The following is a 113,098-nucleotide window of genomic DNA, read 5'->3' on the forward strand; positions in this document are numbered from 1 at the left end:
TCCGCGCCGAGCGAGAGCGCCACGCCGAGTCCCGGACGCTCGCGAGCGAGCGCGTCGAGCACGTCGGCGTGGCCGCCGAGCGTGGCGAACGGCCCCGTCGGCGTCCCGTACGGGCGCAGCGCCCGCTCGACGGCGGACACCGCGCGGTCGGGCGCGTCGGCGGTCGCGTCGAGCGCGACCGCGGAGGCGAGCCGTCGATGGTCGTCGTCGTGGAGCTCGGCGGACCCAGTGGCCTCGGTGTCGATACCGAGGTCCACGAGCAGCGCGCGCACGGCGTCCACGTCGCCGGAGTACGTCGTCCAGATCCGGGTCGAGTGTGCGATCCCGTCGGCGAGATCCGCCGTCGGGACCGCCACGCCAGGCCGTCGGTCGACGGCGCCGCGGCGCTCGGCCTCCTCCAGCAGGCTTCCGCTCCCGTCCTGGCCCGGGACGGCCCCGGCGGCGACGGCGCCGGCGAGCCCGACGATCGGGTCCGGATCGGCGCCGATCGCGTCGACGACGGCGGCCGCGACGACCGACACCGGCCGCGATCCGGACCCGATGCCGGTCGCGTTCGGCGCGGTCCAGCCCAGCGCCAGCGCGGTCCCGTCACCGTCGGGAACCGCGCTGTCGCGGGTGGCGCGAACCTGGAACGGCGTGCCCCGCGAGTCGAACGCACGGGCGAGCACCCCCGCCGCGGCGAGGGCGTCGCCGGTGGGTCGGGGGTAGAGCCGGACGAACTCCGCGGCCGACAGCGCCGAGGCTACCCGTTCGGGGTCGGCCTCGGTCGGCGTGTCGGCGGCGGTGGACATCGGTGTGGCTCGTGAGTGGGGGTGGGTGTCTTACCGGTCCTCCGCGAGGAGGTCGACGGCGACGTCGTAGCTGTACCGGAAGTCCTCGTCGAGCTTGTCGCCGCGGTAGTAGTCCGCGAGGCGACGGATCTTCGACTCGGTGTTCTGGAGCGCGCGCTTGTTCTGCGCGTCCTGCTGGTTCTCCTCCATGTGCTCGCGGAGGCGCACCGCGCGCTCCATGAGGTTCCGGATGTCCTCGGGGAGGTCGTTGCCGGCGTCGTGCTCCTCGAGGATCTCGGTGACCTTCTTGCCGGTCGCGAGCTTCACGTTCGGAACCGGCGTGCCCTTCACGCCCTCGTCTCGCAGTTTCATGCCGATGACGCTCGGGTCGTGGCCCTGTTCGGCGAGTTCGACGACGCGTTCCTCGACGTCCTCGGTATCGACGTCGCTCCACTCCGGGGGTTCGTCTGCCGCGGGGTTGTCCGATCCGGACGACCCTCGACGGCGGGTGTGCATTCGTGCCATTGTCTGAGTTGGAACGTCGGCCGCAGAAGCGAGCCACCGCCGGCTGTCGCTCCCGAGCGCGCCATCCGGCGCGAGCGGGCAGTCCGACGGGGGCACATCCGCAATCCCAAGCCCACAGCGGGCGAGTCAGAGTTGCGGCCGTGCTGTTCCCATCGTAGTGAACTCGGCCGCGGACCTAAGGGCTTTCCATCCGTCCCTCGACCGTGTTGGTCCGTGTCGTGGACGTACGCAGTCGAAGGCCTTAACTACCGAACTGCGGTACGAGATGATGTAGGCGGGCTCGTAGATCAGTGGTAGATCGTTCCCTTGGCAGGGGAAAGGCCGCGGGTTCAAATCCCGCCGAGTCCACTCGAAAGTAACCTTCTGGAGTTGGAGCACTCTCTCCCGATTCCAGCGAATCAGGTCCTCTATCCACAGGATCGCTTTGAAAACCACGATTCTCGTGAGCGAATAGCGTTCGGTTTCGAGCGCGGGTCGGCGCCGTCCCGCGATCACCACAAGGGAGGTGCATCGGTGTGAGCACAGCGCTCCGGACTACTGAGGCTCACATCCGTGAGTACCGAAAACGGTCGATCTCACGCCTTGAGGGCGTCAGCCGGCCCCCACCGCAAGCTATTTGTTAACACGCGGCATAGTGATTTTGGAATCCAGAGAGCTTGTCACCCATCACGAATACGTGAGTCATTCTATGCCACATGGCATCTGTATCTCGGACGTGGACGGGATAGTATCCCACCTTCAGCGTGTCGGGCGAACACTGTTGGCGCCCTCTATCGACCCGCGAACCGGACTCGAACGCCTGTTCGCACACGAGACCTCGGAGTTCGCTCTGAACTACGCCTTTCTGGCGTCCATCGATCTCGAAACCGAGACGGAACGCTTCGAGGTCGTCCATGGCTCCCACGAACTCCTCAGCCCGGGAACCACCGTTCCGCTCTCCGAAACCTACTGTCGGAAAACGATCGAGAACCCGGAGGGGACACTGGCCGTCAGTGATGCCGTCGCCGAGGGATGGCAAGGCGACCCGGCGTACGAGACGTTCGGGTTGGGGAGTTACCTCGGGACGACAGTCACGGTTGCCGACGAACCCTACGGAACGCTGTGTTTTGCGGACACCGGCGCCCGTGACGAGTCGTTTCAGGACGAAGAGAAGGTCCTGATCGAGCTGTACAGCGAGTGGATCGGGTTCGTTTTGACTCTCCGGGAGGAGCCGCTGGCTCGGGAGACACGTGTCGATACGATCGAGGGGCGTGCCGTCTCCTCGGACGCCATCGACTCGATGATGAACGCGCTCACGGATCGCTCACGCCGGGACGTTCTCATGACTCTGCTGGGCGACACCACCGAAACCGGTATCGACGTTCTCGAACGACAGCTTGCCGATGAGAACGCCCGGGTCGGGCTGTACCATCGCCATCTCCCCAAGTTAGCCGACTCCCAATACATCACGTGGGACGACGATGCGGGGACCATCTCCAGGGGGCCGAGGTTCTCCGAGGTGCAACCGCTCGTCCAGTTGCTGAACGAGTATGAGACGGACTCTCCCGAGTAGCCGTCGGGACGGTGCCGTTCGTGGGCGCTCGCGGACGGGCTATCGGTCGGGGGGACGGCTATTCCTCCGGTGGCAAAACTGCCGGACACACCGACGGTATCGATCTCCCGTTCCAACAGGGTGCCTCGTGGAACGGGAGCCCCGGCCGGAGGGCTACCCGCTACCGAAACTTGAACGACGAGGAACTAGATTCGGTTTTGTGGGCTGATATCAAATATAATATTTAGGTCGGTTGCTTCATATACTCGAACGCGAACTATCCTGTACAGTACCGCCGAGGGTCGACTCCCTTCGGGGAGGGCTGTGGAACGAACTCAAATGAACTTCAACGCACTCTTGGACGACGACCGCGCGGTCAGTCCGGTGATCGGTGTGATCCTGATGGTAGCGATCACAGTGATCCTCGCGGCTGTCATCGGTTCGTTCGTCCTGGGCCTGGGGAACAGCGTACAACAGACATCGCCGAACGCGAACTTCCAGTTCGACTTCGACTCCGGCGCGGGCACCGCGACCGCAACACACACCGGTGGTGACTCGATTCCGTCGAGTCAACTCAGCGTAGTTGGATCGAACACCACAACGTTCCCGGACACCACGGTGAGCGCTGGAAGTACGTCTAACACAACAGACGTCAGCACGTCGGACCAAATACGCGTGATCTGGACCTCCGAGAACGGGGACAGCTCACAGACGCTGGCCGAGGAGTCGACGCCGTAACTCGGCTCTCAGCCGCAACGACCCTTCACTACGTTTTCGCCCGGACTCACGTAGCGGAGCGTCTCGCACGCCTCGCCCGAGTTCGCGATTGATAGCTTGGAACGAACGCTTATCCCGGCCGTTTTCGAATGTGCGTTCATGAGGGCCTGGGGGACGGGCGATAGCCGAGCGCAGGGCGACGTGATCGCCCTCGTGCTCCTGCTCGCGATCACCGTCGTCGGCGCGTCGGCGATAGTCGCGTTCGGCGGCGACGCGATCACGGGTATCCAGCAGTCGGCGACCGACGGCGCCGCCGAGCAGTCGATGACGCAGTTCGACTCGAAGGCGAGCCTCGTCGCCCACGGCGACAGCGACGCCCAGAGCGTCCGGCTCACCGGGAGCGGCGGCGCCACCCGCGCAGTCGAGGCCGACGCGGGGTGGATGAACGTCACGATACGGAACACGACCGACGACGAGGTGACGGCGGTGTTAACGAACACGACGCTCGGCGCCGTCACCTATCGCGAGGGCGACACGGTCGTCGCCTACCAGGGCGGTGGCGTCTGGCGTCGGACCGACGGCGGGAGCACGATGGTGTCGCCGCCGGAGTTCCACTACAGGGGCACCACGCTGACGCTGCCGCTCGTGACCGTCTCCGGCGACGCCCGACTGGACGATGACGCACGCATCACCCGCTCCAACGACTCAACTGCCGTCTACCCGGACCCGAACCGCTCGAACCGGACGAACCCGCTCGACGAGGGGAAGGTCGTGATCGTCGTCCACAGCGAGTTCTACCGGGCCTGGGGCCAGTTCTTCGCCGAACGGACGCAGGGAAGCGTCTCGGTCGACGACGCCAACGAAACGGCGACGATCGTACTGCAGACGCCGACCGACCTGGATCCGGTCCGGGCCGCGCTCACCTCCCGCGCCGTCGGCGACGAGATCAGTCTCGACGGAACGGGCAACAGCAACGTCTGGATCGACAGCTACAACTCCTCGAACGGGTCGTACGCAGCCACCAAGAGCGCGAACGGGACCGTCACCACCGCGGGAAGCATCGACATACAGGGCAACGGGAAGATATTGGGGAGCGTCCGCTCCGGCGCCTCGGTGAACGTCGGCACGGCGAACGGCAACATCACGGGGACCGTCGAACACACGACGGGGTACAACGCGAACCCGAACGCGGAGCCACAGCCCGACTCCGACCGCGTCTCCCAGATCGACGGCGTCGCGGCCGGCGACGACCTCTCCCCGTTCGTCAGGTCCCGGATCGAGGCGATCGAGGCGGACAACGACAACGCGAACACGTCCGCGATCACCGAGAGCGGCGGCGAGTACTCGATCGACTTCGGCGGGGACGACACAGCCACGCTCTCCGGCGACGACGGGACCGAGTACTACCTCTCGGACATCGACATGAGCAGCGGTGAGGAGTTGGTGATCGACACGGCCGGCGCCAGCGAGGTCGAGATCGTCGTCGGGCAGGACGTCTCGCTCGTCGGGACGGAGATCCGGATCGAGGGGAGCGGGATCGTTCGATTCTACGTCGCGGACGACATCGCCCTCGACGGCGCGAACGTCTCGGTCCCGGACGAGCGGTCGCGTCAACACTGGATGTACGGAACCGGGAACACCGACGTGGACATCTCCGACGGAAGTCGGTTCGTCGGCGTGCTGTACGTTACCGGCGACGACGGGAACAACGACTTCACGATCAAGCAGTCAGACGTGTTCGGCGGCGTCGTCGCCGGCGAGATGGACATCCAGAACGGAGGGACCGTCCACTACGACCAGGCACTCAGGATCGAACAGGTGGTCCCGGTCGACGCCGATATCCCGCGGATCACGTATCTCCACGTGTCGATCACGGAGATCGAGGTCGACGACTGATCTGCCGACGGCGGTCGTTGCGGCTCCGATCTCTTCGACCAGTCCGCGGCGTGACCCTTCGGCCGAACCCGTCGGCCCGCCGTCACAGGGAGGTCGGTGAACGCGTGGTCCGGGCGGTGGGTTTCGAGCAGCGCTGCCTCGAACGAAGGAGGCTGAATCAGACCCGTGTGCGGGGAGGAGACGCTCTCGTCGATCAGGAAGACGATTCCGAGTTAAGCTGTCGAACGCTTCTGACGCTGGTGGAACACCTGGAGGACAGCCTCACAGCACGTCAAGTCGTTCGACGGGACTGTGTGATGAGTAGGACCGCGGCGGGGCCATGTCAAGGCACGCGTGCTTCTCTCCCCATCCGCCGCGGACGCCCTGACCCACACGAGGGTCCGTATTTGGTATACGCCGCATAACCGGGACCGAACGTCCGGATCTCGACGGGGATAGACTCCCCAACTCCGGTTCGGTTCGCGGTCGTCGACCCGTCGGGAAAACGGTGTGATCGAAGGGGGCGTCTCCGGTGTAGGCCATCGCTCGAACGGGACGAAGAAGTCGTGATCGGTACGACGCCTTGCCCGTCGGGTTTCTCGAGTCGAGCCGATGGTCTCCGAACGTTCCGGGGGAGGTATCGACTTCGACACCCCTTCCTCAGTCCGATCGCGACTTCGGCGCCGCACCGCGGACACGGGAACTCCTTGATGGCCGCTGTTCCAGCCCACACCGGCACACCGTGGTAACTGTTCGTCAGCGCGAGAGGTCGGATACCCATACAGTTTGGGTCGTTTTTCATTCTGATCGTGGCCGTACAGGTGAGTCGTTCATGTGCAGCGAGACGACGAGCGACAGGCGATGGTCGTTCGGCGAGACGACGGTGGACCCCACGTTGGCGGTGTTTCGGGCCTCGCTGGTCGTTCTCATCGCCGGCTTCGCCGCCGGTCGGCTGGCCGGTGGACGCGTCCCGCTACGAACGCAAACGGGGATCTACCTTCGCCGTCATGTTCTTCGTGGCACCGATCGGGGGGCTGGCGCTCGTGGTGTGGACAGCCGCGGCGGGGGGTGGCTTCGGAGACCTCAACGTCCTGGAAGCGTTGTACGGCACCGACCACAGTTGAACGCCTCCGAGGGCGGCGGCGTTCGAACCGGGAACCGACCGCACACCGACGATCGATTCGACCATACCGCGGACGACACGAACTCGCTATGATCGACGGCACACCCCTCGAAGACGAGACCGTCATCGTGATCGGCGGCGGCGTCGCCGGTCTCGTGTCGGCGTGTTACCTCGCGGACGCGGGCGCGGCTGTCACCGTCAGGGAGCGGAATGACACGCTCGGCGGCGTCGCCAACCGGCTCGAAGTGGACGGGTTCACCTTCGATACCGGTCCCTCGTGGTACATGATGCCCGAGACGTTCGACCGGTTCTTCGGGCACTTCGGCCGGTCGGCGGCGGACTACTACGAGATCGAACGGCTCGACCCGCAGTATCGAGTGTTCTTCAAGGACGGCGACAGGGCCGACATCACCCCCGACCTCGACCGAACCCGCAGGCTGTTCGAGTCGTACGAGGACGGTGCGGGGACCGCCCTCGACGAGTACCTCGAGACGGCGCGCAGGACCTACGAGATCGGGATGGAGCGGTTCGTCTACACCGACCGCTCGCGGTTCCGCGACCTGCTCGACCCGAGCATCGTCCGCGCCGCGCCGGCGCTCGAGCACTTGCGACCGATGCAGCAGTACGTCGAGGGATACTTCGACGAGCCGAAGCTCCAACAGCTCCTCCAGTACACGCTGGTGTTCCTCGGGAGTTCGCCCCATGAGACGCCGTCGCTGTACAACCTCATGGCACACGTCGACTTCGAGCGCGGCGTCTACTACCCCGAGGACGGGATGTACAGTCTGGTCGAGGCGCTCGTCGACCTCGGACGTGACCTCGGGGTCACCTACCGGACCGATCAGGAGGTGACGGAACTCGCACCGCTGGCCGACGGCGTGCAGGTCGCCGCCGGCGGGGAGGTGACCGTCGCGGACAGCGTGGTCGCCGACGCGAACCCCGCACACGTCGAACGCGATCTGTTGACGGGGACGGCGGTGGAGCGCGATCCGTCGTACTGGGACGAGGCGACGTACGGTCCGTCGGCGCTGCTGCTGTATCTCGGCGTCGAGGGCTCGGTCGACCCACTCGAACACCACTCGCTCGTGTTCCCGACCGACTGGGATCCCCACTTCGAACGGATCTTCGACGATCCGGGCTGGCCCGAGGACCCCGCGTACTACCTCTCGGTGGCGTCGAAGACCGACGACGACGTCGCTCCCGAGGGACACCACGCCGTCGTCGTGTTGGTACCGATCGCGCCGGGCCTCGACGACGACCCGGAGCGCGTCTCGTCGTTCCGCGATCTGGTGCTCGCCGACCTCGCCGCACAGACCGGTGTCGACCTCCGCGATCGGATCGTCGTCGAGCGCTCGGTGTGCGTCTCCGAGTTCGCCGAGCGGTATCGGACCCCCGATGGGACCGCCCTCGGCCTCGCACACACCCTCGACCAAACCGGTCCACTCCGTCCCGCACACCACGGGCCGGGCGTGGACGGCCTCTATTACACCGGAGCATTCACCTCTCCGGGAGTCGGTCTTCCGATGGCAGTGGTCAGCGGCGAACACGCCGCGGAGGCGGTCGCGCGTGACGCGGACCCGTCCCCTCTCAGCGACCTCGCACCGAACCTATGACACGATCCGACACCTGCCGGGCCGGTCGAGACGAGCGAACGGATGAAGCCCCCGCCGTCGTACTGTTCGCCGGTGACGACCTCTGCGGCGGCCCCACGGCCGCCGATCTCTCGGAGGAGGCCCGGTTCGACGTCACGCGTTCGGCTGACTTCATCGAGGCCGCCGACAGGGTGGACGGACACACCGTCGACTGTGTGGTCACGACTGTCAGCGAGGACGGATTCGACGGTATCGCGTTCCTCGAAGCCGTCCGGCAGGAGCATCCCGAACTCCCCGTGGTGGTCATCGCGGACGTGATCGACGGGGAGATCGCACGTCGCGCGGTCGACGCCGACGCGACGACGCTCGTCCCGGCGGGCGGATCGGACGCCCTCGAGACAGTCGTCGACTCCGTGGACTCGAACGTCACGACGTACGGCCGGGAGGCGGGGACGCGCATGCCGATCTCCGACCTCAGCGTCAAGGCGGAACGTCGCCTGAAGGAGCGGGCGCTCGACGAGGCGCCGATCGGCATCACGATATCGGACGCGACCGACCCGGAGGAGCCGATGATCTACATGAACGACTCCTTCGAGGAGATCACTGGGTATCCACCAGAGGAGGTGATCGGGACCAACCACCGCTTCCTACAGGGGCCCGAAACCGACCCCGATACGGTCGCAGACGTCGCCGAGGCCATCGATGAGAGGCGGGGGATCCAGACGGTCCTGCGGAACTACACCCGCGATGGGACCGAGTTCTGGAACCAGATCAGTATCAGTCCCATCCTCGACGAACACGGAGAGGTGTCGCACTTCGTCGGGTTCCAGATGGATGTCACGGAGCGAAAGCGGGCACAACAGGAGCTGTTGGCCGAGCGGGAGTCGCTCGATCGGGTGCTCGACCGGGTGAACGGGCTGGTGAGCGACATCACCTCCGCGTTGGTGCGTGCGGAGAGTCGCGACGAGGTCGAGCAGCTGACGACCGAGCGCCTCGGCACGGGCGGGGAGTACACGGCCGCGTGGCTCGGTCGATACGACGAGACCGTGGGTCGGGTGGACGTCACGGAGCAAGCGGGCGGGCGGTCCTTCGAGACGGAGGTGATCGACCTCGCGGACGACACGGACGGGGTTCGGACCCTTCGCGAGGCGGTCGATCGACAGACGGTCCGCCAGCTCGACGACACGACCGACCTGATCGACATCCCAGAGGGTGGAACGTGTGTACTCGTGCCGTTGACGTATCGGTCGACGACCTACGGCGTCGTGGGCGTGCTCGATGAGAGAGACGTCCTCGACGATCGCGAACGGGTGGTACTCGAGTCACTGGGTCGCAGCGTCGGCGTGTCGATAAACGACCTGCTGACGAAGCGGACCATCACCGCCGACACGATCCTCAAGATCGGGGTCGAACTCTCGGACGAGGAGCTCTTCCTCCCCGATCTCGCCGCCGAGATCGGTACGCAGTTCGACCACGAGGCGACCTTCGCCGAAGAACGGGGCTCAGAGGTCGTGAGCGTCGTCAGTACCGACTTCGACGACACGGAGGCACTCGTGGAACGGGCGATGGAGCACGAGGGCGTCGTTTCCGTCGAACCGCTCGTCGAGACGGACGACGAGACCGTCGTTCAGTTCCGGTTGGCGAGTTCGCCGCTCGTGGAGGTTCTCTCGGAGGTGGGGAGTCGCGTGACGAAACTGCACGCGGACTCGCGGACGCTCGAGGTCGAGTTCCGCGTCGGGACCGAGCAGGCGGCGCGTCGCGTGCTCGACGCGCTCAGAGCCGAGTACGCGCAGGTCGACCTCGTCGCCTACCACGAGGACGAACCGGAACAGACCGCCAACGGCTTCCGGGAGGAGCTCCGGGGACGGCTCACGGATCGGCAGTTGACAGCGCTACGGAAGGCGCACGTCAGCGGCTACTTCGAGTGGCCGCGGCGCGCCGAGGGCGAACAGCTCGCCGAGTCGATGGACATCGTCCCCTCGACGTACCACCAGCACCTCCAGGCGGCGAAGCGAAAACTCGTCGACGCGTTCTTCGAGACATGACGTGTCGTCCGTCGTTGTGTGGGCAGGAACGCCTCACTGAAGGCGCTCCGGTGGCCGGCCCGCAACGACGGCGGTATCACCTCAGTTCTCGAGGAACGTCTTCAGGTTCTCAAGGGTCGTCCGGGCCTCGCGCCGGTTGTACGCGGACGCGACGGGTGCGATCACGGTGTCGATCACCGTGTCGGGGATGTCGTACTCGGCCTCGTAGCGAAGCAGGGTCCCGGCGTCCGTTCCATCCAGATCGTACGTGATCGTCCCGTCGATGGCGCCCGACAGTTCCTGTGTCAGTCGATCCGGCGGGGAGCGTTCGACGTCCTCGACGCTCCCGACGAGCGTCACGCCCGCGAGTTTGTACCGGTACTCCGCGCGTTTGCCGCCGTCGGGAAGGGCCTCGACATCGCTCACGTCGATCAGTCCGGGCGTTATCTTCACGTGGTTCCGCGGGTCGTCGAGAAACGAGTACACCTCCCCGGGCTGTGAGTCGATCTCGATCCGTGTTTCGACGGTGAACATCGTGATCTGTCGGACGTACGCACGTACCGTTCCCGGGCCCCTATTCGTGTGACCCAACCAGTTCGGTTGGAGTTCATACTCGGTCGCGCCGTGACTCGATCCCCCACGACGTTTGTGTCGACGCTTTGGGCGGGCGTGCCGTGGGGACTGACGCGTTCCGATGCGAACCCGCGTTCCCGAGTCTCCTGCACGGAGAACTCTCCGCTACGACGACCGATCGGGGGCGACCGACGCCGGACTACCGCTCCAGTCGCACCCTGATGGTCGTTCGGGGGACGACCACCCGGTCGACGAGGACCTGATACGTCACCTCGTCGTCGCTCGCGACGATGACGGAACCGTCGTCGATCGACTCGAAGTACCGGCGCCACGCGTCCGCGCGCGTCGATTCGACGGTGACGTTCATCCGGATCGAACTGCTCGGGCCCGCGGTCATCTCCTCGTCGACACCGCGGGAGGTCGCGTCCATCGTGACGAGAACGGTCGAGCTCCCGCCGATCGCGGTCCGGCTTCCCGGCCGCGTCGTGACCGTCAACGGGAGCACCGCGCGCTCGTCGTCGACCAGCCAGCCGGGATCGCTACGCATCACCGCCGCGTCCCCGTCGCTCCGGATCACCGTGCCGAACGACGAGGCCACGGTCGTGTCTCCTTGGCTGTACGTTATCGGACGCGTGGCCGCGGTGACGGTGAAGTTGTCCGCCGCGTTCGACGTGTTCGTCGCCTCCACCGTCACCCGGGCCGTCTCCTCGACGGCGAGCGTCCCGCCGTTGAGTTTGATCTCCGTCGCCCGCCCGGGCGCGCCGTCGCGGACGATGTCGTCGACGTTGTCGTCCAGCACGTCGAAGGCCCGCTCCATGTTCTCCAACTGCTCGCCCGTCCTGAGGTCCGTCAACGCCGTGAACCCGGTCGCGTACACCGTCCCGATCGTCAGCGCGATGAGCGAGAACACGAGGACGAACCCGATCGCGTCGCTCTGGGCGCGATTCACGCCGAGCGCACCTCCAGTTCGCCCCCGGCGTACACGATCTCCACGTCGCCGCCGGAGAGGCTCGCGTCGGCGACGGGCGTGGTCGTCGCCGCCGTCACGGTGACGCTCACGCCGGTCACCGTCGCGTTCAACACGACCGTCGGGGGCGGTCCCGAGCGGACCGCGATCGAGTACGTCGACCCGGAGACGCTGTCGGGATAGGACCCACGGACGACCACGTCCGTTCCGTTCGCCCCGACGAGTCTATCGGCCGCCATCAGTCGGGCGGTGAGCTGCTGGCCCACGACCTCCAGCGCCTCCCGCGTCGTGTCCTCCCGCTGCTGCTCCACGGTGTTGCCCGCCGCGATGAGCAGGCCGCTGATCAACAGCGCGGTGATCCCGAGGGTGAGCACGTACGACAGCGCCGTCGCGGTCGCCCGGTCGCGATCGCCGCCGTCGGCGGTTCCGCGACCGCGCCGCGATCGTGAGCGCTCACGCATCGCGCTCACCCGGGGCGACCCGGACCGTCGTTCGGTACTCCAGATCGGCCGTCTCGTAGGCGATCGGGAGCCTGACGGCGTACACCGCGGGGACGGAGTACGGCGAGTCGACGGAAGCCCCTTCGGTGACGTTGCCGGACGAGACCGCGCCGGCGCCCTCGGTGTGAACCGTGAGGTCGTAGCCGCCGCCGGCGACGTCGCCGTTGCGGACGAGCAGGTCGTAGCGCCCGGCGACGTCGCCGCCGAGGGCGAACCCGCCGCAGTCCTCGCCGTCGAGCGTCCCCCCGGTGAAGTCGACGGTCGCGTTCGCGGCCGGCGTCGAGCACACCTCCGTCGTGTCCGAGACCGAGTCACCCGCCGCCTTGACCGCGATCGTGATCTCGCCGTCGGCGGTGTCGTTGTACACGTACGCGTGCCAACTGGTCGTTCCGTTCGTCACGACGACGTGGAACGCGTCGTCCGGGTCGCTCTCGGACGCCGACGCGAGCTCCGACCCGTTGACGACGGCGACGTAGCCGCGGGCTCCGCGGGTCTCGTTCAGGTCGGTCGCGACCGTCCAGTTCGCCGCGCCCGTCTCGTTCGTGAACGGGTGCGGATCGGCGGCGGTGCCGTTCTCCCGGACCAGCCTCCCGTCGACGTACGTCGCCGCCGACCGGTTCACGGTCGCGCTCGCCGACCGACGAGCCGCCGACTCCCGCAACAGGGAATCCAACTCGGAGACCCCCGCCGAGACGTTCGCGTTCAGCGCCGCCCGGTCGTCGTACTCGGCGGCGTTCTCCCGGGTGACGATCCCGCCGATGCCGTCGACGACCGCCGCCCGATAACCCAGCGCCTCGGCCTCGCCGACACCGTCGTCCCGAGTGGCGAGGTTCTCCGTGTAGATGGCCGTGTTAGTGACCAGCACCAGCGCGACCAACACCACCGCCAGTGCGAGGCCGGCCACCAGCACCAACTGTCCGCGGTCGCGGTCGTCGCTGCCGGCATCGCTCGCGTCGGGTCGGTCGTCGCCCGCGCGGATCGCGTCGGTCATATCCGCCATACGACGATGCGCACCTCCATGACGCCGAACAGCGGGCCGTCCGGGTCCGCGTCGTCCGCGTAGAACCGACCGAGCTCCGCGGCCGCGGAGACGTTGCCCGACCCGTCGGCCAGCGGGTCGTCGTCGTAGAGGACGACCGACCGCGTCGCGGCGACGGCGTTGTCGCTGGGCGACCCCATGTACACCATCCGGGTGCGCGCCCGACTCCCGTCGGCGCGGCGATAGCCGATCTCGACGTTGAACGCGATGCGGTCCTCGCCGAACGTCTCGTTCAGCGTCCCTCCGAACGGAATCGGCGGCCCCCCCGCCGCGTACACGCCGTCGTCGCCGCTGCCGAGGAACCGCTCTGTACTCGTGTTCCAGTACAACAGCGCGGGGCGGAGCGTCCCGTTCGCCTCCGCGGCCGCCAGCGTCCCCTCCGCGACGGCGCCCTGCTGGTTCTCGATGTGCTGGTTGGACGTACTCGCCGTCAGCGGCGTCACTGCCGTCGCCTGGAGCGCGAACAACACGCCGCTCAACAGGACGACCGCCGCCGCGAACCCCTCCAGGGTGTGTGCCTGCCCGCGCATGCTCACCACACCCTCACGAACAGCGTCCAGTCGCGGTCGTCGAGCAGTACCGCCCGCCGCGAGACCGACACGTCCGACCCGCTCGACGGGTCCGGGCCGACCGCAAGCTCCGTCCCGTCGAGCGTGCGGCTCCCGGATCCGTCGACGATCGTCACGTTCACCGACCGCGTCGGCGAGCCGATCCCGAGCGCGGCGTCGAGGTCGCTGGCGTTCGCGTCGTACCGACAGTCGTCGGCCGTCACCCCGTCGTCGAAGAAGCCGACGGTACAGTCCGCGTCGAGCACCGCCGGTCGCGTCGGGTCGGCGACGAGGAGGTCACGGGTCAGGCGGTCCGCCGCGCGGTCGGCGACGACTACCCCGTCCGTGGCGTCGTCGGTGAACGGGGCGATCAACGAGGGAACGAAGGCGAACACGAACGCGACGACCAGCAGGAACACGCTCACGCCGATGGCGTAGTCGATGGTCGTCTGTCCGCGGTCGCGGCCGGCGACGCGGCCGGGCGCGGCGCCCGTCGACGCCCCTCGGTCGTCGCTCACGCAACCACCACCCACACGCCCAACGCGACGGTGAGCAACACGACCACGTACTTCATCCCGGAGATGATGTCGGCGCTGCGGATGTACCCAGCGATGACCCCCGACAGCACCGCCTGTATCGTCACCGCGTGGAAGAACAGCACCGACAGGCGGTCGACGTCGACGTTGCCGCCGAACCCGCCCGAGCCGAGCCCGCCGCCCCCGCCGGTCGCGGCGCCGCCCCCGCTCGCCTGTGTCGTCAGCCCAGCGAGGATGTCGAGGAACCGGAGCTTCAGGATCGCCATCACCGCGAGCAGCGTGAGGTACGTCATCAGGATGATCGCCACCTGCATCCGGGTCCGGGAGATCCGCTCGCGCTCGATGTCGTCCTGGTTCTCCGAGGCCTGTGCGGCCGTCGTCAGCACCTCGGTGATCTGGCTCGACGCCTGCTGGGCCTCCGAGATGAGCTTCACCGTCCGGGCCAGCCGCGGGATGTGGTACTTGTTGTTGAACTCGACGAGCGCCTCCCGGAGGCTCATCCCGTAGTTCACCTTCGCGTACATCACCTCGAACTCCTCGGCGAGCTTCCCGCTCGACGTGTCGGCGGTCGTGCGGATCGACTCCAACAGCGTCTGGCCGGTGTCGTTGGCGGAGGAGAGCTTCCGGAGGTTGTCCGAGAGCTTGCCGGTGATTCCGCCGCGACGAAGCTGGTGCCACTCGTAGAAGACCACAAGCGGGATCAGCGTGACGTAGGCGGGGACGTACACCCACACGAACGTCGACCACACCGGGTTGTCGACGAACCCTTGGAACGTCAGCGGCGCGTCGCCGGAGGCGACCCCGAACCCGACCAACACGAGCGCGGCCGGGCCGGTCAACGCCAGCGTGAACAGGGGGTTGTCGCGGAAGAACAAGTGCGGCGCCCGCAACAGCTCCCCGGTCTTGTGCGTCCCCTCGCGCGAGCGGATCCGGTCGAACAGCGAGAACTCGCCCGTGAACGCCTCGACGAGCCCGAGGTGAAGCAGGCCCTCGCGCTGCTCCTCCGCGAAGTGCTCGTCGATGCCGCCGGGGTCGAGGTAGCCGTCGCCGACCTCGTCCTGCTTGACCGTCGACACGAGGACGAGGAAGCCGACCCCGATGAGCGGCGTGAGGAGGTAGACGGTCGCCGTCAGCAGGAAGTCCTGCCCCTGCCCGAGCATCGACATGATGACGAGGATGATGATGAGCAGGAGGGGGAACAGCGACAGCGTCATGTACATCTCGCCGAACAGCTCCAGCGTCTCCAGCGTCAGCTCCTGCTGCTGTTTCGACGTGCGGAGGTGCTTCTCCTTCTTGTCGTAGAGGAACCGCTCCATGTCGCCGCCGGAGTTGATGATCGACAGCATGTCGGTGAGGAACTGCGAGAACTCCTCGCTGGGCGTCTCGATGGACTGCTGGCGGACCGCGTTGCGGTAGTCGGTCCCGAAGTAGGTCGTCTCCTGGACGATGCTCTGGAACTCCTTCGCCACCTCGCCGTAGGTGTCGTCGGCCTCCGCCATCGACTCGAATATCTCCAGTTGGTTCAGCCCGCCCACCGAGAGGGCGTACATAAACGAGACCGCGTCCGCGAGGAGCATGTTGATCTCGCGCTTGCGGGCGTCGGCGCGCTGATACGGGATGGCGACCAGCGTCCCGAACCCGAGGCCGAACCCGATCCCGCCGAAGACGACGCCGCTCACGAGCACCGCCGCGGGCTCCGTGAGTGACTCCAGCAGCGCCGCCTGCTCGGGGGAACTCACCGGGATCCCGAGCCCGATCGACTCCGCCTGCACGATCCCGAACGCGAACAGGCTCCACCCCAGCAGCATCCCGACCACCCACAGCGCCAGCCCAACCAGCACGCCGACGCCGAGCGCCCGCGAGACGTACAGCTCGACGGGCTGGTTCATCCGCGCCTGCGTCAGCTTCGTGTCGACGGTGTCGACGAAGTCGCCGTCCTCGTCGAACAACCGCCGGAACAGCGGGTAGAACGCGTCCGCGAACCCCCGCGCGCTTCCGAAGCCCGTGTCGCTGTCGAGGCTCATCCCCCCTCCTCCCCGTCGTCCTCGTCGGGCGACTCGACCTCCCCGAATCCCCAGTCGTCGATCACCTCCTCGTCGGGGGCCGATTCATCGTCCGGGGATGCCCCCTCGTCGGGGACTGATCCCTCTTCGGGGACCGATCCCTCCTCCGGGACCGCCCCCTCGTCGATGTCGACCCCGTCCTCGGGCGCGGCGTCCGCGTCCGAAACGGCGCCGTCGATCGACGCGTCGTCCCCCCGACGGTCGGTGTCGGAGCCGTTCTCGGAGTCTCCGTCGTCGTCGAACTGATCGATCGCGTCGAACGCGTCGGCCGCCTCGCCGGTCAGTTCGGCGCCGCCGTCGTCCTCGTCGTTCGCAGCGGTACCGTCGGAGGCGACTGGTCCGTCGGTCGCGTCGGCCGATCGGTCGATATCGAGCGGTTCCGGGCCGATGCCGTCGAACGGCGCGCCGGGGGCGTCGTCGGCGAGGGCGTCACCCGCTCCCGGCTCGGCCGCGACGTCGCCGGCCGGTTCGACCGCGCCGAGGGCGGCGGCCACGTCGTCGGTGCGCTCGCCGCGGAACCCCTCGAGGATCGACTCCGCCTCCTCGAGGATCGACTTCGCCTCCGCCGCCTGCGCCTCCGAGGGCTCCGGGCGGGGCACCATCTCCTCCTTGTCCTCGTCGACGTCGATGAGCACCGACTCCATCTCGCGGAGATCGTCGAGACTCGCCTCCAGTCGCTCGTTCGCCATGAGCGAGAGGATCGTCTCGGGGTCGTTGATGAACGCCTGGAGCGTCGCCGCGACCTGCGTGTACGTGTTGAGGCCCCGGTCGATGAGGTACGCAAGCACCGCACGCCGCTTGAGCAGTTCCTCCTCGAGGGTCTCGACGCTCCAGCCGCGGTCGAACATGATCTCCTCGAGCGTGTTCGAGTCGCCCATGTGGAGGAACTCGTCCGTCTCGGCCTGCCACTGGTACACGTCCTGCACGTTGATCTCGTCGTTCTCGGCGTCGTAGTGGTTGATCTCCGTGAGCGACTTGTTCCGACGCACCTTCCGCCCCTGCACCCGCGTCGACGCCTGCACCGACACGAGGTCCAGCGCCGTGAACATCGTCTTCGAGACGTTGATCGGCTCGGTCGTGAAGCGCTTGAGCACCTCCCCGACGTTGTCCGCGTGGAACGTGGTGTAGGTGGTGTGCCCGGTCGACATGACCTGAAAGAGTGTCCGTCCCTCCTCGCCGCGGATCTCGCCCATGACGATGTAGTCGGGCCGCTGGCGGAGCGCGGCCTCCAGCAGGTCGAACTCGTCGACGTCGCCGCCGTCGTCGTCCGCGAAGGAGGGACGGGTGACGGAGGCGATCCAGTTGCGCTGGGGCAGTTCGACCTCGCGGGTGTCCTCGATGGAGACGATCTTCGAGTTCGAGGGGATGAACAGCGAGACGGCGTTCAGGCTGGTCGTCTTCCCGGAGGCGGTGCCGCCGGCGAAGATCAGGCTCTTGTGGTTCTCGATGCACAGCCACAGGAACGCCATCTCGTCGAGGCTGAACGTGTTCCAGTTGATGAGGTCGATCGGCGTGAACGGCACGTCCTTGAACTGCCGGATCGTGTAGTTCGTTCCGTGATCGGACACCTCCCGGCCGAGGGTCAACTGGGCGCGCGAGCCGTCCGGGAGGGTTGCGTCCACCTGCGGCCGGCGCTTGGAGATTCCCTTCCCGGAGCGCTGGGCGAGCTTGACGACGAAGTCGTCGAGCTCCTGTTCGCCGTGGTAGACGTTCGAGATGATCTGCTCGTAGTCGGAGTGGTAGACGAAGACCGGTGAGTTGTAGCCGTCACAGGAGATGTCCTCGACGTTGATGTCGTGTTTGATCCCGTCGATCCGCTCGTAGCCGACGAAGTCGCGTTCGAGGTAGTACAGCGCCTTCGTCACCGTGTACTCGGTGAGCGTGTCGGGGTCCTCCGCGAGGACCGCGGGCTCGGGCCGTGCGGCGATCCCCTCGATCTCGCCGAGGGACTCCGACGGTGTGACGCCCAGCGCGCGGATCAGTCGCCCCGCGGCGCCGTCGTCGTCGACGTCGACGCCGAACAGGTCCGCGAGCCTGTCGCCGAGCCCCGGCCCCTCATCGCGCTCGTAGAGGTCGTAGCGTTCGAGGAGGTCGTACGTCTCCTCGCGGATCGTCAGCTTCCGGTGGTCGTCGTCGGCCGCGACGGCCCCCTCGTCGGCGTACTTGATCGCCGAGCGCAGTTTCCCCTCGAGGAACTCCATGAGGTCCGTCTCGATGGCGTTGCGGTACGGCTCGACGACGTAGTACTTCTTCTCGTTCTCCTTCGTCGAGTGAAAGACGATCACGAACGAGTACGGCTCGTTCACCCAGTAGCGCTCCACCTCGCGGAAGTGGGTCTTCTTCGGCATCGGGACCGCCTTCTCCAGGTCGTAGCGGTTCGCGATCGTCGTCGCGCCCGCGGCGTCGCTGAAGAACTCGTCCTCGTCGACGTCGTCGGCGATGTCGACGGTGCGCTCGTCGACCACCTCCTCCAGCTCCGGCGCGCGCTTCGCGAGGTGACCGAGCGTCTCCTCGACACGGTTCGGGTCGAACCCGAGCGCCTCGGCCTTGTCGGCGTCCGTGAACTCCAGTGGCTCGTCCTCCTCGTCCGTCGGCGGGTTCCCCTCGTCGTCAAGGAAGTACTCCTCTCGGTAGTCGTCCCACGTGTAGATGTCCTTCCACACTGGGGTCTCGTCGTAGGCGAGAAGCGGGTGGCGCTCGGCGATGGACTCCCCGAGCGCGCCGGCCGCGCCGACGGTCGTCGGTACCTCCCCGGGATCCATCCCGAGCGCGTCCGCGGCGATGTCGGCGACGCCCACCGCCGCCAGGTCCTCGGGGGTCACCGCGCGGACCTCGGTGCGAACGACTTCCTCCCCGTCCTCGTTCTCTACGACCACTTCCGTTCGGATCCGGTCGGCGAGCTCGTCGGCCGCGTCCTCGCGCCCGTGCTCCCGCAGGAAGTCGGGCCACGTGTACTCCCCGACGACGGCCGCATCCCCCGACGCCGCTCCCGGTCCGGATCCGTCGTCGAATCCGGACCCGACGGCCGCGTCAGCCTCGTCGGTAGCCATTGGGTTCACTCAGCCCGTGCGCCACGTTAAATGCTTGCCCTCTCTATCAGTTGTGAGAAAATTCTGAATTCCTGTCCATTACGGATTCAATCCGTGGATCAGCGACGCTCCTGTCCGGTTTGTGATCGGTTATTGCCCGCCGGAACATATTCTGCGTCGGCTCGAGGCGGTCGCGGGCTCACCGGTCGCTTCGTTCCCGTTCAGATCGCCGTCGAGTGTCCGGAGGGAACGAGGACGGGCGTGACGGGATTCGAACCCGCGATCTAGCGGTTAGGAACCGCTCGCCGTATCCGCTTGGCCACACGCCCCGCGGTGGGGAGTGTTCGGCGCGCAGTGAAAAACGGTCCGGGACGGGACGTCAGTTCTTCTCGGCGTCGGTCTCGACCGTGCTGTCGGTGGTATCGGTGGTGTCGCCGGTAGTCTCCACGGTCGAGTCGGCGGCGAGCTCGGCCTCGCCGTCGCCGTCGCCCTCGCCCTCCTGCATCTGCTGCAGTTCGTCCTCGACCTGCTCACGGCCCTTCTTGAACTCGCCCATCGCCTGCCCGGTCGACCGGGCCAGCTTGGGGATCTTGTTCGCCCCGAACAGCAGCACCAGCACGAGCAGGATGATCAGCATCTCCGGACCGCCCGGGATGGCGCCGAACAGGGGTAGGGTGGTAGGCATCTCTACCCTCGGCTTACCCGGTGGCAATTATAGGCTTTTTGGACCGAACGGTATCGGGAATACAGCCGCTGAGACCATCGAACGGCGGCAGAAGGCGGGATATTCCCCGGTGGGAGTGTGGTTTCCTCGCGCCGCCCCGAAGAACCGGTAGCGGGAGCCGAACCGGAAGCGGCCACCGACCGATCGCCGTCTCGACTCCGCCCGACGAGCGAGGTGCAGGTATTCGGACGGACGTGGTCGCGAACAGGTCGGAACCGCCCCGCCGCGCGCTACGCGAGGATCAGCGCGCCGACGGCCATCCCCACGACGAGGCTTGCGCCCCCCCAAGCCATGAGCGCGATACCCTTTGTCTCGTCGTGATTCTGGTAGACCGTGTACCCGCAGTACAGGGAGATCGGTCCGAAGATGATCGGGAGGAAAACGAATCCGACGAGTCCGGAGATCACCCCTCCGACGAGATATTTCGTCTCGTTCGAGGAGGATCCGCCGGTCGCTATGCCGGAGGAGGACGACTCCGTCGTCGGTGAGACCCCGACGGCCGCTCCGTCCGTGGCGACTCCACACTCCGGGCAGATCTCGGCCCGCTTCTTCACGACCGCCCCACACGACGAACAGTACATCTCGTTGGGGCCTTTCTTCGGCTGTTGCGGCTCCATGGGCTCCTCGGAGGTCCCTGTCCCGGCAAGGGTTCCCTCGTCGTCCCTGGGTTCGGCCGTCATGACCGCCGGATCACCACATCCGTTTGTAAGTGTTGGGTCGAATATCGCGACCCGACTCCCCGGTCCGACTCGGTCCGGTCACTCGCTCTCGGGATCCGCCGTGTCGCGACGGCGGTCGGGTCACAGGGGCAGGTCGTGGGCGAGCCCTTTTGCGGTCGCCACCCGTCGACCGTGATATGAGCGACGACGCCGGCTCGGCCGGAACGCCTCGGGACGACCAACAGACCGACGATCCAAACGGAATGAGCGTCCAGCAGTACGACCCCGACGCCGAGCATCCGTTCCCCGACGAGCGCGTGAACGAGGTGTTGGAGGTGATCGAGTCCGACACCGAGATCCAGACGTACCTCCGCGCGCAGAACGTCAACGCCGTCACGCGAAAGCGGTACAACGACCACGGCGCCAAGCACATCGAGATCGTTCGCAACCGGGCGCTCCGCCTGTACGAACTACTGAAGCACGGCGGCATCGAGTTCAACGGGGCGAGCCAGCAGGGGCTCGACGAGGCCGACGAGCCGGTCATCATCGCGCTCGCGGCGACGATCCACGACATCGGACACGTCGTCCACCGGGACGATCACGCCTACTACTCGATCCCGCTGGCCGCCGATCTGCTGGATCGATTGCTGCCGCAGTTCGACTACTACGGTACCGAGGAGGCCGTCCGCGTGAAAGCGGAGGTCCTTCACGCGATCCTCTGTCACCACACCGAGGAGACACCCCTCACCCGCGAGGCCGGGGTCATCCGCGTCGCCGACGCGCTCGACATGGAGCGCGGTCGTTCGCGCATCCCCTACGAGGAGGGCGGTCGCGGGATCAACACCCTCTCGTCGCAGGCGATCAGCAACGTCGAGCTCAAGCCCGGCGGTGAGGCCGACGGCCACGACGGCGACGCGATGCCGGTGCTCGTCGAGATCGAGATGGTGAACGCCGCGGGCGTCTATCAGGTCGACAACCTGCTGAAGGCGAAACTGCACGACTCGCTCATCGAGGACCTCGTGCGCATCGTCGCGATCAACACCAAGAGCGACGACCAGCTCGTCGAGCGGATCGAGCTCTGACGCCGTCGAACCGGGTCCTCGTGACATGCCGGACGCGGACGTCCGGCATGCGAGAACTCCCCGTAGTCGACCGGGATGAGGGAATTTAAGCGGGCGGTGGGTATTTCGGAACGTAACAGTAGTGCAGTTCGGCAACTCTGTCGCCCTCCTGCGCGACAAGGAGTTCTCGGCGCTGGCGGGCACGGCGTTCGCCCGGAGCCAGGCGTACTCGACGCTGCTCATCGCGCTTGCGCTGTACGCCGAGGACTTCGGGACCACCGGGACGGTCGAGGGGCTGTTCGGGACCGCCTTCGCGGTCGTCCAGCTGCTCATCGTGCTCCCGCTCGGTCGGAAGGTCGACACGAGCAACGCGAAGCACTGGCTCCTGCTCGGGCTCGCGGTCAACGTGGTCGTCTTCTTCGGGTTCATGCTCGTGGAGAGCGCCACTCACGTCATCCTCGTTCGGGTGATCCAGGGGATCGGCGCGTCGATCCTGTGGATCACCGGCTCGACTGTCGTCGGCCACATCGCGCCGGACGACGAGAACGGCCGGTGGCTGGGCTCGTACAACCAGGTCGCGGCGTTCTCCAGCCTCGCGGGCGACGTGGTCGGGGGATACCTCCTGTTCGCCGAGGGGTACACCTTCACCTACGTGGTCCTCACGGGAGTCACGATCCTCGCCTTCGTCCTCGTGTTCTTCAACCTCCGTGACGACCCCGGCGGCGGCACCGAGAACGACGCGGGCGGCGGCGTCGCGACGCTGAAGGCGCTGCTCGACCTCCCGATGATCCGCGCGCTCGTCGTCTTCCGGCTCGCGTTCTCCGTCGGCAAGATGGCCGTCATCATCTTCCTGCCCATCCTCGCGCGCACCGAGTTCGGCACGACCGCGTTCGCCATCGGCTGGATCCTCGCGGGCGGGAAGCTCACGAAATCGATCACGCAGGGGTACGTCGGCGACCTCTCCGACCGCGTCGGCAACAAGGAGTACTTCGTCGTCGCCGGCGCGTTCACGTACGGCATCGGCACCGCGCTCATCCCGCTGAGCTACTACTTCGAGGGAGCGATCGATCCGGTCCGGTTCGTCGCCTTCGGGGGCGAACAGGTGCTCGGTGGCGCGTTCTTCAGCCTGTTCGGGGCGTACATGGTGCTGGGCGTCGCCGACTCGATCCGCCTGCCGGCGTCGATGTCGCTGTTCGTCGAGGAGGGCGAGCGCTACGACTCCGTCGCCTCCGCGATGAGCCTCCGGTCGATATCGTGGAAGGTCGGGCAGGTCGCCGGCCCGGTCGGGATCGGCGCCATCAAACAGTACGTCTCGACGAGCGCCGCGTTCTACACGGCCGCGGGGTTCATCGTCGTCGCCTCCGGGGTCTTCTGGATCGTGTTCCGCCGCGCGTCGGCGCGGGAGGCCGCGATCGTGGACGAGGCGGACGCCGACCTGGCGGACGACTGAGTTCGAGGCCGTCGCTGGCTCGTTACGAACGGTGAGACGATGCGCCGGCCGGGATTTGAACCCGGGTCGTTGGCTTGGAAGGCCAAAGTCATACCAGCTAGACCACCGGCGCGCTCGTCGCTGCACTCCTCGCGCGCCGTACCTCGCGAATCCGTCGGATCCGCTCACCACCGGCGCACCGAGGGTATCACTACGTATTAGACGGGGGAATAAGGGGTTTACCGTTTCCGTCGGCCGGATCGGCGCCGCGGTTCAGTCGTCGGCGGTCGCCTCGTCGGTCGCGGCGTCCGCGACGTCCTCCCGCGGCCCCGCCGCGTGGCCCTCGTGGGCGACGGCGGTCGCCATGAGTTCGGGAGAGATCGCGGGAACCTCGCTCTCGTCGACCGGGCCCAGATCGGCGATATCGTCGGTCGAGCGGGGGAACGCACGCATGTCCATGTGGAGCGCGATGCCGCACTTGGCGCCCTCGCCCATCGCGACCGGGATCTGGTTGTGGCCGGGAGTCAGGTCGCCGACGGCGTACACCCCGTCGACGGAGGTTCGGCCGTGGTCGTCGACGGCGACCTCACCGGAGTCCTCGCGATCCAGTCCGAGCGCGTCCGCCAACTCCGCGTGGTAGTCCGAGCCGTACATCGGGAACCCTCCCTTGTACTCGCGGACGGTGCCGTCCTCGAACTCGAAGCTCTCGAGCCAGCCGTCGTCGTCCTTGCTCATCCCCGCGATCTCCTCGTGGATCACGTCGACCGGGTGGTTCTCCAGCATCTCCGCGGTGTCGTCCGACCACTCGGGCTCCTCGCCGCGCAGGAGAACGTCCACCTCGTCGGTGAAGTTGAGCATGATCATCGCGACGTACGCGGCGGAGTCGCCCGTTCCCATCACGTACACCGACTCGTCGACGAACATGTAGGCGTCACAGTGGAGGCAGTAGTGGAGGCCCATGCCCGTGCGCGGCACCGGCGGGTCGGGATGCTCGTCCGAGAAGCCCGTCGCGAGCACGACGCGCCGCGTCGTCAGCTCCTCGTCGCCGGTGTCGACGCGGAATCCCGGGGGGGCTTCCTCGGCCTCATCCGCGTCGGGTTCGTCGGCGTCGTCGCCGTCGCCCCCGCCGATCGCCTCGACGTCCTCCACGAAGCCACGACGGTACTCCCCGCCGTAGCTTTGCACCTGCTCCTGTGCGGTCTGGAGGAACTCGTTGCCCGAGGTCTCCTCGGTGACGCCGATGACGTTGTGGGTGTCGCGCATCATCGCCGCGCGGCCGCCGCCGCGGTTCACAACGAGCGTGTCGAGACCGAGCCGGGTCGCGTACAGGGCGCTCGTCAGTCCCGCCGGGCCGCCGCCGACGACCGTCACGTCGTAGTCGAACTCGATGTCCGTGTTCATCTACTCCCGCTTTGGACGGGCTCCGTATAAATACGCGTCCGGTCGTGCGGCCGGCGTATCCACCCGTGAGGCGTTCACACACCACGATCCTCGCTTCGAGTTCCCGCCGGCGGCTCACTCGGGCGCAACGACAGCATAGCAGTTGCCGCTGGAGACGAACGAGTCGACGATCCGGAGGTCGCTCGCGGCCAGATCCGCGTCGAACTCCCGCGGCGCGTAGACGTGGTAGAACCGCGGGACGGTCTCGCCGCCGGGGAGCGTCCAGTCGACCGTCGTGTCGAACCCGACCTCCGCGTCCGCGTCGGCGTCGAACCGGTCGTGGGCGGTGCTCCACGCGCTCACCAGCGCCCGACCCTCGGGTGCGAGCGTCCGGGCGAGTTCCGACAGCGAGCCGACGCGCCGCTCTCGCGATCGGAGGTGATGGAGCGCGGCGACGTACACCGCCAGATCGATGTCGTCGGCGGCGACGGGGAGCGCGCCGGCGTCGCCGCGGACGAAGGAGAGGCCCGATCCGTACCCGCGCTCGCGTGCTCGCTCCCGTGCCTCGCGCAACAGTCCCCCGCTCACGTCCACGCCCACCGTCTCCTCGACGCGACCGGCGAGCGGGTCGCAGTGGCGACCGTTTCCGCACCCGACGTCGAGCCCGACCCGACCGGACCGACCCTCAAGGAACGACTCCACCTCGGGCCAGGCGTGCTCGCGCGTCTTCGAGAAGTGGGCGGCGATGCGGTCGTACGTCGCCGCGGCCGTCCCCGCCGACGGTGACGGCTCCCCCGCGTCGAACCGATCGCTCCCCTCGGAGCCGCCTTCGTCCTCCGCCGTCGGATCGCCCTCGTCCCGCGTCATCCGACGATCACGAACGTGAGGTACGCCAGCAGGAGCATGACTGTCGCGTGCTTCACACCGTCGCTGACGCTTCCCTCGCCCAACTGTCCGGCGATGAGCCCCGACGCGATCCCCTGGATCGCCGCGGCGTGATAGAACAACAGGACGTAGTCGTCCGTGTCGACGGTGCCGATCCCCTCGAACACGCCGGTCGAGACGCCCGCGACGCCGCCCGGCGACGACAACTGCGCCCCCTCGACGGCCGGGATGAACGCGACCGTCAGCGCCGCGATGATCCCGAGGAACACCGCGAAGGAGACGTAGATGACGAGCAGGTACGTCACCATCACCTGCCGACGCTCCCTGCGGAGGCGCCGCGTGGAGCGCGCCTCGTCGGCCGCGATCGCCAGCACCGGCGCCACGTCGCCGCTCGCCTCGACGGCGTTCGAGACGAGCGCGACCGCCCGCGACACAACCGGCGAGCGGACCCGCCCGCGGAACCGACCGAGCGCCGTCGTGACGGTCGCTCCCCACTCCACGTCCCGCCACGTCCGTTCCACCTCCGGGGTGAGTTCGCCGAGGTCGGAGTCGGTGAGCCGACGCAGGCTCTCGATGACGCTCGCGCCGGCCTCGTTGATGCTCGCCATCCGGTCGAGGAAGTCGGGGACCGCCCGTTCGATCGCCCCGATCCGGCGTTTCTCGATCTCGTACGCGACGCCGTAGGCCGCGAGCACCACCAGCGTCGCCTCGATGACCGGGGAGTCGACCGCCCGAGCGAACGGGAGCGGTTGGAGCGGGATCGCGGGCGTCCGTAGCCACACCCACCACAGGCCCGCCGGAACCGTGACGGCCGCGGTCAGCTCCGGCCGATCGAGGAGGAGCCTCAGAGGCCGGTTCGCGGCGTCGAGCAGGGCCTCGATCCGGTCGTAGACGGCCAGCCGTTCCCTGCTCGCGCCCCACCGATCCACGTCGGCGGCGCGAGCGGCCCCCACGTCGCCCGCGCCGCCGTCCGCCCGGGCGTCTGAGGCATCGCCGGCACCGCCACCGCTCCCCGCGACCGACCGAACCCGTGCGTCCTCGACCGTCCGTTTCGACGCGATCGCGTCGCCCGTCGACCGGGTTATCGAGTCGATGTAGACGACGAACCCGAAGCTCGCGAGCGGGACCCCGAGGTAGACGACCGCACGCAACAGCGGGAGCGTGTCCGAGATGACGATCCCGATGACGACGAGGATCGTGATGAAGAACAGCGGCCCGGCGACGAGCACCGTCACGTACGCCTCCGCGAACGTGGAGATGAGTTCGAGATACTGCTCCTGTTGGGACTCCGCCTCCTCCTGATACCGCTCGTACTGGTCGCGCAGGAACCCCGAGAGCTCCCGGCCGCTGCCGAGCACGGACGCGAGGTTCTCCCCGAACTCGCTCATGTTCTGTGACGGCGAGCGCTCGGCCATGCGTTCGAGCGCGGTGATCACGTCCGTCCCGAACGTGTTCATGTCGCGGACGGCGACGCCCAGCTCGCGGGCGGCCTCCCCGTACACGTCCTCGTTGCGCGACAGCGTCTCCAACACCGCAGGCAACGCCATGCCCGACCGGGACAGCGCGTACACGAACGCGACGGTCCGGGGAAGCGTCGCCTCGATCTGGCTCGCTCTGGCGTGGGCGCGCTGGTCGAGGATCTCCCACCGGAGGAGATACACGGAGACGGCCGACCCGACGCCCACGGTCGCCGACGAGACGAGCAACAGCGGGAACAGGTCGACGACGCCGAGTTCGCCGATCCGCGTGAGGTCCGCGAGGAACCCCAGTACGGGCGGCAACGCCGCCCGGATCGCCTCTCCGCCGACTCTGAGAAGCGCCAGCGTCGCCGCGACGACGTACACGCCGAGGACGCTCCCCGAGACGCCGGCGACGGTGGCGTACAACAGCGTCTTCGACGCGTACGTTCGGTGGGTGACGTCGACGTGTGCCGCCCGCAGCCGGTCGCGTTGGCGGTTCACCCGGGATCGATCGGCGGCCACGCGGTCCCCGAACGCGTGGACGGCGATCCGGGTCACGGCGAGGTTCGCCTCCCGACTCACGGTTCCGGCGAGGATCGGGGCCAACAGGAGCAACGCGGCGGCAAGAGGGAGGAACGACAGGACCACCCGTCAGCCCTCGTCGCCCGGCTCGGGGGCGTCTGACCCCGGACCGTCGGGGTCGGGAGCGTCGGGGTCCCGGGCGTTCCGGTCCACGACCTCGGCGGTCGCGTCCGCGGCGCCCGCGTCCTCGCCTCGCCCGTCCGATACTGTCCCCTCCGGCGTCGTCCCCCCGTTGGCCGCGTCCTCGGCGGCGTCGGGATCGTCGGCCTCGATCCGGTCCATCACGCGATCCGGGTCGGCGTAGTACTCGTTGACGAGCGCGGTGAAGCGACGATAGTCGGTGACCTCGTTGTCCTTGAGGTGTGCGAGGAACCGTCGGCGGTCACGAAGCTCCGACAACAGCTCCGACCGGCTCCACCCCCGTTCGGACTGGATCTCGTCGAGCAGGGCCGAGTCCCGGCTCGTGAAGCTGTCGGAGCCGGCGTCCCACTCGAACACCGACGAGTAGTCCAGTTCGCCGGTTCGCTGGTCGATCCCGCCGATCTCGCCGACGGTCTTCGCGCGGCGCACGCGCCCGCCGTCGAATCGGGCGAGCGTCTGCACCGACAGCAGGTCCAGCGACTGAACCATCGACCGTGGGACGTTGATCGGCTCGTTCTCCAGGCGGTTGATCACGGTCTCGATGGAGTCGGCGTGCATCGTCGAGAACGTGGTGTGGCCGGTGTTCATCGCCTGGAACAGGGTGAGCGCCTCCTCCCCGCGAACCTCGCCGACGATGATGTACTCCGGCCGGTGTCGGAGCGCGGAGCGCAGGAGGTCGTACATGTCGATGTCCTCGCCCTCGCCCATCTGCTCGCGGGTCACCGACGACAGCCAGTTGTCGTGGTACAGCGACAGCTCGCGGGTGTCCTCGATGGTGAGCACCTTCGAACGCGGCGGGATGAACATCGACACCGCGTTCATCGAGGTGGTCTTCCCGGAGGCGGTGCCGCCCGCGAAGATGAGGCTCTTGTTGTGCTCGATACACAGCCAGAAGTACGCCATCTGCTCGATCGAGAACGTTCCGTACTCGATCAGGTCGATCGGCGTGAGCGGTTCCTCCGCGTACTGGCGGATGGTAAACGCCGACCCGCGCGGGGTGACCTCCTCGCCGAGCGCGAGCTCGGCACGCGACCCGTCCGGCAGCGTCGTCCCGACCACCGGGTCGCCGACGGAGATGTGTTGGCCGGACCGCTGCGCCAGCCTGATCACGTAGTTGTCCAACTCGTCGGCCTCGAAGACGACGTTCGTCTCGATGTCGGTGTACTCGTCGTGGTAGACGAAGATCGGGAGGTCGTAGCCGTCACAGGAGATATCCTCGATGTGTCGGTCCGACAGGAGCGCGTCGATCTTCCCGTACCCCCTGAAGTCGCGCCGGAGGTAGTACAGCAGACTGTGGAACGTCCCCATCGAGGCGTCGACGCCGTACTGTTCGAGCAGCGTCGCCAGCTCGTCCCGAAGCCGGTCGTCGCCCGGCTCGCCGGCGTCGTCCCGGTACAACAGCGGGTCGCGGATGTCGTCGACGACGCGTTGAAGCAGGCCGAACTCGAAGTCGTCGAGCTCGGGTTCGACCACGTGGTAGACGTGGTTGTCCGACTCGGTGTCGTAGGTGACCACGACGTATGCGTACGGCGCGTTCACCCAGTAGCGCTCGATCTCGTCGTGGCCGGCCGGCGGATCGAACGACGCCAGCGGCCCGTCCTCGCCGGGGAGAAACGGCCGGACGTCGAGGTCGGCCCCCCGAAGCACCTCGAGGGTTCGGGCGAGGCGCCGCCTGAGAGACGACAGGGGGCGATCGTCGGCCGTGGGCTCCGCGGCGTCCCCAGACATCGGTTACTGCGTGTCGTAGGGAAGTCCGGTACTTAACTTCACCACCGAGGATCACAGGGATGATATCGCGGTCGGTCCCGATGGCGGACCCACCACCGGTGATCCGCACACCCACCGCCGCCGATTCGCGCATCCCTCTCCATGCTCGCGGTCGTCAGCTGACGCGTTCGGCCCGCAGGAGCACGCCGCCGAGCACGAGCTGAAGGACCGCACCGACCGGCAGCGACACGCCCGGGAGCCCGCCGCCGACGCCGAACCCGACCCCGAAGAACCGCTCGGGGAACAGCGCGGAGGCGACGAGGAACGATAGCGCCGAGACGACCAGCAGGGCGCCGAGTGCGTCGACGGGGTCGACGGGCCACGACTCGGCGCGCGCCTCCTCGCGGTAGTAGTACACGGAGACCGCGAGCGCGACGAGGTACACGGCCGCGCCGACGAGCCAGGCGGCGTACGCGATCTGGACGGACGTGCCCGACTGCAGCAGATACGCCGAGACGGGCGAGGAGACGCTCACCGCGCGGACGAACGGCAGCCCGAACGCGTACCGGACCTGGATCAACGGGAACCGGACGAACAGCACCGAGCCCCCGGAGACGGCGCCGTAGAACACGTTCCACGGCAGCAGCGCCGCGACCCACGTGGACAGGACGGCGAGCTCGCCCGCGTACTCGGACCGGACCCAGACCATGTTCCACGGGGCGCCGCGCGTCGGGATAAATCGATTGGACCGACGACCGGGACGAACCCCCGCTCCCGCGATCCGACGCTGTCGGGGGCGTTACGTACTTACACACAGATCCCGTAGGGAATATCACGGAATGAGGCGCGATCACTTCGAGCTGACTGTGGAGCACGTCGACTGGGTCGAGACCGACGCGGATCCGGCCAAGCCGCACGTGTATATCGACTTCCAGGGCCCGGCGGATCTCCTCCGCGAGCGCCTCACCGGCACCGACGGCGAGCTGCTCGACGCCGGAGAGATCGACGTGGCGTACAGGCTCCAGTCCGACCACGAGCGCGATCCCGATGCCGCCGGGGTCGTCGGCGTGACGAACCGCCACACGGGAGACTTCGTCCTCGAACTCAACGAGTCCGCCGAGGACGTGCTCCAGTTCATCCGCGCGGCCCGCGAGTACGGCCGCGTCGACGAGGGCGACGGCCGCTACCGCGTGGAGATCGACGTCGACGGTGATTCCCTCGTCGCCTACGAGAAGGAGACGTTCCTCGTGTACGACGCCGAGGGGAACCTGCTTCGCCACGAGAGCTTGATCCCCTCCGGCGTCGAGCTGTGAGCCGCGACCGGATCCCCCGGGTGCGGGTCAGCCCTCACGAGTCAGCGTGAACCTGGTCTCCGGATACGTCTCGCCGCCGATCCTCGTCTCCGCCTCCCCGGTCGGCTCGAAGCCGAACGACCGGTAGAACTCCGTTCCGAGGTCGTTGTCGGTCAGCACCGTCGCGTGGATCCGGTCGACGCCGCGGGCGAACAGGTCCCCGCGAGCACGTTCGAGCAGCCGCCCGCCGCGGCCCTCGCCGCGGGCGTCCGGGTGGACGTACAGCCGGAGCAGGTGGCCCGTCTCGGCGCGCTCGTCGACGACCGCGTGCGCGAACCCGACGACCGCCCGGGCCTCGGCGTCCTCTCCTCCTCCCTCTTCGACGTACAGCAGCTCGTCGTCCGCCTCGACGGCCGCCCGGACGCGGTCGGGGTCGTACCACTCCTCGAGCCCGGACTCGACGCTCTCCCTGCTGAGGATCGACGGGTAGTCCGTCTCCCACGAGTCGCCCGCGACTCGGCGGACCGCGTCGGCGTCGCCGCGCGTCGCGCGTCGTACTGTCATGTGCTATCACTTCACACAACCCTGTCTCGCTCGCCGACCGTATCCGTTTCGGCTGTCGGCCCCGACGGCCCCCCGGGAACGGCCGAACCGGAAGCGCCATGTGTCACAGACGGCCAACTGGTGCCGTGCAGAACGTCACCGACCGCGTGTCGAACCCCTTCGGACTGTCCCCCGAGTGCGATCGGTTCGTCCCCGGATACGGCGACGCGAACGCCGACTTCCACGTCATCGGGGACCACCCCGGCGTCCACGGCGGGCTCGATGCGCGCGTCCCGTTCACCGGTTCCGTCGCCGGCGAGCGGCTCCTCGACGCGTTGGTTCGGGCCGGACTGTTACAGACGGGCGGCGACGCGCCGTCGGTCGAGTCGACGTACCTCTCGTATCTCCACATGTGCGAGGCGACGGGCGACCGCCTCGGCCCCGACGGCGCGCCGACGCGCGCGTCGTACGGCGAGATGGAGCCGTTCTTCGACGCTGAGGTGCGCGCCATCGCGGCCCACGTGCTGCTCCCGGTGGGGGAACGCGCGACCCGTCACGTGCTGGAGCAGTACACCGCGCAGGCGCACAAGACCCCGATCCGGATGGACGACCTTCACGGCCGCGAGATCCGGGGATCCGGGTGGCTCGTCCTTCCGATCAAGGAGCCGGCGGAGTGGAACGACGGCGACAGCGGTGACGACGGCGACGACGGTGATGACGGCGACGACGGGGCCACGGAGGCGGACCGGCTGGTCGACGCGCTCGCGACGCTTCGCGCCACCGACTACCGTCGCGAGTCGGACCTCGGACGGTTCATCGCCGGGTCGGACCCGTACCTCGTTCGGTGACCGTCGCCGGGGACGGTCACCGTCCCATCGGCCGCCGTCGACCTCGAACCGTGCGACGGTCGGATCACTCCGGCGGGTCTGCCGCCGGGAACTCCACCGTGACCGCCGTCCCCGTCTCGTCCACGTCGAAGGAGACTCGCCCGCCGGACGCCTCCGTGATCCACACGACGAGCCACAGTCCCAGCCCCGACGAGTGGGTGACGGCCGTCTCCGATTCGCTCTGGAACGTCCGCAGTTCCTGACTGGGGATCCCGGGACCGTCGTCGGCGACCGTCACGGCGACGAACTCCTCGGACTCCTCGACGCTGACCTCGACGACCGGGCGCTCGCGATGGCTGTGTTCGATCGCGTTCTCGAGGAGGTTCTCGAACACCGTGTCGACCAGCCCGGTGGCGGTTATCCACGCGGAGTCCGGGGCGTCGACGGTGACCTGCGGATCGATCGAGCGGTACTCCATAGTCAGCCCATCGACCTGCGCCCGCACGAGCCCGACGACGTCGAGGCGTGTCAGTGTGGAGCCGTCGGCGTCCAGCGTCGCCTCGACGTGACGCACGGTCTCGGCGCGGTCGAGCATGGTCTCCGCCGCGCCGGTGATCCGGTCGATCGCAGTCTCCATCTCGTCGTCGACGGCGTCCTCCTTGCCGGCTCGTTCCCTGAGCCGGTCCTCGATCTGCTCGGCGTACCCCAGGACGACGTTCATCTCGTTGCGGAGGTCGTGCCGAAGCAACCGGTTCAGGACCCCGATCCGCCGACGCAGTCGGTGTCGGTCGGTGACGTCGCGGAGCACGACAACCCGCCCCCGGAGGCCCGACCGCTCGAACGGGTTCACGTGGACGTCGTAGTGACGCTTTCCCTCGTCGGTCATCCGAGCGAGCCGCGATGATCCACCCCGCATCTCGTCGCTCCCGGCCGTCGCGGTCACGTCGCGTACGGCGTCGGCGACGAGCCGGCCGCGTTCGGGCCCGTCCGCGGCACCGGGAGAGTCGCCCTCGGTCGGGATATCGCCGTCGACCGGATCGGCGACCGGCGAGTCGCCGTCGGTCGAACTGTCGGCGGTCGAGTCGTCGATCAGGGAGTCCAGTTCCGGATCGAGCGCCTCGATCGGTTCGCCGACGGCGGCCCCCCGCGTGTGGCCCAGTGCGTCGGCGGCGACCGAGTTGCAGGCGACGATCATGCCGTCCCCGTCGACGACGATCAGCCCCTCCGTCGCGGCGTCGACCGCGGCATCCCTCGCGACCGACGCCGCGGCGGCTCGCGAGCGTGTCGAACCGTCGTCGCCGTACCGGACGGCGGCGGCAGACGCCCATGCGGCGACCGAATCCAGCGCCGCGGCGACCGCGTTCCTCGCGCGGCCGCGGAGGGAGTCGGAGACGAGCACCGCCACCAGCACCACGACGACCCCGCCGGCCAGCACGACGAGCGCCAGCCGACCGGACTGCCACGTCATCGCTCGGCCCGACCGCGTTCGACCGCGGGGTCACGAGGCGATCCGGCCCGGCGTCGGTCGATGCGCTGTACGGGAACCACTCCCGAGTACGCACGGGTTTCTGGGTTATGAAAATTTATGTGAATTTCTGACGTAAACAACCGATTCCGGGGCGGGGCTGGAGCCGTCGCCGTCCGAGTCGGAAGGGTTCTTGCCGCCCGGGGAGCATCGGTCGGTATGCAGCGGATCCGTCTCACGAACACCGTCTTCGAGGGGCTCAACAACGTCTACGTGCTCGACGGCACGGCCGACGGCGGCGACCCCGACGAACTGGTCCTCGTCGACGCCGGCGTCGCCCTCCCGGATGTTCGCGAGCAGTTGGCGTCGGGGCTCGCGGACCTCGGCCACGACCTCGCGGACGTCGACCGCCTGCTCCTCACCCACTGGCACGCCGACCACGCCGGACTCTCGGGTGCCATCCAGTCGGAGTCGGGTGCGACGATCCACGTCCACGAGGCCGACGCCCCCCTCGTTGCCGGCGACGAGGACAGCCTGCTCGAGGAACAGCGGCTCCAGCGCGAGAAGTTCCGGGAGTGGGGGATGCCCGAGGCGACCCGCTCGGAACTCGTCGAGTTCCTCGAGGACCACGGCGATCTCGGCGGGGAGCCGTGCGAGGTGGAGCCGTTCGTCGACGGCGACGCCTTCGAGGTGAACGGACGGACGCTCGAGGCCGTCCACCTCCCCGGCCACGCGGCGGGGCTGACCGCCTTCCACGACGCCGGCGGGGACGAGGCGTTCGTCGGCGACGCGATCCTCCCGAAGTACACCCCGAACGTCGGCGGCGCCGACGTCCGCGTCGAGAACCCCCTCGAACGCTACGTGGAGAGCCTGCTGACCCTGATCGATCTCGACCTCGAAGCCGCGTGGCCCGGTCACCGCGACCGGATCGACGACCCGGCGGGGCGCGCGGCGACGATCCTGCGCCACCACGTCGAGCGTACGGGGAACGTCGTCGACGTGCTCGCCGATCTCGGTCCCTCCACCGCGTGGGAGGTGAGCGCCGCGCTGTTCGGCGACCTCCACGGCATCCACGTCCTCCACGGCCCCGGCGAGGCGTACGCGCACCTCGACCACCTCGCGAGCGCCGGCATCGTCGAGCGAGACGGCACACGCTACGCGCTCGCCGACGACGATCCCGACGTGGCGTCGCTGTTCCCGGATCCGGGGATCGACCGCGTGGTCGAGTGGGACGGGGAGTGAGCGGCGCGGTTGCTGGGCGAGCGTGTGGACGCGCGAATCCGCGGAACACAAGCTTCAAACGCGCCTGTGGCGAACGATTCGGCAATGGAACTTCGCGTCATCGACAAGACCGACGAGGAACTCCGCATCGAGATCGCGGGCGAGGACCACACGTTCATGAACGTCCTCAAGGGACAGCTGCTCAACACCGAGGGCGTCGCCGCCGCGACGTACGACATGAACCCCGAGCAGTCCGGGGGCCAGACCGAGCCGATCCTCTCGATCAAGACCGAGGACGGGCTCGACCCGCTCGACGCGCTCGAACAGGCCGCGACGGGCATCTCGGACAACCTGGAGTCGCTCTACGACCGGATCGAGGCCGCCTTCGACGACGCCCCGGCCGCCGAGGCCTGAGGCGGCACGCGCCCCCCACGCCCGTCGTACCCACCGATTTCTCGGACCGTTCTCCCGATCGCTACTCGTCGGGCAGCGTTTCGCCCGCCGGGATCTCGACGTCCAGCCAGTTGTCCGCCGGAACCAGCGGGCACTCGTACGCCTCGCTGTACGCACAGTAGGGGTTGTACGCCTCGTTGAAGTCCAGCACCCAGTCGCCGTCGTCGGTCCGATCGTCGGGATCCTCCAGATCGAGGTACCGTCCGGCGGGGTACGTCCACTCGCCGTTCGTCCCGTCGCGGAACGGCACCCACAGGCGGTACTCGTCGCCCGGCGAGCGGTACGCCTGAACCGTCACGTCCTCGGCGTCGACGCGTATCCGGAACTCGCCGACGTTGTCGTACTCCCGAGCGCCGTCCTGGGTCGTCTCGACGGTGATGCGTTCGGGGTCGTCGTGCTCGTGCAACGTCGCCTCGAATCGGTACGCCGGGTCCGGGTCGAAGTAGTTCAGCCCGGAGAACTCCGCCCGATCGGACTCCGGGATCGGCGAACGCGGATGCTGTGTGAAGAACTCCTCCTTCCTGTGGCGCTCCTCGCGAACGCGCTCGACGTAGGCCTCGGGATCGATGTCGGTGTCGCCGTCGATGCTCATGCCGGACGCTTCGCCCGCCCGCGTGTTCAACGTTCAGCGGTCGTGTTCGATCCGCACACTCTGTCCGTGGGGCCGAGGCGATGACGGTCGCCCCCGGGACTCAGAGCCGGACGGGAACGCCGCGCTCGTCGAGGTAGCGCTTCACCTCGCCGATCCCGAACTCGTCGAAGTGGAAGATGCTGGCCGCCAGTCCGGCGTCGGCGTTCGCGTCGACGAACACCTCCTCCATGTCCTCCGGGCCGCCACAGCCCGAGGAGGCGATCACGGGCGTCGAGACGGCGTCACAGACGGCCTTCGTGAGCGGGATGTCGTAGCCGTCCTTCGTGCCGTCGGCGTCGATGGAGTTGACGAACAGCTCCCCCGCGCCGCGATCCTCGGCCTCCATCGCCCAGGTTACCACGTCGAGGCCGGTGCCCTCTCGGCCTCCCTTGACCGTACACTCGAACCAGCACTCCTCGGTCGTGCCGTCCTCGCGTTCGATCTCGACGTAGTGGTCGCCCTCGTCGTCGAAGCGTCGCCGCGCGTCGACGGAGATGACGATGCACTGGCTGCCGAAGGCGTCGGCCCCCTCGGTGATCAACTCGGGGTTCTCGATGGCGCCGGAGTTGATCGACACCTTGTCCGCACCCGCCCGCAGCGTCTCCTTGATGTCGGCTTTCGTCCGGATGCCGCCGCCGACGGTCAGCGGAATGAAACACTCGTCCGCGACCGCAGAGACCGTATCGAGCATCGTCTCGCGCCCCTCCGCGGAGGCGGTGATGTCGAGGAAGACGAACTCGTCGGCGCCCGCCTCGTTGTACTTCTTCGCCATCTCGACGGGGTCGCCTGAGTACTCCAGGTTCTCGAAGTTGACGCCGGTGTAGACGGCGGCGTTCCCGTCGTCGTCGAGGTCGACGTCGATGCACGGGATGATCCGCTTCGTGAGGGTCATACGTTCGATAGCCCCGAACCGGGTTTCATGGTTTCGCCTGTTCGCGTGAGCGTCGTCACACCGGAGGCGACGACTGCCGCGCGCACCCCGTCGCTCGACTGTTCGCCGGGGTTCCGCACACCCGTTCACCGCTTCCAGCCGCTGACGGTTCCCCCGCCGTAGAGCCACGATCGGATGCGGCTCACGACCGAGTGCAGCAGGACGAACAGCACGAACACGTACGCGAGGCCGACGACCGCCTGCGCCGTCGGGTCGACTCGCGCGGCGACCGCCGGGAGGACGTACCGGAAGTAGAGGTACCCCCCACCGACGACCCCGCCGAGGCTGATGGTGGCGACGGTGACGGTGTAGCAGGCGAACACCGACCACCAGATACTCTCGGCGATGTACTCGTTTCGCTGTGCCGATCGCTGGACGCGTCGGAGGAGCGCATCGCGACTTCCGGGGACCATGCACTCGCGTCCCGGTGTGCCGATGAAAACTCTGGCGGCCGTTCCCGGAAGAGGCGCGTTCGGCAGTCGTGGTGGTGAAGAAGACCTTCGGCGGCCGCGGCATCGGTGCGTTGTCCCGCCGTCGCGCTCGATGCCGATGCGGACCACGGCAGATTAAGTGGCAGCGCCCCGGTTCTCGGGGCAGGAACCATGGCCGATCACCACGACCACGACCACTACAAGGAGTTCGACTACGACCGCGTTACGTCCCCGATGCAGGAGGTCACGAGCGGACAGGCGACCACCGGAGCGGTCGTCGCACTCGTCGGCGTCCTCGTCGTCTTTGGGCTGCCGCTGCTGCTGGTCTGACTGCGGATCACCCGGTCCCGTTCACGCGAACCGTGACCGTTCCGTCTCTCCAGGACGGGCTCGCGCCCCTCACGAACCGTTCGTCGCCGAGCAGTAGCACGACCGTCTCCGGCGCGGGACGCGCGAGTCGTACCGTCGACGCGTTCGCCGGGCGGCTCTCTCGCCACGTCCCGAACGCCTCGGCGAACGCCGTCGCGTTGGCCCCGTCGTCGAACCGGATCGCCCACGCGTAGCCGGTTCGCGTCGACCCCTCATCGTCGGCCCCGACGAACCGCCGTCGAACGTCGTTCCCCCAGCCGTGGGCGGCGTCCGCCGCCGCCGACTCGTCGACCCCCGTTTCGAGCACGACTCGAACGAACAGCTCCCCGTACGTGTCCGTCGTCTCCGGATCGCTCGTCCAGCCGTCCTCGGGCGCGTCGCGGACAGTCAGGGGCACCACGGGTTCGCTCCCCGGTGGCCGGTCGTGGAGCAACTCCTCGGCGGTGCGCGGCGGGTCATCGTAGACTTCGCGCACCTCGCCGGGATCGGAGACGCGCGCGTCGACGTATCGCTCGCCGGCGAGATACGGCGCGACGCCGAGTCGCTCGGCCGGCGACCCTCGGGCGGCTCGCGCCCGCAGCGACGCGGTCGGCTGCGGGGCCTCCGGCGCGTATCGACGGACGTACGCCCCCTGCACGTAGGTCGCCGACCCCTCGACGATCGCCGCGCGTAGCAGCCGCTCGGCTGTCGATCCGGGCGGCACGGCCGCGGTTCCGGCGAGCCGCTCGAACGCGCCGGTCCGGTACTGAACGACGTGGACGGACTCGTGTGCCAGTGTCGACTCCGCGTCCGACGCGTTTCCGAGGGCCGCCTCGTTGACGACGACCGATTCCGGCGTCGCGACGTACGCCGCCGCGGTGACGGCGTGCTCCCGCTCCTCGGCCACTCGGAAGCCGAGCAGCCGGTAGAACTCGGGGTACTCGCTCCCGCCGAGCCGCATCGACTCGTTCGGCTCGACGCGGACGACCGACGGCGGCTCGACCGTCGGTCGATCCATGGCCACCGCCACGCGGGCGAACACCAGGTCGAACTCGACCGGCAGCGAACCGCCGGCCACGCGGACCTCGTGTTCCTCCGCGAGCGCTCGCGGCGACGCCGTCGATGCCGTCGCCGACGCCGTGGGCGAGGCCTGCAGGGTCGGCGAGACCGACGAGACCGACGGATCGGGCGGAGTTGCCGAGTTCCCGGTCTCCGTCTCCGGATCCGTGGGCGCGGAGTCTCCGTCGGTCACTGGCGGCGTCGCCGCGGGAGCCGCACAGCCGGCGGCGACCAGCAGCGCGGCGAGGAGAAGCGTCCGGAGGGGCACGATTTATTGTCAACGGTACAATCAAAAAGCGTTCGTTCGATTCCCACGGTCTCACACCCCTGTAACGGCCGACCTCGCGACTGAACCGGCCGATCTCGTGAACGGCGTCGTCAGTCCAGTTCGCGTTCGATGACCGCGCGGAGGTCGCGGATCGACGCGGCGTCGTACCGCACCTCCGCGTCGTCAACCGTCAACGAGAGCGTTCCGTCGGCGGTCGCCTCGCCGAGCGACTCCACCGGCGCGACGCCCTCGAACGCGTCGCGGACCGCGTCGGGATCCGTCGTCTCGATCACCGCGCGGCCGGGGGTCTCGTCGAACAGCGCGAGCGCGTCGTCGAGCGCGACGTCCGCGCCCGCCTCGCCGGTCACCATCTCCGCGAGCGCCACCGCGAGGCCGCCGTGGCTCACGTCGTGGACCGCGAGCGTGTCGTCGCGGTCCGCGACGGCCGCGAGGGTCCGCAGGACCGCCGGCGCGTTCTCGGGAAGGTCCGGGAAGCGATCAGTTCCGGTCGCCTGCGCGAGGAACTCGGAGCCGCCCAGTGCGCCGCCGGCCGCGCCGACCGCGAGCACGGTACCCTCGCCGTCGAACGCCGCCGGGGGCGCCGAGAACCCCGCCGTCGTTCCGATGACCGCGAGCGTCGGCGTCGGCGGGATCGGGCCGGCGACGGAGTCGTTGTACAGCGAGACGTTGCCGCCGACGACCGGGATCGAGAGGTCCGCACACATCTCCGCGAGGCCGTCGACGGCGGCCGCGAAGCCGCCGTAGACGTCGGGTTTCTCCGGATTCCCACCGTTGAGGCAGTCGACGGCCGCCAGCGGCGTCGCCCCCTTCGCCGCGAGGTTCGTGGCGTTCTCCAGCGCGACGGCGCGGGCGCCCTCGTACGGCGCCGCCTCGGTCCACCGCGGTTCGGATCCCGAGGACAGCGCCAGGCCGAGCGGTTCGCCCGCGTCGGTCTCGGCCTCGCGGATCGCCATCACGGCGGCGTCGTCGCCCGGAGGCACCGCGGTGCGGACGCCGACCTCGTGGTCGTACTGCCGGTACACCCAGCGCTTGCTCGCTGTGTTGGGGTTGCCGACGACCGCCTCGAACGCCGCTCGCAGGTCGTCGACGGCTCCCTCCCGACCGCCGTCGTCGCCGGCATCGGAGTCGGGGTCGACGAGCGCGGGCAGATCGCGCTCGGGTTGGCTCGGATCCTCCCGCGGAAGATCGTTCATCGGCGCGCCGTCGGCGAGGTACCCCGCGGGGGCGTCGACGACCGTCTCGCCCTCGAACGTGCACACGTAGTTGCCGTCGGTCACCTCGCCGATGACCGAGCAGCCGAGGTCGAATCGCTCGGCCAACTCGGCGACGCGGTCGGTGTCCTCGGGCCGGATCTCGTACACCATGCGCTCCTGACTCTCCGCGAGGAGGATCTCCATGGCGTTCATGTTCGGCTCGCGCTGGTGGACGCGGTCGAGCGCGATGTCGGCGCCGAGGCCGCCCTTGGCGACCAACTCGGATGACGCCCCGCCGAGTCCGGCCGCGCCGAGGTCGCGTGCGGCGACGAGCAGGCCCTCGTCGACGAGCGCCTCGTTACACTCGATGAGCCGCTTCTCGGCGTACGGGTCCCCGACCTGCACCGCGGGCCTGTCCTCCGTCTCCGCGTCCTCCGCGAGGTCCTCGGAGGCGAAGGAGGCGCCGCCGAGACCGTCGCGGCCGGTCGCGTTGCCGACGAGAACGAGCTTGTTACCGGGCGTCTCGGCCGTCGCGGTGACGAGTCGGTCCGGCGTCGTCAGGCCGACGCAGGCGACGTTGACGAGGGGGTTCCCCTCGTAGCCGTCGTCGAACGCGACGGAGCCGGCGACCGTCGGAACGCCGATGCAGTTGCCGTAGTGGCTGATCCCCTCGACGACGCCCTCGAACAGGTACCGCGAGTGTTCGCGGTCGAAGCCGCCGAAGTACAGCGAGTCCGCGAGCGCGATGGGGTACGCGCCCATCGACATCGTGTCGCGGACGATCCCCCCGACGCCGGTCGCGGCGCCGTCGAAGGGATCGACGTACGAGGGGTGGTTGTGGCTCTCGATACCGAGCGTTGCGTACGTCTCGTCGTCGAGGGCGACGACCGCGGCGTCGTCGCCGGGACCGATCACCACGTCGTCCGACTCGCTGTCGAACGCCGACAGCAGCGGACGAGACGACCGGTACGCGCAGTGCTCGCTCCAGAGGTTCTCGAACAGCGCGGCCTCGGCTCGGGTCGGCTCCCGGCCGAGCTCCGCCTCCACCAGTTCCCGATCCGCGTCGGCGAGGGGCATTCACATGTGCGGTCAACACGGCCGGCAAAATGGCTTTCTATATGCACGGTCGTGCCTATCGCCGCCACCGTCGACGGCGTATCCGATCGGACCGGGTCGCTTTTCTACGGTCCGCGAGTACGTGTGACCGTGCTATCGGTCGAGCTGCACAGTCACTCGGCGCTCTCGCACGACGGCCGCGACCCTGTCGACATGCTCCTCGAACAGGCGGCCGCCGTGGGCCTCGACGCGCTCGCGGTCACCGACCACGACGAACTCGACGCGAGCCTCGAGGCCGTCGAGCTGGCGGACGACTACGGACTCGTCGGCATCCCCGGAATGGAGGTCACGAGCGCCGCCGGCCACGTACTCGCGCTCGGGATCGAGGAGCTGATCCCCGCCGGGCTCGACTACGAGGAGACGCTCGACCGGATCCACGATCAGGGGGGGCTCGCGGTCATCCCGCACCCGTTCCAGAAGTCGCGCCACGGCGTCGCACCGCACATCTCGACCGAACAACTGGCGAACGCGGACGCCATCGAAGTGTACAACTCGCGGCTCCTGACGGGGCGATCGAACCGGCAGGCGGAGTCGTTCGCGGTGAACCACGGGGTTCCGATGACCGCCGGGAGCGACGCGCACATCGCGGAGATGGTCGGACAGGCGGTCACCCAGGTCGGCGCCGACGAGCGCTCGGTGGCCGCGATCCTCGACGCGGTCCGCGACGGTCGAACCAGCGTCGTCGGCAAGCGGACGCCGTGGTACATCTCCTTCCGGCAGGCCGCCGGTGGCGCGAAGCGACGTATCGGCCGCCGCGTCGACGATCTCCTGTGACTCGCGAGCGTGACCCCGGGACGACTTCCCTCGACGGTGACCTCGCCGATCCTACCCTCGTCCGCGACGCGCTGGCGGACGGAGACCCGCTCCCCGGGACCGGCGGGTTCGCCGGGCTCGCCGACGGGACGCTCGTTCGGGACGTCCTCGGTCGTCGACCCTTGTTCGTGGAGCGCGACGACCCGGACCGCTGGAGCCGCAGCCTCGCGGGTCTGGAGCGCCCGCGCTCGTTGCCCGCGGGGTCCATACTCGACATCGAGGGCGAGCGACGCGTCTGGTCGCTGCCCGACCCGGAGGCGTCCGCGGCCGACCCCGCGCTCGAAGCGGTCACCGAGGCCGTCGAACGGAGCGTTCGCGCGGTCGACTCCGACGGGCTCGCGGTCGCGTTCTCCGGCGGCGTCGACTCGGCGCTCGTCGCCGCCGGCGTCACCGAGGCGCCGCTGTACGTCGCCGGGTTCGAGGGCGCCCACGACGTGGCCGCCGCTCGTGCGGCCGCGGAGGCGATGGACCGCGACCTGCGGGAGGTGACGCTCTCACACGCCGACCTCGAACGTGCCGTTCCGGAGATCGTCGCGGCGACCGGGCGGCGCAACCCGATGGACGTCGCCATCGCGCTGCCGCTGTATCTCGTCGGCGAGCGCGCCGCCGACGACGGACACGACCGCCTCGCCGTCGGGCAGGGAGCCGACGAGTTGTTCGGCGGGTACGCGAAGGTCGTCGACCCGGCGGACGATCACCGGGTCGACGCCGACACCGTGCGCGGTGCCCGTCGCGAGACGGTCCTGTCGCTCCCCGACCAACTGGAGCGCGACGTGCTCGCGCTCCGGGCCGCCGGCGTCGAGCCGGTCGCGCCGCTGTTGCACGACCGCGTCGTTAGTGCGGCGCTGGCGCTCCCCGGTAGCCTCCTCGTCGCCGACGGCGAACGGAAAGTGGCGCTCCGCGCGGCCGCCGAGGGACTCGTCCCCGATCGGGTCCGCTCGGCGGAGAAGAAGGCCGTCCAGTACGGCACCTACGTCTCGCGTGAACTCGACCGCCTCGCGCGGCAGGCGGGGTTCAAGCGTCGCATGGACGACCACGTCGGTCGCTACATCGCCGACCTGTGTGGCGACGCGTACCGCTCCCGCGACGAACGATAGCGAGTGCTGACCGGAGCGGTCGCTGTCGGATGGAGTTCGCTGACAGGCGACACCGCTTCGCGGGTCCGTTCGACCGACGCGGTGTCACACTCCCGCTGAGCGTCGGTAGTTCCCGGCTACTCGATGGAGGCAGTGGTTCCACTTCGGTATCTAAACGTTCGGGTCGTTCGCCGCGTCGAAAGTCACCGCTCGGTGGCCGCACGAACCGTCTCGATCGCCTCGATCCCGATCTCCGTTGTGTCGCTGTCTACGTCGCTCTCGCGGAGGTCTTTCGGCGTGTACCACGCCCACGCCTCCGGACCGACCTCGTCGTCGCCGTCGGGGTCGATCGCTCGGTCGTCGACGGCGGCGAAGTACACGTGGTCGATGTGCTGGTGGCCGACCGTGCCGTCGTCGTGGACGTTGATGTCGTACAGCATCGTGTGCCGGGGGGACGGGAGCGTCATCCCGGCCGGGGCCTCGATGTCGCGGGTGTCGTCGACGAGCGTGGGGTCGAGCCCGGTCTCCTCGCGGGCCTCGCGCAGTCCCGCCTCGTGGGGGACCTCGTCGTGGTCGACGTGGCCGCCCGGCGGGATTCGGATCCCGAGCGACGGGTGCTCGTGCAGCGCGGTCGCGCCGTCGTGGACGAGATAGACGGTCGCGGTGAAGTGGCGCGTGGTCTCCATACGCGTGGCTGGCGGGTGTGCGGCTTCGGGGTTACGAAAGCGTCACACGTTCAGGTAGTCGATCCGGATCAGCCGAGCTGGACTTCTTCCTCGGCCTCGAGCAGCTCGTGGTACCGGTTGCGGATGGTGACCTCCGAGATGTTCGCCACCTCGCTCACCTCGCTTTGGGTCACCTTCTCGTTAGTGAGCAGCGACGCGGCGTAGACGGCCGCGGCCGCGAGGCCGACTGGCGACTTGCCCGAGTGGACGCCCTCCTGTTTGGCCGTCTGGAGGAGCTGGCGGGCACGTCGTTCGGACTCGTCGGACAGGTCCAGGTCCGACGCGAACCGCGGAACGTAGCTCTCGGGGTCCGCCGGCTGGATCTCCAGCTTCAGCTCGCGGACGACGTAGCGGTACGTCCGCGCGATCTCGTCCTTCTCGACGCGGGAGACGTTCGTGATCTCGTCGAGCGACCGCGGCGTTCCGGCCTGTCGGGCGGCCGCATAGAGGCTCGCGGTGGAGACGCCCTCGATGGAGCGCCCGGGGAGGAGGTCCTCGTCGAGCGCGCGGCGGTAGATGACCGAGGCGGTCTCGCGGACGTTGTCCGGCAGGCCCAGCGCCGAGGCCATGCGGTCGATCTCGCCGAGCGCCTGCTTGAGGTTGCGCTCCTTCGAGTCGCGCGTGCGGAACCGCTCGTTCCACGTGCGCAGCCGCTGCATCTTCTCTCGCTGGCGGCCGGACAGCTGGTTGCCGTAGGCGTCCTTGTCCTGCCAGCCGATGTTGGTCGACAGCCCCTTGTCGTGCATCATGTTCGTCGTGGGGGCGCCGACGCGGGACTTCTGGTCCTTCTCCTTGGAGTCGAACGCGCGCCACTCCGGCCCGTGATCGATCTCGTCCTCCTCGACGACGAGGCCGCAGTCCCGGCAGACGGTCTCGCCGCGCTCGGAGTCGTTCGTCAGCTTCCCGCCGCACTCCGGGCATTCGAGCTGTTCTCCCTCCGACTCGGACTGCGTCTCGTCCTCGCCGGCGGTGGTGGTGCGCGATCGGTCGTCCGTGTAACTTCGGACGTTCTCACTCATTGTTAGGATGTGTTGAAATCGGAGACTCAAGGCTCCGATGGGGGGTTCGCCGTACCAGTTACAGGGGCGGAAGCAACTTATATCTGCTGGCGGATTTTCGCCGTCTTCGGGCCCGAATTCCGCCAATCGAGGTGCGTTCGGCTCCACCTAATTCCGCCGGGTCGAGAGCACCGTGCTCGGAGAGCCGACCGTGGACGATCCCGAGGCGGCCACGGCGGTCTCGAGGTGGATCCTGACGGCGTCGAAGCGAACCCGACCGGAGGGACGACCGGATCCATGACCGCAGTCGGGGGTATCGAAACCCTTACTCGCGGTCCGTGGCACTCCCCGTACATGACAGCGACGGACGAGGGCGCCGAGTCGGAGGCCGACGCCGGCGTCGTCGACCCCGACGAGGTCCGCCACGTCGCCGACCTCGCCCGGGTCGACCTCGACGACGAGGAGGCGACGGCGTTCGCCGAGCAGTTCGCGGACGTGCTCGACTACTTCGCGGCGCTCGACGAGGTGCCCGAGGTCGCGGACGAGCCGGATCTGGTGAACGTGATGCGCGCCGACGAGGTGCGCGACGGCCTCTCCCAGGAGGAGGCGCTCGCGAACGCGCCCGACTCGGAGGCGGGCTTCTTCAAGGGGCCGAAGGTCTCATGAGCGCCGACGACGCCCGAGACGGCGACTCGACCGACGACCTGAACGCGTTCGTCACCCGGGAGACCGTCGAGGGCGACGCGGACGGTCCCCTCGCGGGGAAGACGGTCGCCGTGAAGGACAACATCTCGACCGAGGGGATCCGGACCACCTGCGGCTCCGCGATGCTCGCGGAGTACGTGCCGCCGTACGACGCGACGGTCGTCGAGCGCCTGCGGGAGGCCGGCGCGACGCTCGTCGGCAAGGCGAACATGGACGAGTTCGGCATGGGCGGCACGACCGAGACCTCGGCGTTCGGCCCTACGAAGAACCCCGTCGACCCCGAACGCGTCCCGGGCGGCTCCTCGGGCGGCTCCGCGGCTGCCGTCGCCGCGGGCGAGGCGGACCTCGCGCTCGGCTCCGACACCGGCGGCTCGGTTCGCAACCCCGCCGCGTTCTGCGGCGTCGTCGGGATCAAGCCGACGTACGGCCTCGTCTCGCGGTACGGCCTCGTCGCGTACGCCAACTCGCTGGAGCAGATCGGGCCGCTGGCGAACACGGTCGAGGACGCGGCCACGCTGCTCGACGCCATCGCCGGCCCCGACGAACACGACGCGACGACGCGGTACGACGCCGCGGAGGGCGGCGCGCCCGGCGCGACCGACGTTCCGGACGACGTCCATCCCGCCGACGCGACCGAGTACGCCGCGGCCGCCGACGGCGACGTGGACGGGATGACCGTCGGCGTTCCGACGGAACTGGTCGAGGGGGCCGACGACGAGGTCGTCGCGGTGTTCGAGGACGCGCTGGCGGACCTGGAGGCGCGGGGCGTCGAGACGGTCGAGGTGTCGCTGCCCTCCGTCGAACACGCGGTGCAGGCGTACTACGTCATCGCGATGTCGGAGGCGTCCTCGAACCTCGCGCGCTTCGACGGCGTTCGGTACGGCGTCGACGGCGGCGAGGGCAACTGGAACGAGTCGTTCGCGGCCGCCCGCGAGGAGGGCTTCGGAGACGAGGTGAAACGCCGGATCCTGCTGGGGACGTACGCCCTCTCGGCGGGCTACCACGACAAGTACTACGAGAAGGCGCAGGACGCCCGCGCCTGGGTGAAACGGGACTTCGACGAGGCGTTCGCCGAGGCGGACGTGCTCGCGACGCCGACGATGCCCGTGCTCCCCCCGAAGCGCGGCGAGAGCCTCGACGACCCGCTCTCGCTGTACCTGATGGACGCGAACACGGTGCCGGTGAACCTCGCGAACCTCCCGGCGATCTCGGTGCCGGCGGGCGAGGCCGAGGGCCTCCCGGTCGGGATGCAGTTCGTCGGCCCCGCCTTCGGCGAGGAGGCGATCATCCGCGCGGGCAGCGCCGTCGAGGAGTAGCGCCGCGGCCGCGCGGAACCGTGAAGTCGCCCCGGCGTCACCCTCCGACATGGACAGCCTCCAGCATATCGTCCCCGGCGCTCACGGGGTTTCCTACGCGGTCGTCGTCGCCCTCGGCGGCGTCGCCGGCGCGGGACTGCTCGGGCTCGGGTTGGCCGCGTTCCTGCGCCGGCGCTCCCGGTCGTACCTGCTGGTCGCGCTCGCGCTCGGCGCGCTCGCGGCGCGGGCCGGCCTCGCGGCGGGTGCCGCGTTCGGCCTCGTCGGCGTCGACGCCCACCACTTCGGCGAACACCTCCTCGACGTGGTGATGGCGGCGCTCGTCGTCGCGGCGGTGTACTACGCACGGTCGGTCGGGTCGGAGGTGTCGTCGTGAGCGACCCCGCCGTCCCGCCGACCGGTCGGTCGACGCGCGAACGTATCGCCGAGTACGTGCGCTCACACCCCGGTATCCACTTCAACGAGCTCGTTCGGCGGCTGGATCTCGCGCCCGGACAGGCGCAGTACCACCTCCGCCGGCTCGACCGCGACGACCGCGTCGTCGGCGAGGAGGTCTCCGGCCGAACTCACTACTTCGACCCCGCGGTCGACCCTCCCGAACGTCGCCGTCTCGCGCTGTTTCGTCGGGAGACCGCCCGCGACGCCGTGCTCGAACTGCTCGACGGTCCCGCCCGCCCGGGGGCGGTTGCGGACGGGATCGGCGTCGCCCGGAGCACGCTGGAGTGGCACCTCGACGGCCTCACGGACGCCGGGGTGGTCGAGAAGTGCCGCGACGAGCGCGGCCGGGTCACGCTCGCGCTGACGGATGCCGAGGCGACCGTCCGAGACCTCCGTCGGATCGAGCCGTCGATCCCGGATCGACTGCTCGACCGCTTCACTCGGCTGGTCGACGCGCTGCTGGAGTAGGCCATACGGTCCGATGTCGACCCCCGCGTTCGACGCCCGCACCACAACCCCCTTCTCCGCGACCCCGCTAGGGCGAGTATGACAGACGCGGACGCCAACGGCCCCGCCGCCGACGAACTCTCGGGCGGCGATGACTCCGCGGATCCGTCGCTCGACGGCCTGTCGCGGCGCGAGGCGCTCAAGGCCGCCGTCGCCGTCGGCGGCGCCGCCGGCCTCGCCGCCTGCGTCGACCGCCTCGACGACGAGGAGCCGGTGCCGACCGGCGACGGCGCCGACGGTCACCCCGAGCGCCAGTACGGCTGGAACGACCACGTCCGGACCGACGACGCGGGGAACTGGCAACTCCCCCGCCACCAGACGCTCCTGTACCTCTCACTGCCGGCCGAGGGGCCGCCGAGCGAGGCCGACCGCGAGACGGTCCGGGGCGCGCTCGACGCGCTCGACGAGGCGTACGCCTGGAGCCACGAGGGACTGCTTCACTCGGCGGCGTACTCCCCGGCGTACTTCGACCGGTTCGAGGCGGATCTGGCGGTTCCCGACGACGTGTCGCTCCCGGCTCCGACGCCCCTCGCGGACTACGAGACCCCCGAGTTCGACACGCAGGACGCGCTCGTCCACCTCGCGTCCGACCGCCCGGACGCGCTGTTGGCGGCCGAGGAGGCGCTCCTCGGGGAGGCGGACGAGGCCAACGGCGTGTCGTTCCCCTCGGCGCTGACCGACGCGCTCGAACTCGCCGACCGTCGGACGGGCTTCTTCGACCCGGGGATGCCCCACGAGAAGGCCGACGAGCTCTCGGGGGTGCCCGAGCCGAACCCCGTGCCCGAGGACGCGCCGCTGTTCATGGGGTTCATCGCGGGGTTCCGGGGGAACCAGGCGACCGAGGACGCCGTCGCGATCGGCGAGGGGCCGTTCGCCGAGGGGACGACGAAGTCCGTCGGCAACTGGCGCCAGCGCCTCGCCGACTGGTACGGCGAGCAGGACCGCGACCAGCGGGTGATGGAGCTGTTCTCGCCGGGCCACGCCGCGGGAGACCTCGTCGAGGGCGTCGGGACGAACCTCGGCGACGACTCGGGGATCGACCGCTTCCTCGACTCGGTCGTCGAGGACGCGACGGAGTACGGCCGCGTCGGCCACGCACAGAAGGCCGCGCGGAAGAACCGCGACGCGGACGGGAACCCGCTCCTGCTTCGCCGCCACTTCGAGTCGGCCGACGGGGACGTTGCGAGCCTCCACTTCCCGTCGCTCCAGCGCTCCATCGACCAGTTCGAGACCGTCAGGCGCTCGATGAACGGCGTCGACGCGACGGAGGCGACCCCGGCGGTCCGACAGCGCGTCAACAACGGCATCCTCGAGTACATCTTCCTGCGTCACCGCGGCTACTTCCTCGTCCCGCCGCGGTCGCTGCGTGCGCTCCCGACGCCCGACGGCACCGGGAGTTGAGTCCCCGGCAGAGAACACAACACGTGACCGATGCCGCGAGCGGTCCCGTTCAGAACTCGACGAACGCGACGACCGCTCCGATCACGGTCAGTGCGGCACCGACGGCGACGCCGACGCCCCGCGTGCCGTCGGTGAGCACGTCCTCGTGGGCCAGCAACAGCACGCCAGAAACGAACAACACTCCCGCGAGGACGATCCCGAGCCCGGTCGGGGACGCCCCGGCGAGCGGTCCGCTCGGGGTCGCCGTGGGGTGGCCCGGGTGCGCGATCGCGCGCTGGGGAGCCGTTCCGACCGCGAACGCCGCCACGAACGCGGCGACAGTCGATATCCGTCTCATCGTTCGCCCCGACACCCGGCGGGCATAACTCGGTTACGACCCGGAGGCCCTCGGCGATGGTCGGAACCCTTCCACCCAGACCCTTCCCCGGAGCGTGTGTTCGACCGCCGTACCGCCGGTTCGAAGGCCGAACGGCGATTCGACAGGTGTACCAGAACCCCCTTTCGTCGCCGTCACCGATCCCGGGTATGGACAGACGTACGTTCCTCGGGAGCGCGGCCGCGACGGCGTCGGCCGCCGCGCTCGGGGGGATCTCCGGATGCCTCGGCTTTCAACTCTCATCGAGCGACGGGATCGCCGGCGAGCCGCCGCTCGTCGAGGACCGGCCCGACGGCGTCTACCTCCCGAGCCACGTCGAGGGGATGACCATGGCCGGAACGGGTGAGGCGGGCGACTACCGGGTCGCCGTGTTCTATTCCTACGCGCACCGCTTCTGGAACGTCAACGGGGAGTCGGTCGAGCGGACGGACGTCGGCTCCGACGACGACGTACATCTCATGGCGAGCGTCTGGGACCCCGAGACGGGGACGGTCCTGCCGGAGACCGGCGTCTCGGTGGAGGTCGAGAAGGACGGCTCGCTCGTCTCACAGGAGGTGATCTATCCGATGCTCTCCCAGCCGATGGGCACCCACTACGGCGGGAACTTCGGGCTCGACGGCGACGGCACCTACACCGTGAACGTCTCCGTCGGGGGCGTCCGCACCCGCCGAACGGGCGAGTTCCGCGACCGCTTCGGCGACCCGGCGGAGGTCGCGGTCGAGATGGAGTACAGCCAGTCCGCACGCGACGAGATCTCCTTCCGGACGCTGGAGAACGCGGGCGACCGGGACGCCGTCGAGCCCATGGAGATGGAGATGATCCCCGACGGGACGGCGCCGCCCGTCGCCGACCTTCCCGGCGAGGTCCTCGGCGACGTGAACAGCAACGACGCGATACTCGTCGCGACGGTCCTCGAGGAGTCGCCCGAGGGGATCGACGCGGATGGACGGTACCTCGCCGTGTCGGCTCGAACCCCGTACAACCGGATGCTGATCCCGGCGATGGGGCTGGAGGCGACGCTCGCCCGCGACGGGGAGGAGTCGTTCTCCGGGGAGCTCGCCCGGACGCTCGACCCCGACCTCTCGTATCACTACGGGGCGGCGCTGGCGGGCGCGAGCGTCGAGTCCGGCGACGAACTGACGCTGACGCCGACGGTGTGGCCGCAGATCGCCCGCCACGAGGGGTACGAGACGGCCTTCGGCGCGCTTCAGGGCGGGATGCCGGAGCGGACGCTGACCGTGGAGTAGCGACCCCGTCGGCCGTGGAGCGGCTCCCGGACGGGGCTACAGTTTCTCGGTGATCTCGTCGACGACGCTCTGTTCGAAGAAGACGACGACGTGGTCGCCCTCGCGGATCACCGTGTCACCACGCGGCGTGACGAGTCCCCCGTCGCGCGTGATCGCGCCGATGACGAGGCAGGGCGGGAAGTCGTGGATCGACTCGCTGATCGGTCGATCGACGAGCAGGGAGTCGGCGTCGATCTCGACCTCCATCACCTCCGCGCGGTCGTCCTCGATGAGGGCGACGTTCTCGGCGCCGCTCTCCTGGGTGAACCGGGTGATCTCCTCGGCGACGACCGCCCGCGGGCTGACGCCCACGTCGATGCCGACCGTCTCGAACAGGTCGACGTACGCCGTCTGGTCGACGATCGCGACGGTCCGTTCGACGCCGAGGCGGGTCGCGAGCAGGCACGACAGGAGGTTCTTCTCGTCCGAGTCGAGCGCCGCGATGAGCACGTCCGCGTCGCCGACGCGCTCGCGTTCGAGGAACCCCACGTCCGTCGCGTCCGACTGCATGACGACCGTCTCCGGGAGTTCCTCGGCGAGCTTCCGGGCGCGGTCCTCGTCCTGTTCGATCAGCCGGGGGGAGAAGCCTCGCTCGCCGAGCAGACGGGCGGTGTGATAGCCGATCTCCGACCCGCCGACGATGACGACCTCCTCGCCGGTTCCGACGTGCTCCTCGGGTGCCACGTCGGCGGCGAAGCCGCGAACGCTCCCCGGCGACCCGATGACGACCATGCGGTCGTTCGCCTCGATCAGCGTCTCCCCGCGGGGGATGACGACCTCGTCCTCGCGGATGATCGACGCGAACGTCAGCGAGTCGAAGCGGTCGGCCTCGCTGACGGTCTGGCCGACGAGCGGGCTCTCCTCGCTCACCACGAACTCCGCCATCTGCACCATGCCGTCGGCGAAGGGATCCACGTCGCGGGCGGCCGGCAGGCCGATGACCCTGACGATGGACTCGGCGGTGAGCAGGTTCGTACACACCATGAAGTCGATCCCGAACGCCTTGCGTGAGCGCTCCCACGTCCGGAGATACTCCGTGTGTTTGATCCGGGCGATCGTGAACGCGTCGCTGACCGCCTTCGCCGTCGAGCAGGCCACGATGTTCGTCTCGTCGTCGTCGGTCGAGGCGACCATCATGTCGGCGTCCCCGATACCGGCCTCCTCCAGCGTCGAGACGACGGTCCCGTCGCCGTTGATCGTCAACACGTCCAGCGCGTACGTCAGCTCCTCGCAGCGCTCCTCGTCCCGTTCGATGATCACCACGTCGTGGGCGTCCGCGAGATCGGCCGCGATGCTCTCGCCGACCTGTCCCGCGCCGACGATCACGACTCGCACGGCGCGACCACCTGTTGCATGGACGCCCCTGTTCGTCGGAGGCGAATGAGCGTTCCGGAGTCTCGACAGCCCATGCGAGGGGGTGTTCCGACGCCGGGTCGGCGCAGTCGGGCGGTCGGCGGTTCGACCGATCAGGCTCCGGGGGGCGGACCGCTCAAAGCGACTCCGTGTCGTCCCGAACGTCGAGGCGTACGTCCCGTTCGCGACCCTCAAGATCGGAGACCGCCCGGCGGACCACGCGCTCGGCCTCCTCCGTGACGAGGTCCTTCACTCGGTCGAGGACCCACCCGAACGAGACCAGCGGCGGCAGCGACACCGACGAGGAGTCGGCGGAGTCCGCGTCGAAGTTGATCTCCAACGTGACGCGACACCCCTCCTCGGCGTCGGTGGGGGCGTCCGACGGAAGCTCCTCCAACGGTTCGATCCGCCACGATCCGTGCGCGTCGATGTCCTTCACGATCCGCCAGTCGATCCGCGTCGGCGGGTCCACGTCCGTCACCTCCGAGCGGGCGGTGTAGGTGAGCTTCCACCACGCGAACCGGAGCGCGTAGCGTGACCCCGGGCCCCCGTCGCCGCGCGTCCGCGAGACGCGGTCGAGGTACTCGGTGTACCGCTCGTAGCGCGGGAAGTCCACGAGGAACTCGTACGCCTCCTCGGGGGCGACGTACACGTCCGTCGAGACGACGAGCTCGTCCATGTCACCGGATCCGGCGGCCGAGAGGTAAGGGTTCGGGCTGCGCGGACGACGACACCGACGGCCCCGATCGTTTTGGCCTCCCAAAAAATCGACGGCCTTTTATTTGTTTAGGTTGGCCGAAACGGTATGGACCTGAACCGAAGAACGCTGCTCGGTGCGGGCGCGAGCGCGGTGGCGGCCGGCCTCGCCGGCTGTGCCGGCTCCGGAGACGACGGCACCGAGTCCCCCGAGTCCGACGAGGACGGATCGACCACGGAACCCGACGCGACGACGACGGCCCCGCCCGAGGACACCAGCTACACGGTGACGATGGCACCCGTCGGCGACGTGACTTTCGAGACTGTTCCGGAGACGTTCACCGTCTACGAGTCCGGGTACGCGGACATGGCGGCCGCGCTCGGCAAGGGCGACGATCTGCTCGCGGTCGGCAACACGGCCCGCTACTACACGGACCACTACGACGAACTCGACGGCGTCTCGGTGAACGAGGAGCCGACGCAGCTGCTGGGCGACTCCTTCGCGATCGACCGCGAGCTGTTCTACGAGCTGGACAGCGACGTGCACCTCATCGACCCGGAGTGGCTGATCAACAACGGGTTCTTCAAGCTCGAACGGTCCGACGTCGACACCGTCGTCGAGGACGTGGGCCCGTTCATCGGGAACACCATCTTCCGGCGGACGGACCCGTGGCACGACTACCGCTACTACACGCTGTACGAGGCGTTCGAGAAGGTCGCGCAGGTGTTCCAACGAACCGACCGCTACGAGGCCGTGAAAACGGTCCACGACGACGCCATCGCGGAGGTGAGCGCGAGTCTCCCGAGCGCGGATCAGCGACCGAACGCCCTGCTGTGTTTCGGCGCCACGGACCAGCCGGAGCAGTTCTCCCCCTACCGGCTGACGGATCGCGGGACGAACAAGAAGCAGTTCCGCGACCTGGGGATCTCCGACGCGCTCGCGGGCACCGGCGTCAGCGGGCTCTCGACGAACGACCGCGGTCAGATCGACTACGAGACCATGCTCGAGGTCGACCCGGACGTGCTTCTCGTCCGCGGCCACGAGACCAAGACCGAGGAGGAGTTCCGGAACACGGTCGTCTCCTTCATGGAGGACCACGACGTCGCCTCGGAACTGACGGCGGTCCGGGAGGGACGCGTCTTCCGCGGCGGCCCGATCTACCAGGGCCCCCTCCAGCACCTGTTCAACCTCGAACGGTTCGCGAACCTGCTGTTCCCCGAGCAGTTCTCGGGCGAGTTGTTCTCACGTGACGACCTCGCGGCCGCGGTCCGGGGCGAGGCCTGAACTGAGCCGCCGGGTCAACCGACGAACGGGACCCCGCGACGGCCGTCGACGCGATCACCGCGCCCGAGGAGGACGAGTGCCCTCACTGGGGCAACGCGACTCCGCCGGGCGCGCCGATGTGCCAGTCAGCGGGTCGCCGCGCTGATAATTTTTTAGGCCGACCGAAAGCCATATGCGTGGCTGGGCGAACCGCGTTCGTATGACCGATTCAACCGAGGGCAGCGGACCGTCCCGACGCGAGTTCGCGAGACTCGGCGGCGCGGTCGTCGCCGGCGGACTGCTCGCCGGCTGTACGGGCGAAAGCGACGAGCGATCGACGGAGAGCGAGGCGGCCACGGGGACCGCGACGGCGTCGACGACCGAGGCGACCCCCGAGGAGACGACGGCCGCAAGCGACGAGTTCGCCGTCTCGATGGCGCCGGTCGGGGAGGTGTCGTTCGAGTCCGTCCCGTCGAGCGTTTCGGTGTACAGCCTGCTGTACGCCGACATGGCCGTGGCGTACGGCGCCGGCGACGCGGTGAACTCGCTTGGCTTCGACGCGGCCGCCGGCGGCAACACCCTCGACGCCTACTACGAACGCCTCGACGGCGTCTCGTTCGACTACGGCGACCTGACGCAGCTCAACACCGGGTCCGGCGAGATCCGCGTCGAGAAGGAGCTGTTCTACGAACTGGACTCGGACCTCCACCTCATGGACCCCGCGTTGCTCGACTCCTTCGACGGCTGGAATCGCGCCGACGTCGAGGAGGTCACCGGGAACGTCGCGCCGTTCTTCGGCAACACGTACAGCCGAACGCACGGCGAGCCCCCGGAGGAGTGGCGCGACGACTACGAGTACTACACGCTGTGGGACATCGCGGAGCGGGTTTCGCGAGTGTTCGGTGCGTCCGACCGCTACGAGGAACTGGCCGCGGTCCGCGAGGGGATGATCGACCGGATCCAGTCGGACCTGCCGCCCGAGTCGGAGCGGCCGTCTGTGGCGTCGGTGATATTCGTCGACGGAACGTTCTACCCGTCGCAGATAAACGCCGACGGGTTCGCGAACGCCCACGTCAGGCCGCTGGGCGCGGTCGACGCGTTCGCCGGCACGGACGCCGGCTTCGGCACGACGTACGACTACGAGACCTTGCTGGAGGTGGACCCGGACGTCATCCTCCACCAATACGGCATCGCATCCTACTACGACGTGGCGTCGATCCGGGAGACGATCGCGGGCGACCCCGTGGGCGGGGAGCTGACCGCGATCGAGAACGGCCGGTTCTACCCGTCGGGGACCCCGGTGCAGGGGCCGCTGATGAACCTCTTCCAGCTTGAGATGACGGCGAAGCAGCTGTACCCCGAGCAGTTCGGTGAGTGGCCGGAGTACGAGCACGGGGGCCCGTACCCGGAGATCCCCGAGGGAGAGCGGCTGTTCGACCGCCAGCGCGTCGCGGAGGCGGTCGCCGGGGAGGAGTGAATGGCCGACCGCGACGTGGCGGTCGTCGGCGGCGGGCCCGCGGGCGCGACGGCCGCCGTGTTCATCGCCCGCCGTGGTCTCGACACGGTCGTCTTCGACCGGGGACGCTCCTCGATCGCCCGGTGTGCGCACCTGGAGAACTACCCGGGGTTCCCCGAGGGGATCGACGTCGAGACGCTGTACGGCTTGCTCCACGATCACGCCGAGACGGCGGGTGCCGCGGTCATCGACGACATGGTCGAGTCCGTCGAGCGTGCAGGCTCCGGGGACCCCGACGGCGACGACTCCGAACGCGAGGGGTTCATCGTCACGCCGCAGGAGGGCGACTCCGTCACGGCTCGACGCGTCGTCGCAGCGACACGCTACGACGGGGAGTACCTCCGTGGCCTCGACGACGAGGACGCCATGTTCGAGGAGTACGAGCACGGCGGGGAGATCCACGAGTCGTTCGTGCGAGACTACGCCGACCGCGACGGGACGACCCCGGTCGAGGGGCTGTACGTCGCCTCCCCCTCCGAGGAGGCGGACATGCAGGCGGTCGTCGCGGCCGGCCGTGGCGCCCGCGTCGCGCGCCGCGTCGTCGCCGACGCCCGCATCGACGACGGCTGGTGGGAGGAGGCCGCACTGGGCTACGACTGGCTGCGCCGGGAGGCGGCGCGCGACGACGAGTGGGCCGACCGCGACCGCTGGCGCGAGTGGTTCGACGATCACCACGGCGAGGACGCCCCCGTCGACCCGGCCTCCGACCGCTTCCGGCGGGTCCGGGAGTCCTTCGTCGACAACCGGCTGGCCCAGTACGTCTCCGACGAGGATGTCGCCCGGCGGACCGAGCGGGGACACGTCGCCCTCGCGGGTCACCTCGACCCGGCCGCCGTCGCCGACGCGCACGACCCTGCGGACCTGCTCGACGAACTTGACGACGACGCGATACGCGGGTACCTCGACGGTCGGGTGGGACCGCCGGGGACGGAGACCGGCAAGTGATCGGGGGTCAGGGACGGCTTTTTTGGCTAGCCTAAAGATCGGAACCACTATATTGTTTAGGCCGGCCGAATCGAGTATGGTCGAGAACGAACCATCGGACCGGACACCGACGCGCAGGGACTGCGTGAAGTACGGCGGCGCGGTCGTCGGCGGCGGTCTCCTCGCCGGTTGTACAGGCGGGAGCGACGGCGACCCCGCCACCGACACGGCCGGCGGCGACGTGGACACGCCGACCAGAACGACCGAGGACCCCTCCTACACCGTGACGATGGAGCCGATGGGCGGGGTGAGGTTCGAGAGCCCGCCCGAGCGGTGGATGGCGTACTTCAGTACCTACGGCGACATGGCCATCGCGCTCGGCCAGCTCGACGGTCTCGGCGGCCTCATCTACACCGAGAACTGGCCGACGGGCTTCTTCGACGCGCTCCCCGACGTCGACGTCGACCTCTCGGACGTCCCGCAGCTCATGGGCGAGGGCGACATCGACAAGGAGGCGTTCTACGAGCTGGACTCCGACGTCCACCTGTTCGACCCGAACTTCATCCAGCTGCTCGACGACGACTGGAGCGACGAGGACTTCGCGGAGATCGCGGAGAACGTCGGCCCCATCGTCGGCAACTCCATCCGGCGCCGCGGCGACGACTGGCACGACTACCCATACTACTCGCTGTACGAGGCGTTCGGGACGATCGCGGAGGTGTTCGACGAGCGCGAGCGATACGAGGCGCTGAAGGAAGTCCACGACGAGACGCTCTCGACGGTCCGCTCGGAGCTGCCTCCCGAGGGGGAGCGACCGAGCGTCGGCCTGCTGTCGGTCAACTCCGACTTCGAGGACGGCTCCTTCTACGCGTACCCGGTCCACGGCGGCAACGGCCACAAGCAGTACCGCGATCTGGGGATGCGCGGGGCGTTCGACGACGAGATCGACGGCAGCTACGCGCAGTGGGACTACGAACAGCTCCTGGAGGTCGACCCCGACGTGCTCCTGTTCCAGTACGGCTTCTCGCACGTCTCGACCGAGGAGTTCGAGGCGCGCATGGAGCGCATGCGAGACGATCCGGTCGGGAGCCAGCTCTCAGCAGTCCGGAACGAGCGGCTCTACCGCGGCGGCACCTCCTACCAGGGGCCGATCATCAACCTCTTCCAGACGGAGATCGCCGCCAAGCAGTTCTACCCGGAGCAGTTCGGCGAGTGGCGCGGGGTCGGCGAGACCCCCGAGGACGAACAGGTGTTCGACCACGGGCGCGTGGCCGACGTCGTCACCGGCGATATCTGACGTCGTCCGGCCCGGTCGCGCGCGACCCCGTCCGTCAGTTCCCGAACAGCCCACGACACCCCGACTCGCGACACTCAACGGATGATCGGAACCACCCTCGGCGACCTCAGACGGCACATCGAGTCGCTCGCGAACCCGTCCGGCGAGTTCCGGCTGATCTGCGCGCGAACCGGCGATCGGCCGGTGCCGGCGGACGGCCTCGCCTTCGACGGGCGGGCGACCGCGCGGGCGGCCGCACGGAGCACCGAGCAGTACCGCGCGGCCCTCCGCCGATACGACCCACAGCTCCCGGTGTACGACGTGATCGCCTGCCAAGTGACGGATGAGATCACGCCACCCGATCGCGCCGGCGCCGACGCCGAAGGCGGACCCGGAAACGGACCCGAGCGAGTCGCCGATGACGCGACCGCGCGCTCGGCGATCGACTACTGCCACACGGTCGCCGGCGTCGTGTTCGAGGCCATCGCCGACTCGCCGCACACGGCCCTACAGGACGCTATCATGGACACGTACCTGGAGTCGGCGGAGGAGCTCGACGAGCCGGACGACCTCTGTCTCCGGCTGCTGGGGAGCATCGCCGCGGAGCTGTCCGCCCGCCTCGACGGCCCGGAGCTGGTCGACGTACTGTGTGCCGCGGGCGAACGGATGCCGGTTCCCGACCTGGAGGACGACGACCCGGTCGCCGCGGCGCTCGCCGAACTGGAGTCGGCCGGCATGCTCGGCTCCTACGAGGTGTCCGCGCCGTCGGTCGACATCGACGCGTCGGCGCGCCGGTGGCACGTCGACCTCGAGGGGTACGCGCTCGCGGGCGACGACCGGCTCGTAACGCTCCCGGTCGTCGTCTCGCTGTTCCGCCGGGCGTCCGTCCGCTCGATCGCCGTCACGTCCGTCGATCGAGGGGACGAGGGTCGGTGGACGCTCACGGTGACGACGAACGGGAGCGACGACCCGACCGGCCTGACCAGCGTCCCCGGCCGGTCCTGATCCGTGTCGCCCGCTTCGACACGCTTTTCAATACTTAGGTCGGCCTAAAGTGTATGCAACGCGTGGGGATCTGTCGTGGCCGGTGAGACGCGAACGAGGGTCCCCGAGGTGGAGAGCCGGTTCGAGTGGTTCGACGCCTCGTTGGTGACCGTGATGGTCGCGAGCACGGCGGTCGTCGTAGCGTCGGGGCTCGTGCAGGTGAGCTTCGGTGCGTTCACGATGTCCGTCGGAACGGCGTGGTCCGCGGTGTTCGACCCGCTGGTGTGGACGAACCCGCAGGTGCTCCTGCGCCTGTTCCTCGGCGAGGGGTTCGGCAACGCGGTCGCGAGCGGGCTCGGCCTCTCGACGGCGACGGTCGACCTTCCGAAGGAGACGCTCATCGTCTGGCAGATCCGGATGCCGCGGGTGCTCGTCGGGGTGCTCGTCGGCGCCAACCTCGCTGTCTCGGGGGCGGTCTTCCAGGCGGTCACCAGGAACGAACTCGCGTCGCCGTTCATCCTGGGCGTCTCCGCGGGCGCGGGACTGGCGATCCTCCTGTCGCTGATCGTCTTCACCGGACTCGCCGCGTTCCTCCCCCTCGTCGCCGCCGGCGGCGGCGCCGTCGCCTTCGTCCTCGTGTACGCCATCGCGTGGAAGGGCGGAACCAACCCGGTCAGGCTGATCCTCGCGGGCGTCATCGTCTCGACGGTGTTCGGGTCGCTCCAGACGGCGCTGTTCTTCTTCGCGGACGACCTCGGCGTCGTTCAGTCGGCCATCGCGTGGACGACCGGATCGCTCACGGGCGTCGACTGGGAGCAAGTGCGGATGGCGCTCCCGTGGACGTTCATCGCGGTGCCGCTGACGCTCGTCGGAGCCAGACAGCTCAACGTCCTCCTGCTCGGCGAGCGAACCGCCCGTTCGCTGGGGATGTCCGTCGAGCGCGTTCGCTTCGCGCTGTCGGCGGTCGCGGTGCTGGCGGCCGGTACCGCGATCGCCGTCGCCGGCATCGTCGGCTTCGTCGGCCTCATCGTCCCGCACATGGTCCGCCAGCTCGTCGGCTCCGACTACAAGCGCCTCGTCGTCGCCTGCGTGTTCGCGGGCCCGGCGCTCGTCACGCTCGCGGACGTGGGTGCTCGGCTGGCGCTCTCGCCCGCACAGCTCCCGGTGGGCATCGTCACGGGTCTCATCGGCGGCCCGTACTTCCTGTACCTGATGCGCAAGCAGGACGGGCTGGGGGACCTATGACTCGCGACGACACACACGGGACCGACGGCACGGATACCGGGACGGACGCCCCGGCGGATGCCGCCCGCGGCGACGGCGGCGCCGCGGTCGAGCCGGTCGAACCGGCGGCCGACCACACGGGGAACGACGGAAGCAGGGTCAGCGAGACCGGACCCGTTGACCCTGCGACGACGAGCGACGCCCCCGAGGACTCGCCGCCGCTGTCGATCAGCGACGTCGCGCTGTCGTACGGCGACGGCGACCCCGTCGTCGAGGCCGACCGACTGGAGGTTCCCGCCGGCGAGATCACGGCGCTGATCGGCCCGAACGGGAGCGGCAAGTCGACGCTGTTGAAGTCGATGAACGCGGAGCTGTCCCCGGACCGCGGGGCGGTGACGTTCGACGGCCGGGACGTGGAGGAGTACGACACGACCGAGCTGGCCCGGAGGCTCGGCCTGCTCTCGCAGGACCACGCCGCTCCGGGGTCGACGACGGTGCGGGAGCTGGCGACCCACGGCCGGTACCCCCACCGCGGCTTCTTCGACGGGATGAGCGAGGAGGACTACCGCGCTGTCGACCGCGCGATCGAGCGCGTCGGCGTCGGGCACCTCGCCGACCGGCCGGTCGGGGATCTCTCCGGGGGGCAGGGCCAACTCGCCTGGCTGGCGATGGTGCTCGCACAGGAGACAGACGCGCTGTTGCTCGACGAGCCGACGACGTTCCTCGACCTCCACCACCAGCTCCGCGTCCTCGACGCCGTCCGCGAGCTGAATGAGGACTACGGCGTCACCGTCTGCGTGGTGCTCCACGACATCGGGCAGGCCGCCCGCTTCGCGGACAACCTCATCGCGCTCAAGGACGGCGAGCCGTACGAGTGGGGACCGCCGGACGAGGTCATCAACGAACAGCTCCTCCGTGACGTGTTCGGCGTCGAGGCCGAGGTCGGGTTCGGTCCCAACGGACCGAGTGTCACCCCGAGGCGGGCGATCGACGAGTAGCCGTAACGTTCTCGGCCTCGTCGTCCTCCGGAGGCCGTCGGTCGTCCCGCGTGCTCGTCCGGGAACGCAACGGTAAACCGTCGCCACTGCGCAGTTCCGCCGACTCCCGTGTCCGTCGTCTCGAACCTCGCGTTCATGCTCGCGCTGCTCGCCGCCGGCCTCGCCGCCCGGCGGGTCGGGCTGCTCACGCCGCGTCGCCGCGACGCGCTCACCGACGCCGCCTTCTACCTCGCGTTGCCCGCGCTCGTGTACAGCTCGACGTACGCGCAGCCGCTGGGAGAGCTACTGTCTGTCCGTCTCGTCGCCGGCGTGGTCGGCGCCCTGGGGATCGGGATCGCCCTTAGCTGGGTCGTCCACCGACGGCGACCGGACCCCGCCGGCCGCAGCGTCGCCGTCGTCCAGTCGTACCACGCGAACCTCGGGTTCCTCGGGCTCCCGCTCGTCGCCGCGACGTTCGGCGCCGGCGCCGTCGAGGCCGGGAAGGCGAGCGTGATCCTCGGCGTCGGCGCGCTCGTCCACGTGCCCGCGACGGTGACGATCCTCTCGCTGGTGAACGACGCCGACGCCGACCTCGCGAGCGAGGCCGTCTCGCTCCTCCGCAACCCGGTGTTGGTCGCGCTCGGCGCCGGGATCGCCTCGGCGGCCGTCGGGTGGGCGCCGCCGGCGGCGGTCACGACGGGGCTGTCGTGGCTGGCCGAGCTGGCGTTGCCGCTCGCGCTGTTGGGCGTGGGCGCGTCGCTCGTGCTCGACGGCGTCTCGATCGACTACCCGACCGTCGGCGCGGTGACGGCGATGAAACTCCTCGCGATGCCGCTGATCGCGTTCGCCGTGTTCTCCACCCTCGGCGGCGCGCCCTCCACGGTCCGCGCCGGCGCCGTCATGTTCGCGATGCCGACGGCGGTCTCGACGTTCGTGTACGCCAGCGCCCTCGGCGGCGACGAGGGCCTCGCCTCCGTCAACGTGTTCGCGACCACCGTCGCCTCCGCGGCGACCTTGCTTCCGGTCATCTGGCTGGTCGGGTAGCGGGGTCTCCCCCGCGCCCAGCCGGTCAGGGCTCGACGACGACCTCGAACCGGGCGCCGCCCGCCTCGCTGTCGGTCACGTCGACGCTCCAGCCGTGCGCCTCGACCACGCGCCGAACGATCGTCAGGCCCAGCCCGGTCCCGCCCGACTCACCGGAGTGACCCTGGTCGAACGGGTCGCCCATGTCGTCGGGCATCCCCGGCCCGTCGTCGGCGACGTAGAACCCGGTTCGACCGTCCGACAGGCCGCCCACGGTGACCTCGGTGTCGTCGCCGCCGTGTTCGATCGCGTTGCGGAAGAGGTTCGAGAAGACGTCGGTCAGCCGCCGCCTGTCGGCGTCGTACTGGCCCGGCGCGTCGACGACGAGGGTCGCGCCGTCGGTCGCGACACCCTCCCAGGCCGTCCGGGCGACCGACCCGACACCGAGCATCTCGGTCTCCCCGATGTCCTGTCCGGACCGAGACAGTCCCAGCACCGTGTCGATTATCTCGTCGATCCGGTCGGCCGACCGGCTCGCGCGGTCGAAGTGTTCGTCGTCGCCGGTCCGTCTGGCCATGTCGAGCGAGCCGGTGAGGACGTTCAGCGGGTTCCGGAGATCGTGAGCGACGACCGACGCGAACTCGTCGAGGCGGTCGTTCTGCGCGGCGAGGTGTCGCTCCCGCTCCATCCGTTCCAGCGAGGCGGCGATCATGTCCGCGAGGGACCGAACGAGCACGACCTCGTGGTCGGCCCAGCGATCGCGGCCGGATCGCCCGGCGAACACGAGCGCGCCCCACAGCTCGTACTCCCGGACGATCGGAACCGCCAGAAGGCACCCGTCGGAGTCGCTTCCGTCGCTCGCGTCGTTCGCAGTCTGCCCCTCGGCGGTCGCGGCCCCGGCTTCGGCTCCGGCGACGCGAACCGCGTCGGATCCCTCGACGCGCCCCAGCGCCTCGTTCACCAGAGAGCCGATGGCCGTGGGCAACGGCTCCTCGGGTTCGATGTCGTCGCGGTGCCACCCGTAGCGTCGTTCGAACGTCCCGGGCCCCCGTCCCCGGTCCGACTGTCCGCTCCCGTCCGGGACCTCGTGGACGCCCGCGTACTCCGCTCCCAGCCCGGTCGCGACGCTCCTGAGCGTCCACGTCAGTTTCGTGTGTAGCTCGTCGGGGTTCGCCGACAGCAGCGTCGTCGACGCGTCGATCACCAGTGCCTGCAGGTCCACGTGACGAGCGGTGCCGTCGCCGGCGCCCCCCTCCTCGGGCGGCGAGCGGCTCGTCCCCGCGACGCCGTTCATAGCCGCCGTGCGTCCCGGTGAGGTAAATGGCTATGCGTCCGAGTATCACGGCTGAAACCGACCCGCTCCGGCGGGATCTATCCGGCCGGGACCGGTTCGCCTAAGTCGCACGCGGCGGTTTCGAAACGTAATGAGTGCCGAGGAGGAGAGCGCCTTCGACGTCTACCGCGACCGCGTCGACCGGCCGCTGTATCGCCTGTTCACCGAGTACGGCCTCGACAAGTGGCCGTGGCTCCTCGTCGGCATGACTGCGAACGTGATCGCTCGCGGCGCGAGCCTGCTGCCGCCGCTGGTGCTGGGTGTCGCCATCGACGCCGCGTTCACCGGCGACGAGCCGTTCACGCTGCCGCTGGTTCCCGCGGCGTGGCTCCCGACGAACGCGCCCGACGAGGCACAGTTCTGGTTCTCGGCGTGGCTGATCGTCGGCTCCTTCGCGGTGACCGCCGCACTGACGTGGGTGTACGGGGTCTCCGCGAACAACTTCGCCCACCGCGTCATGCACGACGTGCGGACGGACTCCTACGCGAAGATGCAGGACCTCGACATGACGTTCTTCGACGACAAGCAGACGGGGGAGGTCATGTCCGTCCTCAACAACGACGCGACGAACCTCGAACGGTTCCTCGACGACGCCCTCCAGAACTCCGTCCGGCTCGGCGTGATGCTGCTCGGGATCGGGATCGTCCTGTTCGAGCGCAACGCGCAGCTCGCGCTGGTGACGCTCGTCGTCGTCCCGGGGATGGTGCTGTTCACCTACTGGTTCATGAAGGCGGTCGAGCCGCGATACGCCGCCCAGCGCGAGGCCGTCGCCGACCTCAACACCCGACTCGAGAACGCCCTCGGGGGGATCCAGCTCGTGAAGACGACCGGAACCGAGGAGTACGAGACGAGCCGCGTCGAGGACACCTCCTACAACTACTTCCGCAAGACGCTCTCGATGCTCCGCCTGAACTACGTGTACCGCCCCGGGATGGAGCTGTTCGCGGGGATCGCGTTCGCGACGACGTTCGTCGTCGGCGGCCTGTGGATCGTCTCCGGCACGGCGCCGGGCCCGCTGACCGGCGAGCTTCGGGCGGGGACGTTCGTCACCTTCCTCTTCCTCACCCAGCGGTTCGTCACGCCGCTGGCGGAGGTGTCGAACATCGTCTCGCAGTACGAGAACGCGAAGGCCTCCTGTGAGCGCGTGTTCGGCCTGCAGGACATCCCGGCGTCGGTCACGGAGGCGCCCGACGCGGTCGCCCTCGACGACGTCGACGGGGCGATCGAGTACGACCACGTCGACTTCGGCTACGAGGACGAGGACGAACTCGTCCTCCGCGACGTGGACTTCACGGTCGCCCCCGGCGAGACGGTCGCGCTCGTCGGCCCCACCGGCGCCGGCAAGTCCACCCTGCTGAAGCTGCTCATGCGGCTGTACGACGTGGACGACGGCGCGGTCCGCGTCGACGGCCACGACGTGCGCGAGGTGACGCTGCGGAGCCTCCGCGAGTCGGTCGGCTACGTCAGTCAGGACACCTACCTCTTCGACGGGACCGTCGCCGAGAACATCCGATACGGGCGGTTCGACGCGGACGACGAGGACGTTCGGGAGGCGGCGAGGGCGGCGGAGGCCCACGAGTTCGTCGCGAACCTCCCGAAGGGGTACGACACCCGGATCGGCGAACGCGGCGTGAAGCTCTCCGGCGGCCAGCGGCAACGCCTGTCGATCGCCCGCGTCGTGCTGCAGGACCCGGACGTGCTCGTCCTCGACGAGGCGACCTCCGCGGTCGACACCGAGACCGAACTGCTGATCCAGCGGAGCCTCGACCGCCTCGCCGAGGACCGGACGACGTTCGTCATCGCCCACCGCCTCTCGACGGTGAAGGACGCCGACGAGGTGCTCGTGTTGGAGGGCGGCGAGGTCGTCGAGCGCGGCGGACACGAGGAGTTGCTTTCGGCCGACGGGCTGTACGCGAAGCTGTGGGGCGTGCAGGCCGGCGAGATCGAGTCGCTGCCGGAGGAGTTCGTCGAGCGAGCGAGGGAGCGGCAGGCCGAGACGCTGGCGGGGTCCGGTCCCGCGACGGACTGAGCGAGGCCGAGTGAGTGGAACGAACGAGCCTCGGTAGAACGGCGGCGAGGTCTCCGTGCCGAGCCGCCCATAACACCCACCGGTGAGCGGAACGAACGAGACCTCGGAAAAACGGCGTTCACAAATACCGTCGCGATTTGTGCGCTCGCGAGACCTGCGGTCTCGTGAACGGCGGGAGATCCCCAAGCTGTCGATGCCGAGATTAGAGGTCCTCGACGAGTTCGCCCATGCGCTCGATCGGGACCGCGCGCATCGTCTCGGTGTCCAGCCCGTGCCCCTCGATTGCGATCGCGATCTGGAGGGCCGCCTCCTCGTCCTCGACTTCGAAGGTGAGCAGGAAGTCGTACTCGCCGACGAGGGCGTGACTCGCCCGGAGTTCGCCCCCGAGGCGCTCGATGTCCTCCCGGACGCCGCCCCAGATCGACACCAGTTCCTGCGGGTTCTGGAACTGCGCCTCGTTCGCGTCCGCGAGTACGGTGTATGTCGGCATACCACAGGGTACTGGACTCACGAGGAAATGCCTTCCCACGCTCCCACCGGCGATGGAATCCACCACGGCGGGTCGGATCGTGGTACTGAAGCCGGCGTGAACTGACCGGTCGGGCATGACCGACACGACACTCGACACGGACGCCGACTACGACGCGCTCATCGTGGGCGGCGGCGTCGCCGGGCTCACCGCGGCGACCTTCCTCGCGCGCGCCGGCCTCGCGACGCTCGTCGTCGACGGCGACGAGTCGATCCTCCGACGCAACGCCCATCTGGAGAACGTCCCCGGCTTCCCGGCCGGCGTCAACCCCCGGTTGTTCGCGGACATGCTCCGCGAGCAGGCAGAGCGCAACGGCGCCGAGATCAGCACCGGGTTCGTCGAGGGCGTCACCGGGGAGGCCGGCGAGTTCACCGCCGCCGTCGACGACGGCGCCACGGTCACGGCCGCGCGGGTCGTCGCGGCGTCGTGGTCGGACCTCGACTACCTCGACGGGCTCGGCGTCGAGGCTCGCGACGCCGGGAGCAAGCGCTACGCCGAGGAGCACGCCCTCAGTCGGACCTCCGTCGACGGCGTGTACGCCGCCGGCCGGATCGCCGAGCGCTATCACCAGGCGGTCGTCGCCGCGGGCCACGGCGCCGAGGCGGCGATCACGCTGCTGCACGACGCCGAGGTACCCTTCTATCACGACTGGGTCGTCCCCGATGGGTACTTCACCGACCGCGGGCGGGAGGTGCCGCCCGGCTGTGAGGAGATCACCGCCGCCGAGCAGGAACGCCGCGCCGCCGAGTCCCGGGAGACGATGCGGGCGTACTTCGCCGAGGAACACCCCGATCGGCAGCGTACCCACCCGAGCCTCGTCGACGACGACCTCGGCCGCGTCGACCCGGAGTGGTACGAGGACTGATCCTCCCGCGATCGCTCCCCGACACCGCGAGGATTTACCACCCGTACCCGCCAATCCCCCGCCAATGAGCGATCTCCTCGCCGACACCAACGTCGCGCTCGGCGTCTCCGGCTCCATCGCGGCCGTGAAGGTGGTCGAACTCGCCCACGAGCTCCGACGCCACGGCGCCTCGGTCCGCGCGGTGATGACGGACGCGGCGACCGGGATCATTCACCCGTGGGCCGTCGAGTTCGCGACCGAGCACGACGTCGTCACCGAGATCACTGGCCGCGTCGAACACGTCGAGCTGTGCGGCCGCGACGGCTGGGCGGACGTGCTGCTGCTCGCGCCGGCGACCGCCAACACCGTCGGGAAGGTCGCCGCCGCCGTCGACGACACGCCGGTCACGACCTGTGCGACGACCGCGCTCGGTGCGGACGTGCCGGTCGTGTGCGCGCCGGCGATGCACGAGCCGATGTACGATCACCCCGGAGTGCTGGACGCGATCGACCGCGTGGAGTCGTGGGGCGTCGAGTTCGTCGACCCGCGGATCGAGGAGGGGAAGGCGAAGATCGCGACCGAGGACGCGATCGTCACTGCGACGGCGCGCGCCGGCGATCGGCCGCTGGCCGGGACCCGCGTCGTCGTCACCGCCGGGGCGACGAGCGAGGCCGTGGACGACGTGCGCGTGCTCACGAACCGTTCGTCCGGGCGCACCGGCCGGGCGGTCGCCCGCGCGCTCGCCGTCCGCGGCGCCGACGTGACCCTCCTCCACGACGCGGACGCGGCGAGGGGGCCGGGCGACGCGGGCGACGTGCCGTACGCGGACGTGGTGGACGTGGAGTCGGCCGCGGAGATGACCGACGCCGCGCTCGCGGCCTGTGCCGACGCAGACGCGCTGATCTCGGCGGCGGCCATCTCGGACTACACCGTCGACCAGCACGAGGGGAAGATCCGGTCGGGCGAGGCGTCGCTGACGCTGGAACTCTCGCCCACGCCGAAACTGCTGGACGCCGTCCGCGAGGAGTACCCCGATCTCACCCTCGTGGGGTTCAAGGCGGAGCCCGGCGGCGACGACGAGACGCTCGCCGCGAGGGCGCGCGAGACGCTCGACCGGGTCGGCCTCGCGTTCGTCGTCGCCAACGACGCCGCCGTGATGGGGGCGGCAGACACCCGCGCGCTCGTCGTCCGCCGGGACGGGTTCGACGCCTACCGAGGGTCGAAGCTCGGGCTCGGGCTCCGGGTCGCGGACGAACTCGCGACCGTCGTGGGGGAGCGGTAGATCGTGTCAGTCCCCGTGCGCTCACGTCCGGCGGATCACAACGGTTTTGATCCGCTCAATCCAACGACGGCACAAGATCCCGTGATACCAACCAGCTACCGCCGACGCACTCGCCGCGATCGGCCTGGCGACCGCGGGCCGGGGGGGACGCCGTGACCGACGGGGACGCCGAACCCACGGAGGACCCTGAACCGGCTCAGGACGCCGAACCCGCCGGCGACGTCGTCGTTCCGGTCGAGGAGTCGAGCACGCTTCGGAACACGGTCGGATACGTCGTTCGACAGGCCGTCGAGTCCGGCGACCCGTCGACGCTGCACTTCGTGTACCCGCTGTCCAGCCGCGGGACGGTCGGCGACGAGCACGACCGGGCAATGGACCTGCTCGAACGGGTCGAGCTGTGGGTCGAGGAGGACCGGGAGGAGAGCGGCGCCCTCGTGTCCGTCGAGACCGCGGTGGTCGGCGCCGACGAGTACCTGTTCAGCCCCGGCGACTACACCGACGCGATCGCCGGATACGCCGAGCGGAAGGGCGTCGACCGGGTCGTGCTCGACCCAGAGTACCGACCGACCGGCACGACGCCGCTGCTCCCGGCGTTGGAGCGGGAGATCCGCGGAACGGGCCTCGACGTCGAGGAGGCGCCCGTCGAGCGGGAAACCCGACGGGGACGGCTCGCCCGCCGGTCGGGCGTCGGCCAGTTCCTGCTGCTGTTCGGCCTGTCCGCGGGCTTCTATCTGTTCCTCTCCGGGTGGTCGCTCAAGCCGTACACGATCGTCACCGGGGCGGTGTCCGCCGGAGCGGTCGCCGCCACGCTGTGGCACGTCTCGTTCACCGGCGCGGTCGAACCCCGTCGGCTGACCGCCCAGTTCGGGCGACTCAGCCTGTACGCGGTGTTCCTGTTGTGGGAGATCGCGAAGGCGAACCTCCAGATCGCGTACGTGGTGCTGCACCCGTCGCTGCCGATCGACCCGAAGGTGGTCGAGTTCGACGCCGACGTGTGGTCGACCGTTCCGGCGGCGACGCTGGCGAACAGCATCACCCTCACCCCGGGAACCCTGACGGTCGACGTCCAGCGCCGACACTTCACCATCCACTCGCTGACCGCCGGCGCCCGCGAGGACCTCCTCGACGGGAAACTCGAGCGGGCCGTCCGGTTCGTCTTCTACGGCCGGTCGGCCGCCCGACGCCCGACGCCGAACGAGCGCGAGGAGGTGGAGGAGTGAGCCTCGTCGCCGACGCCCTGTTGACGGCGGCCGCGGGGTTCATGCTCATCTCGATCGTGGTCCTGTATCGGGCCGTCAAGGGCCCGACGATGCAGGACCGCGTCATCGCGGTGAACGTCGTCGGGTCGAACACCGTGGTGGTCGCGGCGCTGTTCGCGGCCGCGACCGACACGCCGGGCGCGCTCGACATCGCGCTCGTGTACGCGCTGCTCAACTTCCTGATGAGCATCGCGATCTCGAAGTTCACCGTCGAGCGCGGGGGTGTGCTGTAGATGGTGACCGTCACCGAGGCGGTCGTGATCGCGCTGCTGTTCGGCGGCCTCTTCTTCGCGTTCGTCGCCGCCGTCGGGTTGATCCGGCTGCCGGACCTGTACACCCGGGCCCACAGCGCCTCCAAGAGCGACACGCTCGGGGCGGTGCTCACGCTCGGGGCGGCGGCGATCGCGCTCGACACGGGCGTCGACACGCTCAAGCTCGTGCTGTTGATCGTCTTCATGTTCATCACCAATCCGACCGCCGCCCACGCGATCGCGCGGGCGGCCGCAGACCAGGGCATCGAACCGTGGACCGCGGACGACGCCGACCCCGACGGGCCCGCCGACGGCGACCCGGCCGACGCCGGCGGGGACCCCGACGACCCCGACGGCGCCGTCGCGGACGGGGGTGACCGCCGGTGACGCCCGTCGAGTGGGCGGTCCTCGCGTTCGTCCTCGGGAGCGCGCTCGCGACGGCGCTGTTGCGGGACGTGCTCGCGTCGATCATCGCGTTCGCGGCGTACAGCCTCGGGATCGCCGTCGTCTGGCTCCTGTTGCGTGCCCCGGACGTTGGGCTGACCGAGGCGGCCGTCGGGGCCGGGGTGACGACGGTGCTGTTCCTGTTGACGATCGCCAAGACCGTCCGGCCCGCCAGCGACGACCTGTTCGTCGACGTCGACCTCACGGCGGCCGGCGTCTCCGCGCTGCTCGTGGCCGCGCTGGCGACGACGCTGTCGGCGCTGCCGCCGGTCGGCTCCTCGTCGACGCCGGTCGCGACCTCCCGGGTGACGAACTACTACCTGGAGAACGCCTACACCGAGACGGAGGTCGAGAACGCCGTGACGGCGGTTCTCGCGGCCTACCGCGGGTTCGACACGCTCGGCGAGGCGGTCGTCGTGTTCGCCGCGCTCATCGGGCTGCTCGTCGTGCTCGACCGGGGGGTGTTGGCATGAGTTCCTCGTCGACCGCCGACGGCGACGACGAGTTCTCCCTCGGGAACGGTCCCGATCGGCCGTACGTCGAGAGCCCGATCATCATGGCGACCGTCCGCATCGTCGCGCCGTTCGTGTTCACGCTCGGCGCGTTCGTGATGTTCCACGGCGCCGACTCCGCCGGCGGCGGCTTCCAAGGCGGTGTCATCGTCGGGACCGCGATCCTGATGATCGCGATCGCCTTCGGCGTCGGGCCGACCCGCGACTGGCTCTCCGCGTCGATGCTCACGGCGCTCGTGGTCCTCGGCCTCGCGCTGTTCATGGGGATCGGCCTCGCCGCGGTCGCCTCGGGCGGCGCGTTCCTCGAGTACACCGCCATCCCGGTGGCACACTCCAGCAAGTACGGCATCGAGCTGGTCGAGGTCGGGATCGGGATCATCGTCTCCGTCACCGTCGTCGGGCTGTTCTTCGCGCTGGCGGCCGGCCACTCGAACGAGGACGACGAGGAGGTGGAGCAGTGATCGACGTGCTCGTCGACCGGGCGTACTTCGTCGTCGCGTTCCTCCTGCTCGGGATCGGCGCCCACATGGTGATCGGGGATCGAAACCTCGTCAAGAAGGTGATCGGACTGAACGTCTTCCAGTCGGGGATCTTCCTGTTCCTCATCGCCTCGGCGTACGTGACCGGCGCGTCCGCGCCGCTGCTGTCGGAGCCGGGGCCGTACGTGAGCCCGCTGCCGCACGTACTCATCCTGACGGCCATCGTCGTCGGGGTGAGCCTCACCGCGGTGGCGCTGGGACTCATCGTCCGCATCTACGGGGAGTACGGGACGCTCCGTGCGGATCTGGTCTCGGAGGTGAGCGACGGTGAGTGACCTCCCGGCGCTGCTCGTCGTGCTCCCGATCCTCGGGGCGCTCGTGTCGCTGCTCGCGGGGATCCGCCTCGACCGCTCCGGCTGGTACGTCGCGGCCGCGACGCTGTCGGTGCAGGTCGCCGGCGCGGTCGCGTTCGCCGCCGACGGGCTCTCGGGCGCACCCGGGAGCTACGCCGTCGGGGACTTCACGATCCCGTACGGGATCGAACTGCTCGTCGACGGGCTGTCGGCGACGATGGTGGTGCTGGTTGCGGTCGTCGCGCTCGGCGTGCTCGCGTACGCGCGCCATGCCGGGCCGCGCTCGAACCGGTTCTACTCGACGTATCTCCTGCTCGTCACCGGCCTCACCGGGATGTCCGTCACCGGCGACGCGTTCAACATGTACGTCTTCCTCGAGATCACCGGGCTGACCGCCTACGCGCTCGTCGCCAGCGGCGAGGGCGGCCGCTCCGCCGTCGCCGGGCTGAAGTACCTCCTCGTGGGGACGTTCGGCGCCTCGCTGTACCTGCTCGGCGTCGGCTACGCGTACATCGCCACGGGCACGCTGAACATGGCCGACCTGTCGGCCGAGCTCGCCGCCGTCGGCTACGCGTCGCCACTCGTCCGGGCGTCGTTCGCGTTCGTCGTCGTCGGGCTGTTCGTCAAGGTCGCTATGTTCCCGCTGCACACCTGGCAGCCGGAGGCGTACGCCGGCTCGCCCGACTCGGTGAGCGCGCTCATCGCCTCGCTCGTGTCGACGGTGAGCGCGTACGCGCTCGTCCGGATCGTGCTCACGGTGTTCACGCCGGAGTTCCTCGAGGCGGTGCCGTTCGCCCGCCCGCTGCTGGCCGCGACCGCGGCCATCAGCATCGTCGTCGGGAGCGGGCTCGCGGTCGCTCAGACGGAGATCAAGCGGATGCTCGCGTACTCGTCGGTCTCGCAGTTCGGGCTCGTCGTCGCCGCGCTGTCGGTGACGAACGCGACGGCGCTGGTCGGACTGGCGATCCACCTCGTGGGCCACGCGGTGATGAAGGGCGGGCTGTTCCTCGCGGCCGGGCTGGTCGCCACCGGCGTCGGCGGTCGCTCCGTTTCCGACTACGACGGCCTCGGCTCGCGGATGCCCGCCGCGGCGGCCGCCTTCGGCGTGCTCACGCTCGGAATGGTGGGCGTGCCGCCGGCGATCGGCTTCTTCGGCAAGTGGTACATCGTCGTCGGCACGCTGGAGGCGGGCGCGTGGGGGCTCGCGGTCGTCATCCTCCTGTCGACGCTGCTGACGCTCGCGTACTTCGCGCGACTGCTCGAACGGATGTTCTTCCGCGAGGCGCCCGCCGGGGCCGAGACCGGCCCGGCCGACGCCGCCGTCGCCGACGGCGGCGAGGGACACGACGTCGGCAGCGGCTCCTCGGCCGACAGCGGCGTCTCGCTCGGAATGGTCGCCGCCGTCCTCGCGGCGGCGCTGCTCGCCGTCGGCCTCGGGGCGGCCGTCCCGGCGTACGAGTCAGCCCTCGCCCCGACCGTGGAGGTGCTCCTCTCATGACCGATATCACGTCACTCAGACCGCTCGCGGCCGTGCTCGTCTCCGCCGTCGCGATCGCGCCGATCCTGCTGTCCGGGAGCCGACCGAACGTCCGAGAGTCGTGGACGGCGGTCGCGGCGCTCGCGAAGTTCGGCATCGTCGTCAGCATGGTTCCCGGCGTGCTCGCCGGCGACACGTACGTCACCGACCTCGGGTCGTTCCTCCCGGGTGCCCGGTTCGCGCTGGAGGCGGACGCGCTGGGCGTCCTCTTCGCGCTGTTGGCGAGCTTCCTGTGGATCGTCACCAGCAGTTACAGCATCGGCTACATGCGCGGACTCGACGAGCACGGCCAGACGCGCTACTTCGCCGCCTTCGCCGCAAGCGTCTCGGCGGCCGTGGGCGTCGCGTTCGCGTCGAACCTGCTGGTGATATTCGTGTTCTACGAGCTGCTCACGGTCGCGACGTACCCGCTCGTCGCCCACGACGAGACCGACGAAGCCCGCTCGGCCGCCCGGAAGTACCTCGCGTACACCTTCGGCGGCGGCGTGGCCGTCCTCGCCGGGACCGCCCTCGTCTACTGGCTCACCGGGACCGTCGCGTTCACGCCCGGCGGCATCGAGGGGCTCGCCTCGGCGGACCCCATGTTCGCCCGCCTGGCGTTCGCGCTGCTCGCGTCCGGGTTCGGCGTGAAGGCCGCGCTGATGCCGCTGCACTCGTGGCTGCCGGACGCGATGGTCGCGCCGACGCCCGTCTCCGCGCTGTTGCACGCGGTGGCGGTCGTCAAGAGCGGCGTCTTCGGCATCGCGCGCGTCGTCCTCGACGTGTTCGGCCCGGAGACCGTCGGGAACCTCGGAATGGGGCTCCCGTTGGCGGCGGTCGCCGCGTTCACGCTCGTGGTCGCGTCGGTCATCGCGCTCAGACAGGACAACCTCAAGCGCCGACTCGCCTTCTCGACGGTGAGCCAACTGTCGTACATCGTGCTCGGGCTGGCGGTGCTGGCGCCCACATCGTTGGTGGGCGGCCTGCTGCACATCCCGGCGCACGGGTTCATGAAGATCACCCTGTTCTTCGCCGCCGGCGCGCTCCACGTCGAGACCCACACCGACGACATCTCCGACATGGCCGGGATCGGGAGACGGATGCCACTGACGATGGCGGCCTTCGCCGTCGCGGCGGCGGGGATGGCCGGAATTCCACTGGTCGCCGGCTTCGTGAGCAAGTACTTCCTGCTCATCGGGTCGATATCGGCGGGACAGACCCTGTTCGCGGTCGCGCTGCTCGTCTCGGGCGTGCTGAACATCGGCTACTTCTGGCCGGTCGTGTACACCGCGTTCTTCGAGTCGCCCGAGGAGACCGACGAGAAGCCGCTGATCTCGGGACCGCTCGGCGGCCGGCTGTCGTGGGGTCGCGCGGCCGTCGCCGATCCTGCTGCCGATGACCACGCCGGCGCCGACGCGGTCGCGGACGGCGGCGGCGACGCGTACGGCCACGAGGGCGGCCACGACCACGCGGCCGGCTGGGAGCGCCGCAAGTGGACCGGCGGCGAGTCGACGTGGTTCATGATCGCGCCGATCCTCGTCACCGCCCTCGGCTCGATCGTCCTCGGGATCGTTCCCGACGGCGCGGTGTTCCTCAGGATCGTCCGCCTGATCGTCGCGGGCGCCACGGGGGTGCACGTCTGATGGTCGCAGTCGACCCGCTGATCCCGCCGTTCCTGTTCGTGCTTGTGGCCGCGATCCTCGTCCCGCTGCTGGGCCGGCGCGGGGGGCACGCCCTTGGCGTGCTCGCGACCGCGGCGGTCGTGCCGTACGCGTGGCTCGTGCCCGGCGGCGAGCACCTCCCGACGCTGCTGTTCGGCTTCGACGCCGTCCTGTTCAACGTCGACGGCTTCTCGCGGCTGATGGGCGTCATCTTCGGCTTCATCGGGTCGATAGCGGTGCTGTACTCGTGGGCGAGCGGCGCCGACGAGCGCCAGACCGCCTTCGCGCTCGGCTACGTCGGCACGAGCCTCGGCGCCGTCTTCGCCGGCGACTGGCTCACGCTGATCCTCTTCTGGGAGCTGATGGCCGTCACCAGCACGCTGCTGGTGTGGCACTACGGCGGCCGCGCGGTCCGGGCGGGCTTCCGGTACGCCCTGCTTCACGGCGTCGGCGGCACGCTCCTGCTGGGGGCGATCGTCTGGCACTACGTGGCCGCGGGGACCTTCCTGTTCACCGGCGACGGGCTCGCGGGCGTCGTCGCGCCGGTGCTCGCCGCGGTGGGCATCGGCGTCAACGTCGGCTTCATCGGCCTGCACGCGTGGCTGCCGGACACGTACCCGCGGCCGCACATCGCCGCAAGCGTCTTCCTGTGCGTGTACACGACGAAGACCGGCGTGTACGGCATGTTCCGTGCGTTCCCGGAGGGCGAGCTCGCGATCGCGTACATGGGCGGCCTGATGGCCGTCTTCGGCGCCGGGATGGCGCTGCTCCAGGGGGACATGCGCCGCCTGCTCTCGTATCACATCCAGTCGCAGGTCGGCTACATGGTCGCGGGCGTCGGCCTTGGCGGCGCACTCGCGACCGCCGGCGCGTTCGGGCACGTCTTCAACCACATCCTCTACAAGAGCCTGCTGTTCATGACGGTCGGCGTCGTCATCTACCGGACCGGCGAGGAGCACCTGGAGGACCTGGGCGGTCTCTGGCGAAAGCTGCCGCTCACCGCCGTCGCGTTCCTCGTCGCGGCGCTGTCGATCGCCGGGTTCCCCGGGTTCAACGGCTTCGTCTCGAAGGGGATGGTGCTCGGGGCCGCACACAAGAAGCACTACGACGTGCTGTGGTACCTGTTGCTGGCGGGGGGCGTCGGCACGTTCCTCTCGTTCATCAAGCTGGGCTACTACGTGTTCCTCCACGGCGAGTACGACGGCGACGTGCGGCCGGCGAACGTCGGCCAGAAGGTCGCCATGGTCGCCGTGGCGATCCCGTGCGTGGTGCTCGGACTGTATCCGCCCGCGCTGTTCGCGGTGTTGCCCGACACCGGGAGCTACGACTACACGACCTACACCGTCGGCCACGTCCAGGAGGGCCTGATCCTCGCGGCGCTCGGCGTGGTCGGGTTCGTGATCCTGAAGAAGCCGCTCTCGAAGGTGGGCCGCGTCCCCGACGTGGACGCGATCTACAACCGCGCCGGCTTCTACGGCACCCGAGCGCTCGTCGTCGGGGTCACCGAACTGTACGCGGCCGTGGACCGCGCGGTCGTCGCCGGCTCGGGCGCCGTCGCGGGGGCCGTCCGCGACCCGGCGGGAACGCTCGACCGGCTCGGCGCCGTCGGCGTGATCGCCGGCGACGACGCGTTGGCAAACGACGCACGCGAACGGACCGACATCGACCTCCGCGCCGGGTTCGGAACGAGCGTGCTGCTCGTGACCGCGCTGCTCATCGTGGCGCTGGTGCTCGTGGTCTGAACCCCTCGGGTCGCCTCCTCGGATCCGTCAACCTTTACGGGGTCGTCGCCGTCGGGTCGACATGGACCGCCTGCGCCAGTCCCTGCTGGACGCGCCGATCATCGAGAAGGGCGAGTACCAGTACTTCGTACATCCCATCAGCGACGGCGTTCCGATGCTGGAGCCCGAACTCCTCCGGGAGATCGTCATCCGGATCATCCGGAAGGCCCAGATCGAGGACGTCGACAAGATCGTCACCCCCGCCGCGATGGGGATCCACATCTCCACCGCCCTCTCGCTGATGACCGACATCCCGCTGGTCGTCATCCGCAAGCGCGAGTACGGCCTCGACGGCGAGGTCGCGCTCCAGCAGGAGACGGGCTACTCCGAGGGCGAGATGTACATCAACGACGTGTTCGAGGGCGACAGGGTGCTCGTGCTCGACGACGTGCTCTCGACGGGCGGCACGATGAAGGGCATTCTCGACGCGCTCACCCACATCGGCGCCGACGTGGTCGACGTGGTCGCGGTGATCAAGAAGGCGGGCCCGAACAAGCTCGACGACACCGACCACTCGGTGAAGACGTTGATCAACGTCACCGTCGAGGACGGCGAGGTCGTCGTCGTCGACGAGTACGGCGACGGCTGAGGCGGCCGACTCCCCCGCGTTTTTCAGGACGGCGCGCCCACATACGGTATGGTCTCGACTCGCTTCCTCGGCGTGATCTCCACGGCGATGCTCGTCGTCGGCGCCCTCTCGATCGGACAGGCGCTGCACCTCTCGGTCGTCACCGGCGAGGTCGCCCTGACCTCGACGCCGGTCGTCGTGTACTCCGTCGCCGGCGTCGTCGCGCTCGCATTCGGCTACCGTGCCCGGAGGCCGATCGCCGAGGAGTACGGGCTCACCAGCGACGCCCGCGAGCGCGGCGAACACGAGCGTTCGCGTCGCGACCGCGACTCACCCTCCCACTCGGTGAACCGACCGGACGCGGACACGGACGCCGAGGGCCCGACCGGCGACGGGTCGGAGTTCGACCCGGCGATGAGCCCCCTCGGCGACGCCGAACCCGGGGAGGCCGAACGCGACCGTCGCGGCGCCGGCGACGATCGGGACGACCGATAGCCGGCGGGGGTCGGATGGGCCCGTCGCCTTCCCCCTCCGTTGCACCCCGACCCATGCCACCTCGTAACGAGGGAATTAAGACCCGCGAATCCGCTACGAACACGTACGAATGTCCGTGAGCAATCGCGTCCCCGACACCCTCAAGGGTCCACTCGGCGCCGTCTCCCTCGGCGTCATGATCGTCGGACTCGTCGTGGGCTACATCTTCACCATCCTCGGGATCACCCTCGTGCTCAATCTGAACGGGATCGAGGGGATCTCGGACGTGGAATCGCTGACCGTGGTCGGGGCCGGCGTCGCGTGCATCGTCGTCGGCTACTTCGGCTGGAAGGGCTTCATGGGGTTCGCGTACTGAATGCAGTACGACATCCGCGAGCACCCTCAGGCGCCCCCGGTCGAGGAGCTCCGGGAGTTCACGATGGTGCCGATCTCCCGCGAGGAGATCCTGTCGCGAGCCGACGAGGGGACCGCCTTCGAGGAGGTCAACCTCCGGGAGGCGCGTGACGACGTCAACATCGAGCTCGAGCCGGACCCGACCGACCGCGGCAGCTTCGACGACATCGGTACCGCCCTCTACCGACTCGTGCAGCTGTTCGGAACGCCGAACGTTCCCGGGTTCGACGCGGGCGACGACCTCTCCAGCCGCGAGGACACGACGTTCAAGTACCTGCTCCGCGTCATCAACGAGTCCGACCCCGACGAGCGCACCCTCCCCGACGAGTGGCTGATCACCGTGTACGACTACCACGTCCAGTTGGGTATCGGGATCGCCGCCTGGGAGGACGACGACGTCGACCCGAGCGAGTACGACGACGCCGTCGAGATCGTCTCGATGGCGCTGGCGACGAACGTCGTCACCGAGCCCCTCCAGTGCGTGTACAAGGACAAGTGGTTCTGAGTCGGGTCGCGTCCGTCTGAGCCCGCTCGGTCGCCCGCATCCCCGTTTCTCTTCCGTCCCGTTCTATCGGAGTTCGGCGTCCGTCTAGATGGCCGACAGCGGACTCACCGCCCGGTCGTGACGTGCATCACGGCGAACACGCCGGCCACCCCCGCGACGAGCAGGCCCGCGAACACCGGGACCACCGTCGACTCGGCGTAGAGGCCGGCCCAGAAGCCGACGTACGCGAGGGTCACGAACGCGGGCACCGACAGGAGGAAGAACAGCGACGAGAGGTACGACGCCAGCGTCGGGTCGTTGCCGTCGTTGGCGTAGGTCCCGCGCTCGCGCACCGACTTCTCCTCGGTCGGGATCTCCTTCGGCATGTTCCCGGATAGCTGTCACCGGGCAAAAGACCTGTCGTCGGCCGCCGGGCGCGCTCAGGCGGTCGCGCCGTCGTAGACGATCGCGACGAGGTAGCCGAACAGCAGCAGCGGGACCTGTCCGAACACCAACAGCGTGATCACGTCGCGAAGCTCCGGCAGCAGCGCGATCCCGCCGAGCGTCCCGATGTCGAGCAGGAGGTACGGCGCCACCGCGGCGGCCGCCGTCATCGCGGCACCGACGACGACCGCGATCGACAGCGCGAGCACGCTCGTCTTGAGGTTCTGACACAGCAGCTTCACCAGCGCGCCCGCCGCGAACACGAGCGACCCCATGACGGTGTCGCCGGCCCATCCGGGCGCGAGCGCCCCCTGCCACAGCGTGTACGTCGCCATGGCCGCCGACACTCCCGTGAGCAGTCCGACCGCGACGGCCGAGACGAGTCGATCGCGGCGCGAGCCGTAGGAGGCGTGAGACGGGTGAGTCATCGCCTTCCACAGCCCCGACGTGTCCTCAGACATCCGCCTGGAAGCTTCGGCCGCGGACGGTCACGGCGAACGTTCCGGAGGGAACCGCGCGTCCGGAGTCGATCGCCGACTGCGCCTGCTCGACGGTGTCGGGCGAGACCGACGCGACGAGGCTCACCGTCGCCGTCTCGCCGGCGGCCACCGTCGCGTCCCTGTCGCCCTCGAGCCGCTCGGTCCGCGGAACCGTCAACGCATCGCCGGCCGCGGGGTCGCCGTCGTACACCACCAGCGAACCCGTGCGAACCCTCGCGTCGACGCTCGTCGGGTTTCGCACCTCGAAGGTCACCCGCAGCACCGGGTCGTCGCCGTCGACGAGCTCGTAGTCGGCCGGTCGGAAGTCGATGGTGTCGCGCTGTTGCCACGCCAGCTGCGCGCTCGCCGTCGCGACGAACGCGGCGGCGCTGACCGCGAGGACGACCACGAGGCCGGCGAGGAGGGCGCGTTGGCTTCGCGAGGACCGGACCACCGGTCAGTCCTCCGCCGGAGCCGCGTTGAGGCCCCCGTTGGAACCGCCGATCGCCCCCGTGTTCGCGTCCCCGTCCTCGTATCGGTGACACGCGACCTCGCGCGTGCCCGACGGGAGGGGACGCGGCTTGCGCGAGGCGCACGGGGTCGTGACGACCTCGTCGAGCGCCGCGACGGCCGCGTCCTGGTCGCCGTCGAGCAACGCCTCCGCCGCCTCGTCGAGCGCCGTCCGGGCGTCGGACGGCAGATCCAACGAGGCGGCGTCGGTCCGGTGTCCGCCGGTCTCGATCTCCCGCTCGGACCGATACTCCTCGGGGACGTCCAGAGTCAGTCCCTGTTCGACGAGCGACTCCACCGGATCGCCGTCGTCGCTCGCCGCCTCGGCGTCGAGCTCCCCGCGTTGTACCTTCAGTTTGAACTGGAACGCCCGTCGGAACGCGGCCTGACTGCCGCCCCAGTCCTCCGGCGGGATGATGTGTGCACACCGGGGGTGGTACCGACAGCCGCTCGGCGGGTTCCTCGGGGAGGGGACCTCCCCGGTCGCGTTCGCGCGCCGACGGTCGTCCCCGAGTTCCACGTCCGGAACCGCGTCGAACAGCGCCTCCGTGTACGGGTGTTTGGGGTCGTCGATGACGTCGTCGGTGGGACCCTGTTCGACCATGTTGCCGAGGTACATGATCCCGGCGCGGTCACACATGTAGCGGATGAGCGAGAGGTCGTGGCTGATGAACAGGTAGGTGAGATCGTACTCGTCCTGCAGGTCCTGCATCAGGTTCAACACGCCCGCGCGGATGGACACGTCCAGCATGGACACCGGCTCGTCGCAGACGACGAAGTCCGGGTCGACGACGAGCGCCCGCGCGATCGCGACCCGCTGGCGCTCGCCGCCTGACAGCTCGTCCGGGAACGCGTCGAGGTACACCTCGGCGGGCCCCAGGCCGACGTCCTCGAGTACCTGCTTCACCCGCGACCGCCGCTCGTCGTACCCGTCGACCATCTCGTTGATCTTGAGCGGCTCGGAGACGGTGTCGTACACCGTCATCCGGGGGTTGAGCGACTCGAAGGGGTCTTGGAAGATCATCTGGACCCGCTTGCGGAACTGGCGTTCGTCCTCGCGGGTCATGTCGGTGACGTCGTCCCCGTCGAAGCGGATCGTTCCCTCGGTCGGCTCGTACAGCTTCACCAGCAGTTTCCCGAGGGTCGTCTTCCCGCAGCCCGACTCGCCCGCGATGCCGACGGTGTCGCCCGGATAGATGTCGAGCGAGACGCCGTCGACGGCCCGGACTGGCTGCGGCTCGCGACCCAGGACGGTGTCGACGATGCCCTGTGACTGGTCGAAGAGCTTCCGCAGCCCCTCGATCTCTACTAGCGGCTCTCGATCGTCTGGTCGGTCCATGTGGATTCGTTGATTGCGTCGGTTCGGATCTGTTCGAGCTCGTCGATTCGGTAGCAGGCCGTCGTGTGTGCTCGCCGGTCGGTCGATTCGACCGCCCGCCCCTCCGCGTCGGCGGTGGCGACGTCGTACATCGGCGGATGCGCCGCGTGACACTCCTCGACGGCGAACGGGCACCGCTCGCGGAAGCGACACCCCTCGTCCGGGTCGCGCAGCGTCGGCGGCGTCCCGGGGATGGAGACGAGGTCCTGGTCCTTCGAGGTGATCGTCGGGAAGGAGTTCTTCAGCCCGAGCGTGTAGGGGTTGGCCGTCGCGTCGAAGATCTCCTCGGTACGACCGGACTCCATCACCTTCCCGCCGTACATCACGGCCATCCGGTCGCAGATCTCCGCCATCACCGAGATGTCGTGACTGATGACGAGGATCGAGACGCCGAACTCCTCCTGGAGCGCCTCCAGCTCCTCGAGGATCCGGTCCTGGATGATCACGTCGAGCGCGGTGGTCGGCTCGTCGGCGATCAGCAGGTCGGGACCGCAGGCCATCGCCATCGCGATGACCGCCCGCTGTTTCATCCCGCCGGAGAACTGGTGGGCGTAGTCGTCCGCCCGGTCGGGCTCGATCCCGACGCGCTCGAGGAGGTCGCGTGCCCGTTCGTGTGCCTCCTCGGCGGTCGTCTCCGGCTCGTGCCGGAGGATCGCTTCGACGATCTGGTCGCCGACCTTGTACACCGGATTCAGCGCGTTCATCGCCGACTGCGGGATGATGGCGATGTCGCGCCAGCGGATGTCGCGGATCTGTTTGCTGTTGAGCTGCGCCAGGTCCGTCTTCCCGTCGGCGCGAACCGGCTTGTCCGGGTCGTCGATGACCGACTGCTTCGGATCACCGTTCTCGTCGGCCCACTGGGGGAGCGTCGTCTCGAACCACACCTCCCCGTCCTCGATGTACCCGTTGTCGTCGAGCAGGTGGACGAGACTCTTCGCCAGCGTCGTCTTTCCGCAACCGGACTCGCCGACGAGCCCGTAGGTCTCCCCGGGCTCGACGGAGAAGTTCACGTCGTCGCTGGCGTGAACCGCCGAGCCGTCGTCGACCGCGTATCGGATCGAGAGGTCGTTTACTTCGAGTAGTGTCATTGGATATCAGATCACCGCTGCGGGTTGGTCACGTCCTCCATCGAGAAGCCGATGAAGTAGAACGATGCGGCCATCAGCATCAGCGCGATACCCGGCGGCAGCAGCCACCACCAGGCGTCGAAGATGTAGCCCTGCGATTTGATGTTCTCGAGCATGATGCCCCAGGAGTTGGCGGTGAAGTCCGCCAGCCCGAGGTACGCCAGCGACGCCTGCGTGATGACCGCGCCCGCGGCGTCCTGCGCGAGGAACACGAACGAGATGGGGAGGACGTTCGGCATGATGTGCCGGAAGATGATCCGGGTGTCGGAGGCCCCGGCGACCTTCGCGGACTCGACGTACGACCGCTCCTTCAGCGAGAGCGTCTCCCCGCGGATCGTGATGCAGTTGTTGAGCCAGGAGGTGACCGCGATGCCGATGATGATGTTGGTCGTCGTGATGCCGCGGATCGCCACGAGCACGATGAGGAACGGCAGGAACGGCAGGCCGTACATGATGTCGACGAACCGTTGGATCGCCTCGTCGATCCACGTGTCGCCGTAGAACCCCGAGATCAAACCCAGCGGGACACCCACGAGGCTGGACAGCAGGCCGGCGGCCAGCCCGATGTACATGGCGTTGCTCGCCGAGTAGATCACCAGCGAGAGGATGCCGTTCCCGTTCGCGTTCGTCCCCAGCGGGGCGAAGAACGGGTCGCCGAACGCCGGGGGGTGCGGCAGCGAACGGACCTGTTCGGCGGTTAGCCGGCTTTCGATGGGCGGCTCCCCCAGGTACGCGACCCAGTCGGTCGAGTGCGGCGCGAAGACGCCCGGCACCACCGCCCACAGGCTGAATATTCCGAGGATGACGAGGCCGAGGATACCGATGTTGTGTTCGGAGTACCTGCTCCAGCCCCGCTTGAGTCGCTCGAGTCGCGGCTCCCAGCGCCGCGTGTACGATTCGCCGTCGCTTTCGGTGTCTCCTTGTCCGGTTGCCATTATTCACCCTCCCCGAACTTGATCCGGGGGTCGAGGTACGTGTACACGACGTCGGTGACCAGCCGCATGATGACGACCAGTACGGCCAGCAGGAAGAACGTGGCCTGGGCGACCGGGAAGTCGCGGTTGAGCACCGACGTGACGATTATCTGCCCCATACCCGGCCAGTTGAACACGTTCTCGATGATGATCGAGCCGTCGATCAGGAACGCCAGCCCGACGACCGCGCCGGTCGCGACCGGGATGAGCGCGTTGCGCGCGGCGTGTTTGATCATCACCGTCCGCTCCGACAGGCCCTTGGCGTGCGCGAGGAACACGTAGCCCTCGTCGGTCACCTGGTTCATCGTCGGGCGCATGATGAGCATCGAGCCGACCCAACCGATGAACGTGAGGCTCATGATCGGCAGCGCGATGTGATACAGCACGTCCCGCATCACCGTGAATGCCGTCCACTGGAACTCGGGGAACTGGGTGAACATGTACGCGCTCGGCAGCCAGCCGAGCTCGTAGTTGAACACCCAGATGAACAGCCACGAGATCCAGAAGCTGGGCATCGAGTACAGCAACAGCGAGGTGCTGAAGATGGACTTGTCCTTCTTCGACCCGCGCCACCAGCCGAGATACATCCCGACGAGCGGGCCGATGATGAAGCCGATCAGGAACGTCGCGCCGAACAGGACCAGCGTACGCGGCATCCGACGGATCATCAGGTCCGCGACGGGGGCGTTGTACGTCGGCGACCGGCCGAAGTTGCCGGTCTGGTAGTTGATCATGAAGTCGATATACTGTCTCCATAACGGTTCGTTGAGTCCCCACGTCTCCCGGATCTGCTGTATCTGTTCGTTCGTCATCCCGGAACTGATCATGCTCGTGATGAACGAGCCGGGCATGCTCCGGAGGAGGACGAACAGCAACGACATGATCACGAGGAGCGTCAGGTACGAAACGACGATCCGCTTTGCGAGGTATTTTCCACTGATTCTGGTCATGCGTTTTGTGGGACCGTTTCGCGTACTACTGTGTCACGAAGGCTGCCGTTTGAACCTGTTGAATCGTCCGATACCCGACGGGCGACGCCGTCAGGAACCCCGGCTCGCCCGACCGCGGGCGATGAGGGTGCCCGACGTCGCGCGTCAGTCGGACGCGACGATCGGTTTCGAGGGCGTTACTCGCTCTGGTGGATCTGCATGATCTGGGTCCCGAGGTACGTCGAACCCGGGCCCGGGATGTTCTCGAGGGCGCCCGACCACTCGGCCGAGACCGGCCACTTCGGCACGCCGTAGTCGACGACCATCGTCGGGAAGTCGAGGTAGATCCGCTCGACCGCCTCCCGGGAGGCCTGGTTCCGCGCCTCCGGCTCGAGGGTGGTCCGCGCCTCGTCGATGAGGTCGTCGGCGCCGGCGTCGTCGAACACCCCGTACCCCATCGCGTTGTTGAGCAGCGTCGAGGTGTTCTCGTCGTCACCCTCGGTCTCAGCGACCGAGTGGTCGTCGGCGTTGTCGGAGTGGAACAGGCTGTACAGCGTGTTCGTCGCGAACGGCGAGAGGTTCACCCAGCCCATGCTGAACGCGTCGTAGCTCTCCTCGCCGTACGCCCGCGTGACGCGGGTGTTGAACGAGACGACCTCGCGGTCGATCGGGATCCCGATCTGCTGGAGCGAACTGATCCAGTCCTGGATCATCTGGGCCGACTGGGGCGCCTCCTGTGCCGGAGACATCAGCATCGTGAGCGGCCCGTCGTTGATCTCGGGGATCGTCTCGCCGTTGACGCGGATCTCCTGATCGGGGTCCTGATCGGACTCCTGAAGGACGTCGGACTCGACGGGACCGAAGCTGTAGTCGTGCTTCGGCTCCGTCTGACTCGCGGTGACGCCGGTGAGGCTACCGGGGTAGTCCTGTCCGACGTACGTCCCGCCCTCGCCGGTGATGACCTGCCCCTCGGTGAGGAACGCCCGGATGTTCTCCACGTCCGGGACGCTGGGGCTCGACTGACGGAAGGAGAACGCCTGCGTCGACGGTCCGTCGAGCAGTTCCTGGTCCGACCCCGTCTCCGGGCGGACGGCCGTGTAGCCGGGCGGCATCACGAAGTCGCCCTCCTGCGCGTAGCCGCGCTGGAGCTGCTGGGTCCACAGGACGTCGTCGAACGCGAACCCGAGCACCTGCCGGAAGGGCAGGTCGTCGAGCGGCGTGTTGCGGAGGTTGAACGAGTAGTGGCCGTAGCCGGTGTCGAAGCCGTCGAGCAGGTTGATGTTCTCGTCCTCCTGTGCGTCGGAGATCCGCGAGGTGCGGACCCCCTCGTACAGGGAGTCGATGTCGCCCTGGAACAGCGCCTGGTGCAGCGCGGACTGCGAGGAGTACACGCGGATCCGCATGGCGTCGATGAACGGACCGCCGGCGATGACGCCGGGGACCTCCTCGCGCCAGCTGAGCTCGGAGAGGTTGTACTCGCCCTCGCGCTCGGCGAAGGAGACCTCGACGGACGTGTCGGGGTCCCACTGGGTGACGACGCCCGGACCGAGCCCCACGGGACCGAAGTCGGTGTCGGCCGGCTCGTAGGTGGTGTAGTCGTCGACGTCGCTCCACCGGTGCTCGGGGAGGATCGGGAGGCCGAACTGGTCGTACGCGAACGTCCCGTTCGGCTGGTTCAGGGTCATCACGCAGTCCCAGTCGCCGTCGTCCTCCTCCACGCTGACGATGGGGCTGAGGGACGCCGCGTACCCGCCGGGGTTCTGCTCCAGCAGGTAGTTGTACGAGAAGATCACGTCGCTGACGGTGAACTCCTCGCCGTCGTTCCAGGTCAGCCCGTCCGTGCGGACGTTGAAGTAGATCTCGACGTTCGACTGGCCGTTGTCGCCGGTCTCGTCGAGCACCTCGGATTCCCAGTCGGTGAAGACGTTCGGGTGCATCTCGAAGTTGACCGGGTCGATCGCCGCGCCGGACTCGTAGATCCGGTCGGTGATGACGCCGACGTACGCCGAGGAACTCGAGAGCGCGTTGAGCGTGTTCGGGTTCGTCCCCATCCCGAAGTTGAAGATCCCGCCGGTCGGGATGTCGTCTGCGTCGTCCTGTGCCTCGGTCGGCGTCTGATCCGGCGTCGGCGTGTCTTCGTCGTCGCCGGAGGTTTCGGTACCGTCGCCGTCGCCGTTGCCTGAGCAGCCGGCGAGGCTTGCGGAGACCGCCGCGACGCCGGTTCCCTGCAGGAACCGACGCCGGGTGGAACCGGACTGGTTGTCTGACATGCGAACGTTCGTTATGGAATCCCGAACTTAAGCATGTGGGATCCTCTCATATCATGGACGATCACTGAAATCAGCATTTCAGCTATTCGACTCACTGTTTCTACAGGTCTGGCCGGTAGAACTCACGAACGTTGACTCTCGTGTCGGATCGTTCGACGTTCGGGAGGTCGCGAAAACGGCCGGAAACGAAAGAAGGGTTTATTGTAGTTTCATCGATACGTTTCGCGCCGGGCGAGCCCAGTCAGACCGCTCACTCGCCCCGCGCGATCCCTCGCGCGCGCATCCCGAAGTACATCGCGAGGGTGACCGCGGCCGCCCCTCCCGAGAGGTACGTGTTCGCCGGGACCGACGCCTCCCCGCGCCGTGCCAACTCCATGCCCAGGAACGCCCACCCGGCGGCCGTCGCGAACCCGAGCGCCATCACCGCGTAGCCGGCGCTCTCCCGCTCGGTCGCGTGGAGGTACACCCCCACCGTCAGGACGACGCCGCCGAGCAGGGCCAGCACGGTCCGCGTACCCACTGCCATTGTCCGATGTTGTCGGGCGTCCGGGATAAACGACCCGGGACGGACCGGTCGGATCATCGCGGGAAGCCGGCCCGTTCCCCCGTACACTCGGTTCCGCCGACGACACGTTTTCCGGCGCCCGCCCCCGAACTGAAACGCATGACTGACACCACGGCGCTGTTCGTTGTCAGCGAGGAGGGGTACTGGGCCGAGGAATGCATCGAGCCGCTCACGACGCTCGACGCCGCCGGCGTCGACGTGACCGTGGCGACGCCGTCCGGGTCGCCGCCGGTGGTCGACGAGCGTTCGCTCGATCCCGAGGACGTCGGCGAGGAGACGGTCGAGGAGTACCGCGAGATCCACGAGACCGACGGCCGCCTGCGTGACCCCGAGCCGATCGCGGCAGTCGAGCCGGCCGACTACGACGCCGTCGTCTTCCCCGGCGGCCACGGCACCGTCTGGGACGTGAATCAGGATCGCCACGCTCGGACCGCGCTCCGTGAGGCCGTCGCGGGCGACGACGGCGTCGCGCTGGTCGTCTGTCACGCCGTCGGGATCCTCGCGTTCACCCGGACCGACGACGCCGGCTTCCTCGTCGACGGGCGCGAGGTGACCGGCTTCCCGAACGAATGGGAGGAGGGGATCGTCGACGAGCACGACCGCATCGAGGGGCGCAAGCTTCCCTACTGGGTCGAGGACGAGGTCGTCGCCGCCGGCGGGAACTTCGACGCCGAGCTCGACGCCGACACCTCCGTCACCGTCGACGGCGACCTGATCACCGCCCGCGGGCCCGGGTCGTCGAGCGAGGCGGCGGAGACGCTGCTCGCGGAACTGGGCGTCGAGTCGACCGCGTAGTCGTCGACGCCCTCGCCCGCGGTCAGTCGGACTCGATCGTGAACTGCGGCTCCTCGACGGTCTCCCCCTTACACGAGGGACACCGTGACGGCGCGTTCACGAGGTCGTCGAAGTCGTCGAAGCCGCAGTCGCGACACGTCGGCGGCGCCACCAGGAACCGTTCGCCGTCGGGCAACGACTCCGCGACGTGGTCCAGGTGGTCGTACACGACGGAACGGGGCACGTCGAACTCGGCGGCGAGCGCGCTGCCGGAACACGCCCGCTCGCGCAGGGTCTCGGCGATCCGCTCACGGGTCGTCTGCTCGGGCATACCCGCCCCAGGTCGCCGGCGCGGGAATCGGTTTCGGGCGAACGACGTCCCGTCGGCCGCCGTCGAGAACGTGTCGTTCCGGTGCGACGAGAGAGGAAAAGCCCTTGTCGGTCGGGTGTAACCGTGGTCGCATGAAGGCAGTTGTGCTCGCAGGGGGATACGCGACGAGGCTCTGGCCGATCACGCGCAATCGGCCGAAGATGCTGCTCCCGGTGGGCGACGGAACGGTCATCGACGAGATATTCGCCGATCTGGAGGCCGACGACCGGATCGACGAGGTGTTCGTCTCGACGAACGAACGCTTCGCCGAGGAGTTCGAGGCGTACCTCGCGGACACCGACTTCGAGAAGCCCACGGTCTCGGTCGAGGACACCAGCGCCGAGTCCGAGAAGTTCGGCGTCGTCGGCGCCCTGACACAGTTGATCGACCGCGAGAACGTGGACGACGACCTGGTCGTCGTCGCCGGCGACAACCTCATCTCCTTCGACGTCGGCGAGTTCGTCGACTTCTTCGCCGAGAAGGGGACGCCGTCGCTGGCGGCCTACGACGTCGGCTCCCGCGAACGCGCGAAGAGCTACGGGTTGGTCCAACTCGACGGCGACCGGGTCGTCGACTTCCAGGAGAAGCCCGACGACCCCAAGAGCACGCTCGTCTCCATCGCCTGCTACGCGTTCCCCCAGGAGACGCTTCCCGACTTCGAGGAGTACCTCTCGGACGGGAACAACCCCGACGAGCCGGGCTGGTTCATCCAGTGGCTCCAGTCGCGCCAGCCCGTCCACGCGTTCACCTTCGACGAGGCGTGGTTCGACATCGGCACCCCCGAGAGCTACCTCGACGCCGTCTCGTGGTACCTCGACGGCGAGTCGGTCGTCCACCCGGACGCGACCGTCGAGAACTCCGAGATCGGGGAGGACGTGTACGTTCTCGGCGGCACGGAGATCGTCGACTCCTCGCTTGAGCGGTCGGTCGTGTTCGGCAACGCGACCGTCCGCGACGCCGACGTGCGCGGCAGCATCATCGACGAGGAGACCGTCGTCGACGGGCTCGACCTCTCGGGCGCGCTCATCGGCGCCCACTCGCGGCTGACGAACGACGGCTGACTACTCCCCGAGTCGCGCGTCGGTCACCCGAATCCGCCCCCGCGTTCCGTCCGGCACCCACGGCTTGCGCTGCGCTCACTCACTTCGCTCACGGGTCGCTATGCTCCCCGTTCGCCTCGCGGTCTCCCTCCGGTCGACCGCGCACCGTTCGCTCGGCAACCCGTGGATGACAAGCCGTCGTCGCTCCCGGCGGTCGCTCCTCGGCCCGCTCGGCTCGCCTCTCTCGCCTCGCGGCGGCGTCACTCGCCGAGTCGCGCGTCGGTCACCCGGATCCGCCCCCGCGTTCCGTCCCACTCCGTGTCGTACTCCAGTCGGATCCGGCGGTCCATGTGCGGCCCGTCGGTGACGAACGTCTCGAACTCGCCGCCCTCCCCGAGGACGTGGACGCCGTACTCGTCGTTGAGCCGCTCCAGTTCCCCGAGGGCCTCACGGTCGATGGTACGGCCGAGCCACGACTCGTCGAGCCCCGCGGCCGCGACCTGCAGGATCCGGATCTCGAACCCCGCGTCCAACATCTCCTCGGCGAGGGTCCGGGGATCGCGCTGCCACAGCGGCGCGAACAGATCGATCCCCAGCCGGTCGCACATCGCCTCGATCCGGCTCGTCTGGAACTCCGACTCGACGGCGCCGGCGGTGACGCCCGCGAGGGACAGATCCGTCGCGAGGTCGGTCAGCGCCGCCTCCATCGGCTCCAGCTCGCTGTCGCCCTGCGCGCCCGAGTCGGTCGCCTCGCCGGCTTCGAAGTCCGCGGGCTCGACCTCGACGAGGGGGAGCCCGATGCTCTCGGCCGCCAGCGCGGCCAGCCGGGTCTCGGGAACGTGGTACATGTACGAGTCGCCCGCGGGATGAACCGTCAGCAGGCGCTCGACCGGCAGTCCGCGCTCCAGCGCACGGTACACCGCCCACGAGGAGTCCTTCCCGCCGGAGAACAGTCCGACATAGGCGCCGCCCGTGGTGGCGTCGCCGTCGGCGTCGTCGCTCATACCGTGGCTACGCGGCGAGGCGACCTTACCCGTGACGGTTCGGTGTCCCTGGCCGTTCTCCCGCTCGGCCCCGCCGGACGAACCGAACGGCGGGCAGAGGGCGTCGGATCACCCTTCGAGGCGGAACGGCTCGCTGACGAACGCCGATACCTGAAAAGGTTCGTCGGATCGTCGATCACCCGAGCTCCCGTGCGGCGGGGCGTCAGCGTCCCGTCGTCACATGTAGCCGAGGTCGCGCAGGCGCTCCATCAGGTCCTCCTTGTCCTGGGCGCGGCCGGCGCGCTCGGTCGTGTTCTCCATGTCCTGCAGCCAGGCGGGCTCCTCGGCGGACTTGTCCGTCGAGATCTCCGAGCCCAGCGAGCGGAAGCCCGCGAAGTACTTCGGCGAGACGGGGATGTCCTCGATCTCGATGCCCTCCGGCAGGTCGTCGAACCCCTGCGGGACGTAGCCGTCCTCGGGGTAGCCCTCGACCGTCTCCGGGACGACGAAGTACCAGAAGGCGTCCCACACGTCGGCCTCCTCGAACTGCAGGATCGGCTGAATGCGGTCGTGAGGCGGGTAGATGTCGGGGTCGTGGCGCGGCGAGAAGAACGTCTCGTCGGCGCGCGCCTCCTGCTCGTCCCAGCGGATGCCCGAGATGATGCCGTCGATGTCCTCGGACTCCAGCGTGTCGTTGAGCGCGACCGTCTTCAGCAGGTGGTTGCCGACGTACGTGTCCAGCAGGAACGGGAACGTCTCCTCCTCGTACTCGAGGATGTTCCGGATGTGGTGCTGGTTGTGCTCGGAGAGCGCGTCGACCGGGATGTCGTCGCCCGGCTCCAGCCCGTTCTCGTCGACGTACTCGCCCACGTCCGTGTTCCGGGCCCACTTGACTTCCAGGTCCCACTCGTCGGCCCAGTGGCGGACGAAGTCCATCAGCTCGTCGAAGTGCTGATAGTGGTCGATGAAGACGGTGGTCGGCAGCTCCAGCTCGTCGTGCCGCTCGACGACCTCCTTCACGAAGTACAGCGTCAGCGTCGAGTCCTTCCCGCCGGTCCACATGACCGCGGGGTTCTCGTACTCGCGCAGGCCCGTCTCGACGACCTCCAGCGCCTTCTCGAGCTTGTGCTCGATGCTCGGGTAGTCGCCGGGCTGTTCGCCCTCGCCGTCGGTGTAGTCCACGTCCAGATAGTCCGGGAACTCCTGTGACTCGGCCATGCGTAGTAATGAGATGTAATTACAGGTTCAAAGGTTTTGTGTCCCTGACCTCGTGACAGGTTCTCACCCACGCCGGAGAACGCCGGCGGATACGGAGCGTGCGGCGGCAGATGCGTTGCTATCGGCGGACACGTGGCTGTCGAACGCAACCGGCGTGTGAGAACTGACGACCCTCGACCGGCGTCCATCGCCGAACGCTCGTCTTACGAGATGAACTTGTTGTCCCGCCACTCGACGCCACCCTTCTCGGAGTTCCGGTCCGGCGTCTCGACGACCTCGACGCTGGCGGGGCGTTCCTCGCCCTCCACGATGCGGTGGGCGTGCAGTTCGTCGTCGACCTCGGTGATCGCCGTCAGCGTCCCCTTCTCCGAGAGCAGCGCGATCTCACGGAGCACGATGAACATCTGGAACTGGAGGGCGGTGTTCTGGAGCACCGTCTCGCGGTCGCCCTTGAAGCAGGCGAACTCGACGAGTTCCGAGGGGATCTCCTCCTCCTCCTCCTGCATCCAGCCGCCGCCGGTTCGCGGCGGCTCCTCCTCGTACACGCGCGTCTCGGAGACGCTCGCCTTCAACTGCGCCGTCGGGGTGTACTTCCCGATCGATTCGTCGTCCGACACCGCCTTCAGGATCAGCGTGTTGTTCCGGCGTGTGATGTCGACGTCCTCGACGCCCTCCGGAAGGTCGGGGTCGGACGCGAAGTGGTCCTGCAGGTCTTCCAGTGGCAGTTCGAGCGTCGAATGAAGTCGGTATACGCGGCCTGACATATGTGGGGATGGTGGGGTGGGTGCGACGAGGAAGCGCCGCGGCGTCCCGCGGTCGCCGTCCGTACGACCCTACTCGCCGGTAACTACGCACCCGACGCGTAAAACACCTGTCCCCGGGGGAGACGCCGCCCTACTGCGAGCGACATGGTCGCTCGGCGCCGTTACGCGTCGATCGCGAGGGTCTCGGCGAGCTCGCCGCGTTCGTCCAGCTCGGCGAGGACGTCGCTGCCGCCGACGAACTCGCCGTCGACGAACGTCTGCGGGATCGTCTCCCACCCGCTCACGTCCTCCAACGCGGCCCGGTACTCCGGCAGCGCCGGGAGGACGTCGATCGTCTCGAAGTCCTCGACGTGCTGGGAGATGAGCCCGACCGCGCGCTTCGAGTAGCCGCACTGGGGCATCAGCCGGTTCCCCTTCATGAACAGCACCACGTCGTTCTCCGAGAGCGCCTCCTCGACGCGCTCGGCGGCCTCCTCGGCCGTCAGCTCGCTTTCGGATTGGAATGCCATGTGAGAAGATAGGCGGCTCCGGTTGATAGACGTTGTGACGGTGGCGACGGGACCCGTCCGGGTTAGTCGCGACCGACGCCGACGACGTTGATCAGCGAGTGGACCGGAACGCCGTTGACCTCGTCGAGCCCCTGTTTGTCGACGATGACGACGCAGGCCTTCGGCTGACCGCCCTCCGCCTGCACGGCCTCGACGGTCTCCGTGAGCGTCGTCCCCGAGGTGACGGTGTCGTCGACGACGAAGCACTCCCGGCCGCGGATCGTCGCGAAGTTGCGCGAGAAGCCGCCGCCGACGTCGTCGATGTCGCCCTCGTCCCACTGGTGTTTCGCCGGCGCGTACGCCGCCAGGTCGGTGTCGAGTTCCCGTGCGATCGTCGTCGCCAGCGGCGTCCCCGCCTTCTCGATGCCGACGGTGAGGTCGACCGCCTCGCCCTCCTTGGCGAGCAGGTCGGCCATCGCGCGGCCGACGTGAGTGAGCCGCGTGGAGTCCCGTCCCACGGCCGACCAGTCGACGTGGATGTCCTGCGGGCCGGACGGACCGGTGGCGGCCGCGTCGTCGGTCGCGTCGGCGGGCGTCGCGCCCGACCGGTTGACGAGCCAGGAGGCCGTCTCCCGGGAGACGTTCAACTCGTCGGCGATCTCGCCCTTCGAGAGCCCGCGTTCGGCCAGCTCCGCCGCGTCGTCGATGAGGTCGTCGACGTTCTTCATCGTGAGCCGAATTCCACGGCCGTCTTGATAGTGGTGTCGTCGTCGTCGAACGCTCGCTCGAACTCGTCGAGGCCGTACACCCCGGTCACTAGGTCGTCCGTGAACCAGTCGGGCAGGGCGGCGACGGACTCGACGGCGCGCCCGAAGTGGCGAACGTTCGAGTTCACCGAGCCGACGAGCGCCTTGTTGTGGAGGACGAGCTCACGGTGGAGCGCGCCGCCGTCGACCTCGAACGTCCAATCGCCGGGTACACCCAACAGCGCGCCGACGCCGTTGGGCGCCAGCGCCTCGACCGTCTCGAAGGCGTGTCTCGCGTGCCCGGTCGCCTCGTACACGAGATCCATCGGCTCGTACGCCGCCGGCACCTCGTCGACGGCGGTCTCGCGGGAGTCGACGTACGTCGCGCCCAGTTCGTCGATGAGGTCGATCGTCGGGTCCGGCCGGTCCCGTCGACCCAAGCAGTAGAGGCGGTCGAACGACTCCCGCAACATCGCGACCGTGAGCAGCCCGAGGCTGCCGTTGCCGAGCACGAACGCCGACTCCGGATCCCATTCGAACGCGGACCGGCTGGCGCGGGCGTGTTCGATCGCCTTCTCGGTGATCGACGCCGGCTCCACGAGGAATCCGAGATCCGCCAGCTCGGGCGGACAGTGAACGAGATGCTCGGCGGGGCTGGTGAAGTACTCGGACATGAACCCGTGCGCGCCGTCGATGCCGCGCTCGTGGTACTGTTCCGCCGGCGCCATGTCCGGCTCCCCCCGAGCGAAGTAGTCGTTCGAGCCGTTCGGCCGCCGACGGACGGTCGGCACGACGACGTCCCCCTCGGACAGCCCCGTCCCGTTCGGGTCGACGACGACGCCGACGGCCTCGTGCCCCAGAACGATGTGGTCCTCCCCCTCCGGATAGCCGCCGTGGCTCCCCGCGATGACCTCGTGGTCGGTCCCGTCGACCCCGACGCGGAGCGTCCGGACGAGCGCCTCGCCCTCGTCCGGGTCCGGCCTCGGTTTCTCGACCACCGACGGGGACCCCTCCCCGCGACGAACGGCGATAGCCTTCATGACCCGGCGTACCACGTGCGCGGGCAAAAGGCTTATTCTATGATGAGTAAATAGTTGTGTCAGCGGCGGCGGTCCGCGGAGCGTCACCGGCCACCACGCGGCGCTCCACCGTCTGTCACCACAGTACTGTCACCACGTGCGGGTCGCCGCCGCGTCCCGTGCCAGCGCCGTCCACACCGACGCCGTGCATCAGCGCGGCGTCGTGGACGGGGCGTTCGGACACCCGTGACCCGGAGCCGTGGCTCCACCGCTGATAGGCCCTTCGACCCCTGCCGCGTCTCCGGGTCACCGACGCGCTCGTAGAAGCCGACCACGGGTGCGTCGTCACGACGCTCGTACCGGTCGTCGTCGCGTATACCGGCGATTCGCCGGTGTCGCGAAAAGGGGTCCGCCGATGCCGGGGAGAACGGCCCGCCGGCACGCGGAGCGGACGTGGTGCTCCGGTCGACTCGCCGCGACCGGCGCCGTGCGTCCGTTACTCCTCGGTCGTGTCGTCGTCCTCGTCGGAGGCCTCCTCCTCGTCGACCAGGTGGTCGAACTCGTCGAGGTAGCCCTCGACCGAGGCGGCGTCGTGGTCGACGTACCGCTCGTCGTCGACGTGGATCGTTCCCAGGCCGACGCCGTCGGGTTCGAGGCCGTCGTCCTCGCCGGCCTCCGCGAGCGCGGCGAGCGCGAGCTCGATCCCCTCCTCCATCGTGAGGTCGTCGCTGTACCCCTCCTCGAGGCGTTCGCGCACGTCGGCGCGGTTCGCGCCGATCGAGAGCGCCTTCCACTCGTAGGGCGTCCCCGAGGGGTCCGTCTCGAACAGCCGGGGCTCGCCGTTCTCGATGCCCCCGACGATGAGCGCGACGCCGAACGGGCGCGCGCCGCCGACCTGCGTGTACTGCTGGATGTGGTCGGTGACGGTCTTCGTGAGCGTCTCGATACCCATCTCCTCGCCGTAGCGAAGCCGGTTGACCTGGGCCTGCCGACGGGCGAAGTCGATGAGCTGTCGGGCGTCGGCGACGTGGCCGGCGCTGGCGATGGCGACGTGGTCGTCGATCTTGTGGAGCTTCTCGACGGAGTCGGGCTCCATCAGCTCCGAGCGCGAGCGCTTGTCCGCGGCGAGCACGACGCCCTCCGCCGTGCGCACGCCGACGCTCGCCGTCCCTCGTTTGACCGCCTCTCTCGCGTACTCGACCTGATAGAGGCGTCCGTCCGGCGAGAAGATGGTGATCCCGCGGTCGTACGCCTGCTGTTGTGATTGTCCCTGCATCGTGTCTGAGTCTCAGTGTCCGTCCGAGTCCGCGTCGTCGACCGGGTCGGACCGCCCCGGGCGGGAGGTGTCTCGGTCGGTCGCGCCCACGTACCCCGACGGCGTCGAGACGTCGACGGCGCCGTCGCGGCGACGGCGACCGGGTCCGCTCTCGTCGGCGACCGTGTGCTCGACCGTTCTCTCGTCAGTAAATCCGCCCGCGTCGCCTAAATAGCTTTCTTCACCGGCCCGTATCGTCCCCGAGACGCCGCGGACGCGCACGCCGACCGGGTGACCGTCGACGGCGTCGACGCACGCCAGCGCCGCCCGTCCGCGGTCGAGTTCCCCGCGGCGAACGCGAACGATCGCCGCGCCGGTTCCCGCCTCGAACCGGAAGCGGACGACCGTCAGGTCGGCGTCCGCGCTCCCCGGGTCGCCGAGGAGGTTCTGGGCGGCGTACCACACCTCGCGCTGGAACGGTCCCCGTGAGAGGTCGGCGTCGGGCCACGACTCCAGCCCGACGACGACGTAGCGCCACCGCGGGCGGAGGTGTTTGGGCAGATGCTTCACGGGTGGCCGGGCACTGCGTTCGACTCGGTCACGACTCGCGGCCGCCCGAGACGACGCGCTCCGCGGTGATCACGCCGACCTGGTCGTGGACGCGGTCGACCTGCGTCACGGCGTAGCCGGCGTCGGTGAAGTAGTCCACCAGCGTGCCGACGGTCGCCGGGTCGTCCACCTCGGGGCTGTAGAACGGCTCCTCGGGGTCCGGCTCACCGAAGAACATCACGTCGCCGAGGACGATCCGCCGCGGCCCGACCGAGTCGCTCCGGCTCGGCGCGACGCCGCCGTCGAGGGCCGCCCACGTCTCGATCGCCTCCCGCTTCTCCTCGTCCGCGAGGTGGTGCAGCGCGAAGTTCGAGGTGACGACCTGCGCCTCGCCGTCGTACTCGGGCGCGCGGAACTCGCCACGGCCGAACTCGACGTTCTCGACGCCCCGGTCCGCGGCCTTCCCCCTCGCCTGCTCCAGCATCCCCTCGCTCACGTCGCGGCCGACGACGCGACCGGCGTCCGCGGACAGCGCCAGCGCGATGGCCCCGGTTCCGGTGCCGAGATCCAGCACCGTGTCGGTTCCCGCGGGCGCCGCGCGGCGGATGACCAGCCCGGCGCACGCCTCGTACTCCTCGCTGTTCTGGTCCTCGTCGTAGTCGGCGGCGGCCTCGGAGAACCGCGCCGCGTGTTCAGCGATCGTCTTCTTCACACCGGTCCACTCGGACCCCCGGGGAAATGAACTCCGCGGACAGGCGCTCGCGGTTGCGCGCCGCGAGCCGCCCCCACTCCGCGAGGCCCGCACGCAGCCAGGACTCGTCGAAGCCGAGTTCGGACCCCAACGCGACCAGCTCCCGCGACGACCGCAGTTCGAGATGGGAGGTCGGACGCGCACTCACCACGTACGGCGCGTCGTAGTGGCCGACGATCTCCCGGAGCTTTCGGAGCCCACCGAGCGCGCGCACTCGGGTGCCCCCGGACTCCCGCAACGCCGGCCCGAGGTCGAACTCCACGCGCGTTCCGTGGGTCGCCGCGGCCTTCGCGAGCACGTGGTTGAATCCCCCGTCGCCCGACAGCGGCGCCGCGAGCACGTCGACGCGGTCCTGCTCGACGGCGAAGCGGTTGAGCGCGTCAGTTCCGCCCCGCACGAGCACCAGCGGGAAGTCGGGCCGGAAGTTGCCGACCGCGCCGCTGGCTGAGGAGGGCTCGTCTGCGACGACCTCGACCGCCGGCACCACGTCCACGTCGTACCGCTCGCGGAGCGCGTCCGGGTCGAAGTCGGCCTCGCGCGTTCGGATCACGAGCCCGTCGTAGCCGTACCGTCGGGCGGTCTGCGCGAGCCGGGCCGCGGTCGCGTCGCCGTCGGGGTGGGCGTACGCGGCCTCGTACGGCGACCGATCCCCCTCGTCGCCGGCGTCGCTCCCGGTCACGCGTCCCCCTCGTCCTCGCTCCCGTCGTCCCGGCTCTCGGCGTCCGCGGGGGCCCCCGGCGCGTCGAACCCCGCCGGGTCCGCTGCGGCCGCGGCGACGCGGACCGCCGCGACGTTCTCGGCGGCGTCGTGCACGCGGACGATGTCGGCGCCGTTAGCCGCCGCCAGCGCCGTCGCCGCGATCGTTCCGTTCGGGGCGTCGCCGGCGGCCTCGCCGGTCAGTTCGAACATCGACTTGTGGGAGTGGCCGAACAGCACGGGACACCCGAGCGCGTCGAACTCGTCCAGGCGCCCCAGCAGCTCGAAGTTCTCCCGCCTCGACTTCCCGAAGCCGATCCCGGGGTCGACGATCACGTTCTCGCGCGGGATCCCCGCCTTCTCCGCGAGCAGGACGCGCTCGCCCAGCTCCGCGATCACGTCCTCGACCACGTCGTCGTATTCGGGGTCGCGGTCCGGGTCGACGGGCGCCTCGATGCTGTGCATCACGATCACCGGCACGTCGCGCTCGGCGGCGAGGAAGCGCATCTCGGGGTCCTCCAGCCCGGTCACGTCGTTGAGGACGTCCGCGCCCGCGTCGAGCGCCGCCTCCGCGACGGCCGCCTTCCGCGTGTCCACGGAGACCAGCGCGTCCACGTCGGCGATCGCCTCGATCACCGGCTCGATGCGGGCGATCTCCTCGTCGTCCGGCACCGGGTCGGCGCCCGGACGGGTCGACTCCCCTCCCACGTCGATCACGTCGACGCCGGCGTCGACGAGCGCCTCCGCCCGGGCGAGCGCGTCGGCCTCGTCGAAGAACTCCCCGCCGTCGTGGAACGAGTCCGGCGTCACGTTCAGGACGCCCATCACCGCGGTGCCGTCGGTCCACGGGTACTCGCGGTCGGTCCCCTCCCTCGCAGTTCCGTCGTCGAGCCCGAGTGCGGCACGGAGGTCCGCCGCCACCCCGGAGAGGCCGTGTTCGAGGTCGTCCAGCGCCCCGGCCAGTTCGGCGAGCTCGGCGCGCGAGCCCGAGCAGACGACCTCCGCGAGCTCGCCGCCCCCGACGCCGCTGACGCCGCAGGCGGCGCCGACCCTCGCGGCTTCCCGGCGCAGGTGCGTCGCCTGCGTCTCCGAGACGCGCGTCTTCACCGTCTCGTGGACGCTCTCGCCGGCGACGTCGTCGATCTCCGCGGCCGGGACGTTCGCCGCCTCGAGCGTCTCCCGGGCGTCCGCCTCCCCGGGGAGCTCCTTCGGGACGAACCGGCGGGTCCACGTCGTTCGCGCCTCCGCGACGCAGAACAGCGAGCCGGTGAGGAGCACGCAGTCGTCGGGTTCGGCCGCCGCGCGCGCCGCCGTGAGCGCGTCCGGGACCGACTCGCCGGCGGTCACCGCCGCGTCCGTCTCCCGCTCGAACACGCGCGCGAGCACCTCGGGGTCCTCCGCGCGATCCAGCGACGGGGCGCAGGTGTGGACCGTCGCCGGCGCGGGCAGGGTGTCGGCCATCTCGCCGTGGTCCTTGTCGTGCATCGCCCCGAACACGAGGTGGAGGTCGTCGTAGTCGAGTTCCGCGAGCGTCTCCCCGAGGGTCTCGCAGGCGGCGGGGTTGTGTGCCCCGTCGAGCACCACCAGCGGGTCCGACTCCATCACCTCGAACCGGCCCGGCCAGTGGGCGTTCCGGAGCCCGCGCGCGAGCGTCGCGCCGTCCTCGACGCCCATCGCCCGGGCGAGCGCGGCGGCGACGCCCGCGTTCGTCGCCTGATAGGCGCCCAACAGCGGGATCCGGGTCTCCACGGACCAGCCGTCGCCGCCGAGCCCGACGCGCGACTCCTGTGGACTCACCGCGCCCTCGTACGTCGCCGTCAGGTCCGCCCCGCCGCCCTCGGTGCCCCCGGTCGGTCCGGACACCGTGATCAGGTCGGCGCCGCGGTCGCCGGCCACCTCGCGCACGGTCGCGAGGGCGTCGCCGTCGGTCGCCGTGACCAGCGGGCCGTCGGCGGGCGCGACCTTCGCCTTCGTTCGCGCGATCTCCTCGACGGTGTCGCCGAGGACCGCGGTGTGCTCCAGCGAGACGTTCGTCACCGCGGCGGCGACGGGGTCGACGACGCTGGTGGCGTCGAACTCGCCGCCCATACCGACCTCCAGCACCGCCACGTCCACGTCCGCGCGGTCGAACCGCCACAGCGCCATCGCGGTGACCACCTCGAAGAAGGTGAGCGGCTCGCCGTCGGCCGCGCGGTCCACAAGCCACGGCTTCGCCGCCTCGACGAACGCCGCGACCTCGGCCCTCGGGACGGAGCGGCCGTCGACGCGCACGCGTTCGCGGACGTTCTCGAAATGGGGGGACGTGTAGAGGCCGACGCGGCGGCCGTCCTCGCGGAGGACGGACTCGACCATCCGGGCGACGCTCCCCTTCCCGTTCGACCCCGCGACCTGGACGAAGTCGATCCCCTCGTGGGGGTCGCCCAGGTGGGCCAACAGGTCGCGCACCGACTCGGTGCCCGGCTTGACCTGGAAGCGCCGGAGGTCGAGGAGGAAGTTCGCCGCCTCGTAGTAGCGCATACTCGCAGGGACTTGCGGGGCCCGCTTATGGTTGACGGGAGCCGTCGAACGTCAGGCGGAGGCCGCCGTCGGCGCTCTCGGACAGCTCCGTCGTCCAGCCGTGGGCGCGGGCGATGTCGGCGACGATGGCGAGCCCGAAGCCGGTGCCGTCGTCGGCGGTCGTGTACCCCCGTTCGAGCGCCGCCTCGCGCTCCCCCTCGGGGATCCCCGGCCCGTCGTCGGCGACGAAGAAGCCGTCCGGGGTCGCGCCGACCACGACGGTCACGTCGCGGCCGGCGTGGTCAACCGCGTTGCGCAGGCAGTTCTCCAGCAGCGTGCGGAGCCGTTCGGGGTCGGCGGGGACCGTGGGCGCGTCCTCGACGACCAGCGTCGCCGCCGGCGCGTCGACGACCGCCCACGCCTCCCGCGCGAGGTCCCCGACGTCCGTCGGCTCCGTCTCCTCGACGTCCCGTCCCTCCCGAGCCAGCGACAGCGTCGCGTCCACGAGGTCCTCCATCCGGTCGAGCGCGTCGAGGGCCGCCGGAAGCTCGTCGGTGTCGTCCTCCTCGATCGCCAACTCCACGTACCCCCGCGCGACGTTCAGCGGGTTGCGGAGGTCGTGGCTCACGATGGAGGCGAACTCGTCGAGCCGCTCGTTCTTGCGGCGCAGCGACTCGGTTCGCTCGCCCAGCGCCGCCCGCCGCCGCGCGCGGTCCATCGCCGCCTCCACGTTCGCCGCGAGCACGCGGGCCAGCTCCACGTCCGCGGGGTCGATGCCGCCCTCGGTCGTCGACCCGAGGGTGAGAACCCCGTGTTCGCCGAGCGGGGCGACGAGCATGCTTCCGGACCCCGATCGGGGTACGTCGTCGTCTATCTCGGTGACGTCGTCGAACACGAGCACCTCGTCCCCATCGAACGCCTCCCACTGGATCGTCTCGCCGCGCTCGTAGGGCGTCCGCTCGCCGGCGACCTCCTCCACTCCGGCGGACACTGCCGTCGGCATGAGTCGGTCGGTCCCCGGGTCGTACAGCCGGACCGTGTTCATTGGGAACCCGAGAACGTCCGTCGCGGCAGTCGCCGCGGTCCGTGCGACCGTCTCCCGCGACTCCGCGAGCATCATCGTCCGGGTCGCCTCGTGGAGGTTCGCCAGCCTGACCGACGTGGAGGGCACGGTCGCACTCGTGTCGACGGGCGTCACGTCCTCACTCATGCACGATCACGGATCTGTCACTAGAGCCGTACTCGGCTCTCATAACCGCTCCGGTCGCCGTTTCAGAGCCGATACTACTCCCTCCGAACGGGCCGAACTGGCGTCAGTCGTGCCGGAACGCGCGGTCGCCCGTGAACACCATCGCCATGTCGTGCTCGTTTGCGGCCTCGATGACGTCGTCGTCGTTGACGGAGCCGCCGGGCTGGATGACCGCCTCGATGCCCGCATCGGCTGCCTCCTCGATGGCGTCGGGGAACGGGAAGAACGCGTCCGAGGCCATCACGGCGCCCTCCGCGGACTTCCCTTCTGCGTCCTTTTCGGCCTTCATCGATGCCAGCGTGACGGCGTCGACGCGGCTCACCTGTCCCATGCCGACGCCGACCGTCTCGGTGCCGGTCGCGAACAGGATGCCGTTGGACTTCACGTGCTTCATGACGCGCCACGCGAACAGCATCGTCTCGGTCTCCTCGTCCGTGGGCGCGCGCTCGGTGACGACCTCCAGATCGTCGCGCTCGGGCGCCTGCAGGTCGCGCTCCTGCACGAGTCGGCCGCCGACGATGGGCTTCTCGGTGAGGGGCTCCGAGCGCTCGCCCATCGTCCCCTCGTCACCCACATCGAGCACGCGGAGGTTGTCCTTCTCGAACAGCACGTCGAGGGCGTCGTCGGCGTAGCCGGGGGCGACGACGACCTCCTTGAACGAGTCGACGATCAGCTCGGCCGTCGCGGCGTCGCACCTCCGGTTGAGCGCGACGATGCCGCCGAAGGCGGACTTGGCGTCCGTCGACAGGGCGTCGGCGTACGCGTCCGCGAGCGTGTCGGCGGTCGCACAGCCCGCGGGATTGGTGTGTTTGATGACGGCCGCGGCGGGCTCGTCGAACTCCTTCACGAGGTTGAGCGCGCCGTCGGCGTCGTTGTAGTTGTTGTACGAGAGCTTCTTGGCGCCCTCGTTGAGCTGGTCGGCGGCGACGACGTTCGCCTCCTCGCACGTCGTGTCCGCGTACAGCGCGGCGTCCTGATGGGGGTTCTCGCCGTAGCGAAGCTCCCGGACGCGGTCCTCGCTGGTCGTCCGTCGCGCGGGGAACCGACCGTCGCCGGCGTCGTCGCCCTCGACGGCGACCTCGTGGGCGTCCACGTCGACCGTCACGCGGTCCTCCGCGAACCACTTCACCGCGCGCGGATACGCCGCGAACTCGGCCTCGTACAGCACGCGTTCCTTCAGGTCGGCCACCTCGTCGCCCTCGTAGACCGGTACCGCCTCCTGGGTGACGATCGGGCCGCCGTCGACCTCCTCGGTGACGACGTGGACGGTACAGCCGGTCTGACGAACGCCCGCGTCGAGGACGCGCTCGTGGGCGTTGTTGCCCGCGAACGACGGAAGCAGCGACGGATGGACGTTCAGCGTCGTGGGCGCGGCGTCGAGGAAGGTGTCCGTCAGGACGCGCATGTACCCGTCCAGACACACCAGGTCGAAGTCGTAGTCGTCGAGCGCGTCGAGGACCCGTTCCTCGTGGGCCTCGCGCGTCTCGCCGTCGTCGCGCTCGACGACCTCCGTCGCCACGCCGCGTTTCGCCATCGCGTCCAACACCGGCGCGTCGGCGTCGTTCGCCACGACGACCGACAGCTCGGCGCCGCCCGGCGCCCGATCCGCGATGGTCCGAAGGTTGCGCCCGCGATTGCTCGCCATGCCCGCGATCTTCATGGTGGAACGCTCCCCCGCCGCCGGAAAGAGCGTTGCGGTCTCGTGGGAAAACGTATCCACGAACTCGCATCGAAATCACGGTTGATCCCCGTACGATCGCCGGTCGTATGCACGGACGTGGTGGTCGAGGTGCCTCCCGACCGAAACCGCTTTGCCGCCGGCGTCGGGAGCGCGGGTATGGACATCCCACGCGAGGACCCCCTCGCCGCCGTCTCGCCGCTGGACGGTCGATACGCCGGCCGGACCGCGCCGCTCGTCCCGTACGCCAGCGAGGCCGGCCTGATCCGCGCCCGGGTCCGCGTCGAGGTCGAGTACCTGCTCGCGCTCGCCGACGAGTCGGGGGTCGACCTCGACCTCTCGGCCGCGGAGCGAGCCGACCTGCGCGCAGTCGTCGACGACTTCTCGGCCGAGGACGCCCGCCTGGTCAAGCGGCTGGAGACCGAGGGCGCCGAGGGCTACGCGGCGACGAATCACGACGTGAAGGCCGTCGAGTACTTCCTGCGTACGGAGTCGCCCGAGCGTCTGCATCCGTGGATCCACTTCGGTCTCACCAGCGAGGACGTGAACAACCTCGCCCAGCGCCTGCTCGTCAAGCCCGCGGTGGAAGAGGTACTGGTGCCCGAACTACGCGATATCCGCGACACCCTCGCCGAGGAGGCCCGCGAGTATCGCGACGTGCCGATGCTCGCGCGGACGCACGGCCAGCCCGCGACGCCGACGACGTGGGGGAAGGAACTCGCGGTCTACGCCGCCCGACTCGCGACGGCCATCGGTCGCGTCGAGGGCGCCGCCGCCGACCTCTCGGGGAAGCTCGCGGGCGCCTCGGGGACCTACGCGGCCCACCGTGCCGCCTACCCGGACGTGGACTGGCGGACGTTCTCCCGCGAGTTCGTCGCGTCGCTCGGGCTGGAACACACCGCGCTCGCGACGCAAGTGAACCCCTGCGACGACCTCGCGGCGCTGTTCGACGCGCTGCGCGGCGTCAACAACGTCCTGCTCGATCTGGATCGGGACGTGTGGCTGTACGTCTCGGACCGCTACCTCGGACAGGAGGCCGCCGCCGGCGAGACCGGCTCCTCGACGATGCCGCACAAGGTGAACCCGATCGACTTCGAGAACAGCGAGGGCAACCTCTCGAAGGCGAACTCCGATCTCACGTTCCTCGCCGACTACGTCACCACCTCCCGGCTCCAGCGCGACCTCTCGGACTCGACGGTCAAACGGAACGTCGGGGCGGCGCTCGCGCACTGTCTCATCGGCTACTCGAAGACCGCCGCCGGGCTCGCGAAGGTCGTCCCCAACGAGCGGATCATGCGCGAGGAACTGGAGAACACCCCCGAGATCGTCGGGGAGGCCGTCCAGACGATCCTCCGACGCGAGGGCGACACCGCCGCCTACGAGCGCGTGAAGGAGCTGACCCGCGGGGAGCGCGTCACGATCGAGAACTTCCGCGACCTGTTCGACGATCTGGACGTGGACGAGTCGGTGCGCGAGGAACTGAGCGCGCTGACGCCCGCGGGATACGTCGGCTACGGCGGCGACCTCGTGAACGAACTGGACGAAGCGAAGTAGTCGCTACCGGGACCGAACCGACGCGAACCGCTCGTCGTCGAGGTACACCGACCCGTCGCGCACCTCGACCCCGACGGCGTCGAGTTCCTCGCCCACACACGGGCCCCACGTGCACAGGCCGTCGCCGCACTCGAAGCGCGCGCCGTGCTTGTGACAGACGATCTCTCCCCCGTCGACGCGGGCGCCGCGTCCGGGGTCGAGCGGCACCTCGGGCCTGTGCGGACAGGAGTTGCGCCACGCGAACACCTCGCCGGAGTCGGCGTCCCGGCGGAGGATGATCCCGACGCCCCGGCGCCCGTCCGGCCGCATCGCCGTCCGTCGGATCGTGGAGTCGGACGGCACGTCCGCCAGCGGCGCGACGAGTAGCGGATCCCCGTCGTCGCCGTCGGATTCCTCGTCGCGCGCGCCGGCCCCGCTCCGGTCACTGTCGCCGTTCGAATCTCCGGCGTCGCCGACGCTGAACCGAACCGTCGCGTCGCCGGCCTCGACCTCTCCCTCCGAGTCGAAGACGTGCTCGCTTGTCGACTCGTCGGGCGTCTCGACGGTCACGCGTATCCCCTCGTCCATTCTGCCGTCGATAGCCGGAGAACGCGGATATGCGTGTCGCTCCGGGCGCTGGCAGCGAGCGAAACGCTCGACAGTCGCCGGCGGGAGCGGGAGAGGAACGAGTCGCGGGTCCGGTCCGGTTCGGTCCGGGTTCAGTACTCCTCGTACGCGAGGTTCATCAGCCACTGTGTGAACGCGTCGGAGTTGGGGTCGATCTCCTCCTCGCCGATGAACGGCGAGAGCATGTCCCCGGCCATCAGCAGCGAGAAGTTCAGGTCCTTCGCCGTGGGAGCCAGGAAGTACGTGTTGTGGCCGTTGTAGACGGCGTCCTCGCGTTCGATCAGCCCGAGTCCCTCGAGCTTCTCCGCGATGCGGCTACCCTTGCGCGAGGAGACGTCCAGCTCCTTCCAGAAGTCGGACTGGTGGATGCCGCCGGTCTCGCGGACGAGTTCGAGGCCGGCGAGCTCGTCCTCGGCGAGGCTCGCTTCGGCGTCGGAGGCGCTCATACACGCCCCAAGAACGGCGTCCCCGTTTACCCTTTCCCTTTTACCCTGGGCCGGGAGCGGCCGGGGCGTCGCGACGCCCGTCCTCAGCGGTCGACGTCGACGCGCTCGAACGGCGTCTCGCAGGGGGGGCCGTCGGCGTGATCGTACCGTATCGATCCGTCGGCCCCCACGCGGATGAGCGTCGAGGAGACCGTGCCGAAGCCGCGCGCCTCGTCGTGGACGCACACGTCGAACGCGTGGTCGCCGAGCGCGGACCCCGCCCGGTCGAGCCACGCGTCGGCCGACTCTCCCCGCCGGGGTGTGAGTTCGCGCCGGAGCCGCGTCGCGTTTCGCGCCTCGGCGGGTCCCGCGTCCGGTCGCGCGGGTGGCTCGAAGTAGTGCCCGTCGTAGCCGGTGTTGCCGACGACGTGGACGCCGGGTCGAAACTCGGTCACCGACAGCTTGCCGTCCCACTCCAGCAGGAGCGCCGTCGTCGCGTCCGCGAGCACGAGGTTGAAGCCGTCGTACTCGTGTTCGCGACACGACTCCCCGACGTGGCCGGCCGCGTTCTCGGCGGATCCGGCGTGCAGGCAGTCGTCGACGAGCAGCCCTCGTGAGCGCTCCCCGGCCAGTCCCTCGACCCAGCGGTTGGTGATCCCGACGAACAGGCCGTCCCGGGTGACGCCCATCCACGTCCCGCCGGCCTTCGCGTCGCGGGGGGCGATCACCCCGTCGCTGCGGTCGGCCGGCGGCTCTGAGGGGCGGCCGTACGACTCGTCGCGGTTGGCCGCCACGACGACGGGAGCGTCGTCGAACGCCCGCCAAGCCAGCGTCAGGGTACACATGCCCCGTGGTACCGTCCCGGAGACCAAAGCGACGGCGGTCGATCGGACGACGCCGCCCCCGAACGACCGACGCCGGGGCGGCCCGACCCTAGCCGAGCAACGAGTCGAGGGCGCGCCGAACCGTCGCGGCGGCGTCGCGGACGCGATTGACGCGGACGTACTCGCGCTCGCTGTGGGCCACCGCGCCCTCCTCGTCGGCGAGGTGGCCCGGCCCGAAGACGACCGTCGGCGCGGGGGAGAAGTACGACGCCTCCGTCGCCGCGCCGAAGGGTCGGACCTCGCCGTCCGGGTCGGTGCTGTCGGCGGTAGCGTCGCCCCCGACCGCCCGAGCCGCCTCGCTCACGCCCCCCACAAGCGCGTGATCCGGATGCGTGTCGAACGCCTCCAGGAACGGCGTCGGGCGTTCCGTCAGCTCGAACGAGACCTCGACGGCGTCGTCGACGGCCGCACGGACCGCGCTCTCCAACTCCGAGCGGAACCCCTCGGCCGTCTCCGGCGGCACCGACCGCCGGTCGAGGGTGATCGTCGCCGCCGCCGGAACCTGATTGGTCGCCTCGCCGCCGGTCACTCCCGTCGGAACGAGCGTCGGCGCGCCGAGCATCGAATGCGCCTCGGCGTCGTCGTCGAACCGGCGGACCGCCGCCAGCGCGTCCTCCAGCGCGGCGACCGCGTTGACGCCCGAGTCCGGCTCCGCGGCGTGGGCGGCGGAGCCGGAGAGCGTCAGCGTCCCCTCGAACCGACCGCGCGCGGCGACGCAGACGTCGCAGTCGGTCGGCTCTCCGACGAGGAACAGGTCGCCGTCGACGGGGTCGACCGGACCCTCGGTGTGGTCCGCGTCGCGCCCGCGAACGAGCGCGTCGGCGCCGGTCGACAGGGTCTCCTCGTCGGGCGTCACCGCGAGCGTGACCGCGCCACGGGCGGGCTCAACGGCGAGAAACCCCGACAGCAACGCCGCGAGCGGGCCCTTCGCGTCGCAGGAGCCGCGGCCGCGGAACACCTCGTTCCCGAGGTCGTCGGTTCCCCGCTCGAAGGGCACGTGCGGCGGGACGGTGTCGATGTGCGTGTTGAGCACGAGGTGCGGTCCCTCCGCAGCGGCGTCCGCGTCCGGCGCGCGTCGCGTCGCCCGGACGTTCCCCGCGTTGTCGACCCACGGGTCCGCGCCGTGGTCGGCGAGCGTCTCGACGAGGAACTCCCGCATTCCGTCGACGGACTCGTGGGACGCGATCGGAACCGCCTCCGCGAGGAACGCGACCGGATCGAACTCGGTCGCCGGCGCCGGTTCGTCGCCGCCCTCGGCGTCGCTCATTCGCCCTCCTCCGGCCCCGACTCAGGGACCGGGAGGTCCACGTCGAACTCCCGTGCCGCCGGCCCGGTCAGCGTCGCCGGGGCGTCGTCCGGGACCGTGATCCGCAGGGTGCCGCCCGGCGGCGACACGGCGAGGTCGGTCCGGCCGGTGATCCCCAGGCGGTGCGCGACGGTGCCCACCGCGACGGCGCCGGTTCCACAGGCGAGCGTCTCCCCCTCGACGCCGCGCTCGTAGGTTCGCTGATCGAAGGTCCCGTCGCCGGTACGGGCGGCGAGCGTCACGTTCGCGCCCTCGGGGAAGGCGTCAGCGTGGCGGACGGGCGGGGCGACCGCGTCGAGGTCGACCGCGTCCACGCCGCCGGCGTCGCCGGCGTCGCCGGTGTCTCCACTGTCGTCCCCACGGTCGACGAACGCGACGGCGTGGGGGACGCCCGTGTCGACGGCGGTGACGGTCAGTCCCTCCACGTCCTCCTCGATCAGCGGGTCGTAGCGATCGTCGGCCAGCGGAACGTCTGCGGGATCGAACGACGGACGGCCCATCTCTACCTCGACGGTGACCTCGTGGCCGGCGGCGGCGGCGTCCGTCCCGTCGCCGTCACGGATCTCGGCGCGTCGAACGCCCGCGGGCGTCTCCAACTCGACCACGTCCGCGCCGGTGCGTTCGCGGACCCACGCCGCCGCACAGCGCGCGCCGTTGCCACACATCGCCGCGATCGAGGCGTCCGGTTGGACAAGCGTCATGGTAGCCGTGACGGGACCGTCGCCGCCGGCCGTGGACTCCTCGATGTCCATGAACAGGACGCCGTCGGCCCCGGTCCGTTCGGCCCCCTCGACGCCGGTCTCGCGGTCGCAGTGGTGGACGGCGAACGCGCCGCGGTCGGGCACTCGACCGTCGGCGTCCGCGGCGTCGACGACGAGGAAGTCGTTGCCCGTGCCGTGGTACTTCACGGCCGGCACCGTCCGGGCTCCCGCGGAGGCGCTCGGTTCCGTCGACTCGCTCATTCGCCTCCACCTCCGCGCTCCAAACGGGTAACTCCCGCGAGCGTCTCGCGCTCGCGGAGCACGTCGCCCGCGAGGCTCACCTCCGCGGGGCGCGGCCGGGAGTTGTACGTCGAGGCCATCTCGTAGCCGTACGCGCCGGCGTTGCCGACGGCGAGCAGGTCACCCCGCTCCGGGATCGAGAGGTCGCGCCCGTCACAGAAGGTGTCGCCCGTCTCGCAGATCGGCCCGGCGACGGTGACGGGTCCCTCGGCGCTCCCCTCTGACGCGTCGAGGTTCCGGATCGCGTGGTACGCGTCGTACATCGCCGGGCGAAGCAGGTCCGTCATTCCGGCGTCGACACCGGCGACCGTGGTCTCAGGGGTGGGCTTCACCGTGTTCACCCTCGTCAGGAGGACCCCGGCGTCGGCGACGACGTAGCGCCCGGGCTCGACCGCCAGCGTCGCGTCCACGTCGCCCAGCGCCTCGCGTGTCGTGTCGGCGACTGCGTTCAGATCGAGCGCGGGGTCGTCCTCGCAGTACGGGACGCTGAACCCGCCGCCGACGTCGACGAACTCCAGTTGCCCGTCGCCGACCTCGCGCGCCAACTCGCCCATTCGAGCGACGAGGTCGCGGTGGGCGGCCAAGTCCTCCTCGCCGTGGATCCCCGACCCGGCGTGAGCGTGAAGCCCGACGACATCGAACCGGTCGCGCGCGTCGTCGACGACCTCCGGCGCGCGATCGTACGGAACGCCGAACTTCGGCGCGGCGCCCGTCCGGACCTTCTCGTGGTGACCCGCGCCGACGCCGGGGTTGACGCGGACGCAGACGCGGCCGTCGTAGCCGCGCTCCGCGAGGCGGTCGAGCGTGTCGCGCGCGCCGACCGTGATCGTGAGTTCGGGATGTTCCTCCCACCACTCGACCACGCTGTCGAGGTCGCGGGCGGGCGGATTGACCGCGGTGTAGTCGACGCGGTCGCCCGGGAAGCCGGCGTCGAGCGCTCGACGTACCTCGCCTGCGGACGCGCATTCCGCGCCGAGTCCGGACTCGCGGACCGACTCCAGCACCGCGCGACCCGTGTGCGCCTTCACCGCGTACTTCACGTCCGCGTCCGGGAACGCGCCGCGCAGCCGTGCGCAGTTCTCCGCGACGCGGTCGAGGTCCGTGACGTACAGCGGGGTGCCGTGGTCGGCCGCCAGTTCGTGCAGGCGGTCGGCGTTCCACTCCGCGAGCCGCCGGATCGCCGGACCGCCCTCGGCGGTCGTTCGCCCCGGCTCCGGCGCGGACGACTGCTCGCCGCTCATTCCCGGAGCGCGTCCTCGCGCCGCGTCGCCTCCAGCGTCTCGGTCTCCACGTCGGTGGCGACGACCGCGGGCTTGTACGCGCCGCCCTCGAAGAGGTCGTGGTCGCTGACGCTCGACTCGACGAACCGGGTGAACGCCCGACGGTTCTCGGGCAGGTGGCCGTAGACGACCTCCTCCTCGACGAGGTCGTACACCGGGATTCGGGGCGTGAGGAGCGTGTTCTCGCCGACGACCGAGTTCTCGCCGACTCGGAAGCCGGAGGTGACGCGACAGCCGGCGCCCAGCGAGACGCCGTCCTCGACGATCACTGGCGCGTCCTCCACCGGCTCCAGCACGCCGCCGATCAGCGTGTTCGCGCCGAGCTTCACGTCCTCGCCGAGCTGGGCACAGGAACCGACGGTGTCACAGGAGTCGACGAGGGTTCCGTCGCCGACGGACGCGGCGATGTTGACGAACGACGGGCTCATCATGATCGTGTCGTCGCCGAGGTGGGCACCCCGGCGGAGCACCGTTCCGTCGGGCGTGTTGCGCGCGCCCCTGGCTTCCAAGTCGTCGGTCTCGCGCAGCGGGAGCACGTCGTAGTAGCCGACGCCGCCGTACTCGCGGCGCTCTGTCTCGCGCAGGCCGAAGTTGAGGAGAACCCCCCGCTTCACCCACTCGTTGGCCTCCCACGAGTCGACGCCGGCGCCGGTCTTGCGGGCCGCTCTGACCTCGCCCGCCTCCAGCGCGTCGAGGAACTCGTCGAGGGTTCGGCGAACGCCGTCGTCGGCGTCGGCCGCGGTCAGTCCGTCGTCGTAGCGGTGCCACAGGTCGTCGATGTCTGATTCCAGTGTCGTCGTCATTCGAGTACCTCCGTGAAGTCGTATTCGCCGGCGTCGCGGCCGGCGAGCCACGCGGCGGCGTCGAGCGCGCCGGCGGCGAACACGCGCCGGGAGCCGGCGCGGTGGGTCAGTTCGAGCACGTTCTCGTCGCCGGCCATGAGCACCTCGTGCTCGCCGGCGACGTCGCCGGCGCGGCGGGCGTGAACGCCGATCTCGTCGTCGGTCCGCGGCGCGTCGCCCTCGCGGCCGTGGACGCGCTCGTTCAGGTCCGGCCGGGCGTCCTCGACGTCGTCGAGCAGGGTGAGCGCGGTGCCGCTGGGCGCATCGACCTTCCCGTTGTGGTGGGTCTCGGTGACCTCCACGTCGTAACCGGGAAGCGCTCCGGCGGCCGCCCGGACCGCCCGGCGCAGCGCGGCGATCCCCCGCGAGAAGTTCGAGGCGCGCAACACCGGCACCGCCTCGGCGGCGTCGAGGAGGGCGGCCTCCTGTTCGTCGTCGAAGCCGGTGGTGCCGACGACGCAGGCGACGCCGGCCTCGGCGGCGGCGGCGACGTACTCGACGCTGGAGTCGGGGCCGGTGAAGTCGACGAGCACGTCGACGGCCGGATCGGAGTCGACCGATCCGGCGTCGGCGAGCAGGTCCGGGAGGTCGTCCGCGTCCGCGACCTCGACGCCGGCGACCGGGTCGACCGGCGACCGGTTCACCGCGAGGGCGACCTCGCAGTCCTCGCGGTCGCCCGCGGCCTCGATCACTTCCCGACCCATTCGGCCGCCGGCGCCGGTGACGGCGAGTCGGACGGGGTCGGCCACGTCAGGCCTCCGCGGTGGGCGAGTCGGCGTCCTCCAACTCGGCGAGCAACTCCGTCAGCACCCGAAGGGTCTCGTCGCTGCCGCGAGTCAGCGGCGGGCGCATCTCGGCGGGCCCGTACCCGCGGATCGCCATCGCCTCCTTCACCGGGATCGGGTTCGTCTCGCGGAACAGCGCGCGCATCAGCGGCCCGAGCTCGTGGTGGATCTCCCGGGCGCGCTCGAAGTCGCCGTCGAGGGCCGCGCCGACCATCGCGCCGGTCCGTTCGGGCTCCACGTTGGCGACGACCGAGATGGTGCCAGTCGCGCCCATCGACATGAGCGGGAGCGTCATTCCGTCGTCGCCCGAGAGCACGTCGAACGTCTCCCCGCGAGTGCGCTCGACGATCTCCGATATCCGGTTCGCGTCGCCGGAGGCGGCCTTGTACCCCTGCACGTTCTCGTGTGCCGCGAGGTCGACGACGGTGTCGACGTCGAGGTTCAGGCCCGTCCGGCTCGGGACGTTGTACACGACCTGCGGGAGGTCGACGGCGTCGGCGATCGTCGCGAAGTGCTCGTACTGACCCGCCGGCTCGGGCTTGTTGTAGTACGGCGAGATGAGCAGGAGCGCGTCCGCGCCGGCGTCGGCCGCGCGCTCGGAGAGCTCCAGCGCCTCCCGCGTCGAGTTCGAGCCGGTGCCGGCGATCACCGGGACGTCGGCGGCCTCGACGACGGTCTCGACGACCTCGGCGTGTTCGTCGTGGGTGAGCGTCGCGGCCTCGCCGGTCGAGCCGACCGGAACGAGGCCGTCGACGCCCGCGTTGGCGAGTCGGCGGGCGTCGGCCGCGAGCTGTTCGTGGTCGACCGCGTCGGTACCGTCGGTGAACGGCGTCGTCATCGCCGGGTAGACCCCGGCGAAGGTGTCGTGGTGGATCGTCATTGATGTCGTGTGTGGTGTCGGGTTCGGCAGTCGTGTCGGGTTGGCTGCTTTCGATTCGTGTACGATTACGGGCCGGAACTCGTCCCAGACCGGACGCTACGCCACGCCGGGGACGATCTCACACACGTTTCGGTTTCGCGGAGAAGACGGGGCGGACACTCGACTCGACGGCGGCGGCCCTCGTCGAGGTCGGCGTCTCGCTCATTACCGGACAACAGACCCGACACGAGTAAAGGCGTTTCCCTGTGGGCCGAATTTGCATCCGTGCTCCGACGTCCCGGCCGCCAAATCCGTGTGCCGACCGATCGCACGGCGGACGGGCCGCGCGGACTGTGTCCCCTACGATCCGACCAGTGTTTCGGGGGACTCGGCGGGGTCCTCGCTTCCACTCGCCGGCCCTTCGACGACCGTGACTCCCGTGACCTCGAATCGGGCGCCGCCGGTGTCGCTGTCGGT

The 113,098-nt window shown here is 69.4% G+C and carries 109 protein-coding genes, 3 tRNA genes and 2 pseudogenes (1 of these 114 cut by a window edge); 48 read left to right on the forward strand and 66 right to left on the reverse strand.

Translation table 11 applies throughout. The features are described from left to right. Positions 1-791 (reverse strand): annotated as a pseudogene (locus GRX01_RS08630) (exonuclease RecJ); the annotation flags it as partial. 30 nt (positions 792-821) lie between these two features. Beyond that, positions 822-1,295, reverse strand: coding sequence for a 30S ribosomal protein S15 (locus GRX01_RS08635; RefSeq protein WP_159665801.1), 474 nt, complete (start codon positions 1,293-1,295; stop codon positions 822-824). Between the two features lie 276 nt (positions 1,296-1,571). On the opposite strand from GRX01_RS08635, the gene GRX01_RS08640 reads away from it, so the two are divergent. The 6 genes from GRX01_RS08640 to GRX01_RS08665 all read left to right on the forward strand — a co-directional run bounded on the left by GRX01_RS08640 (position 1,572) and on the right by GRX01_RS08665 (position 10,178). Continuing rightward, positions 1,572-1,643, forward strand: a tRNA-Ala gene (locus GRX01_RS08640). A gap of 292 nt (positions 1,644-1,935) precedes the next feature. Continuing rightward, a complete protein-coding gene (locus GRX01_RS08645) occupies positions 1,936-2,847 on the forward strand; it encodes a DUF7344 domain-containing protein (protein ID WP_233740962.1) in 912 nt (303 codons plus the stop codon). Positions 2,848-3,165: 318 nt separating this feature from the next. Then, a complete protein-coding gene (locus tag GRX01_RS08650; protein ID WP_159665803.1) occupies positions 3,166-3,564 on the forward strand; it encodes a type IV pilin in 399 nt (132 codons plus the stop codon). A gap of 138 nt (positions 3,565-3,702) precedes the next feature. Then, the gene (locus tag GRX01_RS08655) at positions 3,703-5,439 is read left to right on the forward strand and encodes a DUF7289 family protein (protein ID WP_159665805.1); all 1,737 of its coding nucleotides are present in this window, start codon (positions 3,703-3,705) and stop codon (positions 5,437-5,439) included. A 1,191-nt stretch (positions 5,440-6,630) separates the two neighbouring features. Then, positions 6,631-8,154: a phytoene desaturase family protein gene (locus GRX01_RS08660; RefSeq protein WP_159665807.1), complete on the forward strand. Its 1,524-nt coding sequence runs from the start codon at positions 6,631-6,633 to the stop codon at positions 8,152-8,154. Further along, positions 8,151-10,178: a bacterio-opsin activator domain-containing protein gene (locus tag GRX01_RS08665; protein WP_159665809.1), complete on the forward strand. Its 2,028-nt coding sequence runs from the start codon at positions 8,151-8,153 to the stop codon at positions 10,176-10,178. Before GRX01_RS08660 ends, GRX01_RS08665 begins: the two co-directional genes overlap by 4 nt. Before the next feature lie 81 nt (positions 10,179-10,259). On the opposite strand, the gene GRX01_RS08670 is transcribed toward GRX01_RS08665, so the two are convergent. The 11 genes from GRX01_RS08670 to GRX01_RS08720 all read right to left on the reverse strand — a co-directional run bounded on the left by GRX01_RS08670 (position 10,260) and on the right by GRX01_RS08720 (position 20,816). Beyond that, positions 10,260-10,691 carry an SRPBCC family protein gene (locus tag GRX01_RS08670; protein ID WP_159665811.1) on the reverse strand — a complete coding sequence of 144 codons (432 nt, stop codon included), beginning with the start codon at positions 10,689-10,691 and terminating at the stop codon, positions 10,260-10,262. Between the two features lie 238 nt (positions 10,692-10,929). Beyond that, positions 10,930-11,679, reverse strand: coding sequence for a DUF7289 family protein (locus tag GRX01_RS08675; RefSeq protein WP_159665813.1), 750 nt, complete (start codon positions 11,677-11,679; stop codon positions 10,930-10,932). After that, on the reverse strand, positions 11,676-12,158 hold the full coding sequence (locus tag GRX01_RS08680; RefSeq protein WP_159665816.1) for a DUF7266 family protein: 483 nt from the start codon (positions 12,156-12,158) through the stop codon (positions 11,676-11,678). Before GRX01_RS08680 ends, GRX01_RS08675 begins: the two co-directional genes overlap by 4 nt. Continuing rightward, a complete protein-coding gene (locus tag GRX01_RS08685; protein WP_159665819.1) occupies positions 12,151-13,197 on the reverse strand; it encodes a DUF7261 family protein in 1,047 nt (348 codons plus the stop codon). The genes GRX01_RS08680 and GRX01_RS08685 overlap by 8 nt, the downstream gene beginning before the upstream one ends. Then, positions 13,185-13,766, reverse strand: coding sequence for a DUF7288 family protein (locus tag GRX01_RS08690; protein WP_159665822.1), 582 nt, complete (start codon positions 13,764-13,766; stop codon positions 13,185-13,187). The genes GRX01_RS08685 and GRX01_RS08690 overlap by 13 nt, the downstream gene beginning before the upstream one ends. Before the next feature lie 2 nt (positions 13,767-13,768). Continuing rightward, positions 13,769-14,302 carry a DUF7287 family protein gene (locus GRX01_RS08695; protein ID WP_159665825.1) on the reverse strand — a complete coding sequence of 178 codons (534 nt, stop codon included), beginning with the start codon at positions 14,300-14,302 and terminating at the stop codon, positions 13,769-13,771. Continuing rightward, positions 14,299-16,344, reverse strand: coding sequence for a type II secretion system F family protein (locus GRX01_RS08700; RefSeq protein ID WP_159665828.1), 2,046 nt, complete (start codon positions 16,342-16,344; stop codon positions 14,299-14,301). The genes GRX01_RS08695 and GRX01_RS08700 overlap by 4 nt, the downstream gene beginning before the upstream one ends. After that, a complete protein-coding gene (locus tag GRX01_RS08705; protein WP_159665831.1) occupies positions 16,341-19,433 on the reverse strand; it encodes an ATPase, T2SS/T4P/T4SS family in 3,093 nt (1,030 codons plus the stop codon). The genes GRX01_RS08700 and GRX01_RS08705 overlap by 4 nt, the downstream gene beginning before the upstream one ends. A gap of 235 nt (positions 19,434-19,668) precedes the next feature. Continuing rightward, a tRNA-Arg gene (locus GRX01_RS08710) sits at positions 19,669-19,741 on the reverse strand. 50 nt (positions 19,742-19,791) lie between these two features. Next, a complete protein-coding gene (locus GRX01_RS08715) occupies positions 19,792-20,097 on the reverse strand; it encodes a Sec-independent protein translocase subunit TatA/TatB (RefSeq protein ID WP_159665834.1) in 306 nt (101 codons plus the stop codon). A 269-nt stretch (positions 20,098-20,366) separates the two neighbouring features. Further along, complete coding sequence (locus GRX01_RS08720) at positions 20,367-20,816, reverse strand: zinc ribbon domain-containing protein (protein WP_201289551.1); 450 nt, start codon at positions 20,814-20,816, stop codon at positions 20,367-20,369. 242 nt (positions 20,817-21,058) lie between these two features. Between GRX01_RS08720 and GRX01_RS08725 the strand changes: the two genes are divergently transcribed. Continuing rightward, positions 21,059-21,877, forward strand: coding sequence for an HD domain-containing protein (locus GRX01_RS08725; protein ID WP_201289563.1), 819 nt, complete (start codon positions 21,059-21,061; stop codon positions 21,875-21,877). A 121-nt stretch (positions 21,878-21,998) separates the two neighbouring features. Further along, positions 21,999-23,306 carry an MFS transporter gene (locus tag GRX01_RS08730; protein WP_321167984.1) on the forward strand — a complete coding sequence of 436 codons (1,308 nt, stop codon included), beginning with the start codon at positions 21,999-22,001 and terminating at the stop codon, positions 23,304-23,306. Positions 23,307-23,346: 40 nt separating this feature from the next. On the opposite strand, the gene GRX01_RS08735 is transcribed toward GRX01_RS08730, so the two are convergent. The 6 genes from GRX01_RS08735 to GRX01_RS08760 all read right to left on the reverse strand — a co-directional run bounded on the left by GRX01_RS08735 (position 23,347) and on the right by GRX01_RS08760 (position 30,149). Next, positions 23,347-23,418: transfer RNA gene (locus GRX01_RS08735), tRNA-Gly, on the reverse strand. A gap of 140 nt (positions 23,419-23,558) precedes the next feature. After that, on the reverse strand, positions 23,559-24,686 hold the full coding sequence (locus GRX01_RS08740) for an NAD(P)/FAD-dependent oxidoreductase (protein WP_159665840.1): 1,128 nt from the start codon (positions 24,684-24,686) through the stop codon (positions 23,559-23,561). A gap of 114 nt (positions 24,687-24,800) precedes the next feature. Then, positions 24,801-25,532: a class I SAM-dependent methyltransferase gene (locus tag GRX01_RS08745; protein ID WP_159665843.1), complete on the reverse strand. Its 732-nt coding sequence runs from the start codon at positions 25,530-25,532 to the stop codon at positions 24,801-24,803. Continuing rightward, complete coding sequence (locus GRX01_RS08750) at positions 25,529-27,658, reverse strand: type II secretion system F family protein (protein ID WP_321167985.1); 2,130 nt, start codon at positions 27,656-27,658, stop codon at positions 25,529-25,531. The genes GRX01_RS08745 and GRX01_RS08750 overlap by 4 nt, the downstream gene beginning before the upstream one ends. A gap of 3 nt (positions 27,659-27,661) precedes the next feature. Beyond that, positions 27,662-29,461 carry a type II/IV secretion system ATPase subunit gene (locus GRX01_RS08755; protein ID WP_159665846.1) on the reverse strand — a complete coding sequence of 600 codons (1,800 nt, stop codon included), beginning with the start codon at positions 29,459-29,461 and terminating at the stop codon, positions 27,662-27,664. 154 nt (positions 29,462-29,615) lie between these two features. Next, on the reverse strand, positions 29,616-30,149 hold the full coding sequence (locus GRX01_RS08760) for a DUF7549 family protein (RefSeq protein WP_159665849.1): 534 nt from the start codon (positions 30,147-30,149) through the stop codon (positions 29,616-29,618). Positions 30,150-30,279: 130 nt separating this feature from the next. Between GRX01_RS08760 and GRX01_RS08765 the strand changes: the two genes are divergently transcribed. Continuing rightward, positions 30,280-30,753 (forward strand): DUF5793 family protein, encoded by a 474-nt coding sequence (locus tag GRX01_RS08765; RefSeq protein WP_159665851.1) that lies wholly within the window; start codon positions 30,280-30,282, stop codon positions 30,751-30,753. Positions 30,754-30,780: 27 nt separating this feature from the next. Here the strand turns inward: GRX01_RS08765 and GRX01_RS08770 are convergent, their stop codons facing one another. Continuing rightward, a complete protein-coding gene (locus GRX01_RS08770) occupies positions 30,781-31,296 on the reverse strand; it encodes a GNAT family N-acetyltransferase (protein WP_159665854.1) in 516 nt (171 codons plus the stop codon). Between the two features lie 125 nt (positions 31,297-31,421). Between GRX01_RS08770 and GRX01_RS08775 the strand changes: the two genes are divergently transcribed. Further along, the gene (locus GRX01_RS08775) at positions 31,422-32,123 is read left to right on the forward strand and encodes a uracil-DNA glycosylase family protein (protein ID WP_321167986.1); all 702 of its coding nucleotides are present in this window, start codon (positions 31,422-31,424) and stop codon (positions 32,121-32,123) included. Positions 32,124-32,187: 64 nt separating this feature from the next. On the opposite strand, the gene GRX01_RS08780 is transcribed toward GRX01_RS08775, so the two are convergent. Next, positions 32,188-33,570 carry a sensor histidine kinase gene (locus GRX01_RS08780; protein ID WP_159665859.1) on the reverse strand — a complete coding sequence of 461 codons (1,383 nt, stop codon included), beginning with the start codon at positions 33,568-33,570 and terminating at the stop codon, positions 32,188-32,190. A gap of 216 nt (positions 33,571-33,786) precedes the next feature. On the opposite strand from GRX01_RS08780, the gene GRX01_RS08785 reads away from it, so the two are divergent. Both GRX01_RS08785 and GRX01_RS08790 read left to right on the forward strand, forming a co-directional pair. Then, positions 33,787-34,809, forward strand: a complete 1,023-nt coding sequence (locus tag GRX01_RS08785) for an MBL fold metallo-hydrolase (RefSeq protein WP_159665861.1) — start codon at positions 33,787-33,789, stop codon at positions 34,807-34,809. Positions 34,810-34,893: 84 nt separating this feature from the next. Then, positions 34,894-35,202 carry a DNA-directed RNA polymerase subunit L gene (locus tag GRX01_RS08790; protein ID WP_159665863.1) on the forward strand — a complete coding sequence of 103 codons (309 nt, stop codon included), beginning with the start codon at positions 34,894-34,896 and terminating at the stop codon, positions 35,200-35,202. Positions 35,203-35,263: 61 nt separating this feature from the next. Here the strand turns inward: GRX01_RS08790 and GRX01_RS08795 are convergent, their stop codons facing one another. The 3 genes from GRX01_RS08795 to GRX01_RS08805 all read right to left on the reverse strand — a co-directional run bounded on the left by GRX01_RS08795 (position 35,264) and on the right by GRX01_RS08805 (position 37,216). Further along, positions 35,264-35,833, reverse strand: coding sequence for a DUF1684 domain-containing protein (locus GRX01_RS08795; protein ID WP_159665866.1), 570 nt, complete (start codon positions 35,831-35,833; stop codon positions 35,264-35,266). Between the two features lie 100 nt (positions 35,834-35,933). Further along, positions 35,934-36,764, reverse strand: a complete 831-nt coding sequence (gene hisF, locus GRX01_RS08800; RefSeq protein ID WP_159665868.1) for an imidazole glycerol phosphate synthase subunit HisF — start codon at positions 36,762-36,764, stop codon at positions 35,934-35,936. A gap of 125 nt (positions 36,765-36,889) precedes the next feature. Then, complete coding sequence (locus tag GRX01_RS08805; protein WP_159665871.1) at positions 36,890-37,216, reverse strand: hypothetical protein; 327 nt, start codon at positions 37,214-37,216, stop codon at positions 36,890-36,892. A 189-nt stretch (positions 37,217-37,405) separates the two neighbouring features. On the opposite strand from GRX01_RS08805, the gene GRX01_RS18820 reads away from it, so the two are divergent. After that, entirely contained in the window at positions 37,406-37,564 is a 159-nt protein-coding gene (locus GRX01_RS18820; RefSeq protein ID WP_201289552.1) for a DUF7550 family protein, read from the forward strand. Positions 37,565-37,571: 7 nt separating this feature from the next. On the opposite strand, the gene GRX01_RS08810 is transcribed toward GRX01_RS18820, so the two are convergent. Both GRX01_RS08810 and purL read right to left on the reverse strand, forming a co-directional pair. Then, on the reverse strand, positions 37,572-38,909 hold the full coding sequence (locus GRX01_RS08810) for a hypothetical protein (RefSeq protein WP_159665873.1): 1,338 nt from the start codon (positions 38,907-38,909) through the stop codon (positions 37,572-37,574). 110 nt (positions 38,910-39,019) lie between these two features. Then, a complete protein-coding gene (purL, locus tag GRX01_RS08815; protein ID WP_159665876.1) occupies positions 39,020-41,200 on the reverse strand; it encodes a phosphoribosylformylglycinamidine synthase subunit PurL in 2,181 nt (726 codons plus the stop codon). Positions 41,201-41,329: 129 nt separating this feature from the next. Here purL and GRX01_RS08820 point away from each other — a divergent pair, with 129 nt between their 5' ends. Then, positions 41,330-42,013, forward strand: coding sequence for a PHP domain-containing protein (locus GRX01_RS08820; RefSeq protein ID WP_321167987.1), 684 nt, complete (start codon positions 41,330-41,332; stop codon positions 42,011-42,013). Continuing rightward, positions 42,010-43,149, forward strand: coding sequence for an asparagine synthase C-terminal domain-containing protein (locus tag GRX01_RS08825; protein WP_321167988.1), 1,140 nt, complete (start codon positions 42,010-42,012; stop codon positions 43,147-43,149). The genes GRX01_RS08820 and GRX01_RS08825 overlap by 4 nt, the downstream gene beginning before the upstream one ends. Positions 43,150-43,331: 182 nt before the next feature. Here the strand turns inward: GRX01_RS08825 and GRX01_RS08830 are convergent, their stop codons facing one another. Together GRX01_RS08830 and GRX01_RS08835 are read right to left on the reverse strand one after the other, a co-directional pair. Continuing rightward, positions 43,332-43,814: an NUDIX hydrolase gene (locus GRX01_RS08830; protein WP_159665879.1), complete on the reverse strand. Its 483-nt coding sequence runs from the start codon at positions 43,812-43,814 to the stop codon at positions 43,332-43,334. A gap of 68 nt (positions 43,815-43,882) precedes the next feature. Next, the gene (locus GRX01_RS08835) at positions 43,883-44,872 is read right to left on the reverse strand and encodes a transcription initiation factor IIB (protein ID WP_159665881.1); all 990 of its coding nucleotides are present in this window, start codon (positions 44,870-44,872) and stop codon (positions 43,883-43,885) included. A gap of 333 nt (positions 44,873-45,205) precedes the next feature. Here GRX01_RS08835 and gatC point away from each other — a divergent pair, with 333 nt between their 5' ends. The 5 genes from gatC to GRX01_RS08860 all read left to right on the forward strand — a co-directional run bounded on the left by gatC (position 45,206) and on the right by GRX01_RS08860 (position 49,215). Then, entirely contained in the window at positions 45,206-45,517 is a 312-nt protein-coding gene (gene gatC / locus GRX01_RS08840; protein WP_159665884.1) for an Asp-tRNA(Asn)/Glu-tRNA(Gln) amidotransferase subunit GatC, read from the forward strand. Then, the gene (gene gatA, locus GRX01_RS08845) at positions 45,514-46,872 is read left to right on the forward strand and encodes an Asp-tRNA(Asn)/Glu-tRNA(Gln) amidotransferase subunit GatA (protein WP_159665886.1); all 1,359 of its coding nucleotides are present in this window, start codon (positions 45,514-45,516) and stop codon (positions 46,870-46,872) included. Before gatC ends, gatA begins: the two co-directional genes overlap by 4 nt. Positions 46,873-46,921: 49 nt before the next feature. Next, entirely contained in the window at positions 46,922-47,245 is a 324-nt protein-coding gene (locus GRX01_RS08850) for a DUF7471 family protein (protein ID WP_159665889.1), read from the forward strand. Next, positions 47,242-47,775, forward strand: coding sequence for a winged helix-turn-helix transcriptional regulator (locus GRX01_RS08855; RefSeq protein WP_321167989.1), 534 nt, complete (start codon positions 47,242-47,244; stop codon positions 47,773-47,775). The genes GRX01_RS08850 and GRX01_RS08855 overlap by 4 nt, the downstream gene beginning before the upstream one ends. 78 nt (positions 47,776-47,853) lie before the next feature. After that, positions 47,854-49,215 (forward strand): DUF7405 family protein, encoded by a 1,362-nt coding sequence (locus tag GRX01_RS08860; protein WP_233740963.1) that lies wholly within the window; start codon positions 47,854-47,856, stop codon positions 49,213-49,215. A 49-nt stretch (positions 49,216-49,264) separates the two neighbouring features. Here GRX01_RS08860 and GRX01_RS08865 read toward each other — a convergent pair whose 3' ends face one another. Continuing rightward, positions 49,265-49,552 carry a hypothetical protein gene (locus GRX01_RS08865; protein ID WP_159665891.1) on the reverse strand — a complete coding sequence of 96 codons (288 nt, stop codon included), beginning with the start codon at positions 49,550-49,552 and terminating at the stop codon, positions 49,265-49,267. Positions 49,553-49,740: 188 nt separating this feature from the next. Between GRX01_RS08865 and GRX01_RS08870 the strand changes: the two genes are divergently transcribed. Continuing rightward, positions 49,741-50,838 (forward strand): iron transporter, encoded by a 1,098-nt coding sequence (locus tag GRX01_RS08870; protein WP_159665894.1) that lies wholly within the window; start codon positions 49,741-49,743, stop codon positions 50,836-50,838. Positions 50,839-50,874: 36 nt separating this feature from the next. Here the strand turns inward: GRX01_RS08870 and trkA are convergent, their stop codons facing one another. Then, positions 50,875-52,212 carry a Trk system potassium transporter TrkA gene (gene trkA, locus GRX01_RS08875; protein ID WP_321167990.1) on the reverse strand — a complete coding sequence of 446 codons (1,338 nt, stop codon included), beginning with the start codon at positions 52,210-52,212 and terminating at the stop codon, positions 50,875-50,877. Positions 52,213-52,366: 154 nt separating this feature from the next. Continuing rightward, entirely contained in the window at positions 52,367-52,909 is a 543-nt protein-coding gene (locus tag GRX01_RS08880; RefSeq protein ID WP_159665897.1) for an SRPBCC family protein, read from the reverse strand. Positions 52,910-53,035: 126 nt separating this feature from the next. Between GRX01_RS08880 and GRX01_RS08885 the strand changes: the two genes are divergently transcribed. From GRX01_RS08885 to GRX01_RS08920, 8 genes are all read left to right on the forward strand, one after another. Next, complete coding sequence (locus GRX01_RS08885; RefSeq protein WP_159665899.1) at positions 53,036-54,211, forward strand: ABC transporter substrate-binding protein; 1,176 nt, start codon at positions 53,036-53,038, stop codon at positions 54,209-54,211. 199 nt (positions 54,212-54,410) lie between these two features. Then, positions 54,411-55,667 (forward strand): ABC transporter substrate-binding protein, encoded by a 1,257-nt coding sequence (locus tag GRX01_RS08890; protein ID WP_159665902.1) that lies wholly within the window; start codon positions 54,411-54,413, stop codon positions 55,665-55,667. Then, positions 55,668-56,651: an NAD(P)-binding protein gene (locus GRX01_RS08895; RefSeq protein ID WP_159665905.1), complete on the forward strand. Its 984-nt coding sequence runs from the start codon at positions 55,668-55,670 to the stop codon at positions 56,649-56,651. Positions 56,652-56,727: 76 nt separating this feature from the next. Further along, on the forward strand, positions 56,728-57,927 hold the full coding sequence (locus tag GRX01_RS08900; protein ID WP_159665907.1) for an ABC transporter substrate-binding protein: 1,200 nt from the start codon (positions 56,728-56,730) through the stop codon (positions 57,925-57,927). Positions 57,928-58,008: 81 nt separating this feature from the next. Then, a complete protein-coding gene (locus GRX01_RS08905; RefSeq protein WP_159665910.1) occupies positions 58,009-58,911 on the forward strand; it encodes a DUF7551 domain-containing protein in 903 nt (300 codons plus the stop codon). 153 nt (positions 58,912-59,064) lie between these two features. Further along, a complete protein-coding gene (locus GRX01_RS08910; protein WP_159666531.1) occupies positions 59,065-60,135 on the forward strand; it encodes a FecCD family ABC transporter permease in 1,071 nt (356 codons plus the stop codon). Beyond that, on the forward strand, positions 60,132-61,112 hold the full coding sequence (locus GRX01_RS08915; RefSeq protein WP_159665913.1) for an ABC transporter ATP-binding protein: 981 nt from the start codon (positions 60,132-60,134) through the stop codon (positions 61,110-61,112). Before GRX01_RS08910 ends, GRX01_RS08915 begins: the two co-directional genes overlap by 4 nt. Before the next feature lie 108 nt (positions 61,113-61,220). Then, positions 61,221-62,135 (forward strand): AEC family transporter, encoded by a 915-nt coding sequence (locus GRX01_RS08920; RefSeq protein WP_321167991.1) that lies wholly within the window; start codon positions 61,221-61,223, stop codon positions 62,133-62,135. A gap of 25 nt (positions 62,136-62,160) precedes the next feature. Here GRX01_RS08920 and GRX01_RS08925 read toward each other — a convergent pair whose 3' ends face one another. Next, the gene (locus tag GRX01_RS08925; protein WP_159665916.1) at positions 62,161-63,408 is read right to left on the reverse strand and encodes a sensor histidine kinase; all 1,248 of its coding nucleotides are present in this window, start codon (positions 63,406-63,408) and stop codon (positions 62,161-62,163) included. A 130-nt stretch (positions 63,409-63,538) separates the two neighbouring features. Between GRX01_RS08925 and GRX01_RS08930 the strand changes: the two genes are divergently transcribed. Further along, complete coding sequence (locus GRX01_RS08930; protein WP_159665919.1) at positions 63,539-65,476, forward strand: ABC transporter ATP-binding protein; 1,938 nt, start codon at positions 63,539-63,541, stop codon at positions 65,474-65,476. 202 nt (positions 65,477-65,678) lie between these two features. On the opposite strand, the gene GRX01_RS08935 is transcribed toward GRX01_RS08930, so the two are convergent. Next, positions 65,679-65,966, reverse strand: a complete 288-nt coding sequence (locus tag GRX01_RS08935) for a GYD domain-containing protein (RefSeq protein WP_159665922.1) — start codon at positions 65,964-65,966, stop codon at positions 65,679-65,681. Between the two features lie 115 nt (positions 65,967-66,081). On the opposite strand from GRX01_RS08935, the gene GRX01_RS08940 reads away from it, so the two are divergent. From GRX01_RS08940 to GRX01_RS09010, 15 genes and pseudogenes are all read left to right on the forward strand, one after another. After that, positions 66,082-66,870 carry an NAD(P)/FAD-dependent oxidoreductase gene (locus tag GRX01_RS08940; protein WP_159665925.1) on the forward strand — a complete coding sequence of 263 codons (789 nt, stop codon included), beginning with the start codon at positions 66,082-66,084 and terminating at the stop codon, positions 66,868-66,870. 64 nt (positions 66,871-66,934) lie between these two features. Beyond that, the gene (coaBC, locus tag GRX01_RS08945; protein WP_159665928.1) at positions 66,935-68,131 is read left to right on the forward strand and encodes a bifunctional phosphopantothenoylcysteine decarboxylase/phosphopantothenate--cysteine ligase CoaBC; all 1,197 of its coding nucleotides are present in this window, start codon (positions 66,935-66,937) and stop codon (positions 68,129-68,131) included. A gap of 152 nt (positions 68,132-68,283) precedes the next feature. Then, positions 68,284-69,351 carry a monovalent cation/H+ antiporter subunit E gene (locus GRX01_RS08950; protein WP_321167992.1) on the forward strand — a complete coding sequence of 356 codons (1,068 nt, stop codon included), beginning with the start codon at positions 68,284-68,286 and terminating at the stop codon, positions 69,349-69,351. Then, complete coding sequence (locus GRX01_RS08955; protein WP_321167993.1) at positions 69,348-69,623, forward strand: cation:proton antiporter; 276 nt, start codon at positions 69,348-69,350, stop codon at positions 69,621-69,623. The genes GRX01_RS08950 and GRX01_RS08955 overlap by 4 nt, the downstream gene beginning before the upstream one ends. A 3-nt stretch (positions 69,624-69,626) precedes the next feature. Next, positions 69,627-69,941, forward strand: a pseudogene (gene mnhG, locus GRX01_RS08960) (monovalent cation/H(+) antiporter subunit G); the annotation flags it as partial. Between the two features lie 83 nt (positions 69,942-70,024). Beyond that, positions 70,025-70,558: a DUF4040 domain-containing protein gene (locus GRX01_RS08965; protein WP_321167994.1), complete on the forward strand. Its 534-nt coding sequence runs from the start codon at positions 70,025-70,027 to the stop codon at positions 70,556-70,558. Further along, positions 70,555-71,058, forward strand: coding sequence for an MnhB domain-containing protein (locus GRX01_RS08970; protein ID WP_159665953.1), 504 nt, complete (start codon positions 70,555-70,557; stop codon positions 71,056-71,058). Before GRX01_RS08965 ends, GRX01_RS08970 begins: the two co-directional genes overlap by 4 nt. Continuing rightward, entirely contained in the window at positions 71,055-71,411 is a 357-nt protein-coding gene (locus GRX01_RS08975) for a cation:proton antiporter subunit C (protein WP_321167995.1), read from the forward strand. Before GRX01_RS08970 ends, GRX01_RS08975 begins: the two co-directional genes overlap by 4 nt. Further along, complete coding sequence (locus GRX01_RS08980; protein WP_321167996.1) at positions 71,404-72,927, forward strand: monovalent cation/H+ antiporter subunit D family protein; 1,524 nt, start codon at positions 71,404-71,406, stop codon at positions 72,925-72,927. The genes GRX01_RS08975 and GRX01_RS08980 overlap by 8 nt, the downstream gene beginning before the upstream one ends. Next, positions 72,924-74,588 (forward strand): cation:proton antiporter, encoded by a 1,665-nt coding sequence (locus tag GRX01_RS08985; protein WP_159665956.1) that lies wholly within the window; start codon positions 72,924-72,926, stop codon positions 74,586-74,588. Before GRX01_RS08980 ends, GRX01_RS08985 begins: the two co-directional genes overlap by 4 nt. Then, positions 74,588-76,348: a Na(+)/H(+) antiporter subunit D gene (locus GRX01_RS08990; RefSeq protein WP_159665959.1), complete on the forward strand. Its 1,761-nt coding sequence runs from the start codon at positions 74,588-74,590 to the stop codon at positions 76,346-76,348. Before GRX01_RS08985 ends, GRX01_RS08990 begins: the two co-directional genes overlap by 1 nt. Before the next feature lie 61 nt (positions 76,349-76,409). Then, complete coding sequence (gene hpt, locus GRX01_RS08995) at positions 76,410-76,976, forward strand: hypoxanthine/guanine phosphoribosyltransferase (protein ID WP_159665962.1); 567 nt, start codon at positions 76,410-76,412, stop codon at positions 76,974-76,976. Between the two features lie 48 nt (positions 76,977-77,024). Further along, positions 77,025-77,450, forward strand: coding sequence for a hypothetical protein (locus GRX01_RS09000; protein ID WP_159665965.1), 426 nt, complete (start codon positions 77,025-77,027; stop codon positions 77,448-77,450). 109 nt (positions 77,451-77,559) lie between these two features. Beyond that, a complete protein-coding gene (locus GRX01_RS09005) occupies positions 77,560-77,805 on the forward strand; it encodes a hypothetical protein (protein ID WP_159665968.1) in 246 nt (81 codons plus the stop codon). Then, on the forward strand, positions 77,806-78,348 hold the full coding sequence (locus GRX01_RS09010) for a hypothetical protein (protein WP_159665971.1): 543 nt from the start codon (positions 77,806-77,808) through the stop codon (positions 78,346-78,348). It abuts the gene before it with no gap. A 104-nt stretch (positions 78,349-78,452) separates the two neighbouring features. Here GRX01_RS09010 and GRX01_RS09015 read toward each other — a convergent pair whose 3' ends face one another. The 9 genes from GRX01_RS09015 to GRX01_RS09055 form a co-directional block, all read right to left on the reverse strand. Beyond that, entirely contained in the window at positions 78,453-78,713 is a 261-nt protein-coding gene (locus GRX01_RS09015; RefSeq protein WP_159665974.1) for a hypothetical protein, read from the reverse strand. A 54-nt stretch (positions 78,714-78,767) separates the two neighbouring features. Beyond that, entirely contained in the window at positions 78,768-79,232 is a 465-nt protein-coding gene (locus GRX01_RS09020) for a hypothetical protein (protein ID WP_159665977.1), read from the reverse strand. Beyond that, positions 79,225-79,704 carry a hypothetical protein gene (locus GRX01_RS09025; RefSeq protein ID WP_159665980.1) on the reverse strand — a complete coding sequence of 160 codons (480 nt, stop codon included), beginning with the start codon at positions 79,702-79,704 and terminating at the stop codon, positions 79,225-79,227. The genes GRX01_RS09020 and GRX01_RS09025 overlap by 8 nt, the downstream gene beginning before the upstream one ends. A 3-nt stretch (positions 79,705-79,707) precedes the next feature. Continuing rightward, positions 79,708-81,099, reverse strand: coding sequence for an ABC transporter ATP-binding protein (locus GRX01_RS09030; protein ID WP_159665983.1), 1,392 nt, complete (start codon positions 81,097-81,099; stop codon positions 79,708-79,710). Further along, the gene (locus tag GRX01_RS09035; protein ID WP_159665986.1) at positions 81,069-82,226 is read right to left on the reverse strand and encodes an ABC transporter ATP-binding protein; all 1,158 of its coding nucleotides are present in this window, start codon (positions 82,224-82,226) and stop codon (positions 81,069-81,071) included. The genes GRX01_RS09030 and GRX01_RS09035 overlap by 31 nt, the downstream gene beginning before the upstream one ends. An 11-nt stretch (positions 82,227-82,237) precedes the next feature. Then, the gene (locus tag GRX01_RS09040) at positions 82,238-83,200 is read right to left on the reverse strand and encodes an ABC transporter permease (protein ID WP_159665989.1); all 963 of its coding nucleotides are present in this window, start codon (positions 83,198-83,200) and stop codon (positions 82,238-82,240) included. Further along, positions 83,200-84,189, reverse strand: coding sequence for an ABC transporter permease (locus tag GRX01_RS09045; protein ID WP_201289553.1), 990 nt, complete (start codon positions 84,187-84,189; stop codon positions 83,200-83,202). The genes GRX01_RS09040 and GRX01_RS09045 overlap by 1 nt, the downstream gene beginning before the upstream one ends. Positions 84,190-84,365: 176 nt before the next feature. Beyond that, entirely contained in the window at positions 84,366-86,438 is a 2,073-nt protein-coding gene (locus tag GRX01_RS09050) for an ABC transporter substrate-binding protein (protein WP_159665992.1), read from the reverse strand. 250 nt (positions 86,439-86,688) lie between these two features. Next, complete coding sequence (locus GRX01_RS09055) at positions 86,689-86,964, reverse strand: hypothetical protein (RefSeq protein WP_159665995.1); 276 nt, start codon at positions 86,962-86,964, stop codon at positions 86,689-86,691. A 138-nt stretch (positions 86,965-87,102) separates the two neighbouring features. On the opposite strand from GRX01_RS09055, the gene GRX01_RS09060 reads away from it, so the two are divergent. Further along, positions 87,103-87,798, forward strand: coding sequence for a type 1 glutamine amidotransferase domain-containing protein (locus GRX01_RS09060; protein WP_159665998.1), 696 nt, complete (start codon positions 87,103-87,105; stop codon positions 87,796-87,798). Between the two features lie 22 nt (positions 87,799-87,820). Here the strand turns inward: GRX01_RS09060 and GRX01_RS09065 are convergent, their stop codons facing one another. Next, positions 87,821-88,108 (reverse strand): transcriptional regulator, encoded by a 288-nt coding sequence (locus tag GRX01_RS09065; protein ID WP_159666001.1) that lies wholly within the window; start codon positions 88,106-88,108, stop codon positions 87,821-87,823. A gap of 131 nt (positions 88,109-88,239) precedes the next feature. On the opposite strand from GRX01_RS09065, the gene GRX01_RS09070 reads away from it, so the two are divergent. Next, a complete protein-coding gene (locus GRX01_RS09070) occupies positions 88,240-89,208 on the forward strand; it encodes a sugar phosphate nucleotidyltransferase (RefSeq protein WP_159666004.1) in 969 nt (322 codons plus the stop codon). A 239-nt stretch (positions 89,209-89,447) separates the two neighbouring features. Here GRX01_RS09070 and GRX01_RS09075 read toward each other — a convergent pair whose 3' ends face one another. The 13 genes from GRX01_RS09075 to purH all read right to left on the reverse strand — a co-directional run bounded on the left by GRX01_RS09075 (position 89,448) and on the right by purH (position 103,061). Beyond that, positions 89,448-90,191, reverse strand: a complete 744-nt coding sequence (locus tag GRX01_RS09075) for a diphthine--ammonia ligase (protein ID WP_159666007.1) — start codon at positions 90,189-90,191, stop codon at positions 89,448-89,450. Positions 90,192-90,407: 216 nt separating this feature from the next. Beyond that, positions 90,408-91,388: a phosphoadenosine phosphosulfate reductase family protein gene (locus GRX01_RS09080; protein WP_159666010.1), complete on the reverse strand. Its 981-nt coding sequence runs from the start codon at positions 91,386-91,388 to the stop codon at positions 90,408-90,410. 203 nt (positions 91,389-91,591) lie between these two features. After that, the gene (locus tag GRX01_RS09085; protein ID WP_159666013.1) at positions 91,592-92,152 is read right to left on the reverse strand and encodes a DUF7110 family protein; all 561 of its coding nucleotides are present in this window, start codon (positions 92,150-92,152) and stop codon (positions 91,592-91,594) included. Between the two features lie 161 nt (positions 92,153-92,313). After that, positions 92,314-92,661, reverse strand: a complete 348-nt coding sequence (locus GRX01_RS09090) for a glutaredoxin family protein (RefSeq protein ID WP_159666016.1) — start codon at positions 92,659-92,661, stop codon at positions 92,314-92,316. Between the two features lie 62 nt (positions 92,662-92,723). After that, positions 92,724-93,368 (reverse strand): transcriptional regulator GfcR, encoded by a 645-nt coding sequence (gene gfcR, locus GRX01_RS09095; RefSeq protein ID WP_159666019.1) that lies wholly within the window; start codon positions 93,366-93,368, stop codon positions 92,724-92,726. Then, entirely contained in the window at positions 93,365-94,426 is a 1,062-nt protein-coding gene (locus tag GRX01_RS09100) for a glucose 1-dehydrogenase (RefSeq protein ID WP_159666022.1), read from the reverse strand. The genes gfcR and GRX01_RS09100 overlap by 4 nt, the downstream gene beginning before the upstream one ends. Positions 94,427-94,901: 475 nt before the next feature. Then, the gene (psmA, locus tag GRX01_RS09105; RefSeq protein ID WP_159666025.1) at positions 94,902-95,681 is read right to left on the reverse strand and encodes an archaeal proteasome endopeptidase complex subunit alpha; all 780 of its coding nucleotides are present in this window, start codon (positions 95,679-95,681) and stop codon (positions 94,902-94,904) included. Positions 95,682-95,693: 12 nt separating this feature from the next. Then, the gene (locus tag GRX01_RS09110; protein WP_321167997.1) at positions 95,694-96,230 is read right to left on the reverse strand and encodes an Rpp14/Pop5 family protein; all 537 of its coding nucleotides are present in this window, start codon (positions 96,228-96,230) and stop codon (positions 95,694-95,696) included. 28 nt (positions 96,231-96,258) lie between these two features. Then, the gene (locus tag GRX01_RS09115) at positions 96,259-96,921 is read right to left on the reverse strand and encodes a class I SAM-dependent methyltransferase (protein WP_321167998.1); all 663 of its coding nucleotides are present in this window, start codon (positions 96,919-96,921) and stop codon (positions 96,259-96,261) included. Beyond that, positions 96,902-97,639 carry an RNase P subunit p30 family protein gene (locus GRX01_RS09120; protein ID WP_321167999.1) on the reverse strand — a complete coding sequence of 246 codons (738 nt, stop codon included), beginning with the start codon at positions 97,637-97,639 and terminating at the stop codon, positions 96,902-96,904. Before GRX01_RS09120 ends, GRX01_RS09115 begins: the two co-directional genes overlap by 20 nt. Then, positions 97,636-100,173 (reverse strand): dihydropteroate synthase, encoded by a 2,538-nt coding sequence (gene folP, locus GRX01_RS09125; RefSeq protein ID WP_159666028.1) that lies wholly within the window; start codon positions 100,171-100,173, stop codon positions 97,636-97,638. The genes GRX01_RS09120 and folP overlap by 4 nt, the downstream gene beginning before the upstream one ends. A gap of 25 nt (positions 100,174-100,198) precedes the next feature. Further along, positions 100,199-101,362, reverse strand: coding sequence for a sensor histidine kinase (locus GRX01_RS09130; protein ID WP_159666031.1), 1,164 nt, complete (start codon positions 101,360-101,362; stop codon positions 100,199-100,201). Between the two features lie 103 nt (positions 101,363-101,465). After that, a complete protein-coding gene (gene purH, locus GRX01_RS09135; RefSeq protein WP_159666034.1) occupies positions 101,466-103,061 on the reverse strand; it encodes a bifunctional phosphoribosylaminoimidazolecarboxamide formyltransferase/IMP cyclohydrolase in 1,596 nt (531 codons plus the stop codon). A gap of 177 nt (positions 103,062-103,238) precedes the next feature. Here purH and purB point away from each other — a divergent pair, with 177 nt between their 5' ends. Continuing rightward, a complete protein-coding gene (gene purB / locus GRX01_RS09140) occupies positions 103,239-104,633 on the forward strand; it encodes an adenylosuccinate lyase (protein WP_159666037.1) in 1,395 nt (464 codons plus the stop codon). Positions 104,634-104,636: 3 nt separating this feature from the next. Here the strand turns inward: purB and GRX01_RS09145 are convergent, their stop codons facing one another. The 10 genes from GRX01_RS09145 to GRX01_RS09190 all read right to left on the reverse strand — a co-directional run. Next, positions 104,637-105,200, reverse strand: coding sequence for a Rieske (2Fe-2S) protein (locus GRX01_RS09145; RefSeq protein ID WP_159666040.1), 564 nt, complete (start codon positions 105,198-105,200; stop codon positions 104,637-104,639). A 131-nt stretch (positions 105,201-105,331) separates the two neighbouring features. Continuing rightward, positions 105,332-105,685 carry a helix-turn-helix transcriptional regulator gene (locus GRX01_RS09150; RefSeq protein ID WP_159666043.1) on the reverse strand — a complete coding sequence of 118 codons (354 nt, stop codon included), beginning with the start codon at positions 105,683-105,685 and terminating at the stop codon, positions 105,332-105,334. Positions 105,686-105,768: 83 nt separating this feature from the next. Beyond that, positions 105,769-106,509: an NRDE family protein gene (locus tag GRX01_RS09155; protein WP_159666046.1), complete on the reverse strand. Its 741-nt coding sequence runs from the start codon at positions 106,507-106,509 to the stop codon at positions 105,769-105,771. Between the two features lie 88 nt (positions 106,510-106,597). Next, complete coding sequence (locus GRX01_RS09160) at positions 106,598-107,815, reverse strand: M20 family metallopeptidase (RefSeq protein WP_159666050.1); 1,218 nt, start codon at positions 107,813-107,815, stop codon at positions 106,598-106,600. Beyond that, entirely contained in the window at positions 107,812-108,816 is a 1,005-nt protein-coding gene (gene dapF, locus GRX01_RS09165; RefSeq protein WP_159666053.1) for a diaminopimelate epimerase, read from the reverse strand. Before dapF ends, GRX01_RS09160 begins: the two co-directional genes overlap by 4 nt. Then, a complete protein-coding gene (gene lysA / locus GRX01_RS09170; RefSeq protein ID WP_159666056.1) occupies positions 108,813-110,096 on the reverse strand; it encodes a diaminopimelate decarboxylase in 1,284 nt (427 codons plus the stop codon). Before lysA ends, dapF begins: the two co-directional genes overlap by 4 nt. Next, positions 110,093-110,938 carry a 2,3,4,5-tetrahydropyridine-2,6-dicarboxylate N-succinyltransferase gene (locus GRX01_RS09175; RefSeq protein WP_159666059.1) on the reverse strand — a complete coding sequence of 282 codons (846 nt, stop codon included), beginning with the start codon at positions 110,936-110,938 and terminating at the stop codon, positions 110,093-110,095. Before GRX01_RS09175 ends, lysA begins: the two co-directional genes overlap by 4 nt. Beyond that, positions 110,935-111,726: a 4-hydroxy-tetrahydrodipicolinate reductase gene (gene dapB / locus GRX01_RS09180; protein WP_394351376.1), complete on the reverse strand. Its 792-nt coding sequence runs from the start codon at positions 111,724-111,726 to the stop codon at positions 110,935-110,937. The genes GRX01_RS09175 and dapB overlap by 4 nt, the downstream gene beginning before the upstream one ends. Before the next feature lies 1 nt (position 111,727). Beyond that, the gene (gene dapA / locus GRX01_RS09185) at positions 111,728-112,642 is read right to left on the reverse strand and encodes a 4-hydroxy-tetrahydrodipicolinate synthase (RefSeq protein WP_159666062.1); all 915 of its coding nucleotides are present in this window, start codon (positions 112,640-112,642) and stop codon (positions 111,728-111,730) included. Between the two features lie 339 nt (positions 112,643-112,981). Further along, a protein-coding gene (locus GRX01_RS09190) for a sensor histidine kinase (RefSeq protein ID WP_159666065.1) crosses the window boundary here: on the reverse strand, positions 112,982-113,098 show its end. It continues 1,020 nt past the right edge of the window; the window shows 117 of its 1,137 coding nt (coding positions 1,021-1,137); the start codon falls outside the window, past its right edge; it ends in the stop codon at positions 112,982-112,984.

The sequence above is a fragment of the Halobaculum saliterrae genome (assembly GCF_009831625.1).
Classification (GTDB): domain Archaea; phylum Halobacteriota; class Halobacteria; order Halobacteriales; family Haloferacaceae; genus Halobaculum; species Halobaculum saliterrae.

Bases quoted from the DNA above. Each gene is read 5' to 3' on its own strand.
- GRX01_RS08805 (WP_159665871.1), bottom strand. From the start codon at position 37,216: ATGGTCCCCGGAAGTCGCGATGCGCTCCTCCGACGCGTCCAGCGATCG.
- GRX01_RS08755 (WP_159665846.1), bottom strand. From the start codon at position 29,461: ATGTCTGGGGACGCCGCGGAGCCCACGGCCGACGATCGCCCCCTGTCG.
- GRX01_RS08895 (WP_159665905.1), top strand. From the start codon at position 55,668: ATGGCCGACCGCGACGTGGCGGTCGTCGGCGGCGGGCCCGCGGGCGCG.
- GRX01_RS08795 (WP_159665866.1), bottom strand. From the start codon at position 35,833: ATGAGCATCGACGGCGACACCGACATCGATCCCGAGGCCTACGTCGAG.
- GRX01_RS09060 (WP_159665998.1), top strand. From the start codon at position 87,103: ATGACTGACACCACGGCGCTGTTCGTTGTCAGCGAGGAGGGGTACTGG.
- GRX01_RS09045 (WP_201289553.1), bottom strand. From the start codon at position 84,189: ATGACCAGAATCAGTGGAAAATACCTCGCAAAGCGGATCGTCGTTTCG.
- hisF (WP_159665868.1), bottom strand. From the start codon at position 36,764: ATGACCCTCACGAAGCGGATCATCCCGTGCATCGACGTCGACCTCGAC.
- GRX01_RS08870 (WP_159665894.1), top strand. From the start codon at position 49,741: ATGGACAGACGTACGTTCCTCGGGAGCGCGGCCGCGACGGCGTCGGCC.
- GRX01_RS09130 (WP_159666031.1), bottom strand. From the start codon at position 101,362: ATGAGTGAGGACGTGACGCCCGTCGACACGAGTGCGACCGTGCCCTCC.
- GRX01_RS18820 (WP_201289552.1), top strand. From the start codon at position 37,406: ATGGCCGATCACCACGACCACGACCACTACAAGGAGTTCGACTACGAC.
- GRX01_RS08660 (WP_159665807.1), top strand. From the start codon at position 6,631: ATGATCGACGGCACACCCCTCGAAGACGAGACCGTCATCGTGATCGGC.
- GRX01_RS08985 (WP_159665956.1), top strand. From the start codon at position 72,924: ATGACCGATATCACGTCACTCAGACCGCTCGCGGCCGTGCTCGTCTCC.
- GRX01_RS09080 (WP_159666010.1), bottom strand. From the start codon at position 91,388: ATGGCCGAGTCACAGGAGTTCCCGGACTATCTGGACGTGGACTACACC.
- GRX01_RS09090 (WP_159666016.1), bottom strand. From the start codon at position 92,661: ATGGCATTCCAATCCGAAAGCGAGCTGACGGCCGAGGAGGCCGCCGAG.
- GRX01_RS09100 (WP_159666022.1), bottom strand. From the start codon at position 94,426: ATGAAGGCTATCGCCGTTCGTCGCGGGGAGGGGTCCCCGTCGGTGGTC.
- GRX01_RS08940 (WP_159665925.1), top strand. From the start codon at position 66,082: ATGACCGACACGACACTCGACACGGACGCCGACTACGACGCGCTCATC.
- GRX01_RS08705 (WP_159665831.1), bottom strand. From the start codon at position 19,433: ATGGCTACCGACGAGGCTGACGCGGCCGTCGGGTCCGGATTCGACGAC.
- GRX01_RS08720 (WP_201289551.1), bottom strand. From the start codon at position 20,816: ATGACGGCCGAACCCAGGGACGACGAGGGAACCCTTGCCGGGACAGGG.
- GRX01_RS08700 (WP_159665828.1), bottom strand. From the start codon at position 16,344: ATGAGCCTCGACAGCGACACGGGCTTCGGAAGCGCGCGGGGGTTCGCG.
- GRX01_RS09075 (WP_159666007.1), bottom strand. From the start codon at position 90,191: ATGAGCGACGACGCCGACGGCGACGCCACCACGGGCGGCGCCTATGTC.
- GRX01_RS09010 (WP_159665971.1), top strand. From the start codon at position 77,806: ATGCAGTACGACATCCGCGAGCACCCTCAGGCGCCCCCGGTCGAGGAG.
- hpt (WP_159665962.1), top strand. From the start codon at position 76,410: ATGGACCGCCTGCGCCAGTCCCTGCTGGACGCGCCGATCATCGAGAAG.
- gfcR (WP_159666019.1), bottom strand. From the start codon at position 93,368: ATGAAGAACGTCGACGACCTCATCGACGACGCGGCGGAGCTGGCCGAA.
- GRX01_RS08935 (WP_159665922.1), bottom strand. From the start codon at position 65,966: ATGCCGACATACACCGTACTCGCGGACGCGAACGAGGCGCAGTTCCAG.
- purL (WP_159665876.1), bottom strand. From the start codon at position 41,200: ATGCCCCTCGCCGACGCGGATCGGGAACTGGTGGAGGCGGAGCTCGGC.
- GRX01_RS08715 (WP_159665834.1), bottom strand. From the start codon at position 20,097: ATGCCTACCACCCTACCCCTGTTCGGCGCCATCCCGGGCGGTCCGGAG.
- GRX01_RS08900 (WP_159665907.1), top strand. From the start codon at position 56,728: ATGGTCGAGAACGAACCATCGGACCGGACACCGACGCGCAGGGACTGC.
- GRX01_RS09040 (WP_159665989.1), bottom strand. From the start codon at position 83,200: ATGGCAACCGGACAAGGAGACACCGAAAGCGACGGCGAATCGTACACG.
- GRX01_RS09020 (WP_159665977.1), bottom strand. From the start codon at position 79,232: ATGTCTGAGGACACGTCGGGGCTGTGGAAGGCGATGACTCACCCGTCT.
- GRX01_RS09035 (WP_159665986.1), bottom strand. From the start codon at position 82,226: ATGACACTACTCGAAGTAAACGACCTCTCGATCCGATACGCGGTCGAC.
- GRX01_RS08915 (WP_159665913.1), top strand. From the start codon at position 60,132: ATGACTCGCGACGACACACACGGGACCGACGGCACGGATACCGGGACG.
- gatC (WP_159665884.1), top strand. From the start codon at position 45,206: ATGACAGCGACGGACGAGGGCGCCGAGTCGGAGGCCGACGCCGGCGTC.
- folP (WP_159666028.1), bottom strand. From the start codon at position 100,173: ATGCGCTACTACGAGGCGGCGAACTTCCTCCTCGACCTCCGGCGCTTC.
- GRX01_RS08665 (WP_159665809.1), top strand. From the start codon at position 8,151: ATGACACGATCCGACACCTGCCGGGCCGGTCGAGACGAGCGAACGGAT.
- GRX01_RS09160 (WP_159666050.1), bottom strand. From the start codon at position 107,815: ATGAGCGACGCCGAGGGCGGCGACGAACCGGCGCCGGCGACCGAGTTC.
- GRX01_RS08925 (WP_159665916.1), bottom strand. From the start codon at position 63,408: ATGAACGGCGTCGCGGGGACGAGCCGCTCGCCGCCCGAGGAGGGGGGC.
- GRX01_RS08885 (WP_159665899.1), top strand. From the start codon at position 53,036: ATGGACCTGAACCGAAGAACGCTGCTCGGTGCGGGCGCGAGCGCGGTG.
- GRX01_RS08890 (WP_159665902.1), top strand. From the start codon at position 54,411: ATGACCGATTCAACCGAGGGCAGCGGACCGTCCCGACGCGAGTTCGCG.
- GRX01_RS08990 (WP_159665959.1), top strand. From the start codon at position 74,588: ATGGTCGCAGTCGACCCGCTGATCCCGCCGTTCCTGTTCGTGCTTGTG.
- GRX01_RS09030 (WP_159665983.1), bottom strand. From the start codon at position 81,099: ATGGACCGACCAGACGATCGAGAGCCGCTAGTAGAGATCGAGGGGCTG.
- GRX01_RS08760 (WP_159665849.1), bottom strand. From the start codon at position 30,149: ATGGTCTGGGTCCGGTCCGAGTACGCGGGCGAGCTCGCCGTCCTGTCC.
- GRX01_RS08685 (WP_159665819.1), bottom strand. From the start codon at position 13,197: ATGGCGGATATGACCGACGCGATCCGCGCGGGCGACGACCGACCCGAC.
- GRX01_RS08835 (WP_159665881.1), bottom strand. From the start codon at position 44,872: ATGAGTGAGAACGTCCGAAGTTACACGGACGACCGATCGCGCACCACC.
- GRX01_RS08865 (WP_159665891.1), bottom strand. From the start codon at position 49,552: ATGAGACGGATATCGACTGTCGCCGCGTTCGTGGCGGCGTTCGCGGTC.
- GRX01_RS08785 (WP_159665861.1), top strand. From the start codon at position 33,787: ATGCAGCGGATCCGTCTCACGAACACCGTCTTCGAGGGGCTCAACAAC.
- GRX01_RS08780 (WP_159665859.1), bottom strand. From the start codon at position 33,570: ATGACGTGGCAGTCCGGTCGGCTGGCGCTCGTCGTGCTGGCCGGCGGG.
- GRX01_RS09085 (WP_159666013.1), bottom strand. From the start codon at position 92,152: ATGTCAGGCCGCGTATACCGACTTCATTCGACGCTCGAACTGCCACTG.
- GRX01_RS09065 (WP_159666001.1), bottom strand. From the start codon at position 88,108: ATGCCCGAGCAGACGACCCGTGAGCGGATCGCCGAGACCCTGCGCGAG.
- GRX01_RS08650 (WP_159665803.1), top strand. From the start codon at position 3,166: ATGAACTTCAACGCACTCTTGGACGACGACCGCGCGGTCAGTCCGGTG.
- GRX01_RS08905 (WP_159665910.1), top strand. From the start codon at position 58,009: ATGATCGGAACCACCCTCGGCGACCTCAGACGGCACATCGAGTCGCTC.
- GRX01_RS08745 (WP_159665843.1), bottom strand. From the start codon at position 25,532: ATGACGCGGGACGAGGGCGATCCGACGGCGGAGGACGAAGGCGGCTCC.
- GRX01_RS08880 (WP_159665897.1), bottom strand. From the start codon at position 52,909: ATGGACGAGCTCGTCGTCTCGACGGACGTGTACGTCGCCCCCGAGGAG.
- GRX01_RS08930 (WP_159665919.1), top strand. From the start codon at position 63,539: ATGAGTGCCGAGGAGGAGAGCGCCTTCGACGTCTACCGCGACCGCGTC.
- GRX01_RS08690 (WP_159665822.1), bottom strand. From the start codon at position 13,766: ATGCGCGGGCAGGCACACACCCTGGAGGGGTTCGCGGCGGCGGTCGTC.
- GRX01_RS08790 (WP_159665863.1), top strand. From the start codon at position 34,894: ATGGAACTTCGCGTCATCGACAAGACCGACGAGGAACTCCGCATCGAG.
- GRX01_RS08655 (WP_159665805.1), top strand. From the start codon at position 3,703: ATGAGGGCCTGGGGGACGGGCGATAGCCGAGCGCAGGGCGACGTGATC.
- purB (WP_159666037.1), top strand. From the start codon at position 103,239: ATGGACATCCCACGCGAGGACCCCCTCGCCGCCGTCTCGCCGCTGGAC.
- GRX01_RS08680 (WP_159665816.1), bottom strand. From the start codon at position 12,158: ATGCGTGAGCGCTCACGATCGCGGCGCGGTCGCGGAACCGCCGACGGC.
- GRX01_RS08770 (WP_159665854.1), bottom strand. From the start codon at position 31,296: ATGACAGTACGACGCGCGACGCGCGGCGACGCCGACGCGGTCCGCCGA.
- GRX01_RS08970 (WP_159665953.1), top strand. From the start codon at position 70,555: ATGAGTTCCTCGTCGACCGCCGACGGCGACGACGAGTTCTCCCTCGGG.
- GRX01_RS08670 (WP_159665811.1), bottom strand. From the start codon at position 10,691: ATGTTCACCGTCGAAACACGGATCGAGATCGACTCACAGCCCGGGGAG.
- coaBC (WP_159665928.1), top strand. From the start codon at position 66,935: ATGAGCGATCTCCTCGCCGACACCAACGTCGCGCTCGGCGTCTCCGGC.
- GRX01_RS09155 (WP_159666046.1), bottom strand. From the start codon at position 106,509: ATGTGTACCCTGACGCTGGCTTGGCGGGCGTTCGACGACGCTCCCGTC.
- GRX01_RS09175 (WP_159666059.1), bottom strand. From the start codon at position 110,938: ATGACGACGACACTGGAATCAGACATCGACGACCTGTGGCACCGCTAC.
- GRX01_RS08910 (WP_159666531.1), top strand. From the start codon at position 59,065: ATGGTCGCGAGCACGGCGGTCGTCGTAGCGTCGGGGCTCGTGCAGGTG.
- GRX01_RS08635 (WP_159665801.1), bottom strand. From the start codon at position 1,295: ATGGCACGAATGCACACCCGCCGTCGAGGGTCGTCCGGATCGGACAAC.
- GRX01_RS09015 (WP_159665974.1), bottom strand. From the start codon at position 78,713: ATGCCGAAGGAGATCCCGACCGAGGAGAAGTCGGTGCGCGAGCGCGGG.
- GRX01_RS08725 (WP_201289563.1), top strand. From the start codon at position 21,059: ATGAGCGTCCAGCAGTACGACCCCGACGCCGAGCATCCGTTCCCCGAC.
- gatA (WP_159665886.1), top strand. From the start codon at position 45,514: ATGAGCGCCGACGACGCCCGAGACGGCGACTCGACCGACGACCTGAAC.
- GRX01_RS09000 (WP_159665965.1), top strand. From the start codon at position 77,025: ATGGTCTCGACTCGCTTCCTCGGCGTGATCTCCACGGCGATGCTCGTC.
- psmA (WP_159666025.1), bottom strand. From the start codon at position 95,681: ATGCAGGGACAATCACAACAGCAGGCGTACGACCGCGGGATCACCATC.
- purH (WP_159666034.1), bottom strand. From the start codon at position 103,061: ATGAAGATCGCGGGCATGGCGAGCAATCGCGGGCGCAACCTTCGGACC.
- GRX01_RS09005 (WP_159665968.1), top strand. From the start codon at position 77,560: ATGTCCGTGAGCAATCGCGTCCCCGACACCCTCAAGGGTCCACTCGGC.
- GRX01_RS08850 (WP_159665889.1), top strand. From the start codon at position 46,922: ATGGACAGCCTCCAGCATATCGTCCCCGGCGCTCACGGGGTTTCCTAC.
- lysA (WP_159666056.1), bottom strand. From the start codon at position 110,096: ATGAGCGGCGAGCAGTCGTCCGCGCCGGAGCCGGGGCGAACGACCGCC.
- dapA (WP_159666062.1), bottom strand. From the start codon at position 112,642: ATGACGATCCACCACGACACCTTCGCCGGGGTCTACCCGGCGATGACG.
- GRX01_RS08860 (WP_233740963.1), top strand. From the start codon at position 47,854: ATGACAGACGCGGACGCCAACGGCCCCGCCGCCGACGAACTCTCGGGC.
- dapF (WP_159666053.1), bottom strand. From the start codon at position 108,816: ATGAGCGAGTCGACGGAACCGAGCGCCTCCGCGGGAGCCCGGACGGTG.
- GRX01_RS09145 (WP_159666040.1), bottom strand. From the start codon at position 105,200: ATGGACGAGGGGATACGCGTGACCGTCGAGACGCCCGACGAGTCGACA.
- GRX01_RS09055 (WP_159665995.1), bottom strand. From the start codon at position 86,964: ATGGCAGTGGGTACGCGGACCGTGCTGGCCCTGCTCGGCGGCGTCGTC.
- GRX01_RS09150 (WP_159666043.1), bottom strand. From the start codon at position 105,685: ATGAGCGCCTCCGACGCCGAAGCGAGCCTCGCCGAGGACGAGCTCGCC.
- GRX01_RS09070 (WP_159666004.1), top strand. From the start codon at position 88,240: ATGAAGGCAGTTGTGCTCGCAGGGGGATACGCGACGAGGCTCTGGCCG.
- GRX01_RS08830 (WP_159665879.1), bottom strand. From the start codon at position 43,814: ATGGAGACCACGCGCCACTTCACCGCGACCGTCTATCTCGTCCACGAC.
- GRX01_RS08765 (WP_159665851.1), top strand. From the start codon at position 30,280: ATGAGGCGCGATCACTTCGAGCTGACTGTGGAGCACGTCGACTGGGTC.
- GRX01_RS09050 (WP_159665992.1), bottom strand. From the start codon at position 86,438: ATGTCAGACAACCAGTCCGGTTCCACCCGGCGTCGGTTCCTGCAGGGA.
- GRX01_RS08740 (WP_159665840.1), bottom strand. From the start codon at position 24,686: ATGAACACGGACATCGAGTTCGACTACGACGTGACGGTCGTCGGCGGC.